General features: G+C 67.8%; 104 protein-coding genes, 1 tRNA gene and 1 other RNA gene (1 of these 106 cut by a window edge). 81 read left to right on the forward strand and 25 right to left on the reverse strand.

Annotated elements, in window-relative coordinates; all coding sequences use genetic code 11:
* Positions 1-51: 51 nt before the first annotated feature.
* Entirely contained in the window at positions 52-2,106 is a 2,055-nt protein-coding gene (locus ITJ67_RS04370; RefSeq protein ID WP_194676893.1) for a hypothetical protein, read from the reverse strand.
* A gap of 171 nt (positions 2,107-2,277) precedes the next feature.
* Between ITJ67_RS04370 and ssrA the strand changes: the two genes are divergently transcribed.
* Positions 2,278-2,646, forward strand: a transfer-messenger RNA (tmRNA) gene (gene ssrA, locus ITJ67_RS04375).
* Positions 2,647-2,728: 82 nt separating this feature from the next.
* On the opposite strand, the gene ITJ67_RS04380 is transcribed toward ssrA, so the two are convergent.
* From ITJ67_RS04380 to ITJ67_RS04390, 3 genes are all read right to left on the reverse strand, one after another.
* Positions 2,729-3,361: a DNA-3-methyladenine glycosylase I gene (locus ITJ67_RS04380; protein WP_194676894.1), complete on the reverse strand. Its 633-nt coding sequence runs from the start codon at positions 3,359-3,361 to the stop codon at positions 2,729-2,731.
* A gap of 150 nt (positions 3,362-3,511) precedes the next feature.
* On the reverse strand, positions 3,512-3,955 hold the full coding sequence (locus ITJ67_RS04385) for a septum formation family protein (RefSeq protein ID WP_194676895.1): 444 nt from the start codon (positions 3,953-3,955) through the stop codon (positions 3,512-3,514).
* A gap of 9 nt (positions 3,956-3,964) precedes the next feature.
* On the reverse strand, positions 3,965-4,540 hold the full coding sequence (locus ITJ67_RS04390; protein ID WP_160072243.1) for a septum formation family protein: 576 nt from the start codon (positions 4,538-4,540) through the stop codon (positions 3,965-3,967).
* Positions 4,541-4,700: 160 nt separating this feature from the next.
* On the opposite strand from ITJ67_RS04390, the gene ITJ67_RS04395 reads away from it, so the two are divergent.
* Positions 4,701-6,254, forward strand: coding sequence for an MFS transporter (locus ITJ67_RS04395; RefSeq protein ID WP_160072242.1), 1,554 nt, complete (start codon positions 4,701-4,703; stop codon positions 6,252-6,254).
* A gap of 56 nt (positions 6,255-6,310) precedes the next feature.
* Here the strand turns inward: ITJ67_RS04395 and ITJ67_RS04400 are convergent, their stop codons facing one another.
* The 3 genes from ITJ67_RS04400 to aroA are packed head-to-tail and all read right to left on the reverse strand — an operon-like array spanning position 6,311 to position 9,662.
* On the reverse strand, positions 6,311-7,126 hold the full coding sequence (locus tag ITJ67_RS04400) for an inositol monophosphatase family protein (protein WP_104298600.1): 816 nt from the start codon (positions 7,124-7,126) through the stop codon (positions 6,311-6,313).
* 26 nt (positions 7,127-7,152) lie between these two features.
* Positions 7,153-8,214: a ribosome small subunit-dependent GTPase A gene (gene rsgA / locus ITJ67_RS04405; RefSeq protein WP_160072241.1), complete on the reverse strand. Its 1,062-nt coding sequence runs from the start codon at positions 8,212-8,214 to the stop codon at positions 7,153-7,155.
* Between the two features lie 2 nt (positions 8,215-8,216).
* The gene (gene aroA, locus ITJ67_RS04410) at positions 8,217-9,662 is read right to left on the reverse strand and encodes a 3-phosphoshikimate 1-carboxyvinyltransferase (RefSeq protein ID WP_194676896.1); all 1,446 of its coding nucleotides are present in this window, start codon (positions 9,660-9,662) and stop codon (positions 8,217-8,219) included.
* Between the two features lie 149 nt (positions 9,663-9,811).
* Between aroA and ITJ67_RS04415 the strand changes: the two genes are divergently transcribed.
* Genes ITJ67_RS04415 through ITJ67_RS04425 form a run of 3 tightly spaced genes read left to right on the forward strand, consistent with a single transcriptional unit; the run spans position 9,812 to position 11,278 of the window.
* Positions 9,812-10,447, forward strand: coding sequence for a sigma-70 family RNA polymerase sigma factor (locus ITJ67_RS04415; RefSeq protein ID WP_104241530.1), 636 nt, complete (start codon positions 9,812-9,814; stop codon positions 10,445-10,447).
* Positions 10,444-10,704, forward strand: coding sequence for a zf-HC2 domain-containing protein (locus ITJ67_RS04420; protein WP_104330785.1), 261 nt, complete (start codon positions 10,444-10,446; stop codon positions 10,702-10,704). Before ITJ67_RS04415 ends, ITJ67_RS04420 begins: the two co-directional genes overlap by 4 nt.
* Positions 10,705-10,735: 31 nt before the next feature.
* Positions 10,736-11,278 carry a hypothetical protein gene (locus ITJ67_RS04425; protein WP_194676897.1) on the forward strand — a complete coding sequence of 181 codons (543 nt, stop codon included), beginning with the start codon at positions 10,736-10,738 and terminating at the stop codon, positions 11,276-11,278.
* A gap of 83 nt (positions 11,279-11,361) precedes the next feature.
* On the opposite strand, the gene ITJ67_RS04430 is transcribed toward ITJ67_RS04425, so the two are convergent.
* Positions 11,362-15,069: a multifunctional oxoglutarate decarboxylase/oxoglutarate dehydrogenase thiamine pyrophosphate-binding subunit/dihydrolipoyllysine-residue succinyltransferase subunit gene (locus ITJ67_RS04430; protein ID WP_194676898.1), complete on the reverse strand. Its 3,708-nt coding sequence runs from the start codon at positions 15,067-15,069 to the stop codon at positions 11,362-11,364.
* A gap of 145 nt (positions 15,070-15,214) precedes the next feature.
* Here ITJ67_RS04430 and ITJ67_RS04435 point away from each other — a divergent pair, with 145 nt between their 5' ends.
* From ITJ67_RS04435 to ITJ67_RS04455, 5 genes are all read left to right on the forward strand, one after another.
* Positions 15,215-16,654: a GuaB1 family IMP dehydrogenase-related protein gene (locus ITJ67_RS04435; protein ID WP_194676899.1), complete on the forward strand. Its 1,440-nt coding sequence runs from the start codon at positions 15,215-15,217 to the stop codon at positions 16,652-16,654.
* A 181-nt stretch (positions 16,655-16,835) separates the two neighbouring features.
* Complete coding sequence (locus ITJ67_RS04440; RefSeq protein ID WP_104242103.1) at positions 16,836-18,182, forward strand: hemolysin family protein; 1,347 nt, start codon at positions 16,836-16,838, stop codon at positions 18,180-18,182.
* The gene (locus tag ITJ67_RS04445) at positions 18,175-19,218 is read left to right on the forward strand and encodes a hemolysin family protein (RefSeq protein WP_104241525.1); all 1,044 of its coding nucleotides are present in this window, start codon (positions 18,175-18,177) and stop codon (positions 19,216-19,218) included. The genes ITJ67_RS04440 and ITJ67_RS04445 overlap by 8 nt, the downstream gene beginning before the upstream one ends.
* 68 nt (positions 19,219-19,286) lie before the next feature.
* The gene (locus ITJ67_RS04450) at positions 19,287-20,222 is read left to right on the forward strand and encodes an ADP-dependent NAD(P)H-hydrate dehydratase (protein ID WP_160072233.1); all 936 of its coding nucleotides are present in this window, start codon (positions 19,287-19,289) and stop codon (positions 20,220-20,222) included.
* A 20-nt stretch (positions 20,223-20,242) separates the two neighbouring features.
* Positions 20,243-21,628, forward strand: coding sequence for a glycosyltransferase 87 family protein (locus tag ITJ67_RS04455; protein ID WP_194676900.1), 1,386 nt, complete (start codon positions 20,243-20,245; stop codon positions 21,626-21,628).
* Here ITJ67_RS04455 and metX read toward each other — a convergent pair.
* Positions 21,521-22,729 carry a homoserine O-acetyltransferase MetX gene (gene metX / locus ITJ67_RS04460; protein ID WP_160072229.1) on the reverse strand — a complete coding sequence of 403 codons (1,209 nt, stop codon included), beginning with the start codon at positions 22,727-22,729 and terminating at the stop codon, positions 21,521-21,523. The genes ITJ67_RS04455 and metX overlap by 108 nt on opposite strands.
* Positions 22,730-22,757: 28 nt before the next feature.
* Positions 22,758-24,047, reverse strand: coding sequence for a bifunctional o-acetylhomoserine/o-acetylserine sulfhydrylase (locus tag ITJ67_RS04465; protein WP_194676901.1), 1,290 nt, complete (start codon positions 24,045-24,047; stop codon positions 22,758-22,760).
* A 144-nt stretch (positions 24,048-24,191) separates the two neighbouring features.
* Here ITJ67_RS04465 and ITJ67_RS04470 point away from each other — a divergent pair, with 144 nt between their 5' ends.
* The 4 genes from ITJ67_RS04470 to ITJ67_RS04485 are packed head-to-tail and all read left to right on the forward strand — an operon-like array spanning position 24,192 to position 27,978.
* Positions 24,192-25,013, forward strand: a complete 822-nt coding sequence (locus ITJ67_RS04470) for an SDR family oxidoreductase (protein ID WP_194676902.1) — start codon at positions 24,192-24,194, stop codon at positions 25,011-25,013.
* Positions 25,010-25,741: a Type 1 glutamine amidotransferase-like domain-containing protein gene (locus ITJ67_RS04475; RefSeq protein ID WP_160072223.1), complete on the forward strand. Its 732-nt coding sequence runs from the start codon at positions 25,010-25,012 to the stop codon at positions 25,739-25,741. The genes ITJ67_RS04470 and ITJ67_RS04475 overlap by 4 nt, the downstream gene beginning before the upstream one ends.
* Positions 25,738-26,460, forward strand: coding sequence for a uracil-DNA glycosylase (locus tag ITJ67_RS04480; RefSeq protein WP_194676903.1), 723 nt, complete (start codon positions 25,738-25,740; stop codon positions 26,458-26,460). Before ITJ67_RS04475 ends, ITJ67_RS04480 begins: the two co-directional genes overlap by 4 nt.
* Positions 26,461-26,508: 48 nt before the next feature.
* Entirely contained in the window at positions 26,509-27,978 is a 1,470-nt protein-coding gene (locus tag ITJ67_RS04485; protein ID WP_194676904.1) for an amidase, read from the forward strand.
* 6 nt (positions 27,979-27,984) lie between these two features.
* Here the strand turns inward: ITJ67_RS04485 and ITJ67_RS04490 are convergent, their stop codons facing one another.
* The 3 genes from ITJ67_RS04490 to ITJ67_RS04500 form a co-directional block, all read right to left on the reverse strand.
* Complete coding sequence (locus ITJ67_RS04490) at positions 27,985-28,380, reverse strand: Fe-S oxidoreductase (RefSeq protein WP_194676905.1); 396 nt, start codon at positions 28,378-28,380, stop codon at positions 27,985-27,987.
* Positions 28,381-28,487: 107 nt separating this feature from the next.
* The gene (locus ITJ67_RS04495) at positions 28,488-29,243 is read right to left on the reverse strand and encodes a PspA/IM30 family protein (protein WP_104241515.1); all 756 of its coding nucleotides are present in this window, start codon (positions 29,241-29,243) and stop codon (positions 28,488-28,490) included.
* Between the two features lie 107 nt (positions 29,244-29,350).
* On the reverse strand, positions 29,351-31,519 hold the full coding sequence (locus ITJ67_RS04500; RefSeq protein WP_194676906.1) for a TPM domain-containing protein: 2,169 nt from the start codon (positions 31,517-31,519) through the stop codon (positions 29,351-29,353).
* Between the two features lie 222 nt (positions 31,520-31,741).
* Here ITJ67_RS04500 and ITJ67_RS04505 point away from each other — a divergent pair, with 222 nt between their 5' ends.
* Together ITJ67_RS04505 and ITJ67_RS04510 are read left to right on the forward strand one after the other, a co-directional pair.
* Complete coding sequence (locus tag ITJ67_RS04505) at positions 31,742-32,044, forward strand: DivIVA domain-containing protein (protein WP_194676907.1); 303 nt, start codon at positions 31,742-31,744, stop codon at positions 32,042-32,044.
* 68 nt (positions 32,045-32,112) lie between these two features.
* Complete coding sequence (locus tag ITJ67_RS04510) at positions 32,113-32,943, forward strand: siderophore-interacting protein (protein WP_194676908.1); 831 nt, start codon at positions 32,113-32,115, stop codon at positions 32,941-32,943.
* A gap of 21 nt (positions 32,944-32,964) precedes the next feature.
* On the opposite strand, the gene ITJ67_RS04515 is transcribed toward ITJ67_RS04510, so the two are convergent.
* The 4 genes from ITJ67_RS04515 to ITJ67_RS04530 all read right to left on the reverse strand — a co-directional run bounded on the left by ITJ67_RS04515 (position 32,965) and on the right by ITJ67_RS04530 (position 36,447).
* Positions 32,965-34,404, reverse strand: coding sequence for an SDR family NAD(P)-dependent oxidoreductase (locus tag ITJ67_RS04515; protein ID WP_160074184.1), 1,440 nt, complete (start codon positions 34,402-34,404; stop codon positions 32,965-32,967).
* Between the two features lie 152 nt (positions 34,405-34,556).
* Positions 34,557-35,810 (reverse strand): formamidase, encoded by a 1,254-nt coding sequence (gene fmdA / locus ITJ67_RS04520; protein ID WP_194676909.1) that lies wholly within the window; start codon positions 35,808-35,810, stop codon positions 34,557-34,559.
* A gap of 77 nt (positions 35,811-35,887) precedes the next feature.
* Entirely contained in the window at positions 35,888-36,367 is a 480-nt protein-coding gene (locus ITJ67_RS20415; protein WP_416362304.1) for an FmdB family zinc ribbon protein, read from the reverse strand.
* Between the two features lie 7 nt (positions 36,368-36,374).
* Positions 36,375-36,447, reverse strand: a tRNA-Arg gene (locus ITJ67_RS04530).
* 130 nt (positions 36,448-36,577) lie between these two features.
* On the opposite strand from ITJ67_RS04530, the gene ITJ67_RS04535 reads away from it, so the two are divergent.
* The 9 genes from ITJ67_RS04535 to prfA all read left to right on the forward strand — a co-directional run bounded on the left by ITJ67_RS04535 (position 36,578) and on the right by prfA (position 48,251).
* Positions 36,578-37,369, forward strand: a complete 792-nt coding sequence (locus ITJ67_RS04535; RefSeq protein ID WP_181062671.1) for a transglutaminase-like domain-containing protein — start codon at positions 36,578-36,580, stop codon at positions 37,367-37,369.
* Positions 37,370-37,426: 57 nt separating this feature from the next.
* Positions 37,427-39,091: an arginine--tRNA ligase gene (gene argS, locus ITJ67_RS04540; RefSeq protein ID WP_194676911.1), complete on the forward strand. Its 1,665-nt coding sequence runs from the start codon at positions 37,427-37,429 to the stop codon at positions 39,089-39,091.
* 6 nt (positions 39,092-39,097) lie between these two features.
* Positions 39,098-39,883 (forward strand): DUF2993 domain-containing protein, encoded by a 786-nt coding sequence (locus ITJ67_RS04545; RefSeq protein ID WP_160072205.1) that lies wholly within the window; start codon positions 39,098-39,100, stop codon positions 39,881-39,883.
* 107 nt (positions 39,884-39,990) lie between these two features.
* Positions 39,991-41,106 (forward strand): LmeA family phospholipid-binding protein, encoded by a 1,116-nt coding sequence (locus tag ITJ67_RS04550; protein WP_160072203.1) that lies wholly within the window; start codon positions 39,991-39,993, stop codon positions 41,104-41,106.
* A gap of 66 nt (positions 41,107-41,172) precedes the next feature.
* On the forward strand, positions 41,173-42,633 hold the full coding sequence (gene lysA, locus ITJ67_RS04555) for a diaminopimelate decarboxylase (protein ID WP_194676912.1): 1,461 nt from the start codon (positions 41,173-41,175) through the stop codon (positions 42,631-42,633).
* A gap of 13 nt (positions 42,634-42,646) precedes the next feature.
* A complete protein-coding gene (locus ITJ67_RS04560; protein WP_160072199.1) occupies positions 42,647-43,999 on the forward strand; it encodes a homoserine dehydrogenase in 1,353 nt (450 codons plus the stop codon).
* Positions 44,000-44,095: 96 nt separating this feature from the next.
* Entirely contained in the window at positions 44,096-45,046 is a 951-nt protein-coding gene (gene thrB, locus ITJ67_RS04565; protein ID WP_104330807.1) for a homoserine kinase, read from the forward strand.
* Between the two features lie 143 nt (positions 45,047-45,189).
* Complete coding sequence (gene rho, locus ITJ67_RS04570; RefSeq protein WP_194676913.1) at positions 45,190-47,151, forward strand: transcription termination factor Rho; 1,962 nt, start codon at positions 45,190-45,192, stop codon at positions 47,149-47,151.
* 17 nt (positions 47,152-47,168) lie between these two features.
* Entirely contained in the window at positions 47,169-48,251 is a 1,083-nt protein-coding gene (gene prfA / locus ITJ67_RS04575; protein WP_104241501.1) for a peptide chain release factor 1, read from the forward strand.
* A 155-nt stretch (positions 48,252-48,406) separates the two neighbouring features.
* Here the strand turns inward: prfA and cysE are convergent, their stop codons facing one another.
* Positions 48,407-49,009, reverse strand: a complete 603-nt coding sequence (gene cysE, locus ITJ67_RS04580) for a serine O-acetyltransferase (RefSeq protein WP_160072195.1) — start codon at positions 49,007-49,009, stop codon at positions 48,407-48,409.
* Positions 49,010-49,012: 3 nt separating this feature from the next.
* Positions 49,013-49,948 (reverse strand): cysteine synthase A, encoded by a 936-nt coding sequence (gene cysK / locus ITJ67_RS04585; protein WP_236558446.1) that lies wholly within the window; start codon positions 49,946-49,948, stop codon positions 49,013-49,015.
* A 134-nt stretch (positions 49,949-50,082) separates the two neighbouring features.
* Between cysK and prmC the strand changes: the two genes are divergently transcribed.
* From prmC to ITJ67_RS04665, 16 genes are all read left to right on the forward strand, one after another.
* Positions 50,083-50,994, forward strand: coding sequence for a peptide chain release factor N(5)-glutamine methyltransferase (gene prmC, locus ITJ67_RS04590; RefSeq protein WP_194676914.1), 912 nt, complete (start codon positions 50,083-50,085; stop codon positions 50,992-50,994).
* Between the two features lie 6 nt (positions 50,995-51,000).
* The gene (locus ITJ67_RS04595) at positions 51,001-51,774 is read left to right on the forward strand and encodes an L-threonylcarbamoyladenylate synthase (RefSeq protein ID WP_194676915.1); all 774 of its coding nucleotides are present in this window, start codon (positions 51,001-51,003) and stop codon (positions 51,772-51,774) included.
* A gap of 1 nt (position 51,775) precedes the next feature.
* The gene (locus ITJ67_RS04600) at positions 51,776-52,987 is read left to right on the forward strand and encodes an MraY family glycosyltransferase (protein ID WP_104330814.1); all 1,212 of its coding nucleotides are present in this window, start codon (positions 51,776-51,778) and stop codon (positions 52,985-52,987) included.
* Complete coding sequence (locus ITJ67_RS04605; RefSeq protein WP_104241495.1) at positions 52,984-53,424, forward strand: hypothetical protein; 441 nt, start codon at positions 52,984-52,986, stop codon at positions 53,422-53,424. Before ITJ67_RS04600 ends, ITJ67_RS04605 begins: the two co-directional genes overlap by 4 nt.
* Before the next feature lie 174 nt (positions 53,425-53,598).
* Positions 53,599-54,426 (forward strand): F0F1 ATP synthase subunit A, encoded by an 828-nt coding sequence (atpB, locus tag ITJ67_RS04610; protein ID WP_104330912.1) that lies wholly within the window; start codon positions 53,599-53,601, stop codon positions 54,424-54,426.
* A 58-nt stretch (positions 54,427-54,484) separates the two neighbouring features.
* Positions 54,485-54,715, forward strand: coding sequence for an ATP synthase F0 subunit C (gene atpE / locus ITJ67_RS04615; protein WP_104241494.1), 231 nt, complete (start codon positions 54,485-54,487; stop codon positions 54,713-54,715).
* 12 nt (positions 54,716-54,727) lie between these two features.
* Positions 54,728-55,294, forward strand: a complete 567-nt coding sequence (locus ITJ67_RS04620) for a F0F1 ATP synthase subunit B (RefSeq protein WP_104241493.1) — start codon at positions 54,728-54,730, stop codon at positions 55,292-55,294.
* Positions 55,294-56,085 (forward strand): F0F1 ATP synthase subunit delta, encoded by a 792-nt coding sequence (locus ITJ67_RS04625; RefSeq protein WP_194676916.1) that lies wholly within the window; start codon positions 55,294-55,296, stop codon positions 56,083-56,085. Before ITJ67_RS04620 ends, ITJ67_RS04625 begins: the two co-directional genes overlap by 1 nt.
* A 52-nt stretch (positions 56,086-56,137) precedes the next feature.
* Positions 56,138-57,763: a F0F1 ATP synthase subunit alpha gene (atpA, locus tag ITJ67_RS04630; protein WP_194676917.1), complete on the forward strand. Its 1,626-nt coding sequence runs from the start codon at positions 56,138-56,140 to the stop codon at positions 57,761-57,763.
* A gap of 38 nt (positions 57,764-57,801) precedes the next feature.
* Positions 57,802-58,704 carry a F0F1 ATP synthase subunit gamma gene (locus ITJ67_RS04635; protein WP_160072181.1) on the forward strand — a complete coding sequence of 301 codons (903 nt, stop codon included), beginning with the start codon at positions 57,802-57,804 and terminating at the stop codon, positions 58,702-58,704.
* A 30-nt stretch (positions 58,705-58,734) separates the two neighbouring features.
* A complete protein-coding gene (atpD, locus tag ITJ67_RS04640) occupies positions 58,735-60,201 on the forward strand; it encodes a F0F1 ATP synthase subunit beta (RefSeq protein ID WP_104241489.1) in 1,467 nt (488 codons plus the stop codon).
* A 2-nt stretch (positions 60,202-60,203) separates the two neighbouring features.
* The gene (locus ITJ67_RS04645) at positions 60,204-60,482 is read left to right on the forward strand and encodes a F0F1 ATP synthase subunit epsilon (RefSeq protein WP_104241488.1); all 279 of its coding nucleotides are present in this window, start codon (positions 60,204-60,206) and stop codon (positions 60,480-60,482) included.
* The gene (locus ITJ67_RS04650) at positions 60,479-61,294 is read left to right on the forward strand and encodes a YaaA family protein (protein ID WP_160072179.1); all 816 of its coding nucleotides are present in this window, start codon (positions 60,479-60,481) and stop codon (positions 61,292-61,294) included. Before ITJ67_RS04645 ends, ITJ67_RS04650 begins: the two co-directional genes overlap by 4 nt.
* A 171-nt stretch (positions 61,295-61,465) precedes the next feature.
* On the forward strand, positions 61,466-62,191 hold the full coding sequence (locus ITJ67_RS19630; RefSeq protein WP_201297651.1) for a DUF5684 domain-containing protein: 726 nt from the start codon (positions 61,466-61,468) through the stop codon (positions 62,189-62,191).
* 156 nt (positions 62,192-62,347) lie between these two features.
* A complete protein-coding gene (locus ITJ67_RS04660) occupies positions 62,348-63,469 on the forward strand; it encodes a DUF4192 family protein (protein WP_194676918.1) in 1,122 nt (373 codons plus the stop codon).
* Between the two features lie 124 nt (positions 63,470-63,593).
* Positions 63,594-66,440: an FtsK/SpoIIIE domain-containing protein gene (locus tag ITJ67_RS04665; RefSeq protein ID WP_194676919.1), complete on the forward strand. Its 2,847-nt coding sequence runs from the start codon at positions 63,594-63,596 to the stop codon at positions 66,438-66,440.
* Here the strand turns inward: ITJ67_RS04665 and ITJ67_RS04670 are convergent.
* The gene (locus ITJ67_RS04670) at positions 66,406-67,419 is read right to left on the reverse strand and encodes an asparaginase (RefSeq protein ID WP_194676920.1); all 1,014 of its coding nucleotides are present in this window, start codon (positions 67,417-67,419) and stop codon (positions 66,406-66,408) included. The genes ITJ67_RS04665 and ITJ67_RS04670 overlap by 35 nt on opposite strands.
* 111 nt (positions 67,420-67,530) lie before the next feature.
* Here ITJ67_RS04670 and ITJ67_RS04675 point away from each other — a divergent pair, with 111 nt between their 5' ends.
* The 12 genes from ITJ67_RS04675 to rbfA all read left to right on the forward strand — a co-directional run bounded on the left by ITJ67_RS04675 (position 67,531) and on the right by rbfA (position 80,896).
* Positions 67,531-68,868 carry a M50 family metallopeptidase gene (locus ITJ67_RS04675; protein WP_194676921.1) on the forward strand — a complete coding sequence of 446 codons (1,338 nt, stop codon included), beginning with the start codon at positions 67,531-67,533 and terminating at the stop codon, positions 68,866-68,868.
* A gap of 123 nt (positions 68,869-68,991) precedes the next feature.
* A complete protein-coding gene (locus tag ITJ67_RS04680) occupies positions 68,992-69,996 on the forward strand; it encodes an AAA family ATPase (RefSeq protein ID WP_374953485.1) in 1,005 nt (334 codons plus the stop codon).
* A gap of 2 nt (positions 69,997-69,998) precedes the next feature.
* Entirely contained in the window at positions 69,999-70,895 is an 897-nt protein-coding gene (locus tag ITJ67_RS04685; protein WP_194676922.1) for a DUF58 domain-containing protein, read from the forward strand.
* Positions 70,882-71,370 (forward strand): hypothetical protein, encoded by a 489-nt coding sequence (locus ITJ67_RS04690; protein WP_160072167.1) that lies wholly within the window; start codon positions 70,882-70,884, stop codon positions 71,368-71,370. The genes ITJ67_RS04685 and ITJ67_RS04690 overlap by 14 nt, the downstream gene beginning before the upstream one ends.
* Positions 71,361-72,356 carry a vWA domain-containing protein gene (locus ITJ67_RS04695; protein ID WP_146080172.1) on the forward strand — a complete coding sequence of 332 codons (996 nt, stop codon included), beginning with the start codon at positions 71,361-71,363 and terminating at the stop codon, positions 72,354-72,356. The genes ITJ67_RS04690 and ITJ67_RS04695 overlap by 10 nt, the downstream gene beginning before the upstream one ends.
* Positions 72,353-73,339: a VWA domain-containing protein gene (locus ITJ67_RS04700; protein WP_160072165.1), complete on the forward strand. Its 987-nt coding sequence runs from the start codon at positions 72,353-72,355 to the stop codon at positions 73,337-73,339. Before ITJ67_RS04695 ends, ITJ67_RS04700 begins: the two co-directional genes overlap by 4 nt.
* Positions 73,336-74,058, forward strand: a complete 723-nt coding sequence (locus tag ITJ67_RS04705) for a hypothetical protein (RefSeq protein ID WP_194676923.1) — start codon at positions 73,336-73,338, stop codon at positions 74,056-74,058. Before ITJ67_RS04700 ends, ITJ67_RS04705 begins: the two co-directional genes overlap by 4 nt.
* A gap of 84 nt (positions 74,059-74,142) precedes the next feature.
* A complete protein-coding gene (locus ITJ67_RS04710; protein ID WP_194676924.1) occupies positions 74,143-75,921 on the forward strand; it encodes a proline--tRNA ligase in 1,779 nt (592 codons plus the stop codon).
* A gap of 109 nt (positions 75,922-76,030) precedes the next feature.
* A complete protein-coding gene (nusA, locus tag ITJ67_RS04715) occupies positions 76,031-77,050 on the forward strand; it encodes a transcription termination factor NusA (RefSeq protein WP_104330827.1) in 1,020 nt (339 codons plus the stop codon).
* A gap of 1 nt (position 77,051) precedes the next feature.
* The gene (locus ITJ67_RS04720) at positions 77,052-77,336 is read left to right on the forward strand and encodes a YlxR family protein (protein WP_104241475.1); all 285 of its coding nucleotides are present in this window, start codon (positions 77,052-77,054) and stop codon (positions 77,334-77,336) included.
* 96 nt (positions 77,337-77,432) lie between these two features.
* Positions 77,433-80,306, forward strand: a complete 2,874-nt coding sequence (gene infB, locus ITJ67_RS04725) for a translation initiation factor IF-2 (protein WP_194676925.1) — start codon at positions 77,433-77,435, stop codon at positions 80,304-80,306.
* A gap of 155 nt (positions 80,307-80,461) precedes the next feature.
* Positions 80,462-80,896, forward strand: coding sequence for a 30S ribosome-binding factor RbfA (gene rbfA / locus ITJ67_RS04730; RefSeq protein WP_104330829.1), 435 nt, complete (start codon positions 80,462-80,464; stop codon positions 80,894-80,896).
* A 42-nt stretch (positions 80,897-80,938) separates the two neighbouring features.
* Here rbfA and ITJ67_RS04735 read toward each other — a convergent pair whose 3' ends face one another.
* A complete protein-coding gene (locus tag ITJ67_RS04735; RefSeq protein WP_194676926.1) occupies positions 80,939-82,942 on the reverse strand; it encodes a 2-dehydropantoate 2-reductase in 2,004 nt (667 codons plus the stop codon).
* A 14-nt stretch (positions 82,943-82,956) separates the two neighbouring features.
* On the opposite strand from ITJ67_RS04735, the gene truB reads away from it, so the two are divergent.
* Genes truB through ITJ67_RS04755 form a run of 4 tightly spaced genes read left to right on the forward strand, consistent with a single transcriptional unit; the run spans position 82,957 to position 85,655 of the window.
* On the forward strand, positions 82,957-83,880 hold the full coding sequence (gene truB, locus ITJ67_RS04740) for a tRNA pseudouridine(55) synthase TruB (RefSeq protein WP_194676927.1): 924 nt from the start codon (positions 82,957-82,959) through the stop codon (positions 83,878-83,880).
* Positions 83,877-84,263 carry a hypothetical protein gene (locus ITJ67_RS04745; protein ID WP_160072151.1) on the forward strand — a complete coding sequence of 129 codons (387 nt, stop codon included), beginning with the start codon at positions 83,877-83,879 and terminating at the stop codon, positions 84,261-84,263. The genes truB and ITJ67_RS04745 overlap by 4 nt, the downstream gene beginning before the upstream one ends.
* A complete protein-coding gene (locus ITJ67_RS04750; RefSeq protein WP_160072149.1) occupies positions 84,260-84,712 on the forward strand; it encodes a hypothetical protein in 453 nt (150 codons plus the stop codon). The genes ITJ67_RS04745 and ITJ67_RS04750 overlap by 4 nt, the downstream gene beginning before the upstream one ends.
* A complete protein-coding gene (locus ITJ67_RS04755; RefSeq protein WP_194676928.1) occupies positions 84,696-85,655 on the forward strand; it encodes a bifunctional riboflavin kinase/FAD synthetase in 960 nt (319 codons plus the stop codon). The genes ITJ67_RS04750 and ITJ67_RS04755 overlap by 17 nt, the downstream gene beginning before the upstream one ends.
* Here ITJ67_RS04755 and ITJ67_RS04760 read toward each other — a convergent pair.
* Positions 85,643-86,317 carry a maleylpyruvate isomerase family mycothiol-dependent enzyme gene (locus tag ITJ67_RS04760; RefSeq protein ID WP_194676929.1) on the reverse strand — a complete coding sequence of 225 codons (675 nt, stop codon included), beginning with the start codon at positions 86,315-86,317 and terminating at the stop codon, positions 85,643-85,645. The two genes, ITJ67_RS04755 and ITJ67_RS04760, sit on opposite strands and share 13 nt — an antisense overlap.
* 265 nt (positions 86,318-86,582) lie before the next feature.
* Here ITJ67_RS04760 and ITJ67_RS04765 point away from each other — a divergent pair, with 265 nt between their 5' ends.
* Entirely contained in the window at positions 86,583-88,739 is a 2,157-nt protein-coding gene (locus tag ITJ67_RS04765; protein ID WP_194676930.1) for a DEAD/DEAH box helicase, read from the forward strand.
* Positions 88,740-88,790: 51 nt separating this feature from the next.
* Complete coding sequence (locus tag ITJ67_RS04770; protein ID WP_104241465.1) at positions 88,791-90,287, forward strand: aspartate ammonia-lyase; 1,497 nt, start codon at positions 88,791-88,793, stop codon at positions 90,285-90,287.
* Positions 90,288-90,423: 136 nt separating this feature from the next.
* On the opposite strand, the gene ITJ67_RS04775 is transcribed toward ITJ67_RS04770, so the two are convergent.
* A complete protein-coding gene (locus ITJ67_RS04775; RefSeq protein WP_194676931.1) occupies positions 90,424-90,882 on the reverse strand; it encodes a hypothetical protein in 459 nt (152 codons plus the stop codon).
* 168 nt (positions 90,883-91,050) lie between these two features.
* Here ITJ67_RS04775 and ITJ67_RS04780 point away from each other — a divergent pair, with 168 nt between their 5' ends.
* From ITJ67_RS04780 to ITJ67_RS04825, 10 genes are all read left to right on the forward strand, one after another.
* Positions 91,051-92,232 carry a PrsW family intramembrane metalloprotease gene (locus ITJ67_RS04780; protein WP_160072139.1) on the forward strand — a complete coding sequence of 394 codons (1,182 nt, stop codon included), beginning with the start codon at positions 91,051-91,053 and terminating at the stop codon, positions 92,230-92,232.
* Complete coding sequence (locus ITJ67_RS04785; protein WP_160072137.1) at positions 92,229-93,485, forward strand: PrsW family intramembrane metalloprotease; 1,257 nt, start codon at positions 92,229-92,231, stop codon at positions 93,483-93,485. Before ITJ67_RS04780 ends, ITJ67_RS04785 begins: the two co-directional genes overlap by 4 nt.
* 3 nt (positions 93,486-93,488) lie before the next feature.
* Positions 93,489-93,863 (forward strand): FKBP-type peptidyl-prolyl cis-trans isomerase, encoded by a 375-nt coding sequence (locus tag ITJ67_RS04790; protein ID WP_160072135.1) that lies wholly within the window; start codon positions 93,489-93,491, stop codon positions 93,861-93,863.
* 110 nt (positions 93,864-93,973) lie between these two features.
* Positions 93,974-94,243, forward strand: a complete 270-nt coding sequence (gene rpsO / locus ITJ67_RS04795; RefSeq protein WP_104241461.1) for a 30S ribosomal protein S15 — start codon at positions 93,974-93,976, stop codon at positions 94,241-94,243.
* Between the two features lie 111 nt (positions 94,244-94,354).
* Entirely contained in the window at positions 94,355-95,437 is a 1,083-nt protein-coding gene (gene ppk2 / locus ITJ67_RS04800) for a polyphosphate kinase 2 (protein ID WP_194676932.1), read from the forward strand.
* Between the two features lie 236 nt (positions 95,438-95,673).
* Positions 95,674-97,932: a polyribonucleotide nucleotidyltransferase gene (locus tag ITJ67_RS04805; protein WP_194676933.1), complete on the forward strand. Its 2,259-nt coding sequence runs from the start codon at positions 95,674-95,676 to the stop codon at positions 97,930-97,932.
* 136 nt (positions 97,933-98,068) lie between these two features.
* Complete coding sequence (locus ITJ67_RS04810; protein ID WP_160072131.1) at positions 98,069-99,418, forward strand: M16 family metallopeptidase; 1,350 nt, start codon at positions 98,069-98,071, stop codon at positions 99,416-99,418.
* On the forward strand, positions 99,418-100,017 hold the full coding sequence (locus ITJ67_RS04815) for a histidine phosphatase family protein (RefSeq protein WP_194676934.1): 600 nt from the start codon (positions 99,418-99,420) through the stop codon (positions 100,015-100,017). The genes ITJ67_RS04810 and ITJ67_RS04815 overlap by 1 nt, the downstream gene beginning before the upstream one ends.
* A gap of 72 nt (positions 100,018-100,089) precedes the next feature.
* Positions 100,090-100,827 carry a 4-hydroxy-tetrahydrodipicolinate reductase gene (dapB, locus tag ITJ67_RS04820; RefSeq protein ID WP_160072127.1) on the forward strand — a complete coding sequence of 246 codons (738 nt, stop codon included), beginning with the start codon at positions 100,090-100,092 and terminating at the stop codon, positions 100,825-100,827.
* Positions 100,824-101,285: a hypothetical protein gene (locus ITJ67_RS04825; RefSeq protein WP_236558442.1), complete on the forward strand. Its 462-nt coding sequence runs from the start codon at positions 100,824-100,826 to the stop codon at positions 101,283-101,285. Before dapB ends, ITJ67_RS04825 begins: the two co-directional genes overlap by 4 nt.
* Before the next feature lie 18 nt (positions 101,286-101,303).
* On the opposite strand, the gene ITJ67_RS04830 is transcribed toward ITJ67_RS04825, so the two are convergent.
* A complete protein-coding gene (locus ITJ67_RS04830; RefSeq protein WP_194676935.1) occupies positions 101,304-102,257 on the reverse strand; it encodes a TIGR01777 family oxidoreductase in 954 nt (317 codons plus the stop codon).
* Positions 102,258-102,400: 143 nt separating this feature from the next.
* On the opposite strand from ITJ67_RS04830, the gene hemW reads away from it, so the two are divergent.
* A complete protein-coding gene (gene hemW, locus ITJ67_RS04835; protein WP_194676936.1) occupies positions 102,401-103,609 on the forward strand; it encodes a radical SAM family heme chaperone HemW in 1,209 nt (402 codons plus the stop codon).
* 6 nt (positions 103,610-103,615) lie between these two features.
* On the opposite strand, the gene ITJ67_RS20195 is transcribed toward hemW, so the two are convergent.
* Positions 103,616-104,179 (reverse strand): DUF4870 domain-containing protein, encoded by a 564-nt coding sequence (locus ITJ67_RS20195; protein WP_194676937.1) that lies wholly within the window; start codon positions 104,177-104,179, stop codon positions 103,616-103,618.
* A 153-nt stretch (positions 104,180-104,332) separates the two neighbouring features.
* Between ITJ67_RS20195 and hrcA the strand changes: the two genes are divergently transcribed.
* From hrcA to leuA, 11 genes are all read left to right on the forward strand, one after another.
* Complete coding sequence (gene hrcA, locus ITJ67_RS04845) at positions 104,333-105,364, forward strand: heat-inducible transcriptional repressor HrcA (protein WP_160072119.1); 1,032 nt, start codon at positions 104,333-104,335, stop codon at positions 105,362-105,364.
* 88 nt (positions 105,365-105,452) lie between these two features.
* Positions 105,453-106,538 (forward strand): molecular chaperone DnaJ, encoded by a 1,086-nt coding sequence (dnaJ, locus tag ITJ67_RS04850; RefSeq protein WP_160072117.1) that lies wholly within the window; start codon positions 105,453-105,455, stop codon positions 106,536-106,538.
* Between the two features lies 1 nt (position 106,539).
* Positions 106,540-107,310 carry a 16S rRNA (uracil(1498)-N(3))-methyltransferase gene (locus ITJ67_RS04855; protein WP_194676939.1) on the forward strand — a complete coding sequence of 257 codons (771 nt, stop codon included), beginning with the start codon at positions 106,540-106,542 and terminating at the stop codon, positions 107,308-107,310.
* A 9-nt stretch (positions 107,311-107,319) separates the two neighbouring features.
* On the forward strand, positions 107,320-107,670 hold the full coding sequence (locus ITJ67_RS04860; RefSeq protein ID WP_104330847.1) for a histidine triad nucleotide-binding protein: 351 nt from the start codon (positions 107,320-107,322) through the stop codon (positions 107,668-107,670).
* Positions 107,671-107,758: 88 nt separating this feature from the next.
* Positions 107,759-108,712, forward strand: coding sequence for a PhoH family protein (locus ITJ67_RS04865; RefSeq protein WP_160072111.1), 954 nt, complete (start codon positions 107,759-107,761; stop codon positions 108,710-108,712).
* Positions 108,709-109,176 carry an rRNA maturation RNase YbeY gene (gene ybeY, locus ITJ67_RS04870; RefSeq protein WP_104241448.1) on the forward strand — a complete coding sequence of 156 codons (468 nt, stop codon included), beginning with the start codon at positions 108,709-108,711 and terminating at the stop codon, positions 109,174-109,176. The genes ITJ67_RS04865 and ybeY overlap by 4 nt, the downstream gene beginning before the upstream one ends.
* The gene (locus tag ITJ67_RS04875; protein ID WP_194676940.1) at positions 109,173-110,447 is read left to right on the forward strand and encodes a hemolysin family protein; all 1,275 of its coding nucleotides are present in this window, start codon (positions 109,173-109,175) and stop codon (positions 110,445-110,447) included. The genes ybeY and ITJ67_RS04875 overlap by 4 nt, the downstream gene beginning before the upstream one ends.
* Entirely contained in the window at positions 110,444-111,334 is an 891-nt protein-coding gene (gene era, locus ITJ67_RS04880) for a GTPase Era (RefSeq protein WP_160072109.1), read from the forward strand. Before ITJ67_RS04875 ends, era begins: the two co-directional genes overlap by 4 nt.
* On the forward strand, positions 111,300-112,685 hold the full coding sequence (locus ITJ67_RS04885) for a sensor histidine kinase (RefSeq protein WP_160072107.1): 1,386 nt from the start codon (positions 111,300-111,302) through the stop codon (positions 112,683-112,685). The genes era and ITJ67_RS04885 overlap by 35 nt, the downstream gene beginning before the upstream one ends.
* Complete coding sequence (locus ITJ67_RS04890) at positions 112,682-113,338, forward strand: response regulator (RefSeq protein WP_104241444.1); 657 nt, start codon at positions 112,682-112,684, stop codon at positions 113,336-113,338. Before ITJ67_RS04885 ends, ITJ67_RS04890 begins: the two co-directional genes overlap by 4 nt.
* A 156-nt stretch (positions 113,339-113,494) precedes the next feature.
* Positions 113,495-114,148, forward strand: the 5' end (the start) of a protein-coding gene (gene leuA / locus ITJ67_RS04895) for a 2-isopropylmalate synthase (protein ID WP_104298654.1). 1,119 nt of this gene lie beyond the right edge of the window; 654 of the gene's 1,773 nt are visible here — the first part of the coding sequence; the start codon lies at positions 113,495-113,497; the stop codon falls past the right edge of the window.

The following is a 114,148-nucleotide window of genomic DNA, read 5'->3' on the forward strand; positions in this document are numbered from 1 at the left end:
GCCCCCGATCCAGTGGATCGGGGGCCGCATCGCTGTCCGCGCTTCAGGAGGTCAGCGCACGCTCTCGACGAGCGTCGCGATCGAGCTCTCGTGCGCCGAGAGGAGCGTCTTCAGGCTGCGCGACTGCCAGCCCCGATCGCTCTGCCCGTTGGAAGAAGGATCAGCGCTCCACCAAGCCGTCTGCACGGCCGCATCAGCCGCATCGAACGAGTCGAACATCGCCGTGAACAGCGGTGCGGAGTTCGCGAAGGGCACTGCGCCGACGGTGAGGCTGAGCGTCTCCGAGCGGTACGAGTCGGAAGCCGCCTGCGCAGCATCCGCTGCCTTGCCGAATTCCGTGCTGTAGCTCGTGCACACGTCGCTGAGCTCATCGAGGAAGCACTCGGACGCGGCCAGGTCGGCGATGCCGCGGTAGAAATCGACGTAGGTCGATTTGATGGAATCGGCGATCTTGGTGCCGATGTTCGGGTCGCTGTAGTCCGGGCAGCCCGTCGACACGTTGCACGGGTAGTACAGGTTGTTCCCGAGGTCGATGTTCTGGCCGTCCGGGATGGTGAAGACCGTGCTGGACAGTGCCGCGAGCTGCGTTCCGAACGTGTTGTAGATCGAGTTGTACTTCGGGAACGCCTCGCAGAACTGCTGCAGGGCGGCGACGTCGGCACTGGCCGTGTCGGCGAAGTTCGCGACGATGTCGCGTCGCTCGCTGAGCCCATCGCTCTCGGTCTGTGCCGCCTTGTACGCCTCGGAGGCGTCTGCGCCTTCTTCGACGGTCAGCGCGGGCACGGTCGAGCTCGCGAGGTCGGTGATGGTCGTCTCGGCGGTCGCCACGTTCCCGCACCGGGTCGAGAAGTCCGACATCTGCGCCGCGGACTGCGAGAAGAAGTCGGTGTTCTCGCCGAGGGATGCGGAGATCGTGACGTTCGAGACGAGGTCGAGGTTCTCGGTCGTCCAGTCGGCGTAGTGCGCGTCGAGGTCGGTCTGGAACGCCGCCGCCAGCTCGTCGCCGCGGTTCACGTTGTTGTTGTGGATGGTCACGGGGATCGCTACGGCCGCGCCCACGAGGACCACAACGCCAATGATCGCCGGGATCAGGATGGCTGGTTTGCGGAACCAGGGCTTCTTCCGCTGGGCGCCGTTGCCGAAGTCGTTCGGGCCACCCGGTCCGCCGCCCTGGAAGCCGCCGCCTCCGTTGTCGCCGAACGCCGGCGCGCCGACAGCCTGGCCGGGTGCCTGACCCGGCGCGTAGGGGGCTGGAGTCTGATTGTCGGGCGTGCCGTTCCACGCGCCGGCCTGCTCTTGTGCGCCGTAGGCTGCGCCGAAGGCGGGCGCTGCCGCGGCCGACGCGGTGGAGCCGTACGCCGGTGCCTCGTTCGCGCCACCGTAGGCGGGCGGGACATTCGGGTCGCCGAACGCTGGCGCGTCGAAGCCGCCCTGACCGGGGCCCTGCCCCTGGCCGTCCTGGGCGGCGGGGGCGTTCCAGGCCGGTGTCTGCGTCGTCGGTGCATCCTGGGTCTCTGGCGCAGACTGTCCCCAGACGGGAGCTGACGCCTGCTGGTCCCACGCTGCGCCGGGAGCCGCGGGGCCCTGGTCGTTCCACGCACCCTGGTCCTGGGTGGGGGACTGGTCCCAGCTCGGTGCGGCAGGCGCGCCCGAGTCGAGGATCTCCGTCTGGTTGCTGTCTCCGCGTCCGAGGACCGCCGTCTGGTTCTCCTCGCCGAAGCCGAGGACCTCGGTGCTGTTCTGCTCGGGCGGCGCAGTCTCGTCGTGCGACGAATCCGCGACGGGAGTCACGGGGGCAGGCGGCACGTTCTGCTCGGGGGACTGCGGCCAGGTGGGGGCCGCTGGGGCCTCGTACCCGGTCGCATCCGGGGCAGGTGTGTCGGGCTGCTGTTCAGCGGGTCGGCCGAAGTGCGCGCCGAAACCCTCGTGCCCGGAGGTCGCGTCGGCGTTCCCGGACTGCTCGGTCACCTCTGGCAGGTCCTGCTGCGGTGCTTCACCCGCCTGCGTCTCCTGAGACTCGCCCCCAGACTCCGGGGCGTGTTCGTCGCCATTCTCGGGCTTCTGCCAATTCGGGCGCCCGAATCCTTCAAAGTCATTGCCGCTCATGGGGTTCAGGTTACTGGTCCTCCCGGGAATCGCCTTCAGGCTTGCCCTGAGCAGCCCAGGACGTGGATTTCTCGGCCGACTTGACGTATGTTTAGGAGCTGCCAGTTCTTCTGGCAGCTGCAACTCAACAGTGCTCATGACGTGGAACGCCGCCGAGGAGACTCGGCTCACGGGGATGATCGGTTTCGACATGACTGGTGAATCGGCGTGAAGCGGGTCGAGGATGCGGGGTTATCTCGTAAACGCCCCTCGCAAAACATAGGTGCTAACGCTAAGCGCACCGACTTCGCCCTCGCTGCTTAAGCGAGTCCGATAGTCCGTCAGCCCGGGGGAGTTCCCGCTCCGGTAGCTGGCGTCATTAAGGGAACTTGCTGTGGTGTTGTGTTTCAGGGCACCACGGGACTTGCACTGGAACTGGGCTCGTCGATCAAGGTGTCTGTCCCCATGATCGGAGCCAAGTAGAACAGTAGACAGACTGCACCCGGAGAAGCCGCGGTTTCGTAGTTGTGGACGGGGGTTCGATTCCCCCCATCTCCACGAAACCCACGTCATGAGCAACGCCCCGACTGCCAGGTCATCGACTCGGCAGCCGGGGCACTGTTGTCTCTGCGGGTGACGCCGCTCAGCTCTCCGGCCACACCCCGGAGCTGCCGCGCCTGTGGCTGCCGACCAGGTGCGTGTCCACGACGCCGATGGCTTCCATGAGCGCGAAGAGGTTGGTCGGCCCGACGAAGCTGAAGCCGCGAGCTTTGAGCTGCTTCGTGAGCCACCTGGACTCCTCGCTGCTGCTCGGGACCTCGGCAACGGTCCTCGGCCTCGGCGTGGCCTGCGGCTTCGCGCTCCAGATCAGCTCGTGCAGCGGTTCGCTCTCGCGAAGGGCGATCGTCGCGCGCGCGTTCTTGATGATCGACGAGATCTTCAGGCGGTTGCGGATGACACCTGCGTCGAGCATCAGCCGCTCGAGGTCGTCGTCACCGAACTCGGCGACGGCATCGACATCGAAGCCGCTGAACGCGGCCCGCAGGAGGGGGCGACGCTGCAGGATGAGCCGCCACGAGAGCCCGGATTGGAAGATCTCGAGGCACAGCCGTTCGAACACGCCTCGCTCGTCGGCGATCGGCATGCCCCACTCCGTGTCGTAGTAGTCCATCAGCAGCTGATCCTGGCTGGCCCAGGGCGGGCGGGCCAGCCCATCTTCGCCGATCACGAGCTCTGTCGAGGGGAGCGCTGCGGTCGGCTGGGTGGATGCTGGCATGGGTCTTTCCTCTCCGGACGCGGAATCCTGCAATCTCCGCGAACCGGGACGGACGCGAACGGCACTGATCGAGAACCTGCTGTGTTGAGAACGGTACCCGGAGCCTCCGACACCCCGCCGCACTTGTCCACAGCCAACCGAGCGGAGGAGCTAGCTCCCCGCTGGCACCTGCGAGCCGGTCAGCTCTGCGCCATCGCTGCTCGCGACCAGACAGGCGAGGTCGCGGTCTCCCTCGGCCCAGCTCGCCTCGCTCGGGACGAGGTGCAGGGCGGTGAGCCCCGCCGTGGCATCGGAGCCGAGCCCAGCAAAATCTGCGGCGCACCGCGCGTCGGCCTCGGCGGTCAGAGCCTCCTCACCGGGGAAGCCCTCGCCCAGCTCCGATGGCGTGATGGACAGCACCTGGTAGAGATGCGGGGTGTCGCAGGCCTCAGCGATCGTGGCGACCGTCTGCTCCGCGTTCGACGAGAAGCAGTCACCGGCAGACAGCTCCGTGATCGGCACCATCCGCGGAGCATCGGGCGAAGCAGCGCAGGCCGTCAGAGCGACTCCCGCGAGGAGCGCGGTCAGGATCGTTGCAGGGAATCGGTGAGCCACGCTCCCAGGCTAGCTGGCTGAGCCCGCTGCCGTGCCAGCCGTCGGCTGGCCGTCTACGGGAGTCACGATGCAGAGGACCTCGCGGTCACCGCCACCCCACGACTCCGCGCTGGGGACGATGCCGGTGTAGTTCCAGCTCGTCAGGAAGGGCTCGGCGCCGATGAAGCCGGCAAAGGCGGCCGAGCAGATGTCCTGGAGCGCAGTATCCACCGCTGCGTCGCCAGGGAAGTCAGCTCCGCCCTGCATGTCTTCCGTGTGGTACGCCTCGAAGGTGTGCAGCGAGTCGCAGTTCGGGAACAGCTCGGCGTCGTCGGCACCGGACTCGAGGTCGAAGCAGTCGCCCACCTGAAGATCTTCGATGCCGGTCATCGTTCCTGCGACCGCCGTCGGCGTGGGCGTCGCGGTCTCGCTCTCCGTCGGCGTGGTCGTCGACGACTCCGTCGCCTCTGCGGTGGACGATGTCGTCACCACCGGGTCCGAGCCGCCACCCGCGAGGGTCGTGACCAGCGTGCATCCGCTGAGCAGGAGGAGGGCGCTGAGCCCAAGGGACGCGCCTGCGGCGCTTCGTACGGCGGCGGTTCGCATCGTTGCTCCTCGTGGGGGTGTACGGGGTCCAGAGCTCCATGCCGCTCCCGGAGTCGCGACTGGACCAGTGTATTGCCGCATTCCCGAAGATCACCACTGAGGCCCAGACCAGGCGCAGCGGCCCGTGCGGTTCCGGAGAGCGGCGTAGCATGTGCTCCATATGCCACGAGACGCGACTTCCCCCAAGCAGCGGTCAGACGAACAGCTCGGCGCGACCTCACCGTCGTCCGTGTCGTCGCCATCCACGCAGGAGGCGTCGCGCTGGCCAGCCTTCGCCGTGTGCGCGGCGGTCGCGGTCCTCACGATCCTGGACCTCGCCAAGGTCAACGTGACCCTCGGGCCGATCGAGCACACCCTCGGGGCTGCCTCGTCCGACGTGCAGCTCATCGTGGCCGGCTACGTCCTCGCGTTCGGCATCCTCCTCGTCCCCTCGGGCAGACTCGGCGACCTCTGGAATCGCAAGCGCCTGTTCCTCATCGGCCTCGTCGCCTTCGGACTAGCCTCGCTGGTGTGCGCGCTGAGCGTCACGACGGAGATGCTCATCGGCGGGCGCATCCTGCAGGGATTCGCGGCCGGCATCCTCATGCCCCAGGTGCTCGGACTCATCCAGCAGCTCTTCACGGGGCAGGAGAGAGGCAGGGCCTTCGGCATCTTCGGCGCCATCGTGGGCCTCGGCACGGCGTTCGGTCCGACCATCGGCGGGCTGCTCATCGGCCTCCTCGGGGAAGAGGCGGGCTGGCGCTGGACCTTCGCGATGAACGTCCCGCTTGCGCTCATCGTGCTCCCGTTTGCCTGGCGTCTCCTGCCCTCGAAGCAGGAGGTGGCTCGAGGCCAGACCCTCGACCTCTTCGGCGTCGCCCTCCTGGGCCTGGCCGTGCTCACGACGATGCTGCCCTTCGTCCTCACCTCGGGACGCGACACCGACAACCCCGCACGCTGGTGGCTGATCGCACCGGCGGTCGCTCTCTTCGTCGGCTTCATCCTCTGGGAACGGCGCTATCTCCGTCTCGGCAAGACCCCCGTCGTCGACTTCGCGCTCTTCCGCACGCCCTCGTACCGGTACGGGGTGCTCATCACGACGCTCTTCTTCGCGGCCATGCCGGTCGGCTTCCTGCTCGTGACGCTGTTCCTCCAGCAGGGACTCGGACATCCGGCCGTGCTGGTCGGCGCAGTCTCGGTGCCATACGCCCTCACGTCCGCCGTGGTCGCCGCGGTGTCTGGCAAGTGGACGTTCCACCACGGCGCGACGCTCGTCGCTGTCGGCGTCGCCCTCTTCGCGGTGGGCTACGCCGTGGTGCTCGTCGTCACCCAACTGGCTGAACCGGAGCTCTCGCCGTACCTGGTGAGTGCCGCCCTCATCATCTCCGGAGCGGGGGCGGGGCTCGTCATGGGTGCGAACCAGATGCGGATGCTGCTGCACGTTCCCGTCGAGCAGGCCGGCATCGCAGGCTCGTTCGCGCAGGTCGGTCAGCGCCTCGGAAATGCGATGGGGCTCGCGATCGGCAGCTCCGTCTTCTTCGCTGGCGTCGCGGCACTGCAGGTCGCGGGAACGGGCCCGGACACGAGCTCGCCCGTGGTCCAGGAGGCGTACAAGGCGTCCGTCGCAGGCGGGCTCATCGTCGTCATCGGCCTGTCCTGCATCACGCTCGTGGTCGCCATCGTCGACCTCGCCGGCCACCGCAGACGCCAGCGCGCTCAGCCAGCGGGGGAGTGACCCGCGCGGGCCGGGACCCGGGCGGAGATCAGTGGGCGGAGATCAGCGGGCCGAGATCAGCGCGCGGCGAGCGCCTTGAGCGCCTGCTCGTGCAGGAGCCCATTCGTGGCGAGGGCGCTCCCGTGCCACGGGCCCTCCTCGCCATCCATGCTCGTGAATGTGCCGCCGGCTTCGACGACGATCGGCACGATCGCGGCCATGTCGTACGGCTGCAGGTCGAACTCGCCCGCGACCTCCATCGCGCCTTCCGCGACCAGCATGTACGACCAGACCTCGCCGACCGCGCGCGTGCGCCACACGGCACGGCTGAACTCCAGCAGCTGCGCTGAACGCCCCGCTTCGTCCCAGCCCTTGAGACTGTTGTAGCTGATGGAGGCGCGTTCGAGCTCGTCGACGGCGCTCACCTGGATGCGCCGGTCCGTCGCGACGTCGCTGTCGCTGAGGTCGTCATCGAGGTACGCGCCCTGGCCTGTCGCGCCCCACCACCGGCGGTTGAGACCAGGTGCCGAGACGACGCCCACCTCGGGGACGCCATCGATGACGAGGGAGATGAGCGTCGCCCAGATCGGGATGCCGCGCATGAAGTTCGCCGTGCCGTCGATCGGATCGATGATCCACTGTCTGCGGGAGGTGCCGTGCGAGCCGTACTCCTCGCCCAGGATGGCGTCGCTCGGACGCGTCTCCGCGAGACGCGAGCGCAGCGCCTGCTCGACAGCGCGATCCGCATCCGTCACCGGCGTGCGGTCCTCTTTCTCGTACACCCCGAGCGAGCGCGAGTTGAAGTGCTTCATCGAGATCGCGTCGGCGATGTCGGCGAGCTCTCTGGCGAGACGAAGGTCGGAGGAGAGCGGATGCAGGAGTTCGGTGGCCACCAGCTCAGCCTAGGCCAGCCCGGTGATCAGTAGGCGGTGTCCGCTGCCTGATCGAGGGAGAGGAACAGGCGTCGCAAGGAGTCGAGCCTGGCGATTCCGGCCTCGTCGAGCTCCCCGTCGCGCACGGCGTCGTCGAGCGCGCAGTCCGGGGCGTCGGCCCGGTGCGTGCAGCCTCGAGGGCATTCCTCGGCGATCGCAGAGAGCTCGGTGAAGCCCTGCAGCACGTTGTCGCGGTTCACATGTCCGAGGCCGAAGGAGCGGACGCCAGGGGTGTCGATGATCCAGCCCGTGTGCCCGTCCGAGTCCTCGACGCGGACGGCGAGGGTGGAGGAGGACGTGTGCCTGCCACGACCGGTGACCGCGTTCACGACACCCGTCTCGCGAAGGGTGCCGGGGACGAGGGCGTTGACGAGGGTCGACTTGCCGACGCCCGAGTGACCGACGGCCACGGTCGTGTGCCCGCTGAGGGCGGCGCGGAGCTCCTCGATGGGCTCACCGCCGGGGCGCGACTCGAAGACCTTCACGCCGAGGGGCTCGACGAGCGCACGGAGCTCATCCGCAGGCGCCACGTCGGTCTTCGTCAGCACGAGGAGCGGTTGGATGCCGGCGTCGAGCGCAGCGACGAGGTAGCGGTCGATGAGTCGAGGCCGCGGCTCGGGCTGGGCCGTCGCGGCGACGATCAGCATCTGATCGGCGTTCGCGACGATGACGCGCTCGACCTGGTCGGTGTCGTCGGCGCTGCGTCGGAGCAGCGTCTTCCGCTCGCAGATGCGGACGATGCGGGAGAGGCTGCCGGTGTCGCCGGTCGTGTCGCCGACGAGGTCGACGAGGTCGCCCGTCACGATCGCCGTGCGGCCGATCTCTCGCGCCTTCGCGGCGGTGACCGTGCGTTCCTCTGGTGTTCCCTCGTCGAGGAGCACCGTGTAGCGGCCACGGTCGACGGTGACGACGCGCCCCGTCACCGCATCGCTGTGCTTCGGGCGCTGCTTGGACCTTGGCTTGTTCGCCTTGGGGTTCGGACGGACACGGATGTCCTCCTCATCCCAGTCGCCGTAGGCGTCGAACGCATCGCCGAGTGAGCGGGACACGGTCAGATGGCGAAGGCCGCGAGGTCGACGCTGCCGTCGTCCTCGCCCTCATCCGGGTCGCTGTGGGTGCCCTGGTGGAGCATGTCCTGCCAGAGCTGCACGAACTGGGGCAGCGTCTTGTTCGTCGCGTGGATGTCGTCGACCGTCACGCCCGCGATGGCGAGACCCACGATGGCGCCCGATGTGGCCATGCGGTGGTCCTCGTAGCTTCGCCATTCGTGCGCCGTGCGCGCTCCTGGAACGATCTCGAGTCCGTCTTCGAGCTCTGTGACCTCGCAGCCGATGCCGCGCAGCTCTGCCGCGATGGCCGCGACGCGGTCGGTCTCGTGACCGCGGAGGTGCGCGATTCCCGTGATGCGGCTCGTGGTCGTGCACAGCCCGCACAGCGCTGCCAGGTTCGGGGCGAGCTCACCGGCCTCGGAGAGATCCAGGTCGACACCGGGCACCTCAGCTCCCTCGGCGATGCCGCGCTCGACCGTGCAGGTGAGTACGCCGTCCTCGACCGAGATGGTCGCGCCGAACAGGGGGAGGAGATGCTGGAGGTGCGAACCGACCTGCGTGGTCGACTCCGGCCAGTCCTCGATCGAGACGCTGCCGCCAGCGACGATCGCGGCGATCAGGAACGGCTCTGCGTTGGAGAGGTCCGGCTCGATCGTCAGCTCGCGCCCGTCGATGGCGCCGGGCTCGGCACGCCAGGTGCCTGGCGTCGAGTCGTCGATGTCGACGCCGCGGTCGCGCAGCGCCGCCAGCGTCATGTCGATGTGCGGCTGGCTCGGAACCCGATCGCCGGAGTGGATGAGCGTGAGTCCGTCCGTGAAGCGCGCGCCCGCCATGAGCAGCCCGGAAACGAACTGGCTGGAGGCTCCTGCGTCGATCGTGATCTCGCCGCCCGCGACCTCACCGGTGCCGTACAGCGAGAAGGGCAGGCCGCCCCTGCCGTCGTCGCGCACTTCCACGCCGAGCGCCTTGAGCGCATCCACCGTGCCCTTCATCGGGCGTCGGCGTGCGGCCTCGTCGCCGTCGAAGGCCACCGGGCCGAGCGCGAGGGATGCGAGCGGGGGAACGAATCGCATGACCGTGCCCGCGAGACCGCAGTCGATCGAGACGCCGCCTTCGAGCTCACCGGGCGTGATCTCGAGATCGTTCCCGAACCGCCCGTCGCCGGGCACCTCGGTGATCTGGGTGCCGAGCTGCCGAAGCGCGTCGATCATGAGCTCCGTGTCCCTGGCCCAGAGCGGATGCCGGAGCTTCGAGGGCCCCTCCGCAAGCGCCGAGAGCACGAGCTCGCGATTCGTGAGGCTCTTCGACCCGGGGATCTGCAGGCGCGCGTCGATCGGCGAAGTCGCCGTCGGAGCCTCCCACGGACCGTCGCCGAGGGTCAGCGGCTCGCTGCCCTCGTCATCTCGGTACAGGTCGAAGCGTGGTCCGGAATAGCCAAAGATCTCCATTGGTTGACAACGATACCGCCACACACGCGCGCACCACCCGGAAATGCGTTTCCACCTGACATCGAAGAGGAGGGCAGCCCTTGCCGACAACGCTCGCGCCGCCGAGGCGTCAAGCCGCTGAGCGGCGCACGGCAGTACACTCACGCGTAATGAGTGAGCAGAAGTCGCCTCAGGCGACCCCAGACCAGGACGAACTCCGGCAGCTGTTCGAGGAGCAGGCGCTGCAGTACATCGACCAGTTGTACGCGGCGGCCATGCGCATGACTCGGAACCCTGCGGATGCGCAGGATCTCGTGCAGGAGACCTTCGTGAAGGCCTTCGTCGCGTTCGCTCGCTTCGAGCAGGGCACGAACCTCAAGGCGTGGCTGTACCGCATCCTTACGAACCTCTTCATCAACTCGTACCGCAAGAAGCAGCGGGAACCGTACGCGAATGCGTTGGAGGACCTCGAGGACTGGCAGCTGGGCGGCGCCGAATCGGCGACCGCGCAGACGTCGTCGCGGTCGGCTGAGGCCGAGGCAATCGACCACCTTCCCGATTCGACGGTGAAGGACGCCCTCCAGGCGATCCCTGAGGACTTCCGCCTCGCGGTCTTCCTCGCGGATGTGGAGGGCTTCTCCTACAAGGAGATCGCAGACATCATGAAGACCCCCGTCGGCACCGTCATGTCGCGGCTCCACCGCGGCAGGCGTCTGCTTCGCGATCGCCTCACCGGCTACGCGAGGGAGAACGGCATCATTCCGCCCTTGGACGGGGACGAGCAGGAAACAGGGAGCAAGAAATGACCGATTGCGGTTGCGAGAAAGCGAAGGACGCCCTCGAGGAGTACCTGCGCAACGAGCTCGCCAGTACGGATGCGAGCGACATTCGCGAGCACCTCGAGCACTGCAAGGACTGCGAGAGCGAGCTGCACGTGAATCGTTCGCTCATGGAGGTCGTGCAGCGAGCCTGCAAGGAACGCGCTCCGGAGGAACTGCGGCTGCACGTGCTCGACCAGCTCCGCAGCATCCAGCGCTCGCACGGCACGCCCGTCGCGAACTGAGCCGAGCAGGACCGAGACGCCCACGCGGCAGATGACTGCAGACCCGAACGATCAGGCCTGGCGCGCTCTGTCGGAGCGCGTCGGCGAAGTGGTAGCCGAACTGGACGCGCGGGCTGCCAGGCGTGAGACGCTCGGCGAGCTCGTCGAGCGCCGTCCGGTGCTCGGGATCCGTCGCGGGCCCGTCATGCGACGTGTCTCCAGTGTCTGGCGGCTGCGCGAGCTGCTGCTGGACGACCGAGGCGGGCTGTACCGGGTCGGTTCGGTCATTCGCGTCGCCAAGCAGCCCGACCACTACAGCGAGCAGTCAGCCCTCGCCGCCGAGCGTCGCCGCGTCCAGCTGGCCGCGCTGCGCTCGGGTTTCGAGGTGGGCGAGACCGTCAACTACGGGGCGACTCCGATCCAGCTCTCCGACGGCCTGGGGGTCGACGCACACCCTGGGCTGGAGGTCGTCGGCGGCGAGGTCGTGCTGCACTGGGGTGCCGTGCCCGGCGCCCAGGCGGGCCTCGGCGCCGGCAGCTCGAGCGCGCTCGCCGCGTACCTCGACGACGCCGTGGCGCTCCTGACTGGTCGTTAGCCGCGCACGCGCACGCACACGACGAAGACGCCCGCCCGATTGCTCGGAGCGGGCGTCTTCGTCGTGCAGACGAGGCGCGCAGCCTAGTCGGCGAGAACGCCCTCGATGAGCTCAGCCTGCTGGCGCTGGTGAGCCTTCATGGTGCCCACGGAAGGTGCCGAGGACTCCGGTCGTGTGACGGCTCGGATCGTGCGTCCTTCGAGCATTGGGGCGAGGTGCGTGCGGATGAACGGCCACGCTCCCTGGTTCTCCGGCTCGTCCTGCGCGTAGACGATCTCGGCGTTCGGGTACTCGGCGAGGAGACGGTTGATCTCTTCGCCTGGCATCGGGTAGAACTGCTCGAGGCGCACGAGCGCGACGCTCGTGTCCTCGCGCTTGTCGAGCTCCGCGCGCAGGTCGTAGTGCAGCTTGCCAGCGTGCAGCACGACGCGGCGCACGGCCGCCTTGTCCGTGATCCGCTCGTCGTCGAGGACGGGGCGGAACGAGCCGTTCGTGAAGTCCTCGACCGGCGAGACCGCGCTGCGGAGACGCAGCATCGACTTCGGTGTGAAGATCACGAGTGGCTTGCGGGGACGCGCGTACGCCTGGCGGCGCAGCAGGTGGAAGTGCGACGCAGGCGTGGACGGCATCGCGACTGTCATGTTCTCTTCCGCGGCGAGCGTCAGGAAGCGCTCGATGCGGGCTGACGAGTGGTCGGGGCCCTGGCCCTCGTAGCCGTGGGGGAGCAGCAGCACGACGCTTGAGCGCTGGTTCCACTTCTGCTCGGACGCCGAGATGAACTCGTCGATGATGGTCTGCGCGCCGTTGACGAAGTCACCGAACTGCGCTTCCCAGAGCACGAGCGCGTCTGGTCGCTCGACCGAGTAGCCGTATTCGAAGCCCAGCACCGCGTACTCGCTCAGGAACGAGTCGTAGATGGAGATCGGTGCCTGGTTGTCGCTGAGGTTCGACAACGGCAGCCAGTTCTGGCCGTTGAGGCGATCGTGGAAGAGCGCGTGGCGCTGCACGAACGTGCCGCGACGCGAGTCCTGGCCCGACATGCGCACCGGCGTGCCCTCCATGAGGAGCGAGCCGAGCGCGAGGAGCTCGCCGAATGCCCAGTCGATGCCACCGTCTCGGCTCATCTGCTCTCGCTTGGAGAGCACCGCCTTGAGCTTGGTGTGCACCGAGAAGCCCTCTGGCGGGTTCCCGTGCGCGTCGCCGATGATCTCGACGACCTCGCGGGCGACGGCGGTCGAGTCAGGCTCGGAGCGGTGGTTCTCCTCGCGAGAGCCGACGGCCGAGAGCTCGGCCGCGGAGATGGGCGTCGACTGCGTCTGCGCCTGGTGGGTCTCCGCGAAGGCGCGCTCGAGGCGGTCGTGGAAGTCCTTCTGCGCCGCATCGAACTCGTCCTGCGTGATGTCGCCACGGCCGACGAGGGCTTCCGCGTAGAGCTTGCGAACGGAGCGCTTCGCCTCGATGAGGTTGTACATGAGGGGCTGCGTCATCGACGGGTCGTCGCCCTCGTTGTGGCCACGGCGACGGTACGAGATGAGGTCGATGACGACATCGCGCTTGAAGCGCTGGCGGTAGGCGAACGCGAGCTCGGCGACGCGAGCCACCGATTCGGGGTCGTCGCCGTTCACGTGGAAGACGGGAGCCGAGATGGCCTTCGCGACGTCGGTCGAGTACATCGACGAGCGGGCGTCGCGCGGGGTGGTCGTGAAGCCGACCTGGTTGTTGATGTTCACGTGGATCGTGCCGCCCGTGCGGTAGGCGCGGAGCTGCGACATCTGCATCGTCTCGTAGACGACACCCTGGCCGGCCATCGCCGCGTCACCGTGGATGAGGATCGGCAGCACGGCGTCGCGGCCGTCGGACTTGCGGTCGATCTTGCCGCGCACGATGCCCTCGAGCACGCCGTTCACCGCCTCGAGGTGCGAGGGGTTGGCGGCGAGGTAGACGGGGATCGTCGCGCCGGATGCCGCCGTGAAAGTTCCCTCGATGCCGAGGTGGTACTTCACGTCGCCGGAGTTGCCGCGCCCGGAGCTCGACTGCACGCCCTCGAACTCGCGGAAGATCTGCCCGTAGGTCTTCCCCGCGATGTTCGTGAGGACGTTGAGGCGACCACGGTGGGCCATGCCGATGGCGACCTCGTCGAGGTCCTCCTCCGCTGCACCCTGGATGATCGTGTCGAGCAGCGAGATGACCGACTCGGATCCCTCGAGGGAGAAGCGCTTCTGGCCGACGTACTTCGTCTGCAGGAAGGTCTCGAACGCCTCAGCCTCGTTGAGCTTGTTGAGGATGCGCATCTGCTCTTCGTGCGTGGGCTTCGTGTACGGGTGCTCCAGCTCGTCCTGGAACCAGGCGCGCTGCTCCGGGTCCTGGATGTGCATGTACTCGATGCCGATCGTGCGGCAGTAGGAGTCGCGCAGGATGCCGAGGATGTCGCGGAGCTTGAGCATCCGCTGGCTGCCGCCGAAGCCGTCCGCGACGAACTCGCGCTCGAGGTCCCAGAACGTGAGTCCGTGATTCTCGATCTCGAGGTCGGGGTGCGTGCGCTGCACGTACTGCAAGGGGTCGATGTCCGCCATCATGTGGCCGCGGACGCGGTACATGTTGATGAGCTGCTGCACGCGCGCTGTCTTGTTGATGGACGCGGCGAGGTCGACGTGCACGTCTTGCGACCACACGACAGGCTTGTACGGGATGCGCAGCGAGGCGAAGATCTCCTCGTAGAAGTTGTGCTTGCCCGTGAGGTGCTCGTGCACGATCTTCAGGAACTCACCGGAGCCGGCGCCCTGGATGACCCGGTGGTCGTAGGTGCTCGAGATGGTGAGGCGCTTCGAGATGGCGAGGTCGTCGAGGACGTGCTGCGCCATGCCCTGGTAGGGAGCCGGGTAGTCGAGGGCGCCGGCACCGATGATGGCGCCCTGACCCTTCATGAGCCTCGGGACGGACTGGAGTGTTCCCATGCCGCCCGGGTTCGTGAGCGAGATGGTGGTGCCCGCGTAGTCGTCTCCGCTGAGCTTGTTCTGGCGTCCGCGCTTGATGAGCTCCTCGTACGCTCCGAGGAACTCGCGGAAGTTGAGGGTCTCGGCCTGCTTGATGCTAGGCACGACCAGGGCGCGGGTTCCGTCCGGCTTCGGCACGTCGATCGCGATGCCGAGGTTGACGTGCGCTGGCTCGATGGCGGATGGCTTGCCGTCGATCTCGTCGTAGTAGACGTTCATGCTCGGGAACTTGATGAGCGCCTTGACGAGCGCCCAGCCGATGAGGTGCGTGAACGAGACCTTGCCACCGCGGGTCCGCCGGAGGTGGTTGTTGATCACGATGCGGTTGTCGATCATGAGCTTCGCGGGGATCTCGCGGTAGCTCGTGGCCGTCGGCACCTGCAGGGAGATGTCCATGTTCTTGGCGATGGCCTTCGCCATGCCCTTGAGCGGCGACACGATGTTCTCGCGCGACGGCGCCTTCTCCTTGTCAGCGGCGGGTGCGTCCGCTGGGATGAGCTTCTCCTGGGGGGCTGCGGCAGTCGTCTTCGCCTGCTTGCGAGCCTCGCCGTCGGCCGCTGGCTTCTTCGCCTCAGCCGCGGGAGCCGGAACCGCCTTGGCGGGCTGAGCCGCTGGCGCCGTCTTCGCGGGAGCAGCGCCCTGCTGCTTCGCGTACTGCTCGAGCGTCGGCCACCAGGCCTCGTCTACGCTCTTCGGGTCCTTGACGTACTTTTCGTACATCTCCTCGACGAGCCAGTCATTGGCTCCGAAATCGGACTTTGCTTCGTCTGTACCCGCACTGGTCAAATGACTCGCCACCTGAGTTCGTCTCGCGTTCGTCTAGTGATGCGGGACGCGCCGAATCTGGGCGGCGACCCCATCGAGTGACAAGCCTAACGCCCTTGGCGAGCGCTCTGCGCGAAAGTGGGGTGTGGAGGGGGCTCCGCAAAGTAATCTGGAGGCCATGCACTTCTCTGGTCCCGCCCCTCACCACGAGCTCACCTACTCCGATGTGTTCCTCATTCCGAGTCGTTCCGACGTGGGCTCGAGACTCAACGTCTCGCTCGCCCCGGACGACGGGACCGGCATGACGATTCCGCTGGTCGCCTCGAACATGAACGCGGTCACCGGGCCCCGCATGGCAGCCGCCATCGCGCGCCGCGGCGGGCTCGGAGTCCTTCCCCAGGACATGTCGCTGGAGGAGCTGGAATCCGCCATCCGCTGGGTGAAATCCCAGGATCCAGTGCTGGACACTCCGTTCACCGCGAAGGGAGAAGCGACCGTCGGTGACGTGCTCGAGCTCGTGCCGCCTGTCGCAGGCTTCGGCGTCTCGGTGCTCGGGCCCACCGGAGATGTGCTGGGAGTCCTGCAGGCCTCGACCCTCGCGCGTGTCCCGAGCGACGCCGTGCTCGCCGACCTGAGCCACCACTTCGTCGACGAGATCCCCGTCTCGCTCGCGCGCGACTCGCGCGCGGTCTTCAACTCGTTCGCCGAGACCGGGTCGAGCTTCGCTCCCGTCCGGACCGAGACCGGCGAAGTCGCGACGGTCACCTCGGGCGGTGCCCTGCGCAGCACGATCTATCGACCTGCGCTCGATTCGCAGGGCCGTCTGCGTGTCGCGGTCGCTGTCGGCGTGTCGCGCAACGCGGTCGAGCGTGCTCGGGCGCTCGTGGAAGCCGGTGCTGACGTCCTCGTGCTCGACACGGCGCACGGCCACCAAGGGAGCATGCTGCGCGCCATCGAGGCGGTCCGCGGCGCGGAGCTCGGCGTTCCCATCGTCGCCGGGAACGTGGTGAGCGGTAGCGGAGTCCACGACCTCGTGTCCGCTGGGGCGAGCATCATCAAGGTCGGCGTCGGACCGGGTGCGATGTGCACGACCCGCATGATGACGGCCGTCGGCCGTCCGCAGTTCTCGGCCGTGCTGGAGACCTCGGAGACGGCGCATGCGCTCGGGGCACGCGTATGGGCGGATGGCGGAGTGCGGTACCCGCGCGATGTCGCTCTCGCGCTCGCCGCCGGAGGCTCCGCCGTCATGATCGGCTCTTGGTTCGCCGGCACCGTCGAAGCGCCGGGCACGGTCCGGACGGACGAGTCGGGCAACTGGTTCAAGGAGTCGTTCGGCATGGCCTCGACCAAGGCCGTCGAGGCTCGGTTCGGCGACCTCGAGCCCTACGAGCGCGCCCGCAAGCTGCTCTTCGCGGAAGGGATCTCGTCCTCGAAGATCATGCTCGACCCGAAGCGTCCCAGTCTCGACGACCTGATCGACATGATCACGACGGGCGTGCGATCGTCCTTCACCTACGCGGGCGCCGACTCGCTTCCGGAGTTCCGCCAGCGCGCGAAGGTCGGGATCCAGTCGGCCGCCGGCTACGAAGAGGGCAAGGCCCTCCCGGTGTCCTGGTAGTCGCGGTCGCGTGGGGGTCGTCTTCGCTATACTTCGTGGCAACTATGGACGATGATCATCCTCCGCGATCCGCACCTTCACGCGCCGCAGCTGCGCCTGCGCTGAGCGCCTCCTCCTCCCCGGCCCGGCATCCTGGCACCATCCCTATATCGCGGGGTGAAGGCTCGTGAACGAGTGGGTCATGCTCGGCATCGGCGTGCTCCTGACGGTGGGGACCGGCGTCTTCGTCGGGTCTGAGTTCGCGCTTGTCAACCTCGACCGCAACGACCTCGAGAAGCGTCGGGAACGCGGGGAGAAGCGCCTCACCCCGACCATCAACGCGCTCAAGCACACGTCGACGCACCTCTCGAGCGCGCAGCTCGGCATCACGCTGACGACCCTCCTCACCGGCTACACGATGGAGCCGGCGATCTCGTCGCTGCTCTCGTCACCGCTCGGTGCCGTGGGGCTGCCGGAGGACGCCGTGCGCCCCGTCGGCGCCGTGCTCGCGATCGTGATCGCCACGGGGCTCTCGATGGTCATGGGAGAGCTGATCCCGAAGAACTTCGCCCTCGCCGTGCCGCGCGCGACAGCGAAGTTCCTCATCCCGCTGCAGGTCGCGTTCACAACCGTCTTCCGCCCCGCCGTCGCGGTGCTCAACGGAAGTGCCAACGGCCTCATCCGCGCTCTCGGCATCGAGCCCAAGGAGGAGCTCTCCGGCGCCCGAACGGCGGAGGAGCTCTCCAGCCTCGTCCGCCGCTCCGCGCTCGTCGGGCTGCTCGAGGGCGAGCGGGCGGTGCTCTTGAGCCGCACGCTGCGATTCTCCGACCACATCGCGGCGGACGTCATGACGCCCAGGCCACGTGTGCAGTCCATCGCGGTCGACGCGCCTGTCCAGGACCTCATCGACCTCGCGAAGTCGACGGGCCATTCCCGATTCCCGGTGACCGGCGAGGACATCGACGAGATCGTCGGCGTCGCACACCTGAAGAACGCGGTCTCGCTGCCGCTCGATCGCCGCCGTTCCGTGCCGGTCGGCGCGATCAAGACGGATGCGCTGCTCGTGCCGGAGACGCTGGGGCTCGATGCTCTGCTCGCCGAGCTCCGCTCCGGCGGCTTCCAGCTCGCCGTCGTCCTCGACGAGTACGGCGGCACGAACGGAGTCGTCACCCTCGAGGATCTCGTGGAGGAGATCGTCGGCGAACTCGTCGACGAGCACGACCGAGCGCATCTCGACGTCGTGCGCGCCAAGGGCCGCACGACGTTCGACGGGATGCTCCGACCCGATGAGGTGAGGGACCGCCTGAACATCGAGCTCGACGACGACGGGCCCTTCGAGACCGTCGCTGGCTTCATGATGAACGCGCTCGAGCGCATCCCCGCGGTGGGCGACGAGGTGCAGGTCCCCGTCGGCACGTTCCGCGTCGAGCGGATGGAGGGGCGCCGGGTCGATCGCGTCGCGTTCACGCCGAATGAGTCGTACGAGTCGAGGGAGGCGCTCATGCAGCGCCTCGCCGACAAGCACGCCGAGAAGGAGAACCGTGGCTGAGTACTGGTCTGGACTAGCCTGGCTCGTGGTGCTCCTCGCCGCGAACGCCTTCTTCGTCGGTGCGGAGTTCGCGGTCATCTCGGCGAAGCGATCGCAGATCGAGCCCCGAGCCGAGCGCGGCAGCAAGGCCGCGCAGCAGACGCTCTATGCGATGGAGCACGCGACCGGCATGCTCGCGACGAGCCAGCTCGGCATCACCGTCTGCTCGTTGCTGATCCTCAACGTCTCGGAGCCGGCGCTGCATCACCTGCTCGAGATCCCGCTCTCCGCGACGGGGCTCAGCGAGGAGATGATCTCCACGATCGCGTTTGTCATCGCGCTCATCGTCGTCTCGTACCTGCATGTCGTGCTCGGCGAGATGGTCCCGAAGAACATCTCCTTCTCGGTCCCTGACCGCGCTGCGCTCCTACTCGCCCCGCCGCTCGTGTTCTTCTCGCGGCTCTTCGCACCGGTCATCTGGGCGCTGAACGGCATCGCCAACACGACGCTGCGCTTGTTCGGCGTCGAGCCGAAGGCCGAGACGACGAGTGCGTTCACCTTCGACGAGGTCGCGGGCATCGTCGAGCAGTCCAAGCGCGAGGGTGTGCTCATGGATCGTGCGGGCACGCTCTCGAACACCTTCGAGTTCACGGCGAAGAAGGTCGCCGCTGTCGCGATCGCGGGCGAGCAGCTCGTGGTGCTGCCGCCGGAGGCGACGCCGGAGATGCTGCAGCGCGCGGTCTCCGAGCACGGCTACTCGCGCTACATCATCCTGGACGAGGAGGGTGAATTCTCCGGCTACGTGCACCTGAAGGACGTGCTCGACCTCGACAAGCCCGACGAGTTCGACCAGCCCATCCCGGTCAAGCGCATCCGCTCGCTCGACTCGATGCACGACGAGGCCGATCTCGAGGACGCGCTCGCCACGATGCGGCGCACGGGGAGCCACCTGGCGCGGGTCCTCGACCGAGAGGGCAACACGCTCGGTGTGCTGTTCCTCGAGGACATCATCGAGGAGCTCGTCGGCGAGATCCGGGACGCGACCGCTCGGCACTGACCCTCGGTCTCCTCACCGGAGCGAGGTGGCGACTTGGCGTGTCGTCGAAGAGCGACCAGTATGGCCGGGTGAGGGAATTCGATGCTCAGGATGCCGCGGCCAGCGTCTTCGCGCCGCGCGAGGACGACCACAAGTACCGCCGGGGTGTCACGGCGTTCGTGACGGGCTCCACGCACTACCCGGGCGCCGCCGTACTGGGCACGAGGGCCGCCCTCGCGACCGGGATCGGGATGGTGCGCTACGCAGGGGGCGAGGCGGAGACCAAGGCTGTGCTGTGGCAGAGTCCGGAGGTCGTCGCCGATCTCGCGTCGTTCGATGCGCTTGTCGTCGGGTCCGGAGTGGATCCGAAGGACGTGCGGCGCACCAGCGAGGCGCGGGAAGCGCTTGATCGGGCTCGTGAGCTCGACGCGACGGTCATCGCCGATTCCGGCGCACTCGGGCAGATCGCCAAGCGCGTGCTGGGAGGACACCACGTGCGCCGATGCATCCTGACGCCCCACGCGGCCGAGCTCGCCGCCCTCATCACGAAGCTCGAGGACACCGAGGTGCACGCCACCGACGTCATCAAGGAGCCGGAGCAGGCTGTCCGCCTCGTGACGGATCGTCTCGGCTGCACGCTCGTGCTCAAGGGGCACCGCACCTACATCGCGGGGGACGGCCCGACGATCGTCGTGGATGCTCCGGGAGCCTGGCTCGCCACGGCGGGGACCGGCGATGTGCTGGCCGGGGCCATGGGGGCGCTGAGCGCCGTCGCCTCGAAGCGAGACGTGGCCGAGCAGCCGGAGCCGCAGCACCTCGCGGCAGCGGCTGTCTGGCTGCACGCGCGAGCTGGCTGGCTGGCTTCGCAGCTGAACGCGGGGAACTTTGAGGCCGCTTCCGCGCTGCTTGACCCGATCGACGAGCTCACGAGGTTCGGTCCTGGTGCGCCGATCAGGGCGAGCGACGCGACCGCTGCGCTGCCGCGCCTCGTCGGAGCGCTCGTGGCGTCCAAGCTGCGCGCCTGACCTGGGGTAGCTTGTCCCGCATGACTACGTCGTGGATCGCCCGTCACTGGCCGGGCCCTCTCTCGATCGTGACGCTCTGGCTTGCCTTCGCGGGCGTCCACTACGTGCTGATCCTCGTGAACCTCTACTCGCTCTCGAACCCCATGGGCGACGTGTTCCAGGTGTACCGCGGGTGGGTCGACCAGGCCCAGCTGGGGCAGGTGCCCGGCATCGATGCGACTTTCGTGTACCCGCTGCCCTCGCTGCTGCCGATGCTGTTGGCCGACGCGGTCGGAGGGCAGGCGAACTACGGCTTGGGCTGGCTGCTTGTCGTTGCCGCAGGCAACGCCGTCGCCTTCGCGGCGCTGACGCTGTGGCGTCCCTCGTCTCGCGACGCCGGGCTGCGGCAGATCGCCGCCTGGTGGTGGCTCGTGCTCATGGCCCTGCTCGGACCGGTGGCGCTCGGCCGCATCGATGCGGTGAGCGTGCCGATCGCGATCCTCGCGCTGCTGGCGCTTCGGCGTCGTCCCGAGATCGCCGGTGCCCTGCTCACGTTCGGGGCGTGGCTCAAGATCTGGCCAGCTGCCGTGTTCGCCGCGGCCTTAATCGTGCTGCGACACCGGCTCTGGCTCGTTGCGGGTGCCGTCGTCGTGTGCGCCGCCGTGCTCATCCCGGCCCTCGCGCTCGGTGGCGGGTCGAACGTGTTCTCCTTCGTGACCGAGCAGACGGGACGAGGGCTGCAGGTCGAGGCGGTCGCCGCGACCGTGCCCATGTGGCTCGCATCCATGCAGGTGCCCGGCTACGACGCCTACTACTCGATGGAGATCCTGACCTTCCAGGTCGACGGTCCAGGCACGGAGTTCGTGAGCGCTCTGCTCACGCCGCTGCTGGCCGTCGCCGTGCTCGGGGTGGTGCTGCTCGCGCTGGTCTCCAAGCGCCGGGGCATGCCGTTCACGCGCCTGTTCCCAGCCCTGTCGCTCGCGCTTGTGCTCTCGTTCATCGTCTTCAACAAGGTCGGCTCGCCGCAGTTCATCACGTGGCTCGCGCCGGTCATCGTGTTCGGGCTCATCGTGGACATCAGGCGCTTCGCGCTGCCCGCCGGCATCGCCCTGTGCATCGCCTGGCTCACGCAGATCATCTATCCAGGCAACTACAACTTCGTGACCGACGCCCACTCCGCCGGCGTCGCGCTCCTCGCGGGTCGCAACGGCCTGCTGGTCGTGCTGCTCATCTGGGCGCTCTGGGCCATGTGGCCGCGCAGCAGGCGCACCGTGCGCGGGGTTCAGAGGGGCAGCTCGGCGGCTCGCACCCCGGCGAGCTCAGCCGTTCGCGAGCATGGAGCGGATGGCGTCGCCGACGTGGTGGATCTCGAGCAGGAACCCGTCGTGGCCGAAGCTCGACCTGATCGTGACGGCTCTGTCGCCTGAGTAGCTGTTCTGCACGCCCTCGGCGATGCGGTGCTGCGTCTCGGGCGGGAAGAGCACGTCCGTCGAGATGCCGATGACCATGGTGGATGCGGTGACGCGCGCGAGCGCAGCATCGAGGCCCCCGCGATCGCGGCCGACGTTGTGCGAGCTCATGGCCGTCAGCAGCGTGATGTAGCTGTTGGCGTCGAAGCGCCGCGTGAAGCGGTTGCCGTGGAAGTCGAGGTAGGACTCGACGGCGTAGCGCCCTTCGTCCTGCTCCGGGCTGAGGTTGGACTGCCAGCTGCGTCCGAAGCGGTCGTCGAGCTCGGTGCCCGACCTGTAGTTGAGCATGGCGAGGCGCCGCGCGAGGGCGAGGCCGCGGTGCGGTCCGAACCCGGCGGGTTCGTCCGCGTAGTCGCCCCCGTTGAAGTTCGGATCGAGCCTGATGGCGTCGATCTGCAGGGTGTTCTGCGCGATGGTCTGCGCATCGGACGCCGCGGGGGCACTCATCACGACGAGCCGCTGCGTGCGGTCGGGGTACATGATGCCCCACTCCAGCGCGTGCATGCCGCCCATGGAGCCGCCGATGACGGCGGCGAACGAGGCGATGCCGAGTTCATCCGCGAGCAGCGCCTGCGCTCGCACCTGGTCGCGGATCGTGAGCACCGGGAAGGAGGCGCCGTACGCGTTTCCGCGAGCATCGAGGCTCGCGGGTCCCGTCGAGCCCTGGCAGCCGCCGAGCATGTTGGGGGCGATCACGAAGTAGCGGTCCGTGTCGAGAGGCGCCCCGGGGCCGACGATGCCCGGCCACCAGCCGGCGGTCGGATGTCCGGGCCCGAGCGGCCCCTCCACGTGCGAGTCGCCGGTGAGCGCGTGGAGCACGAGGATCGCGTTCGAGCGGTCGGCGTTGAGCGTGCCCCACGTCTCGTAGGCGAGCCGGATGAGCGGGAGCTCGCCGCCGTGCTCGGGGCTGAACGCCCCGAGCCAGGCGAACTGGCGGTGGCCGACGTCGTCGCCGTCGCGCCACGCGCCCGAGGCGGGCGGCCTCAGCGAGACCGCCCGCAATTCGTCGTTCGGAATTCTGCCGCTCGGCGGCGAGATGCCGTGATCTGTCCAGTCCATCAGCGCCAGGCTAGCGGCTACCCCGCGCCTAGGCGCGAAGCGAGTCGAGGGCCTGCGAGAGGTCCGCGATGAGGTCGTCGACGTTCTCGAGTCCGACTGAGAGCCGCACGAGTCCGGGGTTGATGCCGGATGCGAGGAGCTGCTCTGGGGTGAGCTGCGAGTGCGTCGTCGACGGCGGGTGGACGATGAGGCTGCGGACGTCGCCGATGTTCGCGAGGTGGCTGAAGAGCTGCACGCGCTCGACGAGCTTTCGGCCAGCTTCGACGCCGCCGCGGAGCTCGAACGACAGGATGGCACCCGCGCCGTTCGGCGCGTAGCGCTTCGCCAGGACATTCCAGGGGCTCGACTCGAGGCCCGCGTAGTTGACGTTCTGCACCTCGGCGTGGCCCTGGAGCCACGACGCGATCGCGGTCGCGTTGGAGACGTGGCGCTCCATGCGAAGGCTCAGCGTCTCGACACCCTGCAGGATCTGCCAGGACGAAGCGGGCGCGATGGACGCGCCGATGTCGCGCAGCAGCTGCACTCGGGCCTTGGTGTGGAACGCGTTGGCGTTGCCGAGGGCGCCCGTGTAGCTGAGGCCGTCGTAGCTCGGGTCGGGCTCGGACAGGCCGGGGAAGCGGTCCTTGTGCTCATCCCAGGGGAAGGTGCCGCCGTCGACGATGACGCCGCCGATCACGGCCCCGTGGCCGCCGAGGAACTTCGTCGCGGAGTGGACGACGATGTCGGCCCCGTGCTCGAAGGGCCGGATGAGGAAGGGGGTGGCGATGGTGTTGTCGACGATGAGGGGCACGCCGACCTCGTGAGCGACCGTGGCGACTGTCTCGATATCGAGGATGTTGACGGCCGGGTTGCCGATCGTCTCGCCGAAGAACAGCTTCGTGTTGTCCTTCGCCGCTGCACGCCAGGCGTCTGGGTTGTTCTGGTCCTCGACGAAGGTGACGTCGATGCCGAGCTTCGCGAACGTGTACTTGAAGAGGTTGAACGTGCCGCCGTAGATGGACGTCGAGGACACGATGTGGTCGCCGGCTCCGGCGATGTTCAGGATCGCGAACGTCTCTGCCGCCTGGCCGGAGGCGAGCGCGAGAGCCCCGCTACCGCCTTCAAGGTCGGCGATGCGCGCCTCGAGCACTGCGGTCGTGGGGTTCGTGATGCGCGTGTAGATGTTCCCGGCTCGCGAGAGCGAGAAGAGATCGGCCGCGTGCTGTGCGTCATCGAACACGTACGAGGTCGTCTGGTAGATCGGGGTGACGACCGCGTTGGTCGTGGGGTCGGGGGCAGAGCCTGCGTGGATCTGCCTGGTCTCGAAGCTCTGGGTCATGGGTAGCCTCCGTGTCGGCCGCGACCCGACTGGACAGTCGGGTGGCACCGAGTGTGGCAGTGGGCGCAGGCGCGGGCAACGGAGCTGGACACAAATCGTCACGCGTGCCAGGCGCGGCGAGCGGCCGCATGCCACGATGGAGGTATGCCTGAAGAACAGAGAACGCGTGTTGTCGTAGTGACGGGAGCGAGCAGCGGAATCGGCCGGTCGACGGTCAGGTCGCTGCGCGCAGAGGGCAGAGTGGTGCTCGCGACTGCCCGCCGTGCCGACCGGCTCGAGGAGCTCGCCGCCGAGACCGGCGCGGAGGTGCTGGCGGGGGACATCACCGACGACGCCTTCGTGGCCGAGCTCCGAGACACCGCGAGCCGACTCGGAGAGGTCGAGGCCCTGGTCAACGTCGCCGGGGGCGCGTTCGGCACCGAGAGCGTCGAGGAGAGCAGCATCGCCGACTGGCAGCTGATGTTCGAGCTCAACGTCCTCGGCACGAAGCGCGTCATCACGGCCTTCCTGCCCCTGCTGCGCGCATCCGCCGCGAGCAGCACGGACGAATTCCCACACGCAGACATCGTCACGGTCACGTCGACTGCCGGACGCGTCATCTACCAGGGCGGTGGCGGCTACGTCGCGACGAAGGCCGCGGAGGCGGCGATGATCGGGGTGCTGCGCCTGGAACTCGGCGGTGAGCCAATCCGGGTCATCGACATCGCGCCTGGGATGGTGCACACGGAGGAGTTCACGCTCAAGCGGATGCGGGGCGACGAAGCCTCGGCTGACAAGCTCTACGAGGGCGTCGATCATCCGCTCACCGCGGAGGACATCGCGGCGACGATCCAGCTCGCGCTCCAGCTTCCCGGTCACGTCAACGTCGACGAGCTCGTCGTGCGTCCGGTGGCGCAGCGGGAGCAGTTCCAGCTGCACCGCGGCCCCCTCGTCATGAAGGGCGCCACGAAGGAGGCCGGCGAGTGAGCATCTTCCTGGTAGGCGGCGGAGACGGGCCAGGGGTTGAGCTCGCGCTCGCCCAGCTCGCGGGCGAGGCTCGAAGCCGCGCCGACGGAGCCACGCCCGTCATCGCGGTCATCGCGGTCGGGGAGAACCCGGAGCCCGTCGCGGACTGGTTCGCGGACCGACTCCGATCGGTCGACCCTGGCGTCCTGGCGACTCCCGTGCTCGCCCGAAGCACCGCGAGCGGTGAACCGCTCGACGAGATCGATCTTTCCAGCTTCTCGACGGCCCACGGCATCCTCGTCTGCGGGGGCCACACCCCCGCGTACCTCGCCGCACTGGCGCCGCTCGCGACCGACATTCGCCGCCTGGTGGCAGAGGGCGTCTCCTACCTCGGCTACTCGGCCGGTGCCGCCATCGCGGCGGACGAGGCCATCATCGGCGGGTGGCGCATCGGCGGGGTGCCCGTCGCCCCGGAGGAATCCGGCGAGGGACTCGACGAGGTGACGTTCGAGGCCGGCCTCGGGCTGGTCGATCTGACCATCGAGGCGCACGCCGCCCAGTGGGGGCTCGTCGCGCTGTGCGCGGCGAGTATCGAAGCGGGACTCGCGGAGCGCATCCTCGCCGTTGACGAGGACACCGTCCTCAAGGTCGGAGAGGGCGCGCTGGAGATCCTCGGGTCAGGGAGCGTCTGGCAGCTGACCGCGGGGGAGGGCGGCGTCACGGTCTCCTCCAGCCGAGCCTCGGAATGACGGACCTGCGCGGGCTCAGCGATCTGCATCGGCTCGACCCGGGGTGGGCTCGGGCGCTCGAGCCAGCCGCCGGCCGCCTGGAGGAGATCGCGGAGCGGCTGAAGCTGGAGGAGGATGCCGGCCGCGACTTCTTGCCGGCTCCTGAGCACATCCTCAGGGCATTCGAGGCCCCACTTCACGACGTCCGGGTCCTGATCGTGGGCCAGGACCCGTATCCGACCCCTGGCCATCCCATCGGACTGTCCTTCGCCACCGAGGGCCACGTCCGGCCGCTCCCTCGGAGCCTCGCGAACATCTACCGGGAGCTGCACGACGACCTGGGCATCGAAGCGGCCACCACCGGCGATCTCTCGCGGTGGAGCGAGCAGGGAGTCCTCCTCCTGAACCGTGTCCTGACGGTCGGTGCCGGCGCGGCGGGCTCGCACCGCGCGTTCGGCTGGCAGTCGGTCACGGATCTGGCAATCGAGGCCCTCGTGGCCCGCAGGCGTCCGCTCGTTGCGATTCTCTGGGGCAAGGACGCGCAGGCCCTCGCTCCGCTGCTCGGCGAGACCCCAACGCTCCAGAGCGCACACCCCAGCCCGCTGTCCGCCTCACGCGGCTTCTTCGGCTCCCGTCCGTTCTCGCGGACCAACGAGCTGCTGCGCCAGCAGGGTGCGGATCCGGTCGACTGGCGGGTTGTCGAGACGCCCCAGGGCGCCACGCAGCCAGCCCTGTTCTAGCTGGGCCAGACCGAGCGGCACCCGACACGAGCTTCAGAGAGGCACATCATGAGTCAAGAGCTGCACACCCTCGGCGCAGTCAGGCAGAGACAGCTGCTCGCGAGCGGCGAGCTCTCGCCGGTGGCGCTCACGAGCGCCTACCTGGCACGTCTGGACGCGGATGGAGGTGCATCCGGAGCCTTCATCACCGTCACCGCAGACCGCGCGTTGGATCGAGCTCGAGCGCTCGAGCGGCAACCCTCGTCCACATCTCGCCGCGGAGACCTGCACGAGGCTCCGCTCTGGGGGATGCCCTTCGCGGACAAGGACCTCGAACCGCGCGCCGACGTGCCGACCTCCTTCGGCTCGCGCGCCTTCGCCGGGTATGTGCCGGAGGAGAGCTCGCCGCTGGTCGAGACCATGGACGCGGCCGGCGGCATCAGCCTGGGGAAGACGAACACGCCCGAGTTCGGTCTCCCCGCCTACACCGAGAACGCGGTGGCCCCGCCCGCAGTCACCCCGTGGGGTGCTGGGCTCGGGGCCGGCGGCTCCTCGGGAGGTGCGGCGGCGGCTGTCGCAGCCGGCCTGCTTCCGTTCGCGCCGGGCTCGGACGGTGGCGGGTCTATCCGCATCCCGGCTTCCGCCTGCGGTCTGGTCGGTCTCAAGCCGAGCCGGGGCCGAGTGCCGGATGGGTCGGGCGTCGGCTCCCTCGCGGGGCTCCCCGTCTCGGGCCCCATCGCGAGGAGCACGGCGGATGCTGCGCTCCTGCTCGACGGGATGATCGCCCGGCGCAGGGACGGCAGCCAGGCCGACCGGAGCGCACTCACGGCACCGGCAGGGGAGCGTTCCTACCTCGACGCTCTTGACGTGCCCCTTCGGAAGCTGCGGATCGGCTTCAACTGCTGGTCGCCGTGGTCCACGGAGTACAAGATCGCGCTCGACGATGAGGTCGCCGCGGTCTTCGAAGCCGCCAAGGAGCAGCTTTCGCGACTCGGACACGAGCTCGTGCCGGTCACGCCGACGGACGCGCCCGAGTACTTCGACGCGTTCCGGACGGTGTGGCAGGCCGGCGCCTCGACGATCCCCATGGAGGGGCCCGAACTGGAGGCCCTTGAGCCCCTCACGCGGTGGCTCGTCGGCGTCGGACGGACGAAGGGCGCCGCGGAGCTGGCTGCCTCGCTCGCGTCGCTCGCCGCGTTCGAGCGCGCGATCATCCGCCAGTACTCGGACGTGGACGTCGTCCTGACACCGACGCTCGCGATGACGCCTCGGCCGCTCGGCTGGTTCGACGCGAGCGACGGGGAGCGGAACTTCGAGCAGCAGTGCCAGTACACGCCGTACACGTCCTACGTGAACGTGACCGGGCTGCCCGCCATCACCATGCCGGTCGGGTTCGCGAATGACCTGCCGGCGGGGGTGCAGGCCATCGGTCGGCCGGGCGACGAGGCGACGCTCCTTCGGCTGTCGCTGCAGCTCGAGCGCGAGTTCGACTGGCCGAGCCGGTACCCGCCCGCCTGGGATCGTGCGGCGCGCTCCTGAGGGTGCTCAGCTGTTCGATGCGGGGCGGCGACGGGCCGGCAGGTAGTTGCCGTCCTCGAGTCCCGCCTCGATCTCGAAGCGGTTCTTGAGCGGATCGAATCCGGCGAGCCAGTAGAGCGGCGGGAACAGGAAACCGTAGCGCTTCCACTGCTCGACGTGCACGCGCTCGTGGCGGAACACCCGTTCGCCAACGGTGTCGCGAGTGAGGTAGACCCGGCCGACGCACGTCCCGCCCCGGCGGAACGCCCACTTGGGCAGGCCACTGCAGACGATGAGTCCGTCATGGTTCTCGACTCGGCCCGTGGAGAGCGGCACGCCCACTGCGAGCCCGACGGCCGTCGCCGCGTGGTAGCCGAGCCGGGACAGCGGCGAATCGAGGAACACGCTCTTCAAGGGGTTCATGGGTGAGGACCTTCGTTCGCTGGTGCGTTGGCGGCTGGAAAGGAGGACGCCGCTGAGACCCGACCGTGTGAGACGGGTCCCAGCGGCGAACACTTGCGCTGGGAGGCCTAGAAGCTCTGCTCCGGCGCGTCGATGGCAGCAGGCGCGCGCTGGCCCTGCTTGAGAGCCGCGAGCCGGGCCTCGACCTCGGTCAGCTTGCCGAGGTCCTCGAGCTGGTTGAACTGCGAGTCGAGGCTCGAGGTCTGCAGCTCCTGCTGGCCGCGCACGAGCGCCTCCTGCCGGCGGACCTTCTCCTCGAAGCGACCCAGGTCGCTGGTCGGGTCCATCACGTTGATGCTGCCGAGGGCTTCGTTGACCTTCTGCTGCGCCTCGGCCGTCTTGGCGCGGGCGGCGAGCTGGTCGCGCTTCGCGCCGAGCTGGCGGAGCTTCTCGCGCATGCCGTCGAGGCCGCCCTTGAGCTGCTCGACGACCTGCGTCTGGGTGCGGATCTGCGGCTCGGCCGTGCGAGCTTCCGTCTCGGACTCGATCTGGCGCGACAGGGCGACCTTCGCGAGGTTGTCGAACTTCTGCGCGTCGACCTCGTCGTTCGCTGCGCGCAGCTCGTCGGCCTTGCGGCTGGCGGCGAGGGCCTTGTTGCCCCACTCGGACGCGGCCTGGACGTCTTCCCGGTAGTCGTCTTCGAGCATGCGGAGCTGGCCGATGGTCTGCGCGATCGCCGCCTCCGCCTCCTTGATGTTCGAGCTGAAGTCGCGGATGAGCTGGTCGATCATGAGCTGCGGGTCTTCCGCGTTGTCGATGAGCGAGTTGATGTTGGCGCGGACGAGCTGGCTGATTCGTCCGAAGATGGACTGCTTGTTGGACATCGAGTGCTTCCTTTTCGCTGGTGATCCGTGATGAATGGCCGTGATGTGTCGGAGTGCCGTGATGTGTCGGAGTAACTGTGGAGCGCTGTCTGCGTGCTGGGTGCGTGTCAGCGCCTTCTGCCGCCGCCCGATGAGCGGAAGCCTCCTCCCGAGGAGCGGAAACCGCCCGAGGAGCGGAAGCCCGACGAGCCGCCGCCCGATCGGCGACCCGAGCTGCCGCCCGATCGGCGACCCGAGCTGCCGCCCCACGAGCTGCCGCCGCCCCAGGAGCTTCGGCCGGAGGAGCCGCTGTTGCTGATGAGTCCGCCGAGGATCCCGCCGAGGAGTCCCGAGTTGAAGCTGCTGTTGGAGTTCGAACCCGAGGACACGCCCCAGCTCTGCTCGTAGCCGCTGCGCTGCATCTGCACTTGGCTTCTGGCCTGCTCTGTGGCCCGCTCGGCGAGGCTGATCGCGCTCTTGGCTCGCTGCATCGCCTCCTCAGGCTGGGTGGCCGCGAGCTGCTCCGCTGTGCGGAGTTCGGTCTCCGCCTGCTGGATCCGGGCGCGCGGCTCGCTCTCCACGGCACCTCGACGCGCGTCGATGAACTGGAGTCCGCCCGTGACAGCCGAGCGGGCCTGAGCGAGGGCGACATCGAGCTGCCTGCGGAGTCCCGCCAGGCGCTCGTGCTCCTGGAGGAGCGACGCGATCGCAGCGTCCAGGGCCTCGTCCGCCTCCCTGAGACCCCCGAGAGTCCTGAGCGGATCGGCGGCCGAGGCGCTCCCGGAGCGGGCCCTGGCGATCGCCTCTTGGGCGGTGGCCTGCGCTGCGGCGGCCGCGGCAGCCACGTCGGGCTGCAGTGACGCCTGCTGGACGAGCTGCGTGCTGCGCGCGAGACCGGCCTCCAGCTCGCCGATCTCCTGGCGGATGAGCTGCTCCGCGTTCTCGAGGTCGCTGGCGGCGGCGCCAATGGAGCGCAGAACCGAGGTCACCTGCGAGAGCGCGAGCTGCGCGTCGCCGATGTCGACGGCTGCTGGCCCCGTCCGTCCTTCGCGCAGACCGCCATCGGCGTTCTGCGTCTCGGTGCGCGCGAGCGCAAGGAGCTCGCGGGCGTGGCTGGTCGAGTCGTCGACCGTGGAGAGCGCCTGCGGGCTATAGCGGGCGCGGAGCGCCGTCAGCTGGGACTCGGCACCCTGCATCTGTCCCTCGAGTCGATCGAGTTCGCCGCGGACCTGCCTGAGCAGCTCTGGCGCGTTGCGCTCCATGTCCCGGAGCTTCTCGAAGCGCGCGGCCTGCTCGGCGACGCGCTGCTCGGCCAGGTTCACGAAACCGAGGATGGCCTCGTTCATCTGCATCTGGGCTGGCAGCGGCTCGGGTTCGGTGTCGAGGTACTGGCCTTGAACGCCGAACGCGCGACGCAGCTGTTCGCGGGCGTCCGCCACCGCTGCTCGGTACTCGGCGACCGGCTCGGGTCCGAACTGCGCCTCGGCGAAGCTGACCTCCTGGTCGGCGGAGTTCACCAGGTTGTCGACCCTGACGAGCTCGCCGGCAGCGCGCTGCGCGAGCTGCTCGAGTTGCGCCTTCTGCTCGGCCTCCGTCGCCTGCTGGCCCTTCTTCTTCCTGCGCCGAGCGCTGAGCACGACGAAGAGGATGATGAGGGCGACCACGACGATGAACCCGCCCACGAAGAGGAAGATCGTACCGACTGCGGCGCCCGTCACGAGCTCGCCGCCACCCGCGCCTCCGGTGGTTGCGCCGGCACCGGTGAGTTCCTGGCGGAGCGAGTCCGCCGCCGAGATGGCGGCCTGACCGTACTGCCCGGAGTCGAGGTTCGGGGCGATCGACTGCGTCTCGATGTCGCGCAGCGCACCGTCGCCCAGGGGGAACGCGCTGTCGGTGTTGAGGCCGAAATCGAGCTGGTCGACACCGACGTACAGGATGACGGCCTCGGAGCCGAGGTCGTTGACCGAAGCGAACTCGCTGGCCCAGTCGAACCCCGAGCTCGGGTTAGAGAAGCGATCGACGATCGCGAAATACATCGTGTAGTCGGTCTCGGCCTCGAGCGTCGAGATCGCCTGTTCGATGTCGGAGGTGTCGCCGGTGACGAGCCCACCCGGGTCGAAGATGTGGCCCTGCGGCGAGCCCGGGCTCTCGGCCGGGGCTATGGCGGTGGAGGAGCCGGAGGAAGTGATCGGAGAGACCTCGGCGGATGCTGGCGCACTCGTTCCGAGGAGTGCTGCGGCAGCGATGCCGAGCAGAGCGAGCGCACGACGCACGGAGACCCCTTTCTGGCCGGTCATCGGCCTTCTCCGTAACGCTAGCGGGGTGTAGCCGTGAAGAACGTGATTGTTGTGCGCGTGGTGACGCCACGAGTGAACAGGCGGCGAACAGTGCCCTTCGCAGGTGAGCGCTTCGTGACGATCCGGCGTCGATGTGTGATTCCACATGGAGTTCCGTAGAATTGTCGTGCACCGGACAAGCACTCCTTGTCCGGTTTTCACATGAGACACCGGAGGTTCAACGTGCGAAGTGAAGATGTACGCACCAAGCGTTTCAACGCTCTGAAGTTCGACGGATGCTACGACGTCCGAGAGGTCGACCAGTTCCTCGACCAGGCCGCCGCCGCCCTCGAGGCGCACGAGAGGGGTCTGCGGGAGCAGGCGGAGATCGTCAGGTCCCATGAGGTCCAGGCCGTCAAGTTCACGTCCCGCGTCTACGAGCGTGGCTACTCCGCTCAGGAAGTGGATGTCTTCCTCGAGGAGCTCGCAGACGCGCTCGGAAGCTACGAGACCGAGTCCGGCGCCGATGGACGCGCGCAGCGCTGAGCGACAGGCGCGCCTCAGGAGGGCTTGTTAGGCTGGCCTAACTCACCCCGAACGAGGAGCCCATCACCGTGACAGACGTCGTTGCCCAGAAGTCCCGCAAGCGGGGACCCACCGTCCGCCTGAGCGTGGAGCGCACCGAGCGACTCAGTCGCTCACTGGTCCGGGTCCACTTCCTCGGGGCAGACCTCGACGACTTCGACCTCGAGCACGCCGACACCTATCTGAAGCTGCACTTCGGGGGAGGCGTCGGCGAGCTCGAGCTCCCGTTCGATCTCCAAGAGCTCCGCGCGACGCTTCCCAACGAGCAGGTCCCCGTCCGGCGCACCTACACGGTTCGTGGGATCGACCGCGCGAGCGGCACGGTCTCCGTCGACTTCGTCGTCCATGGCGACGCCGGTGTCGCCGGCCCGTGGGCTCGCGACGCGAAGCCAGGCGACGTCATCGTGGCCACGACACCGCACGGTGCTTACTCGCCGCTCCCCGAGAGCGACTGGCATCTCATCTGCGGTGACGAGTCCGCACTCCCGGCGATCGCGCGCACCCTCGAAGCGCTTGCCGAGGACGCGAAGGGCGCGGTCCTCGTCGAAGTAGCAGGGGATGAGGACCACATCGAACTCTCGGCCCCGACGGGCGTCACCGTTCAGTGGCTCCACCGAGGCGAGCATGGCGGGTACGACCAGCAGCTGATCGCGGCAGCCGTCGAGGACCTCGCATTCCCCGATGGACTCGTGCAGGTCTTCGCACACGGCGAGCGCGAGCAGATGAAGCGACTCAGGAAGATCTTCTCCGCCCGTGGCGTCGAGCGCTCGCAGCTCTCCCTCTCCGGCTACTGGGCCGCCGGACGCACGGAAGACGCCTTCCAGAGCGAGAAGCGCGAGCCCGTCGGCCAGATCTTCTGATCCCGCGAGCTCGCCCTCCCGCTACCAGGAGCCGGGCTTGTAGTCCTTGAGGAAGACCCCGAAGAGATCCTCGCCAGATTCGCCGCGGACGATCGGGTCGTAGACGCGGGCTGCACCGTCGACGAGGTCGAGTGGGGCGTGGAAGCCCTCCTCGGCGAGGCGGATCTTCGTGAAGTGGGGCCGCTCATCCGTGATCCAGCCGGTATCGACGGCGGTCATGAGGATGCGGTCGCTCTCGAACATCTCCCGAGCGCTGGTGCGAGTGAGCATGTTCAGGGCCGCCTTCGCCATGTTCGTGTGAGGGTGGCCAGGGCCCTTGTAGCCGCGTCCGAAGACCCCCTCCATCGCGGAGACGTTCACGATGTAGGTGCGGCGTGCCGATGACGCCTTGAGCGCGCCACGGAGCCTGCTCACGAGCAGGAACGGCGCGGTCATGTTCGCGAGCTGCACTTCGAGCATCTCGAGAGGCTCGACCTCGTCGACGTGCTGGGTCCACGAGTTGATGTGCAGCTCGTCCGGGAGCAGGCCGCCCGCGTCGATGGCGGTGCCAGCCGCGAGCCGCTCGAGCGACGAGGAGCCGGCGGCCATGGCGTCTGCGGTCAGCTCCTCGGCGGTGCGTCCCGCCGCTGAGGACAGGATCGGGTGCGCGGCGACCGACTCCGCCAGGGCGAGCGGATGCGCGTCGTTCGTGTGCCCGAAGGTCACGAGCTCGGGAAGCGGTCCGTCCGGCAGCGGCGCGAGCTCTGCCTCGACGAGTGGCGCGTAGGAGCCGGGGGAGCGGCGCACCGTCTGGGCGGCATTGTTGATGAGGATGTCCAGCGGGCCAGCGGCCGTGACGGAGTCCGCGAGGCCCATGACCTGTGCGGGATCACGGAGGTCGATGCCGACGATCTTGAGCCGGTCGATCCACTCCGGCGAGTCAGGCAGGGCCGAGAATCGGCGGACGGCGTCGCGCGGGAAGCGCGTCGTGATCGTCGTGTGCGCGCCGTCGCGGAGCAGCCGCAGCGCGATGTACATCCCGATCTTCGCTCGGCCGCCCGTGAGAAGGGCCCGCTTGCCGGTCAGATCGGCGCGCGCATCCCGCTTCGAGTGGCTGAAGGCTGCGCAGTCGGGGCAGAGCTGATGGTAGAACGCGTCGACCACCGTGTACGGCTGCTTGCAGATGTAGCAGGCGCGTGGCTTGAGCAGCTCGCCGGCCGTCGGAGCGGTCGTCGAGGTCGAGATCGGGATGCCGCGAGTCTCGTCGTCGATGCGGTCGGGTGCTCCCGTGGCAGTCGCGGCGACGACGGCCTTATCGGCGTCGGCGATGCGCTGGCGCTTCGCGGCTCGCCCGACACGCTTCACATCCTTGAAGAACTGCGCCGTCGCCCGACGGACCGTGATGAAGTCCGGGTCCTCGCGGTCGTAGGCGGAGAGCTGCTCGAGCACGCGCAGAGTCGTCGCGAGGTCGGCCTCGGCGATGCGCTCTGGCGCGAACTCCGGTCCGTTGGTCTCGTCTGGCGTCGCCGTGGGCGTCTCGTCTGGGGTCTCGGAAGGCACACGAGATTGTAGAGGCCAGCGGGCAGGCGCGCCACACGCGCCCACCCGCCAGCCCCGCGGCCCTCTCGCCGCGACTAGGAGGCGACTGCTCTCGGCGCCCCCATGCCAGGGTCGATCTGGTGCGGGCCGTTGACCGACGGCCGCACGTCGAAGTCGAAGATCGCCGTGGGGAGATAGACGGTGGAACACGAGTTCGGGATGTCGACGACGCCGGAGAGGCGACCTTCGATGGGGGCCGAGCCGAGGAGCAGGTAGGCCTGCTCCGGTGCGTAGCCGAACTTCGTGAGGTAGTCGATCGCGTGCAGGCACGCCCGCTGGTAGGACAGATGGGAGTCGAGGTAGCGCTGCTCGCCATCGAGCGTGACCGATGTGCCGGAGAACGCGATCCACTCGCTGTAGTTGGGCTCCACATTGCCCGGCATGAAGATGGCATTCTCCGAGACCCCGTACGTCTCCATGCCTCCCTTGATCAGGTCGACGCGCACATCCATGAAGCCGCCCATCTCGATGGCGCCGCAGAAGGTGATCTCCCCATCGCCCTGGGAGAAGTGCAGGTCGCCCATCGACAGGTTCGCCCCGTCCACGAAGACGGGGTAGAAGATGCGGGTGCCCTTCGAGAGGTTCTTGATGTCCTGGTTGCCGCCGTTCTCGCGCGGGGGAGCCGTCCTGGCGGCCTCGCCGGCGACACGATCGAACTCGGAATCCGGGAGCGAGCCGAGCACCGCGAACTGGGGCTCCGGCGGCAGCGCGAGCGGCGGCACCCTGCCGGGATCGGTCGCGATGAGCTTTCCCTCACGCGCGTTCCACTTCGCGAGCAGCTCCGCCGATGGAGCCGTCCCCATGAGCCCCGGGTGGATGAGGCCGGTGAAGGACACCCCGGGCACGTGACGGGACGTCGCCGTCTGGCCGCTGAAGTCCCAGATCGCCTTGTAGGCGTCCGGGAACTGATCGGTGAGGAACCCTCCGCCGTTCTCCTTCGCGAAGATTCCCGTGTAGCCCCATCCCTGCCCTGCGAGCGGCCCCTTCTCCTGGGGAATGGGGCCGACGTCGAGGATGTCGACGATGAGGAGGTCGCCAGGTTTCGCGCCCTCGATCCGGAACGGCCCGCTCAGCTTGTGCACCGTCAGCAGCGGCGCGTTCAGGATGTCCTCCGCGGAGTCGTCGTTGACGATCGCCCCGTCGAACCACTCCCGGCAGTCGACGCGGAACTCGTCGCCGGGCTTCACCGTCGCAACTGGCGGAATCTCCGGATGCCACCGGTTGTGGCCGATCTTCTCCTGGTCCTCGAACTTCTTCGTCGAGTCGAGTGGAAACAGCACGTCGGGCATGGCTCGGTCCTTTCGTCGGTAACCGATTCGCCATCTCTTGCGTGACGGCAGCCTCGGTCGGTGCGAGCCCCGCGACGTCAGTGTCGCGGCAGCTTCGCGTGGAGTGGGTTGCGAGTGATGCCGCCGCCGGGTCTCCGAGGAGCTCCGGGGAGCGAGGTCACGACGTCCGGCTCATGCGCGGATCTCGAGGCGGCATCGATGAGGTCGTAGGCGGAAGAGCCTGCGGCGGAGAGATGCGGGGCAGCCGGGCGGCGCCTCGCGTCTTGCCCGCACTCTGGGCACACGGATCTCTCCGGTACCGAGTGCATGGTGTGCACCTCGTCGAAGCGGTGCGCGTTCTCGCACCGATACGTGTAGGTGGGCATCCTTGCCTCCCCTCGTCGAGGTACTGCCGACCGTAGCGGTGGGGCGACGAGGGTGTCAATGTCCTCTCGCACACGTGTCCTGCGCGTCGGCCGGTCGATCCCGGCGTGTGGGCATGAGCGTCTGCACGCTGGGGATGCGGAAGGGCCCGACGCTGCTGAGCAGCGCCGGGCCCTTGCGATGTCACCAGACATCGAGATGTGCCCCCGACAGGAGTCGAACCTGCGACCTTCGGTACCGGAAACCGGTGCTCTATCCACTGAGCTACGGAGGCGGATGCGGAACTGAGCATTCAGCAACGCGGAGCCAATACTAACAGGGCGCGAGGGTGCCCGAACGCCACTCCGCGACGCCGCGCGCAGCTGTGGGGGAAGGCCACGGGAGCGTGACACAATCCGCTGGTGATGCGAAAGATCGAATCTGCCATTGACCTCGAACTCGACGGGGAAGCCGACCTCGTGTTCTCGATCGCTGCCCACACGCTGGCGAACCTCGAGAGCGAGTCGTTCACGATCACGGGCGACGGCGAACCCCTCGACGTCATCGAATCCATCGACCGCTCCGAGTGCCGGCTGCACCGCGTGACGACCTCCGCGAAGCACATCGAGATGCGCTACTCCGCGACGGTGCTCGACCGCGCGCAGCCGAACGAGCCGGAGGAGCTGGACCTCATCCAGTTCCGCCGCCCGTCCCGCTACGCGGAGTCGGACCTGCTCGGACCGACCGCGCGTTCGATGTTCCGCGGCAAGCAGGGCTTCGAGCTCGTCGACGCGGTCGTCGACTGGGTCTCGCGGAACATCAGCTACGTGCCTGGCTCGAGCGCCCCGACCGACGGCGCGCGCGACACCTTCCTGAAGCGGCAGGGCGTCTGCCGTGACTTCGCTCACCTGACGATCGCGTTCCTGCGCGCCAACGACCTCCCGGCACGCCTCGTGTCCGTGTACGCGCCGGGGCTCGTGCCCATGGACTTCCACGCCGTCGTCGAGGTCCTCGTCGACGGAGCCTGGTACGTCGTCGACTCGACGCACCTGGCCCCGCGCCGTCTCATGCAGCGCATCGCGAGCGGTCGGGACGCCGCAGACACGGCATTCCTGAGCAACACGATCGCGAACCTCCGGCTGTCCAAGCTGCACGTCGACGCGACCTCGAGCGAGCTCATCCTCGAGGACTGGACCGAGCGGGTGCAGCTGGGCTGACGGCGGCGCGAGCACGCGCCGCCGACGGCCCTCGAGCGGCTCTAGAATGGGAGGCCTATGACTTCTCCAGCTCTCGTCACGGCACTCACCACCGCTGTCAACGCCGCGCTCGCGCCCCTCGAAGGGGCTGAGGGCATCACCGTCCCCGAGACGGACATCGTGCTCGAACGGCCGCGCAACCGCGACCACGGCGACTGGGCATCGAACATCGCGATGCGCCTCGCGAAGCGCGTCGGCACCAACCCGCGTGAGCTGGCCTCCGGCATCGTCGAGCAGCTGATCCTCGACCCCCAGGTGGCGAGTGCAGATGTCGCGGGCCCAGGCTTCATCAACATCACCCTCGACACGGCCACAGCTGGCGCCCTCGCCAAGGTGATCGTCGACGCTGGCTCTGCGTACGGCAATGGCGACTCGCTCGCCGGCGTCAAGCTCAACCTGGAGTTCGTCTCCGCCAACCCGACGGGCCCCATCCACATGGGCGGTGTTCGCTGGGCGGCCGTCGGCGACTCCCTGGCCCGCGTCCTCACGGCGGCAGGTGCCGACGTGACGCGCGAGTACTACTTCAACGATCACGGGGCGCAGATCGACCGCTTCGCGAGGTCGCTGCTCGCGGCCTACCTCGGCGAGGGCACTCCGGAGGACGGCTACGGCGGCGCCTACATCAGCGACATCGCCGGGCAGGTTGCCGCGGCCTACGGGGACGGCATCGCCGAGCTCGACCGGGAGGCCCAGCAGGAGGTCTTCCGCTCCAAGGGCGTCGAGCAGATGTTCGGTGAGATCAAGCAGAAGCTTTACGACTTCGGCGTCGACTTCGACGTGTTCTTCCACGAGGATTCGGTGCACGAGTCCGGTGCGGTCTCGCGAGCCATCGAGCGCCTCCGCGAGCAGGGTCAGATCTTCGAGCAGGACGGCGCGCAGTGGCTGCGCACTACCGAGTTCGGCGACGACAAGGACCGCGTCGTCGTGCGATCCAACGGCAGCCCGACCTACATGGCCGGCGACATCGGCTATTACCTCGACAAGCGCGAGCGTGGCTTCGACCAGTGCATCATCATGCTCGGCGCCGACCACCACGGCTACGTGGCTCGCATGATGGCGATGGTCGCGGCCTTCGGCGACCAGCCGGGCGTCAACCTGCAGATCCTCATCGGCCAGATGGTGAATCTCGTGAAGGACGGCGAGCCCGTGCGCATGTCGAAGCGCGCCGGCACGATCGTGACCCTCGACGACCTCGTCGACGCGGTCGGCGTCGACGCGGGCCGCTACGCCCTCGTGCGCTCCTCGGCGAACTCGACGCTCGACATCGACCTCGATGTCCTCGCTCAGCGCACCAACGACAACCCCGTCTACTACGTGCAGTACGCGCACGCCCGGACCTGCGCGGTCGGACGCAACGCCGCCGAATCCGGAGTCGACCGCTCGGTCTTCGAGCCCTCCCTGCTCGACCACGAGTCCGAGTCGGCGCTTCTCGGGGCGCTGCAGGACTTCCCGCGTGTCGTCGCTGCCGCCGCCGAGCTGCGCGAGCCGCACCGCGTCGCCCGCTTCGCGGAGGAGCTCGCGGGCCTCTACCACCGCTGGTACGACAGCTGCCGTGTCATCCCGCGTGGGGACGACGAGATCACCGACCTCCACCGCACCCGCCTGTGGCTGAACGACGCCACGAGCACGGTCCTGCGCTCGGCACTCACCATGCTCGGCGTCTCGGCTCCCGAGCGGATGTAGTCGGAGGTGACCGCGCTCGATCCGCCGGAGGAGCGCATCCAGCTCCTGCGGAAGTCGCGCGCACGCGGCTGGGTCACGGCCTCGCTCTGGCTGCTCGGCGCCCTGCTGCTGCTCGTCGGCCTCGACGTCGGGGTTCGCCTCGTCGCGCAGGATCGCATCGCCCAGCAGGTGCAGGACACGCTCCCGCCCGGGGTGGACGGCGAGGTCAGCACGCGTGTGCACGGCTTCTCGACGCTGTGGCAGCTCGCGACCGGTCGGGCGAGCCACGTCACGGTCTCAGCGGATGAGCTCACCGCCTACGGCCTGAACCTGGCGGCGACCGTGGACGCGTACGGCGTGCACATCTTCGACGGGATGCGGACCGAGATGCTGACGGGCACGCTCAATGTGCCGGAGGCGACCCTCGAGGGCGTCGCCGCGCTCCCCGGAACCGATGCCTCGCTCACACTCGGCGACGACGAGCTGTCCTACCGCTCGACGGTCTCCATCCTGGGCCTCACGGGCACGCTCACCGTCGACGCGCAGCTGCGCCTGGTCGACGGCGAGGTGATCATCGATCCGACGGATGTCGAGGTGTCCGGGACGGCGTTCGGCCAGGCCCTCACGCAGGCGCTCCCTGACATCGCCGAGTTCGCGGTGCCGATCTGCACCGCCGACTACCTCCCTGCCGGCCTGCACGTGTCCGAGCTGCGCATCGCGGAGGGGATGCTCACGGTCGGCGTCGAGGCGAGGAACATCGCACTCTCCGCCGAGATCCCTGATTCCGGGGAGTTCTCCACCTGTCGCGACTAGTTTCGAGCTGCGACGATGGGGTCCGTGCCGACGAGGCCGCCCCGACGCGCTCGACGGATCGCACTCCGCGCGACGTCGGCCGGCCGCCGAAGAACTGGAGAACTGAGATGAGCATGCCGCCGAACGGACAGGGCTTCGGTCAGCAGCCGGGGCAGGGTCAGCAGCCCGGGTACGGGCAGCAGGCATCGCAGCCCGGGTACGGCCAGCAGCCTGGTCAGCCGCAGCAGCCCGGACACGGCCAAGGGCCCCAGCAGCAGCCACCGTTCGGCCAGGGCTCCGGGTACCCGCATCCGTCGCAGCAGCCTGGCTACGGCCAGCCGCCACAAGGACCGGGCTACGGCCAGCCGCAGCAGCCGCAGCAGTTCGGCCAGCCGCAGCACGGCGGGGCCCCACAGCAGTACGCGCAGGCGGGCGGTCATCCGCCGCATGGTCAGCAGCCGGGCCCGTGGCAAGGGGGCCAGCCCCCGCAGGGGAAGAAGCCGCGGCCCTGGTACGCGCAATGGTGGCTCTGGACGGGCGTCGGTGTCGTCGTGATCGCCGGTGGTCTTGTCGTGGGCGAGGCCGTGGCGCGGGCGAACGTCACGAGCGCACTCGAGGAGCAGGCGGGGAAGATCGTCATCGACAACTACGGTGAGGCGGCGGCCCCGAGCGAGTACGCCGTCACGGTGGACGGCTTCAGCGTCCTCGCGCAGCTCCTCACCGGCAAGATCGAGCACGCCACCATGACGTCGCAGGGCGACGGCGACATCACCGTCGGCATCGACCTCACGGGCATCGACGCGTCGCTCGAAGGTCCCGTCGACTCGACCACGGTCGATCTCGCCGTCTCGACCGAGGTCCTCGACGGCGTTCCGGCCGCGCTCCAGGGTGAGGAGAGCGAGATCAACACCGACTCCTACGACACGACCATCAGCTACGGCGACAACGTGATCAACATCGAGGCCATCAGCGGCACCGGCGAGTGGCAGGTGAAGGTCGAGTCCGAACTCGGCTACGAGGCGACGGACGGCAAGCTCTTCGTCACGAGCGACAGCAGCATGACGCTCTTCGGGACCAGCATCCCGTTCGGCTCGAACGAGAAGGTCGAGGTGCCGACCTGTGCGGACTCGGAGCTCGAGGCGCAGGTCACCGAGGCCGCCGTCTCCAGCGACGCGATCTCGTTCTCCTGGAAGGTCGACGGCGCGCGGCTGAGCGAGCTGCCCGCGGTGGCCGACTGCCTGTAGTGCGCCCGCGTGCACGCCTGGGCCTCTCGCCTGTTCCGGTGAGGGGCCAGCAGATAGCATGCTCTGGTGCCTGAAGCTCTCCACGAACCCCATGCCACCCGCCAGACGGCTGCCAGCCCGCTGGCGCCCGCCGACCTCGAAGTTCCGTCGGATCTCAACGAGCTCGACGCCCACGTCTGGTCGAGGAGCGCTGCTCGTGAAGCGGACGGCGCGATCGAGATCGCGGGCATCGATGTCCGAGCGCTTGCGGATCGGTTCGCGACGCCGCTGTACGTCGTCGACGAGGCCGACGCCCGCTCGCGTGCAGCGGAGACCGTCGCCGCGTTCGCTGACGCCTTCGATCCCCTCGGCGTCACAGCCAAGGTCTACTACGCGGGCAAGGCGTTCCTGAGCGCCGACGTCGTCCGCTGGATGCTCGAGGCGGGCTGCGCCATCGACGTGTGCAGCGAGGGTGAACTCGCCCTCGCGCTCGCCGCGGGCGCGCCACCCGCACGCATCGGCTTCCATGGCAACAACAAGTCGACGCGCGAGATCGGCATCGCTGTCGGCGCCGGTATCGGGGCGATCGTGCTCGACAGCGCCCAGGAGCTCGACCGTGTCGCAGCAGCCGCCCTGGCCGCGGGCGTTCGGCAGCCCGTGAGGCTGCGCGTCAACTCCGGTGTGCACGCCTCGACACACGAGTTCCTCGCCACGAGCCGCGAGGACCAGAAGTTCGGCATCCCCCTCGACGAGGTGGATGCATTCGTCGCCCGCATCCGCGAGCACGACTCCGTGGAGTTCCTCGGCCTGCACTCGCACATCGGCTCGCAGATCTTCGACGCCGACGGGTTCGGCGAGGCCGCCGACCGCCTCGTCGAAGTCCACGCTCGCCTCCTCGACGGGGGACCGGTTCCGGAGCTGAATCTCGGTGGCGGCTACGGCATCGCCTACCTGCCACGCGAGACGCCCACCGACATCCGCACGATGGCCTCCCACATCGCCTCCCACGTGGCAGCGGCCTGCTCGAGGCTCGGCGTCGCAGTGCCGAACATGGCCTTCGAACCGGGTCGGACCATCATCGGCCCCGCAGGGACCGCCCTGTACGAGGTCGGGACGACGAAGACCGTTCGAGTCCCGCTCGACGAGGGCGGCAGCGCCGAGCGCCTCTACGTCTCCGTCGACGGCGGCATGAGCGACAACGTCAGGGCGGCTCTCTACGAGGCCGAGTACAGCGTTCGCCTGGCTTCGCGGGCCTCCACGGCCGACCCAGCGCTCGTTCGTGTCGTTGGAAAACACTGCGAGTCCGGCGACATCGTCGTTCTGGCAGACTATCTTCCGAGCGATGTCGCCCCTGGCGACCTCGTCGCCGTGCCAGCGACCGGCGCATACTGCTGGTCGCTCTCGAGCAACTACAACATGATCGGCCGACCGGCCGTCGTCGCGGTTCGCGACGGCGAGGCGCGCACGCTGATCCGTGCGGAGTCCGTGGCCGATCTGCTTGCCAGAGACGCGGGACTCCCAGCTGCCGTGACCGATGAGCGCCCGTAACCGAGGAGAACCGATGAACCAGAACCGACCCATCCGAGTCGCCCTGCTCGGCGCGGGATCCGTCGGGTCGCAGGTCGCCCGCATCCTGATCGAGAACGCCGACGAGCTCGCCGCTCGCGTTGGCGCTCCGCTGCTGCTGACCGGTATCGCCGTCCGCAACGTCGATGCGAAGCGGGACGTGGACCTGCCGAAGGAGCTCTTCACCGACGACGCGGAGCGACTCATCCTCGGCTCCGACATCGTCATCGAGCTCATGGGCGGCATCGACCCGGCGAAGGGCCTCATCTCCCTGGCGCTGTCGACGGGTGCCGACGTCGTGACGGCGAACAAGGCGCTCGTCGCGGCGCATGGCCCCGAGCTCTTCGACCAGGCAAGGCGCGTCGGCGCTCAGCTCACCTACGAGGCCGCCGTCGCGGGCGCCATACCGATCATCCGCCCCCTGCGCGACAGCCTCGCGGGCGACCGGGTCGAGCGCATCCTCGGCATCGTGAACGGCACGACGAACTTCATCCTCGACCGGATGCACACTCGCGGCGACTCGCTCGAGGAAGCGCTGCGCATCGCCACCGATCTCGGCTACGCAGAAGCCGACCCGACGGCCGACATCGGCGGCTACGACGCCCAGCAGAAGGCGGCGATCCTCGCCTCCATCGCCTTCCACACCGAGGTCCCCGTCGAGCTCGTCCACCGCGAGGGCATCACCGAGATCACGATCGAGCAGATCGAGCGCGCCAAGGCGGCGGGCTTCGTCGTAAAGCTCCTCGCTATCTGCGAGCGCGTCACGACGGCCGATGGAGTCGAGGGCATCTCAGCGCGCGTCTACCCCGCGCTCGTCGACGCGCAGCACCCACTCGCGTCGGTGCACGGCGGCAACAACGCCGTCTTCGTGCAGGCGCAGGCTGCTGGCGACCTCATGTTCTACGGCGCTGGCGCCGGGGGAGTGGAGACCGCATCTGCAGTGCTCGGCGACCTCGTCTCCTCCGCCCGCCGACGGGTCAACGGTGGCCCTGGCCTCGGTGAGTCGACGCACGCCGACCTGCCCGTCCTCGACGTCGGCGAGATCACCACGCGCTACCAGATCATCCTCGAGGTGCACGACCGTCCAGGCGTGCTCGCCGAGATCGCGAAGGTCTTCAGCGACTTCGGCGTGTCCGTCTCGACCCTGGAGCAGCGCAGCGCCGACACCAGCGATGCGACGTCCGGTTCCGGCGCACCCACGACCGTTGAGGCCGAGCGGGGCGCCACCCTCGTCATCGGCACGCACTCAGCCACCGAGCGAGCGCTCTCAGCGCTTGCAGAGGCCCTCGCCGCGCACGAGGCATCACGGCGGGTCACCGGGGTGCTCCGTGTCGAGGGCGCGCTCTAGCGCAGGGCAGCTCGACGCCGCCGTGGGAACCGTGTCGGCCGTCGTGCCCACCGATATCAATCCAATCGCAACAGTCCTCTGCCTAGGAGTCGCAGCATGAAGCAGGTCGAACAGGCGCGTCGCGTCGAAGTCAAGGTCCCCGCGACGAGCGCCAACCTCGGTCCGGGCTTCGACACCCTCGGACTCGCGCTTGCCGTCTACGACACGCTTGTCGTCGAGAGCGCGCCAGCGGGCGTGCTCGAGATCGAGGTCGAGGGAGTGGGCGCGGAGAGCGTGCCCCGCGACGCCTCCCACCTCGTGGTGCAGTCCATCGAGCACACGCTGAACGGACTCGGCTACGAGCTGCCCGGTCTGCGCATCAGCGCCGTCAACACGATCCCGCACGGGCGGGGCATGGGCTCATCCGGCGCCGCCATCGTCTCCGGCGTCATGGCAGCTGCCGCGCTCGTGTCGAACGACGTCGATGTGGACGCCGACACGCTGCTCCGCTTCGCCACTGAGCTCGAGGGGCACCCCGACAACGTCGCGCCCTGCCTCTTCGGCAGCCTCACGATCGCCTGGGTCGGCGAGAACGGCCCCCGCTCCAAGCAGCTGCTCGTGCACCGGGGCGTCTCGCCTATCGTGCTCATCCCGACGGAGACGATGTCGACGAAGCTCGCCAGGAGCCTCCAGCCCGAGAGCGTCCCGCACGCCGACGCGATCTTCAACCTCTCCCGCTCGGCGCTGCTCGTCGCCGCCCTGGTGCAGAGCCCGGAGCTGCTCTTCGAGGCCACGGAAGATCGGCTCCACCAGAGCTACCGCGCATCCGCGATGCCCTTCACGAGCGGCCTCGTCGCCGAGCTGCGCGCTGCCGGACTGCCCGCCGTCGTCTCCGGCGCGGGCCCGAGCGTGCTCGTGCTGTGCTCCAGCCCTGAGCAGCGTCTGCAGGCGGCCGCCGTCGCCGAGGCCAACACGCAGACGAAGTGGAACGCCATCATGCCCGCCGTTGATTTCCTCGGTGCTACAGTTGAGGTGCTGTCGGGCGACGCGGCCACACTCTCGGTGTAGGCACAGCGCGATAGCTTCAACTCTCCGAGCAGCGGAGTACGCACCCCCCTCGATTTCTGTCGATGTGGTTCAGAGTGTGTGAGAAGTCCCGCTCGCTCGATCTGAACACCGCAGAACGCGGTAGAGGTAAGGACTCACAGCAGATGACTGACACAACACCCACTGCGGAGCAGGAAGCTCCGCTCACCTCCATGAAGGTCGCCGACCTCCAGGCGCTTGCCGCCGGACTCCAGATCCGCGGCGCTCGCAGCCTGCGGAAGGGAGCGCTCATCGAGGCTATCGAGGCCGCACGATCGAGCGCCGAGCCCGCGGCTGTCGCAGCAGAGGCTCCGGCCGAAGCGGTCGAGGAGCAGGCAGCACCCGTCGAGCCCTCCGCCCCCGAGGCTGTAGCACCGACGTTCGCCGTCGACGAGACCCCGGCCGTCACCGCGGACGACCACACCGAGGCGCCGGCGTCCGAGGCCACCGAGGCCACCGAAGCCACCGAAGCCACCGAAGCCGAGCATTCCTCGTCCCCGAGCGTCCCCGAGCTCTCCCTCGACGACCTCGTCCTCCCGCCCGCACGCGGCGAAGCCTCCGAGCAGGACGACGCACGCGACGAGGAACAGGGCCGCGCCGGTCAGCGCAAGCGCGGACGCGGACGCGGACGCCGTGGTCGCGGAGCCGACAACGAGCAGAGCACGGACAACGCCGAGCCCGCCGCCAAGCAGGAAGAGGCGCCCGCGGAGCAGAGCGGCGACGCGCAGGACGACGAGCAGCAGGGCGGACGCCGCCAGCGCGGACGCTCTCGCGGACGCGGCGGCGAGCAGGCACAGGGCCGCCCAGAGACCCCGCAGGCCCAGGACGCTCCGTCCGACGACGAGACCGACGAGCAGCGTCGCAGCCGCGGCGGACGCTACCGCGACCGCAAGCGCGGACGCGGAGGCGCTGAGGACACCGAGCCGGAGATCGCGGCCGACGACGTCCTCCTGCCCATCGCCGGCATCCTCGACGTCCTCGACAACTACGCCTTCGTCCGCACCAGCGGCTACCTCCCGGGACCCAACGACGTCTACGTGTCGCTCGCGCAGGTCAAGAAGTACCAGCTCCGCAAGGGCGACGCCGTCGTCGGCGCCATCCGCCAGCCGCGCGAGGGCGAGAACCAGCACGGCCGCCAGAAGTTCAACGCGATCGTCCGCTTCGACGCCATCAACGGCCAGTCGCCGGAGGAGCCGCGCCAGCGTCCCGACTTCGACTCGCTGACCGCGCTCTACCCGCAGGAGCGCCTCCGTCTCGAGACGAGCGAAGATCGCGTCGCGACTCGACTCATGGACCTCTTCGCGCCCATCGGCAAGGGCACACGCGGCCTCATCGTCGCCCCGCCCAAGTCAGGCAAGTCGATCGTCCTCGAGCAGGTCGCGGCTGCCGTCGCGAAGAACAGCCCAGACGTGCACCTCATGGTCGTCCTCATCGACGAACGTCCCGAAGAGGTGACGCACATGCAGCGCACCATCCAGGGCGAGGTCGTCGCGGCCACCTTCGACCTCCCGGCCGACGACCAGACGACGGTCGCGGAGCTCGCGATCGAGCGAGCCAAGCGCCTCGTCGAGCTCGGCCACGACGTCGTCGTGCTGCTCGACGGCGTCACCCAGCTGTGCCGCGCCTACAACCTCGCGGCACCCGCATCCGGACGTATCCTGCCCGGCGGCGTCGACGCATCCGCACTCACCCCCGTTCGACGCTTCTTCGGCTCGGCCAAGAACGTCGAGAACGGTGGCTCGCTCACGATCCTCGCCACGGCGATGATCGGCACCGGTTCCAAGACCGAGGACACCATCCTCGAGTCGTTCGCGGGAACCGGGAACATGGAGCTGCGCCTCTCGCGCGACATCGCCGACAAGCGAGTCTTCCCCGCCATCGACATCTCGCACTCGCAGACGCTCCGCGAGGAGCAGCTGCTCACGCCGCAGGAAGTCGAAGCGACCTGGAGCATCCGCCGCGGCCTCACGGGAGGCAACGCGCTCCTGTCGCTCGAAGCCGTCCTGGCGCGAGTCGCCAGCACGACCACCAACGCAGAGTTCCTCGCTTCCGTCGCGAAGCAGCCCATTCGCGCAGCCAAGGCGTAGCCGTGGCCAGACACGAGATGGCCGACTCCGTTCGGCAGCTTCGCGCCGAGCACGAAGACCTGCAGGAGCAGCTCGCCGACCCCGAGCTGCACGCCAACCCGGCGCGCGCCAAGAAGGTCAACAGGCGCTACGCGCAGCTTGCGCAGATCCTCGCGGCCGACGCCTCAAGGGCAGAGCTCGAGGACGACCTCGAGGCGGCGCGAGAGCTCGCGAAGGAAGACGAGTCGTTCGCGGAAGAGGTTCCCGTACTGGAGGAGAACCTGCGCGTCGCGCAGGAGAAGCTCCGCCGCCTCCTCATCCCGCGTGACCCCGACGATGGACGCGACGTCATCATGGAGATCAAGGGCGGTGAGGGCGGTGAGGAATCGGCGCTCTTCGCCGCAGACCTCCTCCGCATGTACTCGCACTACGCGGAGCAGCGCGGCTGGAAGACCGAGATCATCTCTTCGACGGAGAGCGACCTCGGCGGCTTCAAGGACGTTCAGGTCGCCATCAAGGGCAACGCGAACGACCCGGCACTCGGTGTCTGGGCCAGCCTCAAGTACGAGGGTGGCGTGCACCGCGTCCAGCGGGTGCCCGCGACCGAGTCTCAGGGCCGCATCCACACCTCGACGACGGGCGTGCTCGTCTTCCCCGAGGTCGATGAGCCCGAGGAGATCGAGGTCAGCCCGAACGACCTCAAGATCGACGTCTTCCGTTCCTCTGGCCCTGGTGGCCAGTCGGTGAACACGACGGACTCGGCGGTGCGCATCACGCACATCCCGACCGGAATCGTCGTGTCCATGCAGAACGAGAAGAGCCAGATCCAGAACCGTGCTGCCGGCATGCGAGTGCTGCTCGCGAGGCTGCTCGCGCACCAGCAGGAGCAGATCGCCGCGGCTGAGTCGGAAGCACGCTCGGGTCAGATCCGCACCATGGATCGCTCTGAGCGCATCCGCACGTACAACTTCCCGGAGAACCGCATCGCGGATCACCGGACGGGGTACAAGTCGTACAACCTCGACCACGTGATGAACGGGGCCCTCGGTCCTGTCATCCAGTCGGCCATTGCTGCCGACGAGGAAGCCAGGCTCGCGGCGCTCTCGGGCAACGACGACTAGGCGCAGCACCACCGCAGCGCGAGATGGCGACCAGCAGTTCTGCTGGTCGCCGTCTTTCGGTCTGCATCGCGGAGACCTCGTCTGTGCTCAGACCTCCGCGGTCCGCTGCACTCCGCGGGGGAAGGAGCGAACAGGGGGCGAAGCTTTGAGATCTTTTAGATCTCGTAGTACCCGACCAGATCCTGTTCGGCGGAGGTCCGCTGGCGGATGCGCGCCGGAACGCCCGTCAGCACGGAGTTGGGCGGTGCGTCTCGCGTGACGACCGCATTCGCACCGACTCGAGAGTCGTCGCCCACCGTGATGTTGCCGAGGAGCTTCGCCCCGGCCCCGATCAGGACGCGGCTGCCGACCGTGGGGTGGCGCTTGACTCGGTGACCCGAGGTGCCGCCGAGCGTGACGCCGTGATAGATGAGGACATCGTCCCCGACGATCGCCGTCTCGCCGATGACGATGCCCATGCCATGGTCGATCACGACTCTGCGGCCGATCCGGGCGCCGGGATGGATCTCGACCCCGGTCGCGAAGCGATTGAACTGTGACAGCGTGCGCGCGAGCAGTTTCGTGCCTGGGCGCATCCAGAGCGTGTGGGCCACGCGGTGCAGCCACAGAGCGTGGAGTCCCGAGTAGTTGACGACGATCTCGAGCTTCGAGCGGGCCGCCGGGTCGTTCCGCCGCGTCGCCGCGATGTCCTCCCTGACCCGACGCCAAACGCCGACACCAAGCGGTGCCGGCGTTCGACGAGGTGTTGCCGTTGCCACTCGCTAGTCGCGCAGGTCGTCGAAGAGCACCGTCGAGAGGTAGCGCTCGCCGGTGTCGCAGATGATGACGACGATGTTCTTCCCGGCGTTCTCCGGACGCCTCCCGATCTCGAGAGCGGCCCAGAGGTTCGCTCCGCTCGAGATGCCGCTGAAGATGCCCTCCGTCGAGGTCAGCGCACGGGAGACGCGGATGCTGTCCTCGAGTGTCGCGTCGAGCACCTCGTCGATGACGTCACGGTCGAGCACGTCGGGAACGAAGTTCGCGCCGAGTCCCTGGATCTTGTGCGGCCCGGCCTTGCCCTCCGTCAGGAGGGGCGAGTCCTTGGGCTCGACGGCCACGATCTTGACGTCGGGCTTGCGCTCCTTGAGCACCTGTCCGACACCGGAGATGGTTCCGCCCGTGCCGACGCCGGCGACGAAGATGTCGACCTCGCCGTCGGTGTCCGCCCAGATCTCCTCCGCAGTCGTCTCGCGGTGGATCTGCACGTTGGCTTCGTTCTCGAACTGGCGGGCGAGAATGGCGCCAGGCGTCTCGTCGACGATCTCCTTGGCGCGGGCCACGGCCCCACGCATGCCTTCTGGGCCCGGCGTGAGCACGAGCTCCGCGCCGAAGGCCTTCAGGAGCTGGCGGCGCTCGATGGACATGGTCTCGGGCATCGCCAGGATGACGCGGTAGCCACGGGAGGCACCGAGCATCGCAAGCGCGATACCCGTGTTCCCCGAGGTGCCCTCGACGATCGTCCCGCCGGGCTGCAGCTCGCCACTCTGCTCAGCTGCACGGATGATGCCAAGGCCCAGGCGGTCCTTGACGGAGGAGCCAGGACCGAAGAACTCGAGCTTGGCGAGGATGTTCGCGCCGGTGTCGTTGATGCGGCCGAGCTTGACGAGCGGGGTACGGCCGACGACCTCGGTGATGTCGTTGTAGATCTTTCCAGTCACTTCGTGCCCTTCTGGGATGCTGTGTGAACTTCGTGGGTGTCGCTGGCTGCGTTCGCCCGCGGCAATCGTCCCAATCATCTCCCTCGCAAATGCTGTGGATGACGCCGCGAGTCGATGTGCGGAAGACTCTACCCATGATCTTGTACATGGACGAGCTGCGAAAGCGGGTTCGCGAACAGCTGAAGACGGCCGGTATCGCAGACGAGCGCACGGAGACGGACGTCCTCCTCGCGGCAGTGCTGCGCGTCTCTCGCGGCGAGGTGCAGATGCGTTCGCTTCTCGGTCGAGAGGTGTCCGAGGCGGACGCTCTGGCCGTGGGGAAGGCGGCGTCGCGTCGTGCACGGCGCGAACCGCTCCAGCATGTCACCGGACGGGCTCCGTTCATCGACATGGAGCTGGCGGTGGGACCCGGGGCGTTTGTCCCGCGCCCTGAGACGGAGTCGCTGGTCATGGCCGCGGTCGAACTCCTCGGCGGCGCCGAGTCGACGCCGGCGAAGCTCACTGGCGTTGATGTCGGATCCGGGACCGGGGCCGTCGCGCTGGGCGTGGCTCGCCTCCACGGAGGCATCACCATGACGGCGATCGAGCGCTCCAGTGCCGCCTGGCCCTGGCTGCGGTCCAATGTCGAGAGCTACGGCGAGGGAGCGGTGGCCACGTTCTTCGGGGACGCCGCTCGCGCGTTCGCGGCGCTCCCGTCGGCCTCGCTCGACCTCGTGGTCTCCAACCCTCCCTACGTGCCAGCGGCGAACCGCCCTGAGAGCAGGGAGGTCTGGCATCACGACCCCGAGGCGGCCCTCTACTCAGGCGCGGACGGACTCGACTTCATCCGGAGGCTCGCGACCTGGTCTGCTCGTGCCCTGCGACCAGAGGGTGTCCTCGTCATCGAGCACGAGGACTCCCAGGGTGCGGAGATCCGGGAGATCTTCGCAAATGCGGGCTTCAGCGGCGCAGCCACCGCCAGAGACCTCACCGGCCGTGACCGGATCACATCTGCCGTCCGCTCCGCGTCGAACGAGGATGACCCCGGCCGCCCGGCTATCATGTGACGAAGAATGGGACAGATCTACGCCACCACAGACTCACTCGACCTCCTGGCAGCGGTCCGTGCGGCACGCACGGCCATCGCGAGCGGCGAGGTCATCGTCATGCCGACCGACACGGTCTACGGCATAGCCGCCGACGCCTTCTCGGCGCAGGCGGTCCAGCGTCTTCTCGACGCCAAGGGGCGCACCAGGGCGACACCGCCGCCAGTGCTGGTCGCGAACCACGAGACGCTCGACGCGCTCGCTGAGAACGTGCATCCACTCGCCCGTCAGCTCTTCGAGCGCTTCGCGCCGGGCCCGCTGACCGTCATCCTGCAGGCCAGAGGGTCGCTGCAGTGGGACCTCGGCGACACGAACGGGACCGTCGCCCTCCGCATCCCCGACAGCAGGCTCGCTCGAGAGCTCCTGAAGGAGACGGGGCCGCTCGCAGTCTCCAGTGCGAACAAGCACGGCGAGCCGGCGGCCACAACAGCAGAAGAGGCGCTTGCAGCGCTCGGGGATGACGTGGGAGTCTTCCTCGACGGCGGCCCCGCCGGGGGAGAAGCATCGACGATCGTGGATGCGACCCCGCTCACGCGGGGCGAGCCAGCGCGCATCGTGCGGCAGGGGGCTCTCTCCCGGGCACTCATCGAGGAGGTGCTCGGCGACAAGCTGGCCCCGGTCGACCCCGTCGAGCCCGCTGGCGACCCGAGCCAGGAGACCGTCGCGCTGAGCTCGCCGGCAGCCGAGCCGGCCGAGGAGACCCCGTCGCGATCAGAGCCGGCAGCGGGGCACGAGTCCTAGCGTGCGGATCTATCTCGCCCTCGTCGTCGGCACAGCGCTCGTCACGCTTGTGCTCGTCTACGTGGTCTGGCGACTCGCCATGCGGTTCGAGTGGTATCCGCCGGTGCGCGAGCGCGACGTCCACACGACCCCGAAGCCGCGCCTCGGCGGTGTCGCGATGTTCATCGGCATGCTGCTCGCCTTGGCGGCGGCATCCCAGATTCCCTTCTTCTCCCTCGTCTTCGAGCAGCCGGGACGCATCTGGGCGCTCGTCGGCGCCGCATCCCTCATCGTGCTCATCGGGGTCATCGACGACTTCATCGACCTCGACTGGATGACGAAGCTCGCGGGGCAGATCCTCGCAGCCATCCTCCTTGCCTGGCAGGGAGTCGCCATCACGTCGCTGCCGATCGGCGGCATCACCGTCGGGTCGCAGTGGATGTCGATCGCGATCACGGTGCTCGCCGTCGTCCTCGTCATGAATGCCGTCAACTTCATCGACGGCCTCGATGGCCTCGTGGCAGGCGTGGCCATCATCGCCAACGGCGTCTTCCTCGTGTACAGCTACGTGCTCAGCGAGTTCGCGGGCCAGACCGGCCGCTTCACGATGGGCGCGCTGCTGTCCGCCATCGTCATCGGCATCTGCCTCGGCTTCCTCGTGCTGAACTGGTACCCCTCCAAGATGTTCATGGGGGACGGGGGCGCGCTCCTCGTCGGACTCCTCATGGCCGCCAGCGCGGTCGCCGTGACCGGCGAGGTCGACCCGCAGACCATCAGCCGGACGGAGCTCTGGCCGGCCTTCCTGCCGATGATCATCCCGTTCGCTGTCCTGATCGTGCCGCTGCTCGACTTCTCTCTCGCCGTGTTCCGGCGGATGAGGGCGGGCAAGTCGCCGTTCACCGCCGACCGGAAGCACCTCCACCACCGGCTGCTCGACATGGGCCACTCCCAGCGCTGGGCGGTCGTCGTGTTCTACTCCTGGACCGCGGTCGTGTCCGTGGGTGCGCTCATGGCCTTCGCCGCCGATCTCATCTCGATCCCCATCGGCCTCGTCATCGGCTTCGTCGTCGTCGGCTTCGTCGCCTGCACCCTGGTCACCATGGCACCGCTCAGTCGACGGAAATCCCTCGAACGTCGGGCGCAGAAGGCGCCGGGGGAGAACGCCCACGATGAGCTTGCCGACGCAAACGCCTCGCTGCTCAAAGCAGCACCCGAATCCGGAATGGACGCATGAACTCCTCCACGACCCCCACCTCCGTGCCGATCTTCAAGAGCATCCTGAAGTGGTCCGTCGTCGTCGCGATCGCCGTCGCCGTGCTCGGCGGCGCCATCGGCTTCCTCGCGGTCGGCATCAACGGACTCTGGAGCGCGCTCTTCGCCGCTGCCATAACGCTCCTCTTCACCGGCATCACCGTCGTCTCCGTGATCCTCGCGTCTCACCTTGATCAGATCTTCTTCATGGCGACGATCCTCGGTGCCTGGATCCTCAAGTTCATCGTCTTCCTCGGCGCGCTCTTCCTGATCAGGGACCTGCCGATCGTGCACCTCTTCACTCTCTGGCTGTGCCTGGTCGTCGCCGTGATCGCGACCGTGGTCGTCGATGTGGTGTGCGTCGTGCGCGGCCGCATGGGGAACGTCAGCGACGTTCGACTGCCCGGCGACGACAAATAGTAGAAAAGTTCTGCCGGGAGGCCCGAAGTGCACTCCTGCCTGGGGATTTCTTGATAGGCTGATCCAGGTGCGCCGAGAAGGGGTCCTTCCCGTGTGTGCACCCGCCCGAACTCATCGAAGCGCAGCAACGACAGCTGCGCCCCGAGACAGGAGAGTGCTCTGTTCGCCTCAGCCCTGAATCTGCCAGTTTTCATCGCTGCCGCGGAGGACAACAGCATCTTCCACCCGCCGTCGCTTGACCACGAGTTCTTCCTCGAGGCAGTGGCGTTCGCCGGCACGCCGTTCGAACTGAACCGCATCATCCTGGTCCGGCTCCTCGCGATCGCCGTCCTGCTGCTGCTCTTCTGGCTTGCTCTGCGCAGCCCGAAGGTCATCCCGGGCAAGGGCCAGTCCCTTGCCGAGATCGCCATCGGCTTCGTGAAGTCGCAGATCGCCGACGGCATCCTGGGTGAGAAGCTCGGCCACAAGTACCTGCCGCTACTGTCCGCAATGTTCTTCGGAATCTTCGCGATGAACATCACGGGCATCATCCCCGGACTGAACATCGCCGGAACCGCGCTCATCGGCATGCCGCTCGTGCTGGCCGTGGTCTCGTACATCGCCTTCATCTACGCAGGCTTCCGTGAAGCCGGCCCCGGCACGTTCTTCAAGAACGCCCTCTTCCCGAGCGGTGTGCCGTGGCCCATGTACATCCTGCTGACGCCGATCGAGTTCATCAACATCTTCATCGTGCGCCCGGTCTCGCTCGCTCTGCGACTTTTCCTCAACATGATGGTCGGCCACCTGCTGCTTGTCCTCACGTTCAGCGCGACGAACTTCTTCGTCATCACCTACTCGATGCAGGGCCCAGGCGGCCCGCTCGACATGCTGTTCGGCATCCCCACGCTCCTCGGCGGCTTCGTGATGACGCTCGTCGAGATCCTCGCGTCGGTCCTCCAGGCCTTCGTGTTCACGCTCCTCACCGCGGTCTTCATCCAGCAGGCCGCTGCCAAGAGCCACTAAGACCCACCTGACTCACGCGAAGCATCCTGCTTCACCACCCATACGGAAGGAAACCCCTGTGGAAACCACCACGCTCGCCGAGATCTCCGGCAACATCGCTACCGTCGGCTACGGCCTCTCTGCAATCGGCCCCGGCATCGGCATCGGTATCGTCGCCGGCAAGACCGTCGAGGCCATGGCACGTCAGCCCGAGATGGCTGGCCGCCTCCAGGTCACCATGTTCCTCGGTATCGCCTTCACCGAGCTGCTCGCCTTCATCGGCGTCGCAACGTTCTTCATCTTCCAGTAAGCGGGTCCGCACATGAGCACTTTCGCACTGTCGGCGGTTACGTCGACTCTCGCAGCGGAAGAGGGCAACGTCCTTCTTCCCGCTACGTATGACATCGTCTGGTCGGCGGTCGTCTTCGTTGTGCTCGGATTCTTCTTCTGGAAGTTCGCCATCCCGGCGCTCCGCAAGGTACTCGATGAGCGCGAAGCGCAGATCGAGGGCGGCATCCGCAAGGCGGAGATCGCTCAGGCCGAGGCTGCTGCCAAGCGCGACGAGAACGAGAAGCTTCTCGCTGCGGCACGAACCGAAGCTGCGGAGATCCGCGAGCAGGCTCGAGTCGATGCAGATCAGATCAAGGTCCAGAAGAAGGCCGAGACGCAGGCTGAGCTCGACCGCATGACCGCCTCCGCCAAGGCTCAGATCGAGGCGGAGCGCCAGACGGCGATCGTCTCGCTCCGCGCCGAAGTCGGCACGCTTGCACTCGACCTCGCCTCCGGCGTCGTCGGGGAGAGCCTGCGCGAGGACAACCGCTCGACGGCTTACGTCGACCGGTTCCTGAGCGAGCTCGACAACGACCAGAAGGCAGGAACGCACAGCTGATGGGAAGCGCGACCAGACACGCACTGGCAGCCCTCAAGAACAGCGTCGACGGCTGGGGCCAGGCAGAGCTGCAGGATGCTGAGCAGGTGTTCGCCGCGGTCAACGCTGCGGTTGCCAACCAGCACCTCCTCGTTGCACTGTCGAACCCTGCCGCCGACGTCAGCGCCAGGCGCGAGCTCGCGGGGAGAGTCTTCGGCTCTCACCTGAGCCCGCGCGCGCTGCAGCTCCTTCAGGATGCTGTCAGCCAGACCTGGTCGAGCAACCATGAGTTCGCGCTCGGCCTGCAGGAACTCGCAGTCCGTGCGACGGCACAGACCGCAGGGGAGCAGTCGGCTATCGCCGCCGAGCTCACCACGGTTGCCGACACGATCAGCGCCAACCCGGAGCTCGAGCTCACGCTCGGGTCTCGTCTCGGCGACTCGGCCGTGAAGTCGAAGCTCATCGAGCGTCTCTTCGCGGGCAAGATCAGCGCGCCTAGCCTGCTGATCCTCCGAGAGCTCGTGGGAAACCCGCTCGGTCGACGCACCCGCCGCCTCCTCACCTGGGCAGGCGAAGTGGTTGCCGATCAGGCAGGTCGTTCCGTCGCAACGGTGACCGTCGCAAGTCCGCTCGCCCCCGAGCAGCTCGCGAAGCTCGAGGCCGGTCTGACACGTCGATTCAACCGACGAGTCTCCGTCACGACGATCATCGACCCGAAGATCATCGGCGGTCTGCGCGTGCAGCTTGGCGATGACGTTATCGACGACAGCGTCGCCGCTCGACTCAACAACCTCCGCCTGCAGCTCGCCTGAGCCTCACGCACTGAAACTCTCGGGGCGAGGCCCCGGACGACAAGGGAAGAACATGTCAGAACTCACAATCAATCCGGATGAGATCCGCGACGCTCTCCAGCAGTTCGCTTCCTCATACCGTCCGGAAGGCGCCACGGCGACCGAGGTCGGCACCGTGGTTGACGCCTCGGACGGCATCGCGCACGTCGAGGGTCTTCCTGGCGTCATGGCCAACGAGCTCATCACCTTCGCCGATGGAACGCTCGGTCTTGCACAGAACCTCGACGAGAGCAGCATCGGCGTCATCGTCCTCGGCGAGTTCCAGGGCATCGTCGAAGGCATGGAAGTCCGCCGCACCGGTGAAGTCCTTTCCGTGCCCGTCGGCGAGGGCTACCTCGGCCGTGTCGTCGACCCACTCGGCAACGCCATCGACGGACTCGGCGAGATCGCCACGTCCGGTCGTCGCGCACTGGAGCTCCAGGCACCTGGCGTCATGGACCGCAAGTCGGTTCACGAGCCGCTCGAGACCGGCATCAAGGCCATCGACGCGATGATCCCCGTTGGCCGCGGCCAGCGCCAGCTCATCATCGGCGACCGCCAGACCGGCAAGACGGCGATCGCGATCGACGCGATCATCAACCAGAAGGCCAACTGGGAGTCCGGAGACGTCAACAAGCAGGTTCGCTGCATCTACGTCGCCGTCGGCCAGAAGGGCTCGACCATCGCCTCCGTCAAGGGTGCGCTGGAAGACGCCGGTGCGATGGAGTACACGACGATCGTCGCGTCCCCCGCCTCCGACCCTGCCGGCTTCAAGTACCTCGCTCCGTACACGGGCTCGGCCATCGGCCAGCACTGGATGTACGAGGGCAAGCACGTCCTGATCGTCTTCGACGACCTGTCCAAGCAGGCTGAGGCCTACCGTGCCGTGTCGCTCCTCCTGCGCCGCCCGCCGGGACGCGAGGCCTACCCAGGTGACGTGTTCTACCTGCACTCCCGCCTCCTCGAGCGTTGCGCCAAGCTCTCCGATGCGATGGGTGCCGGCTCCATGACCGGACTTCCGATCATCGAGACCAAGGCGAACGACGTCTCGGCGTACATCCCGACCAACGTGATCTCGATCACGGACGGCCAGATCTTCCTGCAGTCCGACCTCTTCAACGCCAACCAGCGTCCAGCGGTTGACGTCGGAATCTCGGTTTCGCGAGTCGGTGGCGACGCCCAGCAGAAGCACATCAAGAAGGTCTCGGGAACGCTCAAGCTCGAGCTCGCGCAGTACCGCTCGCAGCAGGCCTTCGCGATGTTCGCGTCGGACCTCGACGCGACGACGCGCCGTCAGCTCGAACGTGGAGCGCGCCTCACGGAGCTCCTCAAGCAGCCGCAGTACTCGCCGTACCCCGTCGAGCAGCAGGTCGTCGCGATCTGGGCTGGAACGAACGGCAAGCTCGATCTCGTGCCGGTCGACGAGATCCTGCGCTTCGAGAACGAGCTCCTCGAGTACCTCGAGCGCAACACCGACGTCCTCAGCCGCCTCCGCGACAGCGGAAAGCTCGAAGACGACACGCTGAAGGCCATGGCCGAAGGCGTCGACGGCTTCTCGAAGACGTACCTCAAGAACGACGGAACTCCGCTCGTCGCTAGCGCCGAACAGGTCGCCGCTGGCGAGATCGAGCAGGAGAAGATCGTCAAGAAGCGCCGCTAGGCGCCCTCGACGACTTCGACGACGAGCACAGGAGAAGCATGGGAGCACAACTTCGGGTCTACCGGCAGAAGATCAAGTCTGCCCAGACGATGAAGAAGGTCACCCGCGCCATGGAGCTGATCGCCACTTCGCGCATCACCAAGGCGCGGAAACGCATGGCCGAGTCGAACCCGTACGCGCAGGCGATCACCGAGGCAGTCTCGGCAGTCGCCAGCTACACGGACATCGATCACATCCTCGTCACCGAGCGCGAAGAGGTCCGCCGCGTCGCGGTTGTCGTCTTCACGAGCGACCGAGGCCTCAACGGAGCCTTCTCCTCGAGCGTTCTGCGTGAGGCCGAGGGCCTCACGAACACGCTCGAGGCCGAGGGCAAGGAAGTTGTCCACTACCTCGTCGGGCGCAAGGCGGTCGGCTACTTCGCGTTCCGCAAGCGTGCCAGCGAGAAGCAGTGGACGGGTGCCACCGACCTTCCGGTCTTCCAGACCGCGAAGGAACTGGGCGAAGCCCTCGTCGATCGGTTCACGATTCCGTTCGAAGAGGGTGGCGTGGAGGAGATCCACTACGTCTACAACCGGTTCCAGTCGATGGTCACGCAGACGCCGACCGTCGTCCGGCTCCTGCCGCTCGAGGTCGTCGACAGCGAAGACGTCGCCGAAGCCGACGAGGCCCCGCTGCTCCCGCTGTACGAGTTCGAGCCGGATGCGGAGACCGTGCTTCACGCACTGCTTCCGGACTACATCCAGGCGCGCCTCTTCAACGCCATGCTGCACTCCGCCGCATCCGAGCACGCTGCCCGCCAGCGCGCCATGAGCGCGGCTTCCGACAACGCAGACACCCTGGTGCGCGACTACACCAGGCTCGCGAACAACGCGCGCCAGGCAGAGATAACGCAGCAGATTTCCGAGATCGTGGGCGGCGCGGACGCGCTCGCAACCGCATAACCGCGCGAACACGCAAGAAAAGGACAAGACATGACGACGCACATCGTCTCCGACAGGGAAGACACGACGGCTCCGGCCGGTGTCGGCCGGATCGCCCGTGTCACGGGTCCCGTTGTCGACATCGAGTTCCCGCATGACGCCATCCCCGGCATCTACCACGCCCTCGAGACCGAGGTGAGCCTTGGCGACCAGTCGCTCAAGCTCACGCTCGAGGTTGCACAGCACCTGGGCGACGACCTCGTCCGCGCCATCGCGCTCAAGCCCACCGACGGACTCGTCCGCGGCCAGGAAGTTCGCGACACCGGAGCTCCGATCTCGGTGCCCGTCGGCGACGTCACCAAGGGCAAGGTCTTCAGCGTCACCGGTGAAGTGCTCAACGAGACGATGCTCTCCGAGCCCTACGAGATCACCGAGCGCTGGCCCATCCACCGCGAGCCCCCGGCCTTCGACCAGCTCGAGTCCAAGACCGAGCTCTTCGAGACCGGCATCAAGAGCATCGACCTCCTCACCCCGTACGTCCAGGGTGGAAAGATCGGTCTCTTCGGTGGAGCCGGCGTCGGCAAGACCGTCCTCATCCAGGAGATGATCCAGCGAGTCGCGCAGGACCACGGCGGCGTCTCGGTCTTCGCCGGTGTCGGCGAGCGCACCCGTGAGGGCAATGACCTCATCTACGAGATGGAAGAAGCAGGCGTCTTCGACAAGACCGCGCTTGTGTTCGGCCAGATGGACGAGCCGCCGGGAACGCGACTCCGCGTCGCCCTCTCGGCCCTCACGATGGCTGAGTACTTCCGTGACGTGCAGAAGCAGGACGTGCTCCTCTTCATCGACAACATCTTCCGCTTCACGCAGGCGGGTTCCGAGGTCTCGACGCTGCTCGGCCGTATGCCGTCCGCCGTCGGCTACCAGCCGAACCTCGCCGACGAGATGGGTGTGCTCCAGGAGCGCATCACGTCGACGCGTGGCCACTCGATCACGTCGCTGCAGGCTATCTACGTACCTGCCGACGACTACACCGACCCGGCCCCCGCGACGACGTTCGCCCACCTCGACGCGACGACGGAGCTCTCGCGAGAGATCGCGTCGAAGGGCCTCTACCCGGCCATCGACCCGCTCACCTCGACGAGCCGCATCCTCGACCCGCGCTACCTGGGCGCCGACCACTACCGGGTCGCGACCGAGGTCAAGCAGATCCTCCAGAAGAACAAGGAACTGCAGGAGATCATCGCGATCCTCGGTGTCGACGAGCTCTCCGAGGAAGACAAGATCACCGTCTCCCGCGCACGCCGCATCCAGCAGTTCCTCTCGCAGAACACCTACATGGCGAAGAAGTTCACCGGTGTCGAGGGCTCCACGGTTCCCCTCAAGGAGACCATCGAGTCGTTCGACGCCATCGCCAAGGGTGACTTCGACCACGTCGCCGAGCAGGCCTTCTTCAACGTCGGTGGAATCAACGACGTCGAAGAGAAGTGGGCGCAGATGCAGAAGGACAACGCATAGTCATGGCAGGCAAAGGCGAACTGACCGTCAAGGTCGTCGAAGCAACCAAGCTCGTCTGGGAAGGCGGCGCGACCATGGTCGTCGCTCGCACCTCCGAAGGCGAGATCGGAATCCTCTCCGGCCACGAGCCCATGCTCGCGTCCCTGGGGTCCGGCCAGGTTCGCATCACGACCACCGACGGATCAAAGATCGTCGCCAACGCTGAGGGCGGGTTCCTCTCGGTGAACAGCGACGTCGTCACGGTCGTCGCCGGCGAGGCTGAACTCGTCTCCGGGGAGTGACCGAACGTCTCCTGCTGCTGTTGCCGCCGTCCGAAACCAAACGGGACGGCGGCAACGCTGCGTTCAGCGACGATCTGGTGCAGACACCGGAAGCAGGCGGACTCAGCTGGGCGGAGAACTTCTCGGATGTGCGCGAAGCCGCCGCCAGCGAGCTGCAGCGGCTCTCCCACGACGCCGACGCCGCCCGCAAGGTATTGAAGATCTCGGAGAAGCAGGCCGAGCAGGAACTGGAACGCAACAGGAACCTGCGCTCCAGCCCTCGGATGGCGGCGCTTCTGCGCTACACGGGTGTTCTCTATGACGCCCTCGACGCGTCCTCGCTGAGCGACCATCAGCTCGGCTGGGCCGCGCACCACGTCGCCGTTCACTCGGCCCTCTTCGGGCTCGTCGGCGGGGGAGAAGGCATCCCCGCCTATCGTCTCTCCGCTGGGTCGCGCCTCGGAGGTGTCGCCCCAGCGAATCGCTGGGCCCAGGCGACAGCTCGGGCGCTCGCCGAGCACGAGGGGCTCGTGATCGATCTGCGTTCGAAGGCCTACTCCGCGCTCGGTCCGGTGGAGTCTGCCGAGCGACACGTCACCATCGACGTCGTCTCCCGGACGCCGGACGGCGAGGTGCGATCGCTGAACCACTTCAACAAACGCGGCAAGGGCCTCTTCACTCGCGGTCTCATCGTGCTCGCCGCAGAGCAGGCGAAACGCGCCGACGCGATTCGCGATGCCCACGAGCTCGCTGACTTCTGTCGTGATGCCGGCTGGGATCTTGAGCCTACGGAGCCCGGATGCGCCCGCCTGATCGTGCCCGAGGGCCTCTGACGGCGACACGCCTCGCCCGCCCAGGTGAGCAGATACGAGCCCCGGGGAGGTCTCCCCATCGACAAGGGGCTCGAAACGCCGCTACTTTGTACCAAGTCTGCCTACGCTGACTCGCGTGCACATCGAGCACGCGACGCAGACGTCGACTGAATATCAGAAAGTGACTCCTCAATGGAAATCTTCTCCTACGGCGATCAGACCGCAGCAGGAATCGGCGCGCTAGGAATCCTGCTCTACTTCGTCATTCTCCTCGGCGCCTACGCCCTCTCCTCGTGGCTGATGTCGAAGGTGTTCACCAAGATGGGCATCGACGCTTGGAAGGCCTGGGTCCCCGTCTACAACCAGTGGACCTTCGTCGAAGCAGCGGGCTTCCCCGGATGGTGGGTGCTCGTCGGTTTCATTCCCGGTGTGAACATCGCCCTGGTCGTGCTGCTCGCTATCGCGGCGTACCGAATCGGACAAGGCTTCGGCAAGGGCGGCGCGTGGGTCGTCCTCTACATCTTCCTGCCCATCGTCTGGTTCGCCATCGTCGGGTTCGACAGCTCCCGCTGGAACCCAGCGCTCATGAACCTCGGCTCGCAGGCCTACGGCCAGCCTCAGGGTGCCGTCGGATACCCGCAGCAGGGCGCTCCCGTCCAGCAGCCCTACGGCCAGGCTCCTGCTCAGCAGGGATACGGCCAGGCTCCGTCGCAGCAGCCGTATGGTCAGGCTCCGAACCAGCAGGGGTACGGGCAGCCGCCTGCGCAGCAGCCGTATGGTCAGGCTCCGAACCAGCAGGGGTACGGTCAGCCGCCTGCGCAGCAGCCATATGGTCAGGCCCCGACGCAGCAGCCGCCCCTCGGGCAGAACCCGGGAAACCAGCAGCCGTACGGACAGCAGAACCCGCCCCAGCACTGATAAGCGGGCAGTCGTCTGAGAGAGCACGCCACGTGGATTCGTTTCCACGTGGCGTGCTCTTCTCACTCCGGTGTACCTGTGCCTCGACTCGTGTCGTTCTCCACAGCCTGATGTCTCGGAGATCTCGGCAGGCCGGCGTCCATCTAGCTTCTGCCTATGGAACGGATTCGACTCAGCACGCCCAAGCAGATCCTCGACGCGGTCCCCAAGCTCCTGGGGTACTCGCCTGTCGGCTCGCTCGTAGCCATCCCGCTCAGCGGCCGACGAGGGGGTGTGGTTCTGCGATTCGACCTGCCCAGTCCGTCGGAGGCGCACGCAGTCGACACAGGAGCATACGCAGGCGCCGTGATCGGTCACCTGGCATATCTCAGCAACATCGAGCGCGTGGTCTTCGTGCTCAGCCCGAACCTCCCGTTCGGCAGCGGCCCGACGCCGCCGCACTCGGAGCTGGCGGAGGCGCTTGTCGAGTTCGGTGACCGAGCGGGCATCGAGGTTGTGCTCTGCCTCTGCAGAGCGTCGGACGCTTGGGGCGTGTACGGCTGTGATGATCCCGATTGCTGCGATGTCGGGCCGAGGGCGCTCGGCGCTCAGGATGCGTGGCGTGAGGCGGCAGAACCGGCGATCCACGCCGAGATCGAAGCAGCCCCCGCCGGACGGAGGAGGGCGTTCGCGGAGGCCGACGAACAGCACGCCCAGGTGCACGAGGGCGAGGAGGATTTCTCCGGGATGCGCCAGGGGTGGCTCGCAGCCCTCGCGCCTGAGGGCGGCGGCTCCGGACTGAGCGACGCTGAGCTCGCAGGGCTGCTCTGCATGCTGCGCGGGCGTCGAACGTCAGAGCTCCTCCTGATAACGGTCGCCTTCGGTGATCGAGACGACCTCCTGTCGCTGGCGCCGATCTGGGCGAGTCTGCTGCCGGGGGAGAGCGCCGGGCCACAGCTGCCGACGTTCTCGCGAGAGCGAGTTCGCACGACTGTCGCCTGCCTCCACGAGCTTGGCGCACTCGTGGACCTCGACGAGGAACCCGGTCTGCTCGCCGGGATCGCCTGGCTCGAATGGGCTTCGGGCCGTGCCAGCGCCGGGGCGGCGTTCGCTCAGCGTGCTCTTGCTCGACGCCCGGATGACCGGGTGGCCGCGAGTGTCGCCTGGCTTGTCGAGCGCTGCGTGCTGCCGCCGTGGCTCTCGGATGTCCATGAGTGGCTCACCGAGACCGAGACCGAGACCGAGACAGAGACAGAGACCGAGAGCGAGAGCGGGTCTGCGGTCTGGCGTGAGTGCTAGCGAACCGGTCGGGTCGGCGTCCCCCGACGGATTCGCAGCAGCTGACGGATCAGCACCGGCGGACGGAGTCGTCCACCTGCCTGCCAGCGTCGCCGGTGAACGCACAGTCATCTTTCCCACACTCATGGCCGTCGCACCCGTCGTCGTCGCGCTTGTCCTCTGGGCGGTGCTGTCCTCGCCCGTGATGCTGGCCTTCGCGGTGCTGGGACCGGTGATGGCGGTGGCCAGCTACGCAGAGTCGAGACGTCAGTCGCGCGCAGAGCACCGGCGAGCCGAGGCGGTCTTCGAGAGTGAACTCGATGCTTGCGTGCGCGGCGCACGGGCGCTCGCTCACCACGACCTCCGAGAACTCCATCATTCCGCGCCTGGAGCTCGGGCGCTCATCTCGGGTTGCTCCGATGCCCGGGAGTCGCAGTTGATCCTGGGCTTCGGGCGCGTGCGCACCCGGTTCAAGATCCAGGGAGAGCTCCGCGAGCTGCCCGACGACGCGCAGGCGCGCCTCGAGCCCTTCCTCGTCCTCGATGATGCTCCTGTCGTGGCCGACAGCGAGAGGGTCAGACTCACCGGTAACCGGCACCTGATTCTGGCGGCCAGTCGCGCGCTGCTGATCCAGCGTGCCGCATCGGTCGGGCGCGTCGCGATCGGGAGCAGCGCGGTGGGGGAGGCATTGAACGGTGAAATCCGAGGGCACCGAGGAGACTGGCGCCCTGTCCTCACGGCGGATCATGGCCCGGGGATGCTTCTCGACTTCGGCGTCGACTTCGACCCCCGAGCCGATGGACTTGGCCCCTCGCAGCGTCAGCACACACCGCCCCGTGAGCTCCACATCCGGATGCTGAGCCCGGCGCAGGCGACCGTGGAGCTTGCTGATGGGCAGCGTCTGACGGTGCGACCGGAGCTGGTCACCGTCGAGGAGCTGCGCGCCTTCGCTCAGCTCAGAGCGCGGGCCGAGTCCGGTCAGCTGCTCGCGGGCCGTGACGGTGACGCCTCTGCAGCGTCGACGCTTCGCCTTCGGAGGCTGCCCCATCACGCATCGCTCGCAGCTCAGATAGGCACCCAGGACGGTGTGGCGTTCGAGGTCGACCTCGTCGCTGACGGACCCCATGCCGTTGTCGGCGGGACGACCGGATCCGGCAAGAGCGAGCTGCTTGTCACCTGGGTCCTCGCGATGACGGCCACGAGGTCCACTCGTGACGTGCAGGTGCTCTGCTTCGACTTCAAGGGCGGTGCGACCTTCGACCAGATCGCCGCCCTCCCGCACTGCGTTGGCGTGGTCACGGATCTGGACGACCACGAGGCGCGGAGGGCGGCGGCGAGCCTCAGCGCCGAGATCCGCTTCCGTGAGCGGGCACTCCGTGCTGCCGGTGCGAAGCAGGTGGCCGAGGCGCCGAGCCTTGCCAGGCTCGTCGTCGTCGTCGACGAGTACCAGGCACTCGTCGACTCGGATGCCGAGCTCCAAGCGGTGTTCTCCGACATCTCCGCGCGAGGGAGGAGCCTCGGTGTCCACCTCATCCTCTGTGCCCAGCAGCCAGCATCCGCGGTCAGGGGAGCGACGCTCGCGAACTGCAGCATCCGCATCAGCCTGCGCGTCATCGCAGCGGCAGACAGCACGGCCGTCATCGGCAGCGGGGCCGCGGCCAACCTGCCCGTGTCGACGCCTGGGCTCGCGATCGTCGTGGCGGGAGAGGGGGCAGCGCAGGTGCAGGTGCAGCGATCCTCATCTGACACGATCGCGGCGTGTATCCGAGCCGGCGCAGAGCGCGAGGCTCATCTCGGCGGGACGCCCCCGCAGCCTCCCTGGCTTCCCGCGCTGCCGGCGGAGATCGCTGCCAGGGCCCTCCGAGAACCGAGTGCCCTCGATGAGCCCAGTACCTTCGAGGAGTCCGGCCGACGAGGCCTCGCCTTCGGTATCGCGGACGACACGGAGCTCCGACGTCAGCCGACCGCCGTCTTCACTCCGCGGCTCGGGGCGATGCTGGTCATCGGCGGGCCGCGCACGGGCAAGACCGGGTGCCTCGCGATGCTCGCCGAGACAGCACGGACCGTGCAGGGAGCCGAATCGCCGGCTGTCGTCGTGCTCAGCGATGATCTGGAGACGGCCTGGGATCAGCTCCGGAGCCCCGAGCTCACGTCTCGCCCTGGACTGCTCCTCGTCGATGATGTCGACTTGTTCCTGTCGCAGGTCGACGAACCGTATCGCTCCGCCTTCGCCGAGCGACTGACGCTGCTCGTTCGCCGCTCCGCAACCGGATTCCCCGCCGTCGTGTTCACCACGAGCAGAGCAGGCGGCCACGCTTCGGCGCTGGTGGGTGCCGCAGCTCAGACGCTGCGTCTGGTCGGCGGCGATCGCGCCGCCTACGTCATGGCAGGCGGCGAGCCCTCAGATCACCGCAGCCACGCCGGACCGGGGCGAGCGACCTGGCACGGTCTTCCTTGCCAGGTCGCGCGTGCGACACGACCCCTCCGAGCACCTCGAGCACGCTCCGATGACCCTGGAGATCCGCGAGACGCCCTCGCACAGACCGGCGCTGAGAACCTGCTGGTTGCTGCGCGTCGTATCGAGCCCCTTCGCCGCATCCTCGAGGCGCGGGGCTTCGCCTGCACGACTCTCGGCGCCTGGCTCGCCGATCGCGCAGCTGACGCCGGTCCGGCGCAGGCGCCGGACACGGATGCCGCGCCGAGGCGCGCTGTCCTCGGCGTCGTCGAAGACTGGCAGGCGCAGTTCGGACTGCTGTCTCGACTGGCCGCGGAGCATCCGGTCCTGCTCTCAGGTCTGAGCACGGGGGAGCACCGGACGCTGCTCCGGGGTGATCCGCTGCCGCCACCGGTCCTCGATGCCCGGCGGGGCGCTGTTCTCCGAAGTCTCACCGGTGAGACGACCCGGGTCGGCTGGACTGACGAAGAGGCGCGCCTGGACGGGCCCAGCGCCCTTCGAGCTAGAGACTTGTCGGCACCGCCGACCCCACCATGATCTCGCCGACGAGCACGCCCCCACCCAGAACCTCGAGCCCGAGGCGCGGCAGCAGCTGCTGCACGCGGCTCACATCGGCCGCTCCAGCTGCGACGAGCAGCTGCAGGCCGACGAGGGTACTGGCACGGTTGGAGCCGTCGAGCATCTTCATGGCCACTGCCGTGCCGTCGGGAGCGGCCATGACGAGCACGCCCTCGGCACCGGACTTCGCCAGGACACCCAGTTCCGAGATGACGATCGAGTTCGGTCGTCCGTGGCCCTCGATGAGCCAGCCGTTCGCGAGGACCGAACGCCAGACGGACGCAGCGGCCTTGAACAGCGGGAACGGAGAGGCTGCGCTCGATGTCGCGAGGCGGCTCGCGGCGGACGCCAACCCGACGAGGCTCACGGCGAAGACGGGGGCGCCGCATCCGTCGATCCCCACCGCGCTCGGGCGTTCCCTGGTCATCCGCTCGATCGTGTCCTTGATGGCGAGCTGCAGGGGATGCTCGGCGGCGAGGTACCCCTCGACCGGCCAGCCCTGCGCCACGCAGGCAGCCAGCATGGCGGCGTGCTTGCCACTGCACTCCATGTACACGGCCGCGGAGGCCTCGCCGGCTCGAACGAGTGCGTCCCTCGAGGCGCGGTCTCTTGGCCAGGAAGCCGGACAGGCGAGCGCACGGTCGTCGAGGCCCGAGGCATGCAGTATCTCGCGCACGTGCGCGACATGAGCCGGGGAGCCCGAGTGGCTCCCGCATGCGATCGCCGTCTGCTCATCCGTCAGCTGCGCGCCGAGCGCGAGGGCAGTCTGCGCCTGGAACAGCTTGAGCGTCGATCGGGGGAACACAGGCTGGTGCCCGTCGCCGAGCTCGGCCCGCAGGGTGGCGTCCGCATTCGTGACCACCGCGGCTCCGATGTGCCTGGATTCCACGAAGCCTGATCGAGTGACGATGGCGAGTTCGACGGCGGCTTCAGCCGGCAGGGTTGATGCTTGGCTCATGATCGGGCAAGCCTACGGGGTGCATGACGCGCATCGACGGCAGCCCCCGGCCCGGCGGCCAAGGCGGATCGACAGCAAGAGGGCGGCTCAGCAGGTCTACGCTTGACCCCCGTGGAATCTGTCTTGCTCTTCATCGTCGGCGTGCTGGCCGCAGTCATCGGCCTCGCGGCGTCGATCGCGCTGCACGAAGTCGGCCATCTCGTGCCCGCCAAGCGCTTCGGCGTTCGGGTCACGCAGTACATGATCGGCTTCGGGCCGACGCTGTTCTCCCGTCGACACGGCGAGACGGAGTACGGAGTCAAGGCGATCCCGCTCGGCGGCTACGTCGCGATGATCGGCATGTACCCGCCCGCCAAGGCCGGCGAGGCCGCTCGCACGGGCGGCACGGGGTTCATGTCGAGCATGATCGACGACGCCAGGCTGGCTTCCGCCGAGGGAGTCGAACCCGGAGAGGAGGGACGCACCTACGCGTCTCTGCCTGTCTGGAAGCGCATCGTCATCATGGTCGGCGGGCCAGCCATGAACTTCGTCATCGCCATCCTCGGATTCATGATCGTGTGCTCGGGGTTCGGCCTCTACCAGCCGTCGACCACGGTCGGCTCGGTGTACGAGTGCGTCGTCGCCGCCGGCGCGGTAGCGCCGGCCGAGGGGGAGCCCTGCGAGACGCCCGCGCCAGCCTTCGAGGCCGGGCTCTTGCCTGGGGACACGATCACGAGTGTCGACGGCGTGCCGGCGGACAACTGGGACGTACTGCAGGACGCGATCCGAGTGAGTCCAGGTGCGTCGATCTCGCTGGGCGTCGAGCGGGCCGGTGACCAGCTGCAGCTCGAGCTCACTCCCCGGGTGAACACCGTCTACGAGCTCGACGAGCTGACGGGAGCGCGCGTCGAAGCCGCGGATGGCTCCTACGTGACCGAGGAGGTCGGCTTCGTCGGCATCACTCCAACGCAGGAGCGCACTCGTCAGTCGCCGCTCTACGCGTTCACGATGGCAGAGGCGAACGTCCGCGCCGTCGGGAACTTCATCATCACCATGCCTGAGCGCATCGTCGAGATGTGGAACGCCGGATTCGGGGGAGCCGAACGAGACCCGAACGGGCCCATGAGCGTCGTCGGAGTCGGACGCATCACGGGGGAGGTGGCCGCCGAGACGAGCATCCCGGTCGTGGACAGGATCGCGACGATCGTGCAGCTGGTCGCATCCGTCAACATCGCGCTCGGCGTCATCAACCTGGTGCCGTTGCCGCCCCTCGACGGCGGTCACGTGCTCGCAGCGCTCATCGACGGGATCCGTCGTCGCCTCGCGAAGCTCTTCGGACGCCCAGACCCCGGCCCCTTCGACACCGCGAAGCTCCTGCCGGTGACCTTGGTCATCGCGGGGTGCCTCATGGCGATGAGTGCGCTGTTCATCTACGTTGACATCGTCAATCCGATCCGGCTATTCGAGTAGCCTCCGGAGAGCTGAACGCGGGGCATGGGCGAGATCATTACGCTTTCCCTTGGAAAACACTGAAGTGCACGAGGCGAGATCACAAGAGTCGGCAGGCAGACCCCGCCGCAGGAAGAAGGATCCGTGACGATTGTCGGCGGTCAGCAGCTCAAGCTCAGCCAGCAGGAGCTCCAGGAAGCGGGCCGGTCCATCGGCGCCGTCTCGCGGGCCTTCGCCCACAAGGTCGTGGGGCAGACACAGCTCCGCGAGACGCTGCTGGTCGGGCTCATGTCGGGCGGACACGTGCTGCTGGAGTCGGTCCCCGGCCTCGCGAAGACAACGGCGGCGCAGACGCTCGCGCAGTCGGTGCGCGGTTCCTTCAGCCGCATCCAGTGCACCCCCGACCTGCTCCCGTCCGACATCGTCGGCACCCAGATCTACGACGCGGCGGAGCACCGCTTCTCGACTCAGCTCGGGCCCGTCCACGCGAACTTCGTGCTCCTCGACGAGATCAATCGCTCGAGCGCCAAGACCCAGTCGGCCATGCTCGAGGCCATGCAGGAACGCCAGACCACCATCGGCGGCACGCTCTACCCGCTGCCAGACCCGTTCCTCGTGATCGCGACGCAGAACCCGATCGAGCAGGAGGGAACCTACGTCCTGCCTGAGGCGCAGCTCGACCGGTTCATGCTCAAGGATGTGCTCGAGTACCCGAATCCCGCCGAGGAGTCCGAGATCCTGAGGCGCATCGACGAGGGTGTGTTCGAGCACGGCGAGCCCGCCGCCGTCGATCTGCAGGACGTCACGCGTCTGCAGGACCTCACCTCCCGGGTCTACGTCGACAAGGCGATCACGGAGTACATCGTGGGCCTCGTCTACGTCACCCGCCACGCGGGCGAGTACATCGCGCCGGAGCTCGCACGCCTCGTCGAGGTCGGCGCCTCGCCGCGCGCCTCGATCAACTTCGCCAAGGGCGCGCGAGCCGTCGCGCTGCTTCAGGGGCGCGACCACGTGGTCCCCGAAGACGTGCGCAGGCTCGCGCACCGCATCCTCCGCCACCGCATCATCCTGGGCTTCGAGGCGGATGCCACGGGTGTCCGCGTCGAGCAGATCATCGACGCCGTCCTCGGGGCTGTCCGCACTCCGTGACCATGGCAAGCGAGCGACCCCTCCTCTCGAAGGTCAAGTCGAAGATGTTCCTGCACGCGCGACGGCGCGTGCTGCACATGCTCGACGGCCAGTACTCGTCGCACCTGCGTGGCCGGAGCATGGACTTCGATGACCTGCGGGAGTACGTCCCGGGTGACGAGATCAAGGACATCGACTGGAAGGCGAGCGCGAGGACCGGTCAGCCGCTCGTGAAGCGCTATGTCGCGGAGCGGCGGCACCGGGTGCTCTTCGCGGTCGATGGCGGGCGCAACATGGCGGCGCTCTCGGCGAGTGGCGAGCCGAAGCGCGAGGTGCTCGTCTCCGCCCTCGGCATCCTCGGCTACCTCGCCATCCGGCACGGCGACGAGGTAGGGCTCGTCACGGGCAGCTCTGACGGCATCAGGCAGCTGCCGTTCCGCAGCACGTCGTCGGCGCTCGAGCGCATGCTGCACGCGGTCTACGACGGCGTGGGTCTTGGAACAGCCACGAGCGACATGAATGCGATCCTCGAGCGGGTGCGCCTCACGGTTCGTCATCGGGCGCTCCTCGTCGTTATCGCCGACGAGTTCGACTGGGACGAGGAACGAGCAGCCCTTGTCCGTCGTCTTGCCGCGCAGCACGAGATCGTCTGGCTCCAGATCACGGATGCTGAGCCGCACCTCCGAGGGAGGCGCGGTGAGCTGGCCTTCGATGTCGACGGCAACTGGGCCATGCCGAGTCTCTTCGGCGGCGACCGGCTGCTCGAGCGCGAATTCGAGTACGCGGAGCAGAAGCGCACCATCGAGATGGAGCAGACGTTCGAGGCGAACGCGGTCTCCTACGCCGAGGTCGCGAGCGAGCAGCAGGTCGCTCCGGTTCTCCTGGCCCTCCTGAAAGCGAGGGCGAATGTTCGCCGCTGATGTGCAACCGCCCGAGGGGACGATCATCCCCGTCATCGACTACGCCCAGTTCTGGCTTGTGCTCGGGTTCCTGATCCTCGCGGCCATCGTCGCCTACTACTTCCTGGCCGTGTACCTGACGCGTCCGCGGCCTCCCAAGGCCGCGCCCGTGCTCCCGCCGGCCAGGCCTCCCGTGCGTGCGCTTCAGCAGGAGTACCTGGAGCGTGTGGACGACGTGGCTTCGAGGGCGGCAGCGGGGGAGCTCACTCCACGTCGAGCCCATGCCGAGCTGAGCGTGCTGGTCCGCGGCTTCGTCGCGGCTGTCTCGACCGTGCCGGCCGACAAGATGACGCTCACCGACCTCAGGCGCACGGAGCTGCGAGGTGTCTCCCACACGGTGGGCCAGTACTACCCGATGGTCTTCGGGGCGCACGATCCGAGCGGTGCTGAGGCCGGCGTGGCGGCGGCACGGGAGGTGATCGCGACGTGGCGGTAGCGATGTGGTGGCTGAGTCTCTCCCTGATCGCCGCCGCGGCGATCGTCGCGGGTGTCGCCTGGTGGAGGATGCGGAGGAAAGGCCAGGTCAACGCGATCCCGGTCGCGAACTCCCGGCGTCTCACGAGACTCCCGGCCTACCGTCGCGCGGTTGCTCGGTACTCGAGCCTCATGACCGCGGTCGGTGTGGTGCTCGCGATCCTCCTGGCGGTGACGAGCGTCGCAGCGGGCCGCTGGGTCTACCAGCGCGTCGAGTCCCCGGAGAAGTTCAACAGGGACATCGTCCTCTGCCTCGACATCTCGGGCTCGATGGTGGAGTACGACGTCGAAGTCCTTGATCGGTACCTCGAGATGCTTCCCGGCTTCGACGGGGAGCGGATGTCGCTCATGCTGTGGGATGCAACCGCGGTCCAACTCTTTCCCCTGACCGATGACTACGCCTTCGTCGAGACGCAGCTGCAGCAGGTCCGAGATGAGATGGAGTCCGCCTCGGGCGGGTCCAACGCCGAGTACTCGTTTGCCCAGGGCACGCAGAGTGCGGCCGGCGCGTCGCTCGTGGGAGACGGACTCGCGTCCTGTGCCATGACCTTCGGCGAGTTCGATCCGGCGGCCGATGACGGCCGGTCGCGGTCGATCATCTTCGCGACGGACAACGCCGTGAACGGGGATCCGCTCGTCTCGTTCCCCGAGGCGGCGGAGTACACCGAGGCGCGTGGCATCACGATCTACGCGCTCGACGCGAACCAGTTCGAGGACGCGTTCGCTGACCAGTTCCGGACGACGGTCCTGCAGGCGGACGGGAGCTATTTCAAGCTCACCGATCCTGCGAGCGTCTCCGGCATCGTCGACCAGATCACGAGCGAGCAGACCTCGCTCATGGTCGGTCAGCCCCAGCTGCTCATCACCGACCGTCCGAACGTGTGGCTCATGCTCATGCTGGTGTTCGCGTCCATCTACGTCGTGCTCGCCTGGAGGCTCCGACTATGACCTGGAATCCGATCCTCCCCGCGTTTGTCCTCGTCCTGCTCGGCATGGCGCTGCTCGGCTTCTGCGTCTTCGCGCTCGTCCGGGCGGCAGACCGGCGTCGGCGAATCAACTGGGCGCTCCGGCTCGCTGCGTGCGCGCTCGTGGTGCTCGCCGCGTTCCGGCCGGGCATCGGGAGCGCCTCGGCACCGAACCTCGAGAGCGACGTGGACGTGCTGTTCGTCGTCGACACGACGGCGAGCATGGTCGCGGAGGACTGGGAGGGAGCGCCGAGGCTCGACGGGGCGAAGGCGGATATCTCGGCACTCGCGGCGGCTCACGAGGGTGCGCGCTTCGGCGTGGTCACGTTCGATGCGGCCGCCGTGCAGCGACTGCCGTTCACCGCGGATACGACGGCGCTCGACTCGCTTGTGCAGACGCTTCGTCCTGAGGTGACGCAGTACTCGCGTGGCAGCTCCATCTCGATCGCGGAGCCGCTGGTCGAGGACGTCCTCAAGGCCGCAGCTGAGGCTGAACCCGAGCGGGCCCGCATCGTCTACTACCTGGGTGACGGGGAGCAGACCGCCGACACCGAGCCGGATTCCTTCCGAGGGCTCGCCGGGTATCTGGCGGGGGGTGCGGTCCTCGGCTATGGGACGGAGGCAGGTGGTCCGATGAAGGAGACTGCAGGCACGCTGGATACCGGCGAGCCGAGCTACATCGTGGATGCGCAGGGCCAGCAGGCGCTCTCGGTCATCGACCCGGCGGCTCTGCAGACCATCGCCGACGATCTCGTGGTGCCGCTCGAGATCCGCGAACCCGGCACTGAGGTCGTCGCCGCCGATATCGACAGCAGCCGGGTGACGCAGACCGGCGGGAGCGCGGAGACCGCGTTCGAGGTGTACTGGATGCTCGCGGCAGCGGCGTTCCTCCTGCTGCTCCGTGACGTCTGGGAGTCCATTCGCCACTTCATCGAACTGAGCAGGGCAAGGGGAGGTTCCGCATGAGTCGACGTGCCAAGACACCGCGATCTGCGCTCCCGGACGCGGCTAGAGCCGTGAAGCGCCGTCGGCGCTTCATCGTGTTCAGCATCCCGTTCGCGCTCCTCGCGGCCGCGTTCGCGACGAAGCTCATCAGCATGTCGGTGATCGCTGATCGTACGGTGGCCCTCTATTCGGAGGCCGACTACGAGGGCAGCATGAACTCGGCGCAGCAGCAGAAGTTCGTCAACATCCTCGAGGGTTGGAAGGCCCCGTACAACACGGGCACCTCGATGCTGCAACTGGGGCTGCTCGATGAGGCTCGGAGCGAGCTCGAGACAGCGCTCCCGATGGCCGAGCCGCCTCAGCAGTGCCCGATCCGCGCCAACCTCGCGATCACGATCGAACGCCTGGGCGACGCGCGGCTTGCGGCAGACGACACGGCTGGCGCCGTGGCCCTCTGGCAGGAGGCGCTTGCCGTCGTGGATGCGCGTGACCCGAGCTGCGCCTCCACCGAGTTCGAGCCTCCGACGGCCGAGTCGACCGAGCGCATCCAGCAGAAGCTGCAGGAGCAGTCAGAGGCGCAGGAGCCGAGCGAGGGGGAGGAGCCCCCGGAGTCGACGCAGTCGCCCGAGATGACCGAGCTCGAAGAGAAGCTGGAGCAGAACCAGCAGGATCGACAGGATGAGCTCGACCAGGAGCGCGGCGAGACCGAGGGCGATTCGTCGTACGACAAGCCGTGGTGAGGCACGGCCGCGCCGTTTTCGGCGCGGCCGTGCGCCCGACCGACGAGACAGCGCACTGCCTCGTGCACGACTAGCATTGGCCGGGTGACTACTCGCCTCTCCAAGCTCTTTGTCCGCACCCTCCGCGAAGACCCCGTCGACGCCGAGGTCGCAAGCCACAGGCTCCTCGTGCGCGCCGGCTACATCCGTCGTCAGGCGCCTGGCGTCTTCGCGTGGCTGCCGCTCGGCCTGAAGGTGAAGCGGCGCATCGAGCAGATCGTCCGCGAGGAGATGGAGGCCGCCGGTGCCCAGGAGGTCCACTTCCCTGGAATCCTGCCCGCGGACTTCTACGAGGCCACCGGGCGCCTCGACGACTTCGGTGACGGCATCTTCCGTCTCGAGGACCGGAAGGGCGCGCCGCTCGTGCTGGCGCCCACCCACGAGGAGGCCTTCACCCTCGCGGTCAAGGATCTCTACTCGTCCTACAAGGATCTGCCCCTCGCGATCTACCAGATCCAGGACAAGTACCGCGACGAGGCACGGCCCCGCGCTGGCCTGCTGCGCGGCCGCGAGTTCACGATGAAGGACGCCTACTCGTTCGACATCGACGATGCCGGGCTGGATGTGAGCTACCAGGCGCAGCGGGATGCCTACGAGCGCATCTTCGACCGCCTCGGTCTCGAGTACGTCATCGTCGCGGCCAACGCCGGAGCCATGGGCGGCTCGCGCAGTGAGGAGTTCCTGCACCCGACGCCCGTCGGGGAGGACACCTTCGTGCGCTCGCCGGGCGGCTACGCGGCCAACGTCGAGGCCTACGCGGCACCGACCCCTACGCCGATCGATGCGGCCTCCGCCGGCCCTGCAACGGTCTTCGATTCGCCGGATACGCCGACCATCGCGACGCTCGTCGCGCATGCGAACGAGACCGTGCCGAAGATCGACGGCCGCGACTGGACCGCCGCGGACACGCTCAAGAACGTCGTCATCGCGCGCCTGAACACCGATGGCAGCCGGGACGTCGTCGTCGTCGGCATCCCCGGTGATCGAGAGCTCGACCTCAAGCGCCTCGAGACCGCACTGCAGCCTGCAGAGGTGGAAGCCGCGACGGCGGAGGACTTCGCGAAGCACCCCGGTCTCGTCCGCGGCTACATCGGTCCGTGGGCTGCCGAGGGGCAGGTTCTCGGCGAGGAGTCGAGCACGGGCCTCGCCTACTTCCTCGACGAGACGGTCGCCGAGGGATCGAGCTGGATCACCGGCGCGAACATCGCGGGCAAGCATGTGCACTCGCTGGTCGTCGGGCGCGACTTCACGGCAGATGCACGGGTCGGGGCAGCAGAGGTCCGCGATGGCGACCAGGCCCCCGACGGCAGCGGCCCCATTACGACGGCGCGCGGCACCGAGATCGGGCACGTCTTCCAGCTCGGCCGCAAGTACGCGGAGGCGCTCGGGCTCAAGGTGCTCAACGAGCAGGGCAAGCTCACGACCGTGACGATGGGCTCCTACGGCATCGGGGTGACCCGCAACCTCGCGCTCATCGCAGAGGCGAACCACGACGACCGTGGCCTGATCTGGCCGGAGCAGGTGGCTCCGTTCGATGTGCAGATCGTTGCGACGGGACGCAACGAGGAGCCCTTCGCCGTGGCTGAGGAGCTCTCGACCGCGTTCGATGCCGCTGGTCTCGACGTGCTCTACGACGACCGCAAGAAGGTCTCGCCCGGCGTGAAGTTCGGTGACGCCGAGCTGCTCGGCGTGCCATGGATCGTCATCGCGGGCAAGGGCGCAGTCGACGGGCAGGTCGAGCTCTGGAACCGCCGGACGAACGAGCGCGACGCGGTCTCCAAGGACGACGTGCTCGAACTGCTGCTGTCCAAGCGCGGCAACTGAGCTCACTGCGGGATGGGGCCTCGGCTCGCCCCATCCCGCGTGCCCGACGGGGAGCTCCGTGCGCCAGCATGCGGTAAACTCGTTCTTTCATCTGAATAGAGGGAGCGCCATGAAGATCGACCTTGCTGTCCTGAGGATTCTCGAGCGAGAGCGTGAGATTCCATTTGAGGAGCTTGCCAGCATTCTCGAGCAGGCGATCCTGACCGCGTACGAGAAGCACGTGTCGCAGGAACTCGGCCAGGACGTGCCGCCGGCCTCGACCCGCGTGCACCTCGACCGCAAGAGCGGTGAGGTCAACGTCTTCGTGCCGGAGATGGACGACGAAGGCGAGATCATCGGCGAAGCGCAGCTTCCGGCCGATGACTTCGGACGAGTGGCCGCGTTCGCCGCCAAGCAGGTCATCAATCAGCGCATCCGCGACATCGGCGACGACAAGGTCCTCGGCGAGTTCCGGGGGCGTGAAGGCGACATCGTCGCTGGCGTGATCCAGCAGGGTCCGAACCCCCGCATGATCCACGTCGATCTGGGAACGGTCGAGGCCATCCTGCCGCCTGAGGAGCAGGTGCCGGGTGAGGACTACTCCCACGGACGTCGCCTCCGCGTTTTCGTGACCAAGGTCGAGCGCGGCAGCAAGGGCCCGCAGATCACGGTCTCTCGCACCCACCCGTCACTCGTGCGCAAGCTGTTCGCGCTTGAGGTTCCCGAGATCGCAAGCGGCGTCGTCGAGATCGTCTCGCTGGCGCGCGAGGCCGGACACCGCTCGAAGATCGCCGTGCGCGCCACCCAGGAGGGGATCAACCCCAAGGGGGCCTGCATCGGTGAGCTCGGTGCACGCGTTCGCGCCGTGACCAACGAGCTCGGCGAGGAGAAGATCGACATCGTCGACTACTCCGACGACCTGCCGACGTTCGTGGCGAGCGCCCTCAGCCCGGCCAAGGTCTCGAGCGCGTTCGTGATCGACCGCGCCACGAAGGCGGTTCGTGCCCTCGTTCCCGACTTCCAGCTGTCGCTCGCGATCGGCAAGGAGGGGCAGAATGCGCGCCTCGCGGCCAAGCTCACGGGGGCGAGAATCGACATCCAGCCCGACTCGATCCTCGAAGACGGAGACGAAGCGCGCGCAGAGGGGTAGTATGTCGTCTGTACGAACGTGCGTTGGATGCCGTTCGCGCTCAGAACGAAGTCAGCTCCTCAGGGTTGTACTTCGTCAGGGAAGCCTCGAAGTCGATATCTCGGCGAGTCTCCCCGGGCGCGGAGCCTGGATCCATCCGACCGCGGAGTGCACCAAGCTGGCAATTGAGCGGCGCGCATTCCTGCGGGCCTTCAAGACAGGCAAGGTGGACACCGAGGCGCTCAGCAGGCACGCGAGCACATTGGAGCAGGGCGAACGCACTGCTCCGACCACGAGAAAAGGCTGATCGGACCATGGACAACTCATGAGTGACTCACGATGAGGCACATCCGACTTTTTTAATGGTCCGCTCCTATCTGGGCGGGCCCCAGACAGGAGAAAAGTGGCAAAACCACGCGTACACGAAATCGCCAGCGAGATGGGCGTCGATTCCAAGACCGCCCTCAAGACTCTTCAGGACATGGGCGAGTTCGTTAAGAGCGCTTCGTCGAGCGTCGAGCCCCCCGTGGCCCGTCGCCTCCGCGAGGCACTGAAGTCCAACGCCGCCGGCGGCGCGCAGCCTCAGGCTGCTGCTCCCGCGGCTTCGAAGCCGGGCGCTCCGCGTCCCGGCGGAGCGACGCCGTCGAGCGTGCGTCCGGGCAGCAAGCCAGGACCATCCGCTCCCTCGGCACCGGCAGCCCCCGCCGAGCCGGCCAAGAAGGCCGCTCCCGCAGGATCGTCGGCTCCAACTCCCGGACCCAAGCGCAAGCCTGAGCCAGCTCCCGCACCGGCACCGGCGGCTCCCGCCGCTCCGGCCGCTGCAGCTGCTCCCGCCGCGCCGGCCGCACCCGCGGCTGACGCCGGTGAGGCAAAGCCGAGCGCGCAGCGTCCCGCTGCGCCAGGCGACGCGAAGCCGGCTCAGGCTGATGGTGGCGCAAGCCCCTCGATCCCGCGTCCCCGTGGCCCTCGTCCGGGACCGCGTCCGGGCAACAACCCCTTCGCGTCGAGCCAGGGCATGGGTCGATCGCGCCCGGGCAACAACCCGTTCGCTTCCAACCAGGGCATGCGCCCAGGTGGAGGAGCAGGCGGCGGACCCCGTCCCGGTGGCGCAGGCGGCCCGCGTCCGGCGAGCCCAGGCGGACCCCGCCCGGCTGCTCCGCGGCCAGGTCAGCCCCGCGTCCTCCCCGGAGCTCGTCCAGCGGGTGCCGGTCGGCCAGGCGGCCGTCCCGGTGCCGGCGGCGCCGGCGGTGGACGTCCAGGCGGCGCCCCCGGTGCAGGTGGCGGCTTCGCCCCGCGCCCAGGTGGCGGTGGCAGTCGTCCAGGTGGCGGTCGCGGTCGCGGCTCGACCGCTGGCGCGTTCGGTCGCGGTGGCGGAAAGTCGAAGGCACGCAAGTCCAAGCGGACGAAGCGCGCAGAATTCGAGATGCGGGAAGCCCCGAGCGTCGGCGGCGTCAAGGTCCGTCGCGGAGACGGCAGCACGCCGATCCGTCTGCGTCGTGGCGCCTCCATCTCGGACTTCGCTGAGAAGATCGACGCCAGCCCCGGCGACCTTGTGACCGTGCTGTTCCACCTCGGTGAGATGGCCACGGCGACGGAGTCGCTCGACGAGGCGACGTTCGAGGTCCTCGGCGAGGAGCTCGGCTACCGCATCCAGATCGTCAGCCCGGAAGACGAAGACCGTGAGCTCCTCGAGGGCTTCTCGATCGACCTCGACCAGGAAGCCGAAGACGAAGGCGACGACGTCCTCGAGATCCGGCCGCCGGTTGTCACCGTCATGGGTCACGTCGACCACGGAAAGACGCGCCTCCTCGACGCGATCCGCAACGCGAACGTCGTCGACGGAGAAGCGGGCGGCATCACGCAGCACATCGGTGCCTACCAGGTCTGGCACGAGCATGAGGGCATCGAACGCGCCATCACGTTCATCGACACGCCAGGTCACGAGGCCTTCACGGCCATGCGTGCCCGTGGTGCCCAGGTCACCGACATCGCTATCCTCGTGGTCGCGGCGGACGACGGCATCATGCCGCAGACGGTCGAGGCGCTCAACCACGCCCAGGCCGCGAACGTGCCGATCGTCGTCGCAGTGAACAAGGTCGACAAGGAGGACGCGAACCCGTCGAAGGTCCGCGCACAGCTGACCGAGTACGGACTCGTCGCCGAGGAATTCGGTGGCGACACGATGTTCGTCGACGTCTCTGCCCGCAACAACGTCAACATCGACAGCCTCATCGAGGCCGTCCTGCTGACTGCAGATGCTGGTCTCGACCTGCGCGCCAACCCCAACAAGGAAGCACGCGGTATCGCGATCGAGGCGAAGCTCGACAAGGGACGCGGTGCGGTTGCGACCGTGCTCATCCAGTCGGGAACGCTCCGAGTCGGAGACCCGATCGTCGCCGGTACGGCCTACGGTCGCGTCCGGGCGATGCTCGACGAGAACGGTCAGGTCGTCACCGAAGCTGAGCCGTCGCGCCCAGTCCAGGTGCAGGGCCTCTCGAGCGTTCCTCGTGCAGGCGACACCTTCATCGTCACGGAAGAGGACCGCACCGCGCGTCAGATCGCCGAGAAGCGTGAAGCTGTGGAGCGCAACGCCAGCCTGGCGAAGTCCCGCAAGCGCATCAGCCTCGAGGACTTCACCCGTGCACTCGAAGAGGGCAAGGTCGAGTCGCTCAACCTCATCATCAAGGGTGACGTCTCCGGTGCCGTCGAGGCACTCGAGGAGTCGCTGCTCAAGATCGATGTGGACGACTCGGTGCAGCTGCGCATCATCCACCGCGGTGTCGGCGCCATCACGGAGTCCGACGTCAACCTCGCCACGGTCGACAACGCCATCATCATCGGCTTCAACGTGCGCCCCGACACGAAGGCGCGCGAGCGCGCTGCTCGTGAAGGTGTGGATGTCCGCTTCTACTCGGTCATCTACGGGGCACTCGAGGACATCGAGAACTCGCTCAAGGGCATGCTCAAGCCCGAGTTCGAAGAGGTCCAGTCGGGTGTCGCGGAGATCCGCGAGGTGTTCCGCTCCTCCAAGTTCGGAAACATCGCCGGATGTATCGTGCGCAGCGGAACCATCACAAGGAACGCGACAGCTCGCGTCATCCGCGACGGCATCGTCATCGCCGACAACCTGGCGATCGACTCGCTCCGTCGGTTCAAGGACGACGTCACCGAGGTCCGCACGGACTTCGAGTGCGGTATCGGCCTCGGCAAGTACAACGACATCCAGATCGGCGACGAGATCGAGACGACCGAGCTCGTCGAGAAGCCTCGCGTCTAGCTGTTTGACCGAGTCGCTGCGCTGAGCTCGTCTCAGCACGGACTCGCGGGCGGGGTCCTGGCCAACTGGCCGGGGCCCCGCCTTCAGCTTCTGAGCAGTATCGACACGGCAGACGCATTTGACGCTCTGCACCAGCACACGAGAAAGTAGCCATCATGGTCGATCATTCACGGGCACTGCGACTCGCAGACCGCATCAAGGTCATCGTCGCGAAGACGCTCGAGCGCGGCGTGAAGGACCCGAGACTCGGGTTCGTCACCATCACCGACGTCCGCGTCACTGGGGACCTCCAGCACGCCACCATCTTCTACACCGTCTACGGTGACCAGAAGGAACGCCGCGATACCGCGGCGGCGCTCCGGAGTGCGACGGGCATGCTCCGCACGGAGGTGGGCAAGAACATCACCTCTCGCCTGACGCCGAGCCTCGAGTTCGTTCCCGACGCGATTCCCGAGAACGCCGACGCCATTGCCGCGTTGCTCCGCGAGGCGCACGACCGTGATGTGGCGTCGGCGCAGCAGGCGAAGACAGCGAGCTACGCCGGCGACGCCGACCCCTACGAGAAGAAGGACGAGCCAGAGGAGTCCTGAGCCTCAGCTCCGCGGCTCGAGTGCTCGCCGGCGACTGGACGGTCAGTCGCCGGCGAGCGCTATCTGCGCCTCAGCTCTACGCACGATCAGACCGTCGCTCTGCAGTGAGGAGATGGCGCGTTCGAAGCGGGGCTCATCGAGCCCTCCTGGGGAGAGGTGGCTGCGGAGGAACTCGATCTCCACGCCCCCGGGGATGGCCCTGAGCTCTCTGAGGACGAGGCCGCGCATCTCGCGGTCCGAGCCGGCGAACTTCGCCTGCCGCTTCTTGACCGCGCTGGAGCGTGGCTTCCCGGCCGCGAACCAAGCGCAGCTGGCGACGATCGGGCACACCTCGCAGTCGGGACGCTTGGCGGTGCACACGAGGGCACCGAGTTCCATCGATGCGGCGTTCCAGAGGTTCGCGGCCCGCGTCTCGCTCGGGGAGATGGCTGTCATCTCCGCCGCATCTCGGACGGCCGACGGACCCCACGGGGTCTCTTCGCCGAGGAAGGCGCGGGACAGCACACGTCGGACATTCGTGTCGACGACGGGTTCGGGCACACCATGGGCGAAGGACATGACTGCGGAAGCCGTGTACGGGCCAACGCCCGGAAGGGCGAGGAGCGCATCCCGTGTGCTCGGCACGACGCCGGCGTGCTCGGCCGTGATGGCGCGTGCGCAGGCGAGGAGCCAGAGCGCTCGCCGCGGGTAGCCGAGGCGATCCCAGAACCTCAGCACCTCAGCCTCGGACGCCTCCGCCATCGCGCCCGGCGTCGGCCACCGCTCCATGAAATCGAGCCATTTGGGTTCGACGCGAGCGGCCTGCGTCTGCTGCAGCATGGTCTCGCTCACGAGCACTCCCCACGGGGTGGTCGTCGGCGCCCGCCAGGCGAGGGCGCGCTGCTCGCGGGCGAACCAGTCGTTGACCGTCGACGTCAGGACAGTCCTCCGCAGCTCGGCGGGGGAGAGGCTCGGTTGGCCCTGCTCGATCCGGTGGACCAGCGAGGTGAGCGCTGCATTCACCGGGGTTGGGACGCCCTGGGCGCTGCCGTGGGCGACGACGGCGCCGTTGAGCGCATCGATCTCCGTGGCCTCGCCGCGGCGGATGCTCTGCAGCGTCGACGCGTAGTTGGGGGTCGCGCCGAACGCAGCGGTGAGCTCTCCGGCGAGCCGGGTGTTGCGAGCGATGGTGGCCTCGGCGTCCTTCGGCACGGAACGCGCGAGCTTCACCAGCGTCTCGTCGAGTGGCCCGAGAGCTTCGAGGTGTGCACCCTCGGCTGCGACCACGGCGAGCAGCTCGCCGATGCTCGCGGCGAGGACCGCCGACAGATCGCCGTCCAGGCCGGTCTCCTGCACGCTGGCGCCGGTCACGGCCGGGACCGCGTTGACCTGGTTGATGAGGAGCTTGCTCCACTGCGCGGAGCGCAGGTCACTGGTGACGACGCAGTGGACGGCTGTCTCGAGTGATCGCGCGGTGGCTGTCAGCCCGCGGGTGTCTTCGGGGGATGCAGCTCCGAGCATGAGCAGCCCGGACGCGGTGGCTTCGATCTCGTCGGGAGTCGGCTTGTTGACGGCGAAGGTCGCGAGGCCGCCGCCGACGATTCCCGACCGCTGTTCGTCGGGCACGACCGAGAGCATCTGCTCGAGGGTCGACACTCCATCGAGGCCGTTCTGCACGATCACGGTGGTGGTCGCCGCAACGGTCGGCAGGTGGGGCTGGACGGCGTGCTGGGTGTCCTGCGCCTTGACCGCGACGAGCACCAGATCGAACGCCCTGTCGAGAACGGAGACCTGTTCGAACGTCGCGCTGTGCTCCCCGAAGGCGCCCCGGAGCACAAGACGGCGTTCAGATGCCTGCTCGGTTGGCTCGCGCTCGACCGGAGACCGCCGCGAGGTGAGGACAACCTCATGGCCCGCCCTGTCCAGGAGGAGGGCCAGTGTGCCGCCCACAGCACCGACACCGATGACCGCCACTCGCATGCCGTTCTCTCCTTCGCCCGTCCCGAACCAGTCGCGTTCCCGGTCGTCACTGCGCTCGACGACCGGGAACGAGCCTACGGGCACCATAGAATGTTGGGGACATGACGACTCCACCTCCTGGCCCGAACGGCATCCTCCTCCTCGACAAGCCGCAGGGCCCGACCAGCCACACGCTCGTCGCGATGACCAGGCGGGCGCTCGGCACGCGGAAGGTCGGCCACGCAGGCACGCTCGATCCCATGGCATCCGGACTCATGATCCTCGGCGTCGGGGGCGCGACCCGCCTGCTCACCTACTTCGTCGGCGACGACAAGGAGTACTTCGCGACGGTTCGCCTCGGCGTGTCGACGAATACCGAGGATGCCGAGGGCGAGCTCACGGCGACAGCACCGCTAGGGGCGGTCGCTGCGGTGACCCCCGAGCGCATCGAGGCGGCCATGGCCGCCCTGCGAGGCCCGATCAGTCAGATCCCGTCTTCCGTCAGCGCCATCAAGGTCGACGGCGTTCGCGCGTACAAGCGGGTGCGCGACGGCGAGGAGGTCAAGCTGGCCGCGCGCGCTGTGACGATCTCCGAGCTCGAGCTGCTGGCCTCGCGGAGTGAGCTTTCCGGGTCGACGCCGGCGCTCGACCTCGACGTCCGGGTCGCCTGCTCATCTGGCACCTACATTCGCGCCCTCGCACGGGACCTCGGCGACGCACTGGGCACGGGTGCGCACCTCACCGCGCTCAGGCGCTCTCGCGTGGGGGACTTCGGCATCGCCGATGCGGTCGCGCCGGACGTCCAGGACCTCGGGCTCCGACTGCTGGGTCCGGCGGCGGCCGCGCTCCGGCGCTTCCCGGCCTTCGAGGCGACCGGTCAGCAGGCCGCGGATCTTCGCAACGGCAAGAAGCTCCGAGTGGCAGACGGCGCCGAAGACGGCCTGCTCGCGGCCATCGACCCGGAGGGCAGCCTCATCGGCATCGCCAGGGCATCCGCCGGCGTGCTCAAGACCGAGTTCAACATGCCGACGGGAACCGGCTCGTGATCGAGTGGTTCACATGGGTTCTCTGCCTCGTGAGCGCGGGAGCCGGCATCCTGTGCCTCATAGCCGGCGCGAGTGGTCGCAAGCCGGGAGACGTCACGGTCGGCGCGGTCGCACTCGTGGAGCTCCTGCTCGTGGTGCAGTTCGTGATGGCGCTCATCGCGCCTGCGACCGGCAACGCGCCAGTCGGCGACGCGCTCGAGTTCTGGATGTACTGGGTTGTGGCCGTCATCATCCCCCCGGCTGCGGTCTTCTGGGGGCTCGTCGAGCGCACGAAGTGGTCGACCTTCATTCTGGGAGTCGCTGCGCTCACGATCGGCGTCATGGTGTTCCGCATGCACCAGATCTGGATCGGCGCCAGCCCGTTCATCGGAGTCGCGTCATGAGCCGCACGCGTGGATCGAGCGTCGAGGGGAGCGCCTATCGAGGCGCTCACGGCGCCGGTCGTGTGCTCGTCGTGGTCTACGCGGTGCTGGCGCTCGCGTCGATGGGACGCAGCTCCTACCAGCTGCTGTCGAAGCTCGACGAGGCGCCCCTCGCCTACTCGCTGTCGGCCGCGGCTGCACTCGTCTACCTGCTTGCCACCATCGCACTCGTGCGGCACGGCCGGGCGTGGAACCGCGTCGCGTGGTGCACGATCGTGTTCGAACTCGTCGGCGTCCTCGTGGTCGGGTCGCTCACCGAATTCCACCCGGAACTGTTCCCTTCCGATACCGTCTGGTCGGCCTTCGGGGTCGGCTACGCGTATATTCCTCTTGTGCTCCCGATCCTCGGCATCGCATGGCTCGAGACGGGACGATCGAGACGAAAGAGGGAACGTGCGGCTGTTCACTGACCTGGCCGAGCTGCCAGCGGAGCCGACGCCGAGCGCTGTGACGGTCGGCAAGTTCGACGGAGTCCACCGGGGCCACAGATGGCTGCTCTCGAGGCTCGTCGAAGAAGCCTCCGCCCGCGGACTCGAGCCGATTGCGGTCACCTTCGACCGGCATCCGCTCTCGCTCATCAAACCCGGCGTCGAGCCTGAGCCGGTCACCTCGCTCTCGCAGAAGATCGGGCTCCTCGAGAAGACGGGCCTCAGCGCGACGCTCGTCCTGCCGTTCGACGACGAGCTTGCCGGGATGAGCCCCGAGGCGTTCGTGCGCGAGCTGCTCGTGGGCGCTCTGCACATGCGCCTCATCGTCGTGGGCAAGGACTTCCGCTTCGGGGCCAAGGGCGCAGGAGATGTCGATCTCCTGCGTGAGCTCGCCGCGACGAGCGGATTCGAGATCGTCATCGCCGATGACGAGATGGCCGAGGACGAGCGCTCGCACCTCGAACGACGTGCCTCATCGACCTGGGTTCGGGAACTGCTCGCCATCGGTGACGTCCGCGGGGCAGCCGAGGTGCTCGGCCACCATCACTCGCTTGTCGGCGAGGTCGTGCACGGTGCCAAGCGAGGCCGCGAGCTCGGGTTCCCGACGGCCAACCTGTCCCCGGAGCTCGAAGGGCTCATCCCAGCAGACGGCGTGTACGCGGGATGGTTCCGCGGCGGTGACGTCGAGGCTCCTGCCGCGATCTCCATCGGCAACAACCCCACGTTCGACGGGGTGCCCCGCAAGCAGGTCGAGGCGCACCTCATCGGCGAGACCGTCGACCTCTACGGGCTCGTCGCAGAGCTCGAGTTCGTCGAGCGCATCCGAGGCATGGAGAAGTTCGACAGCATCGAAGCGCTGAAGGACCGCATGGCCCTCGACGTCGAAGAGGCTGCCGAGACGCTCGGCGGGAGCTACGTCGTCTGACTCGGCTGCTCGTCGAGCTCGACCTCGCGACCGAAGAGCCGCAGCACGATGCGCGCGGCGGTGGCCTCGAGCACAGGGCCCTTGTCGCCGATCTGCCAGCGGGCGTCCGTGGCACGGAGTCGGTTGCGCTTGGCGAGCGAGGCCGCTGAGGTCAGCGGAACTCGTGTTCGGACGAGTGCGACCGCGCTCGTCGACCGCGGGCTGAGGCGGATGCGCAGGCCAAGCGCCTCGGTCATGTCGTAGGTGTGGACGACGGCTTCCGTGAGCTCGGAGATTCCCGCGCGGTTCGGCGCGACGACCTTCTCGGCCGCGATCGCACGGATGCGAGCGACGAGCTCGTCAGTCGGGGCCGCGCCTTCGCGCTTGGCGACGTCGTCGAGGTAGGAGTCCACGCGCAGTCCCTTGCGGAACACGCCTCGGGAAGCGTCACGGAGGAGCGCAGAAGTGGGGGAGCCGAGTCGCCAGGTGAGGTGCCCCGCGACGTCCCGGACGCTCCACCCCTCGCACTTGCTCGGCGAGTCCCACTGCTCGGGGGTCAGGCCGGCGAGGAGAGCTGCAGTGCGGTCGAGCGTCGTCGCGATGTGAGCGCTCCAGTCGCCTGCGACCCGCTTCGACGGCGTGAAGTACGGCCGGTCGGGATCTGGGAAGGGGCGTTGAGGCACTTGACGATTATCGCACCAGAGCGGAGTCTGTGCGGGGCAACGACACGTCGTTCCCGAGTCGAAACCTGCGGGTTGCCTGGCGTACACTGTGATCGCCGGTGCCTGAGGGAATCTGAACTCTCCTCGTCACCTGCATGACATCCGGGAGCTCGTCACTCGAGTGGGCCGACGCCCGCCTCACTGCCGGTCGCCGCGTTCGGCGCCGATGCTGCGACCTCCGCCCGGCTCAACTTCCCGATCCCTGCCACGTTGCATAAGGAGGGGCATGTCTCGTAGGACACGCGCCCAAGCCGGCGGTCGCGCCGGCGTTCACACGCCGCCGCGGAACCGCAAGCCGGTCGATAACACCGGTGTCATCCCACAGCTCGCGAAGGCGGCGCGGGAGGTCGAGGCCTCGGCGCAGCGCGGCAAGGTCTCGCCGTCGAATCGCACCAAGTTCCAGGTGATCGCGCTGCTGATGCGCGAGGAGCGCGCGAAGGCCAAGGAGACCAGCGAGCTCAGCGAGCACGACCGCGCAGAGGCGCTCAAGCGCCTCGACGGCCTCGCCTCGATCCTGGCCAAGACGGCTGCCCGCGACACCTCGCTCATCAGTCTGCTGGAGCCAGGGGCTCCGGTCAGCGAAGCCGCGAAGGCGCTGCGCAAGCAGATGCTCTTCGCCGGTGGCATCGAGATGGTGGTCGACGAGCAGCCCGAGCCCGAAGCCCAGGCTGAGAAGCTGCCGCCGGAGATCGCGCAACGACAGGTCCTTCCCGGCTCGGTCAAGGCGCGAACCCGATCGAACCCGTTCCTGGCGCCAGTGCTCACGAGCGTCAACTCCACGGCTCCGCACTACTCGAGACTGTCCAACTGGGAGCTCCTCGGCCCACTCCTGCGCGCGTTCGAGACGGGTGCGGGCGGCAACGCGGCATCGATGGAGCTGCCTCCGGCTCCGCGCTGGGACCGCATCTCGCCTCCCGGCCAAGAGCTCATGGATCACCAGGCGAGACTGCTCGCGAGCGTCGCCGACGGACACCGGGCCTACCTGCTCGCGGACGAGCCCGGGCTCGGCAAGACGGCGCAGGCGCTGCTCGCCGCGTCGGTCGCCGATGCCTACCCGCTGCTCTGCGTCGTCCCGAACGTCGTGAAGACGAACTGGGCGCGAGAGGTCCAGCGGTGGACCCCGAACCGTCGGGTCACGGTCATCTCCGGAGACGGTCAGGGCATCGACGCCTTCGCGGATGTCTTCGTGGTCAACTACGAGATCCTCGACCGCCACCTCGGCTGGCTCACGTCGCTCGGCTTCAAGGGCATGGTGCTCGACGAGGCGCACTTCATCAAGAACCTGCAGTCGCAGCGTTCGCGGCTCGTCATGCAGCTCGCGAACAGCATCAGGGCTCGCGTGCCCGGCGCCGACCCGCTGCTCATGGCGCTCACCGGGACGCCGCTCATCAACGACGTGGACGACTTCAAGGCGATCTGGCAGTTCCTCGGGTGGCTCGAAGGCGACCGGCCCTCGCAGCTGCTGCTCGACCGTCTCGACGAGACGGGCCTCGTGCCCAGTGATTCGGGCTTCCTGGCGGCTGCACGGCAGGCGGTCATCGATCTCGGGATCGTCCGCAGGCGCAAGATCGACGTGGCCGCGGATCTCCCGGCGAAGCGCGTCGTGGACATGCCCGTCGAGCTCGACTCGGATGAGGGCAGGAGCATTCGCGCAGCGGAGGCGGCACTCGTCTCGCGTCTGCTCGAGCGGTACCGCCGGATGGCGGCCGCTGCCGGGCTCGAGCCCGGCGCCGTCGACCTGGATCGCGTTCGCATGATCGCCCGCCAGGAGGTCGAGGAGTCGAAGGCCTCATCGACGGGAGCGAGCATCTTCACGATGCTTCGCACCATCGGTGCGGCGAAGGCCCGGCTCGCGGCCGAGTACGCCGGTCAGATCGCTCGCTCGGCGGGCAAGGTCGTGTTCTTCGCCAAGCACATCGAGGTCATGGATGCGGCGGAGCGGACGTTCGCGGAGAACGAGATCTCCTCGGTCTCCATCCGAGGCGACCAGACCCCGGCAGCCCGCCAGGCGGCGATCGATGCCTTCCAGAACGACCCGAGCGTGCAGGTCGTCGTCTGCTCGCTCCTGGCCGCAGGAGTCGGGTTGAACCTGCAGGCGGCGTCTGACGTGGTGCTCGCGGAGCTCAGCTGGACTGCCGCGGAGCAGACCCAGGCCATCGACCGCGTGCACCGCATCGGCCAGGAAGAGCCGGTCACGGCGTGGCGCATCGTCGCGGCGCAGACCATCGACGCGCGCATCGCCGAGCTCATCGACAACAAGCAGGGCCTCGCCCTGCGTGCCCTCGAGGGAATCGACGCGGGCGAGCTGTCGGCTGACAGCATCCAGGTCGATGCGCTCGCGAGTCTTCTCGAGGCGGCGATCCGGGGAGCGCGTCGGCAGTAGGCTGAGGTCAGCGCGGAAACTCAGACGACGAAGTTGGAGGACCATCAGGTCATGTCAGAAACGCAGGAATTCCGTGTCGAACGCGACTCGCTCGGCGAGATGCGGATCCCCGCAGGTGCCTACTGGGGTGTGAACACCGCCCGCGCGCTGGAGAACTTCTCGATCAGTCGACGTCAGATCAGCGTGTACCCGGACTTCATCGTCGCCTACGCGCAGGTCAAGCAGGCGGCAGCGCGCGCCAACCTCGAGATCGGCGTGCTCGACCAGGAGCGCTCGTGGCTCATCGATCGCGCGTGCCAGGACATCATCGACGGCAAGCTGCACGAGGAATTCGTGGTCGGTGTCATCCAGGGCGGTGCCGGGACGAGCACCAACATGAATGTCAACGAGGTCATCGCGAACCGCGCGCTCGAGCTCGCCGGTCGCGAATTCGGAGACTACGAGTTCCTCTCGCCGAACGACCACGTGAACCGATCGCAGTCCACGAACGACACGTACCCGAGTGCGGTCAAGGTCGCGCTCGTCCACGCCACCGAGCGCCTCATCGACGAGTTCACGCTGCTGCAGAACGCGTTCCGCGTGAAGGGCAGCGAGTTCAAGCACATCCTGAAGATCGGCCGCACGCAGCTCCAGGACGCCGTGCCGATGACGCTGGGCCAGGAGTTCAGCGGCTTCTCCACGACAATCGGCGAGGACATCCAGCGCCTCCGTGACGTGCTGCCGCTGCTGCTCGAGCTCAACCTCGGTGCGACGGCGATCGGGACCGGCATCACGGCTGAGGCGAGCTACGCGTCCGCCGTCATGCGCCAGCTCCGCAAGATCACGGGCTACAACGACCTGCAGACGGCGCACGACCTCATCGAGGCCACCAGCGACACCGGCGTGTTCATGTCGCTCTCGAGCGTCATCAAGCGCACCGCGATGAAGCTGTCGAAGATCTGCAACGACCTCCGGCTGCTGTCCTCTGGCCCACAGGCTGGCCTCGGCGAGATCAATCTGCCAGCGCGTCAGGCTGGCTCCTCGATCATGCCCGGCAAGGTCAACCCGGTCATCCCCGAGGCGGTCAATCAGGTCGCGTTCGTCATCGCGGGGGCGGATGTCACGGTCTCCATGGCATCCGAGGCCGGGCAGCTGCAGCTCAACGCCTTCGAGCCGGTCATGCTCCACACGCTCATGCAGAACTCCGCCTGGCTCCGCCGCGCCGCGCGCACCCTGCGCGTGAACTGCATCGACGGCATCACCGCCAACGAGGAGCTGCTCGCGTCGCGCGTCTCCAGCTCCGTCGGCGTGGTCACGGCGTTGACGCCCTACATCGGCTACTCGGAGGCGTCGAAGCTCGCCAAGGAGGCCCTCACCACCAAGTCGACCATCGCCGACCTCGTCGTCGAGCGCGGGCTCCTGAGCCGGGAGGAAGTCACGAGCATCCTCTCGCCCGAGCGGCTCTCCGGCATCCAGGCCGTCACGAGCGCGATTCCGATCATCACGCAGGCGCAGGCCACGGCTCTCGAGGACAGCCTCGACCGAGCCGATCTGCGTGACTTCTCCTAGCGCTGCCCGCGTCCGCCCGTAACGGGCGTCGCCGCAGCAGATCGGCCCCTCCGGTGCAGTGCACCGGAGGGGCCGATCCGTTTCCTGAGCTGTTGGTCGGGGCCCGCGTGAGCCTCAGAGATCGACGGAAGACGAGCTACTTGGGGTGCTTCTCGTCGGGCTCCGCCGTCGACTCGCCGTCGACCGCTGCGTGGCGTGGAGAGCCCGTGTCGCCGGGGGAGACCATGGCGTCTGCGTCGTCGTCCTCGAAGGTCTCGAGGACATCTTCGCGAGCCTGGCCAGCACGCACCAGCGTCTGCACCTGCGACTCGATGCTCTTCTCGACCTCTTCCTCGACGCGACGCTTGACGTCGTCGAAACCATCGTCGACGCGCTTGCGCATGTCGTCGAGCTGCTCGTCGACGCGCCGACGCATGTCCTCCAGCTGGGTATCGCTGCGGCGGCGCAGGTCTTCAGCGGACACCGTCATCCGCTCTGCGAAGGCCTTCGACTTGTCGCCGATGTCTTTCGCGACCTCTTCCGCGTGCACTCGACTCGTGCTGATCCCAGCGATGAAGCCGACAGTGGCACCGAGAAGGAATCCGAGACGCATCATGCTCCTAATCTACCGTGCGCTGAGCCCGGACGACTGGTCGTTCGCCTGACCCGCGTCCGCTTGGCTATGCTGACCGCAGCGAGCCGACGAGGCGGGGAGACCCGTGCGCGCCGCGAGGCCCGAATGTCTCTGCTTCGGGCAGCCACCCCAATGCACGGAGGACCATCGATGAGCAGTGCCACGTCAGTCGCGCCGAAGCGGCGCAGAAGGCTGACTCGGGGCAGGCTCACCTGGCTCCTTCTGCTCGGCTTCGCGGTGCTCCTCTCCGTCGGGGTCGTCGCCTGGCTCTTCAGCGAGCTGCGCTTCGCCGCGCTCACGATGGCGATACCCGCTCTCGTGCCGCTCGGGCTCGTTCTCACGGCTGTCTGGTGGCTCGACCGCTGGGAGCCCGAGCCTCGGATCCTGCTCGCCTTCGGGCTGTTCTGGGGTGCAGGGGCCTCGGTCGTCGGAACGCTCGTCACCGGCGGGATGATGCTCGACGTCGCCCGCTCCTACCTGGCAACGGAGGGCGACGTGAGCAAGTTCTCCGTGCTGATCCAGTCGCCGATCTCCGAGGAGTCCATCAAGGCCGTCGGCCTGTTCCTCATCCTGATCTTCGCGCGGCGGCACTTCGACAGCCCGCTCGATGGCTTCAGCTACGCGGCCGTCATCGGCGCTGGCTTCGCCTTCACGGAGAACATCATCTACTTCTCGCAGGCCGCAGAATCGGCCTCAGGCTTCGCATCGACATTCATCGTGCGCGGAATCCTCTCGCCGTTCGCGCACGCTCTCTTCACCGGCATCACCGGCATGGCCATCGGCTGGGGAGCCCGCAGAGGCGGCTGGCGGCGGCCGATCCTCATGGGCCTCGGCGGGCTCGTCATCGCGATCCTCGCCCACGCCTTCTGGAACGGCGGAAGCCTGCTCATCCTCCCGCTGCTCGGGGTCGACCCGAGCAACCAATTCGGCTGGCTCATCTTCTACCTCGTCGTGCAGCTGCCGATCTTCCTGCTCCTGGCCTGGTTCCTCGTCAAACTGCACGACCGCGACCGCCTCATCATCGTCGACCGTCTGGGCGAGTACGCGGATGCAGGATGGTTCACGACGTCGGAGGTCGCCATGATCGGGGACTGGAGCGCGCGAGAGCAGGCGTTCGCGTGGGCCAAGTCCGTGAGCCCGGAGGCGGACCGCGCGATGCGCGGCTTCGTCCAGGACGCGTCGAGGCTCGCCTTCGCCCGCGAACACGCCAGGGTCAACAAGCGAGACCCGAATCGGAGAGTCGTGGAGAAGCGCATGCTCGACCGCGTCAAGGAGCACCGGTCGCAGCTCGCGGCCTTCGGCGCAGCCGGCCCCAGGGTGGCCACCTCGTGACCGGACCCATGCACGCGGACGGCCGTTGGGGCGCACCAGCCGCTCAGCGCCAGATCGACCCCCAGTTCGTCATACCGCAGGCCCCCACGAAGGGCGAGCTGGCGATGCGCATCACGACGATCGTCGTCATGTGCCTGGCCGCGCTCATCATCGCCGTCGTCCTCTTCCTCGCGTATCTCGGCAGTAGCGACGTCGTGCTGCTCGGCAGCGTGCTCGCCGCACTCGTCCCGCTCTTCGTCGTGTGGATGGTCGTGTGGCTCATCGACCGGTGGGAGCCCGAGCCGCGCATCCTGCTCATCGGTGCCGTGTTCTGGGGAGGCGGCATCGCGGTCGGTGGCGCGCTCCTGACAGGCCTGGTCCGCGAGTTCCTGCTTCCGGGAGCCCTGCCCGCCTGGTGGGGGCCATCCGTCGAAGCGCCCGTCGGCGAGGAGATCTGGAAGGGGCTCGGCCTCGTCGTCATCTACGCAGTCGCGCGTCGTCACTTCAACGGACCGACGGACGGCCTCGTCTACGGAGCTCTGCTCGGCGCGGGCTTCGCGTTCACGGAGAACATCCTCTACTTCTCCTCGATGTGGCAGGAAGCCGGGGTCGGGGGCTTCGTCGCCCAGTACTTCATCCGCGGCATCGCCTTGCCGCTGCTGCACCCGATGTGCGTCTCGCTGACCGGCATCGGAATGGGCATCGGCGCACGTCGCGGTGGCTGGGGCTCGGCGCTCGGCGGCTTCGCACTCGGTCTCATCCCAGCCATGGCCCTTCACGCTCTCTGGAACGTCGGCTCGGGTCTTGTGCAGCAGTCTGCCGGGATCCTTGGCCTCATCGCATTCTTCGCGCTGGTCATGGTGCCCATCTTCATCGCCTGGATCGTGACGATCCTCCTGCTGCGAAGGAAGGATGCCCGCATCATCGTGGAGCGTCTGTCCGAGTACGCGGCTGTCGGCTGGTACTCGCAGGCTGAGATCAGGATGCTCTCCACCATGCGCGGCCGATCCAGCGCGAGGGCCTGGGCACGCCGGTCCGGGAAGCGCGCGGACAAGGCCATGCGCGCCTTCATCACCGAGTCCACGCGTCTCGCGAGCGTCCGGCACCAGGTCGTCCTCGACCCGAATCGAACAAGCAAGCTGCTCGATGAACGGCTCCTGCTCCGGCATCTCGGGGAGCTCCGAGGCGAGCTCATCCAGGCCCAGGCACAGCCGCAGACACAGCCGCACGGCGCGTCATCCGGGACTCGTCCAGGCTCCGGCGCTTGGATGTAGACCATGACAAACACTGATCGCACCAAGCCAGAAGTCGACTTCCCGGGTGGAGAGGCACCAGCAGAGCTGGTCATCGAGGACATCATCGTGGGCGACGGGGCAGTGGCGGAGGCGTCTTCGACGGTCGACGTGCACTACCTCGGCGTGGAGTTCGAGTCCGGCGAGGAGTTCGACTCCTCGTGGAACCGGGGCGAGTCGGTCAACTTCCCGCTGAAGGCGCTTGTTCGTGGCTGGCAGGAAGGCATCCCGGGCATGCAGGTCGGCGGTCGCCGCAAGCTGGTCCTCCCGCCGCACCTCGCCTACGGCGCCGCTGGTGGAGGGCACCCGCTCTCCGGCAAGACGCTGGTCTTCATCATTGACCTGCTGGGCGTGAGCTGACCGCTCCCGATCTGCTATGCTCTTTCGGTTGCCGTGAAACGGCCGCGGATGAAGAGAGCTCGCACATTGTGTGCCGAGCGCCGCGCAACGAAAGAGAAGGGGGTCTGTCAATGGCACTAAGCGCTGAGGGCAAGAAGGCCATCATCGAAGAGTACGCAACGCACCCGGGTGACACTGGTTCCCCTGAAGTTCAGGTTGCCATCCTCACCACGCGAATCAAGGAGCTCACCGAGCACCTCAAGGAGCACAAGCACGACCACCACTCGCGTCGTGGTCTCCTCCTGCTTGTGGGTCAGCGTCGTCGTCTGCTCGGCTACCTCGCCGACGTCGACATCTCGCGCTACCGTTCGCTCATCGAGCGACTCGGCCTTCGCCGCTAAGCACTTTCTGCGAAGAGCCCCTGCCATCGGCAGGGGCTCTTTTCGCGTTCGGCGGTGCATGGTCAGCGCCCTGCGGTGAGGCGTCGCGGCCTCGGCGCTAGGCTGTGCGACATGGCAGCACCTCGAACTCCAGCAAAGACGCACGCCGATGCCAAGAGCCAGGCGAAGGCCTCAGAATCGGGCAATGACGCCCTCCTCGAGGCCAACGCATCGGACTCGACCTCGACGAGTCGCGCTCGGAAGCAGAGGGCCAGCGTTCAGGCCGAGTACCGGCTCAACCGTGCGGGCATCCCGGACATGACCCCAGAGGTCGATGAGCTCGCCGAGCTGCGTGACGAGGATCCTCTGGGCGAGGCCTGGCGCCACGGCTACCCCTACGACGCCAAGCTGCCGCGCAAGGAGTACGAGAAGCAGAAGCGCGCGCTGCAGATCGAGCTCCTGAAGCTCCAGACCTGGATCAAGGAGACGGGGCAGAAGGTCGTCATCATCTTCGAGGGCCGGGACGCGGCAGGCAAGGGCGGTGCGATCAAGCGCTTCATGGAGCACTTGAACCCCCGCGGTGCGCGTACGGTCGCGCTCGAGAAGCCGACGGAGAAGGAGCAGACGCAGTGGTACTTCCAGCGGTACGTCGAGCATCTGCCTTCTGGGGGCGAGATGGTCCTCCTCGATCGCTCTTGGTACAACCGCGCGGGCGTCGAGCGCGTCATGGGGTACTGCACCCCGACCGAGTACCTCGAGTTCACACGTTCCGCTCCTGAGTTCGAGCGGATGCTCGTCAACTCCGGCACGACGATCATCAAGTTCTGGTTCTCGGTGGGCCGGGCGGAGCAGCTTGCGCGCTTCGCTGCTCGTCGCGACGACCCGGTGCGCCAGTGGAAGCTGAGCCCAACCGACCTCGCATCCCTCGACAAGTGGGACGAGTACAGCGAAGCCAAGGAGGCGATGTTCTTCTACACGGACACCGCCGAATCGCCGTGGACGGTCGTCAAGTCGAACGACAAGAAGCGGGCGAGGCTCGAGGCCATGCGCTACGTCCTCTCCCAGTTCGACTACCCCTCGAAGGACGAGAGCATCGCCCACACTGCCGACAAGAAGATCGTCGGGTCGCCCAGCAAGCTCTATGACGAGGGGGAGAAGCCGACCGGCGAGTTCCCTCTCCTGAAGGAGCTCCCTCGCGCGTCTCGCAAGAAGTAGCGGCGCCCGTGCGGCAATCGCCGTGCGGGTTCCAGCTGCTCGTCGCCCTCCGCTGGTAGAGTCAGCAGCGCAATCACTCAAGATACGCGGGGCGGCGAGTAGCTGGTCCTCGGTGGTGGGTTCCTGTCGCGGCGCTAGAGGCGCTCATGCGACAGTGGTCTTCTACTGACGATCAGCCCGGGAAGACCCGGTCGCGCTTGCCCTTCGCGTGCAAACACGCATAAGGAGGAGACCTCTTGGAAGGTCCCGAAATCAAGTTCTCTGAAGTCGTTCTCGACAACGGCAAGCACGGCCAGCGCAAGATCCGCTTCGAAGCAGGGCGTCTCGCCCAGCAGGCGCAGGGCTCTGCCGTCGCCTACCTCGACGACGAGACGATGCTGCTGTCGGCAACGAGCATCTCGAAGAACCCGAAGGAGAACTTCGACTTCTTCCCGCTCACGATCGACGTCGAAGAGCGCAGCTACGCCGCCGGCAAGATCCCCGGATCGTTCTTCCGTCGTGAAGGCCGTCCGTCGACGGAGGCCATCCTGGTCTGCCGCCTCATCGACCGGCCGCTGCGCCCCTCGTTCGTCAAGGGTCTCCGCAACGAGGTCCAGGTCGTCGTGACGGTGCTCTCGATCGCTCCTGGCGAGTTCTACGACGCTCTCGCGATCAACGCCGCTTCGCTGTCCTCACAGCTCAGCGGTGTGCCGTTCTCCGGCCCCATCGCCGGTGTCCGCCTCGCGCTCATCGACGGCCAGTGGGTCGCGTTCCCCAAGTTCGAGCAGCTCGCCGACGCCGTCTTCGACCTGACGGTCGCTGGCCGCCTCGTCACGAAGGCCGACGGCACCGAAGACATCGCCATCATGATGGTCGAGGCTGAAGCCACCGAGCACGCGTGGGGCCTCATCCAGGCTGGCGCGCAGAAGCCCGACGAGGCTGTCGTCGCACAGGGCCTCGAGGCTTCCAAGCCGTTCCTCACGCAGCTCGTGAAGGCACAGCAGGAGCTCGCCGACCAGGCCGCGAAGCCCGTCGTCGAGTACCCGGTCTTCCTGCCCTACACGGAGGAAGCCCTCGACGCGGTCACCGCCATCGCGCACGACGGACTCGTCGACGTCTACCAGATCGCTGGCAAGATCGAGCGCCAGGACGCCGACGACGCGCTGAAGGCCAGCGTCAAGGAGCAGATCGCCGCCAAGATCGAAAGCGGAGAGCTCGACGCCTCCGTCGCCGGTCAGGTGTCGGCCGCCTACAAGACCGTCACGAAGGACGTCGTCCGCGGACGCATCCTCCGTGAGGGCAAGCGCATGGACGGTCGCGGCGTGGCCGACATCCGTCAGCTCGATGCAGAGGTCGACGTCGTGCCACGCGTGCACGGATCGGCGATCTTCCAGCGCGGCGAGACGCAGATCCTCGGCGTCACCACGCTGAACATGCTCAAGCTCGAGCAGCAGATCGACTCGCTCTCGCCGATCACGTCGAAGCGCTACCTGCACCACTACAACTTCCCGCCGTACTCGACGGGTGAGACCGGACGCGTCGGTTCGCCGAAGCGTCGCGAGATCGGGCACGGCTTCCTCGCCGAGCGCGCCATCGTTCCGGTGCTCCCGAGCCGCGAGGAGTTCCCCTACGCGATCCGTCAGGTCTCGGAAGCGCTCAGCTCCAACGGGTCCACGTCGATGGGCTCGGTCTGCGCCTCCACTCTGTCGCTGCTCAACGCCGGTGTGCCGCTGCGCGCACCCGTCGCGGGCATCGCCATGGGTCTCGTGTCCGACGAGGTCGACGGCGAGACGCGCTACGCGGCGCTCACCGACATCCTCGGCGCAGAAGACGCGCTCGGAGACATGGACTTCAAGGTCGCCGGTACCGCGGAGTTCGTCACGGCCATCCAGCTCGACACGAAGCTCGACGGAATTCCGACGTCGGTCCTCGACGGCGCCCTGACGCAGGCTCGCGATGCTCGCATCCAGATCCTCGACAAGGCCATCAACGCCGTCATCGACACGCCGGATGAGCTCGCTGCTACGGCACCGCGCATCATCTCGGTCCGCGTTCCGATCGACAAGATCGGCGAGGTGATCGGGCCAAAGGGCAAGGTCATCAACCAGATCCAGGACGACACCGGAGCCGACATCTCGATCGAGGATGACGGCACCGTATACATTGGCGCTGTCGATGGTCCGTCCGCTGAGGCCGCTCGTGCAGCGGTCAACGCCATCGCGAACCCGACGAACCCTGAGGTCGGCGAGCAGTACCTGGGAACGGTCGTCAAGATCGCCTCCTTCGGTGCCTTCGTCTCCCTGCTCCCGGGCAAGGACGGCCTGCTGCACATCTCTGAGGTGCGCAAGCTCGCCGGTGGCAAGCGCGTCGAGAACGTCGAAGACGTGCTCGGTGTCGGCCAGAAGATCCTCGTCGAGATCACGAAGGTCGACGACCGCGGCAAGCTGTCGCTCGCACCTGTGCTCGAAGAAGCAGCTGCTGAAGAGGGCGTCGCTCTCGAGGCGGGCGCTGAGTAGCTCAGCTCGCCTCTGCTCTGAAGGGCCCCGCGCATCCGTGCGCGGGGCCCTTCGGCGTCTCGTGAGGTCTCGAGCCGCTGGGAGTTGTCTCGCGGCTGCCGCCGGGACGGCCAACACGCTCTAGGCTTGACTGGTTATGCGCGATGCCATTGAACTGCCACTTGACCTTCCCGAGATCGAAGCACGAGTGTCGAACGGCGGTTACTTCCGCCGTTCGGTGCTGCCGAGCGGGGTGCGCCTCCTGACCGAGGAAGTCGTCGGCGCGGCGAGCACCAGCATCGGCCTGTGGGTGCCGGTCGGCTCCCGCGACGAGCGCCCGCACGAGTACGGTTCCACGCACTTCCTGGAGCATCTGCTCTTCAAGGGGACACCGACACGGTCCGCCTTCGAGGTGTCAGCGGCCTTCGAGCGCGTCGGTGGAGAGGTGAACGCGCAGACCGCGAAGGAGCACACGCTGTACCACGCGAAGGTCCGCGATGCCGACCTCCCGATGGCCGTCGAGGTCCTGAGTGACATGATCACCTCGAGCGTGATCGACGCCGCCGAGTTCGAGATCGAGCGCGGCGTCATCATCGAGGAGCTCGCGATGGCGGACGACGACCCGAACGACGTGGTCTGGGAGCGGTTCTACGAGACACTGCTCGGCGCACATCCGCTCGCGAGGCCCATCGGCGGCACACCGGCCTCGATCAGGGCCGCTGACCGCGATGCCGTGTGGAGCTCGTACCGCCAGCACTACCGCCCGGAGGAGCTCGTCGTGACCATCGCGGGGGCCGTCAACCATGACGTCGTCCGTGAGCAGCTCGAGCGCAACCTCCGAGCCGGGGGATGGGACCTCGACGCACGCGCCGTCCCCGTCTCCAGAAGGGCCACGACACTGGAGCCAGGATCCGCAGTGCCTACAGGACCGCTCTCGGCCATCGAGCGCCCGCTGGAGCAGCTGGCACTGGTCATCGGCGGACAGGGAATCACGCAGCTGGACCCGCGCAGGGAGGCGTTCGGCCTCATGCATCGGATCTTCGGTGGTGGCATGTCGTCCCGACTCTTCCAGGAGATCCGCGAGAAGCGCGGTCTCGCCTACTCCGTGTACTCGTTCGGTGGCAGCCACTCCGACGTGGGGGTGACGGGCATGTACGCGGGATGCGCTCCCGACAACGTGCTGGAGACGGTCAGGGTGCTGCGCCAGGAGGCGGAGAAGCTCGTCCAGGACGGGGTCACCGCGACGGAGCTGGCCGACGCGAAGAGCGCGAGTGCCGGCGGCTCGGCTCTTGCGATCGAGGACGCGGACACACGCATGTCTCGCCTCGGGCGCGCGGAGATCCACACAGGTCGCTTCTACGACCTCGAGGCAGCGCTGTCGCGGGTCGAAGCCGTGTCGCTCGACGAGGTGCAGTCAGTCGCCGCCGACATGTTCAGTGGGGAGCTCGTCGCGTCTGCGGTCGGTAAGCTCTCCTCGGAAGCAAGGACCGAACTGGAGCGCCGCTGATGTCGCACTACCTCTACCTCGTCAGGCATGGCGAGCAGGAGAATGCCGAGCACGGAATCACCGACGGCCCGCTGTCGGAGCGGGGTCGGGCTCAGGCTCATCTGATCGGGCGCAGGCTCGCGAGCGTCCCGCTCAGCGAGTCCTACACGTCACCGCTGGATCGCGCTGTCGAGACGAGTGCGGTGATCGACCAGTACACGAGCGGTCCTGCCGCGCTCGAGTCCACGCTGCTCTTCGACTGCATCCCCACGGGGCAGGACGGCGCGCCGTCGACGTACGACAGCTTCTTCGGTGGCATCGCTGACGAGGTCGTCGACGCCGGCATGGCACAGATGAACGACGCGTACGACACGTTCTTCAGCAAGAGCCGCGACGACCGCCACACCCTGCTCGTGACCCACAACTTCGTGATCGGCGAATTCGTGCGTCGGGTCCTCGACGCCCCCGACTGGCGCTGGCTCGGGCTCAACTCCGTGAACACCGGCCTCACGGTGATCCGGGTGCGGACCAGGAAGCCGGCTGAGCTGCTGCTCTTCAACGACCTGTCGCACCTGACGCCGGAACTCCGAACGGGAGTCAGTACCTCGATCGCCGTCTGAGGTTGACGGGCCCGCCGCCGGCAGCCCCCTGCGTCGTCTGCTCGGCCTGGCGATGGCCGTACGCTTGTGGACATGGAAACAAAGGTCGCCGTTCTGGGCGCTTCCGGCCGCATGGGAACACTGATCGCACGGATCCTCGAGACGACCGAGGGGCTCCGCCTCCATTCGGGGCTGACGAGTGCCTCTTCGCTCGATGAGATGCTCGGCGCCGATGTCCTCGTCGACGTCTCGCGGCTCGAGGCGTCGGAGACGGCTGTCCCCTTCGCTCTGGAGCATGGCATCGACGTCGTCGTCGGGACGAGCGGTTGGGATGAGCAGCGGATCGCTCGCATCTCTGACCTCGTGCCTCCGGAACGTGCCGTCGTCTTCGTCCCGAACTTCTCCCTGGGCTCGGTGCTCGGCACCGCGCTTGCGAGCGTCGCAGGGCGCTTCTTCGAATCGATCGAGATCGTCGAAGCGCACCACGACAAGAAGGTGGATTCGCCGTCAGGGACCGCCGTGCGGACCGCGGAGCGCATCGCGGCCTCGAGGGAACGGCCGCTTGCCGCTCCGAACAGCGAGCAGGACGCTCGGGGACTGCTCGTCTCGGGCGTGCCCGTCCACAGTCTGCGGCTGCGCGGAGTCGTGGCAGATCAGCAGGTGATCTTCGGGGGAGAGGGTGAGGTGCTGACGATTCGCCACGAGACGATCTCGCAGGAGGCCTATGTGCAGGGCATCAGGCTCGCCATCACGCATGCCGTCGAGACGCGGGGCACGACAGTCGGGCTCGACGGCGTGCTCGGCCTCGCGGGACTGTCGGGTCGCTCGTGAAGAGCAATCTCGCCACGAAGCTCGGCGTCGCCGCCGTGACCCTGCTCCTCCTGCTCTACATCGTCTTCGTCTCGGGCATGGCGGTCTCCCTGTTCGCGGGCGATATCGTCGCCAAGGTGATGGGTGCCGCACTCATCGTGTTCCCGGTCCTCGCGGTTGTCTTCGTCGCCCGCGAGCTGCTCTTCGGGCTGCAGACGGAACGACTGCTCGGACGCATGGCCGACGCCGGAGAGCTGCCCGAGGACGACCTGCCCAAGCGACCGAGCGGACGCGTCGTCCGCGAAGCGGCCGACGAGGACTTCCCGAGGTGGAAATCTGAGGTCGAGGCCGCCCCGGAAGACTGGAGGACGTGGATGCGCCTCGGTCTGGCGTACTCGGCCTCGGGGGACCGAAAGCGAGCCCGGGCTTCTCTGCGCGAGGGCATCCGCCTCGAGAAGGCCGCTCGCGCCGGGGCGTGAGCGACCCGACTCGACGGGTCAGACCCCGGCGCCGGGCTCTGGCTCGAACTCCGGCGACTTGAGAGCCAGCTCGACCGCCTGACCTGCGGTGCGGTCCTTGAAGGTGAAGCCCGCGTCGAGCAGGCGCTTCGGACGGATCTGCTGGTCGGCGAGGAACAGCTCACGGCCCGCCTTCTGGAGGGTGAGGTCGATGAGCGTCGACGGCGCCTTGAGCTTGTAAGGTCGCCCGAGCTCGTCGGCAAGCTGCTGTTGGATCTCGTCGGCGGTCGCGGGCGCGGGCCCGACCAGGTTGTATGGCCCCTGCGCGTCGTCGGACTCGAGCAGGAAGCGGAGCGCGCGCACTTCGTCGCGCAGGCTCACCCACGGCCAGTGCTGTGTGCCGTCGCCCAGCTGCGAGAGCAACCCGACGCTTGCCAGGGTCTTCAGGACGGTCAGGACTCCGCCGCGCCCCAGGACGAGACCGGTGCGCGCGAGGACGACCCTGGAGCCTTCCGGGGCCGTCTGCGCGGCCCGCTCCCAGCGGTCGACGACACGAGGAAGGAACTCGTCGGTCTCGGGCAGCGCCGAGTCCTCGTCGAGCACCTGCCCTGGACGGTCGCCGTACGCGCCCGACGCCGAACCGTTGATGAGCAGCGCCGGGGGTGTGGACGAGGCCGCCATCGCACCGGTGATCGTGAGCGTCGCGTTGACGCGAGAGCGAAGGATCTCCTTCTTCACGTTGTAGGTCCACGGCAGCTTGCTGAGCGGAGACCCGGAGAGGTTCACAACCGCATCCACGCCGTCGAGGACCCGCGCGTCCAGGGTTCTCTGGGCGGGGTTCCACCGGAACTCGCTGGCGTCCTTCGGGTCGCGCCTGACGAGCCGCGTGACGCGGTGGCCGTGCGCGTGCAGTTCCTCGATGAGACGGTGGCCGATCATTCCGGATGCGCCGGAGATGAGAACGTGCTTTGGGGAGGTCGCCTGAGTGCTCATGACCTCGAAGGTAGTCGTGTCAGTTGGGCGCGAGCGCAACGCGAGGCCGTGCTCGGCTGATCGCGCGCCTGATTGCGCCTAGGCTGTGCGGGTGCATCACGAGAACCTCGCCCCGAGCCGGGCCCAGCCGAACGGCCATCTTGGTGCCTAGCGCCCTGCCGCTCGGTGAGCCGGTGCCGCCGAGCGGAGAGCTCCCCGCGCAGGCCCTGGTCGGCGCCGAGTCGCGAGACTTCGGCGTCTACATCCACGTGCCCTTCTGCCGCGTGCGGTGCGGCTACTGCGACTTCAACACCTACACGGCGGAGGAGCTGGGTGGGGTCTCGCGCTCCAGCTATGCCGGCGAGGTCGAGAAGGAGATGGTCATCGCCGAGCGGGTGCTGAGCGGTGCCCCTCGCGAGGTATCCACCGTCTTCTTCGGGGGCGGAACACCGACCCTCCTGCCCGTCAGCGACCTTGCAGGGATGCTCGAGGGAGTGCGCAGTCGCTGGGGCCTCGCTTCCGACGCGGAGGTCACCGTCGAGGCGAACCCCGACTCGGTTGGCGAGCGTGAGCTCGCCGAGCTACGGGCTGCGGGAGTGACCCGAGTCAGCTTCGGGATGCAGTCCGCGGTCCCGCACGTCCTCAGCGTTCTCGAGCGCACTCACGATCCGGCGCGCATCCCGATCGTGGTCGCCGCGGCGAAGCGAGTCGGGCTCGAGCCGAGCCTCGACCTGATCTACGGCACTCCCGGCGAGTCCATCGACGACTGGCGCCGATCGCTCGACATGGCGCTGGCGCAGGAGCCGCTGCATGTGAGCGCGTATGCGCTCATCATCGAGGAGGGCACGAAGCTGGCCAGGCAGATCCGCCGCGGGGAGGTGCCCGCCGTTGACGACGACCTGCAGGCCGACATGTACGAGCTCGCAGAGGAGCGACTGTCAGCGGCCGGGTTCGAGTGGTACGAGGTCAGCAACTGGTCGCTCGACGGCAAGCACGCTTCTCGCCACAACCTCTCCTACTGGCGAGACGCGGACTGGTGGGGCTTCGGCCCCGGCGCGCACAGCCACGTGGGCGGCGTGCGCTGGTGGAACGCCAAGCATCCGAGCGCCTACGCATCGAGGCTGGCCGAGGGCATCACGCCGGCCATGGGGCGAGAAGTGCTTGACGAGGAGACGAAGCGCTTCGAGCGGATCATGCTCGGCTCACGTCTGCGGGAGGGCCTCGCGATCTCCGAGCTGGATGACTCCAGTGTCGTCGCCGAGCTCATCGCCGAGTCGCTCGTCGACGGGAGGGCCGCGTTGAAGGGCCGGCTCGTCCCGACGCTCCGCGGGCGGCTCATGGCAGACGCGATCGTCCGCCGAATCGCCGCCTGAGCCGGCTCAGCTCACGAACCGGAAGGTGACCGGGTACCGGTAGGGGAGTCCCTTGTTCGCCTGGACCGCGCCGAGAATGGCGTAGACGACGACGGCAACCCAGAGCAGCGGGTAGAGGAGCGGAACGATCAGCGCCAGCGGACCGCCGATCAGCGACAGCAGCGAGATGACGCCGATGCCGACGTACACGATCGCAGCTGTGATGCCGAAGTTGAGCGCCTCGCGGCCCTCGCTGTCGGCAAGAGGTCCCCTCCGCCGTGTGACAAGCCAGAGAATGAGCGGCCCGACAGCCGGGGCGACGATGTTGAGCAGGTGATCGAAGGTCCCGACGAGGCGGTCGCCGTCTCGTGTCAGCGGCGGTTCTGTCTCATTCTGCGGGCCAGACTGCTGGTACTGCACGCCCTGTGGGTGCCCGTAGGGAGCCTGCTGTCCGTACGGGACCTGCTGACCGTTGGGAGCCTGCTGCCCGTACGGTGGCTGCTGCCCGTAGGGTCCCGGCTGGTCGTACGGCGGCTGTTGAGGCAGATCCTGGTGTCCTGGCGGCGGGGTCGGTGCGTTCTGATCTGACACGGGGTTCCTCTCGTCGGTTTCGCTCACGCTACTGCGCGCGCCCTGCGAGGGCCTGGCATCCTGCTGGTGGCACGAGCGGAAAGCGGTAGGATTGGCAGTCTCAGGTTCAGAGTGCCAGTCCGGCTCGCAGCAGCTCGTCGAGGGAGGAGCATCGTGGTTTCAGACAGAAGCATGCAGGTGCTCCGCGTCATCGTCACCGACTACGTCACGAGTCGTGAGCCGGTGGGCTCCAAGTCGATCGCAGACCGTCATGATTTCGGCGTCTCCGCGGCGACCATCCGCAACGACATGGCGCAGCTCGAAGACGCCGAGCTCATCGTGGCCCCGCACACGTCCTCCGGGCGCATCCCGACTGACAAGGGCTACCGACTGTTCGTCGACCGGCTCGCCGAGTTCAGGCCGCTCTCCGGAGCGCAGCGTCGGGCGATCGAGACCTTCATCGAGGGCAGCGAAGACGTCGACGAGGTGCTCGGACGTTCGGTGCGACTGCTGGCGCAGCTCACCAACTCCGTCGCGATCGCGCAGTACCCCTCGCTCGCGAACGCCGCCATCCAGCATGTCGAGTTCGTCCTGCTGTCGAGCATGCGCGTCCTCACCGTCCTCATCACCGACTCGGGCCGCGTCGAGCAGCGCATTGGACATCTGCGCGCCGAAGTGAGCGTCGAGCAGCTGCACGTGCTCCGCGATCGGCTGGCCGGCCGCCTCGTCGGGAAGACGGTCGCGCGCGCTTCAGCGGAGCTCAGGGATGTCAGCGGCATCATGGGGGAGCGAGACGCGGAGCTCTTCGCTCCCGTCGTCGCCAACCTGCTTGAGCTCGTCCTGGCGCACCGTCAGGAGCGCCTCGTCATGGCGGGCACCGCGAACCTCGCTCGGACCGAACGCGACTTCCCGTCGAGCATCCTGCCCGTCCTCGAGGCCATCGAGGAGCAGGTGGTCCTCCTGCGGCTGCTCGACGAGCTCCACTCCAGCCCCGAGGCCTACTCGGTCAGCATCGGCCAGGAGAATGTCGACCTGGGCCTCGGCGAGACGGCTATCTTGACGAGCGGCTACCGCAGCTCTGGCAGCGACGCGCGTCTCGGCGTCGTCGGGCCGACGAGAATGGACTACCCGAGGAATATCCAGGCCGTTCGAGTGGTTGCGAGTTACCTGTCACGGGTGCTCGACGAGCAGCACTCGGACGACTGACCGACACCGCCAGATCACTCGGCGGATGCACCCGGCGCCTGACAACGCAGGCGTGACACACACAGATGCAAAGAAGGAGTCGCCACTCTTGGCAGACCACTACGACGTGCTCGGCGTGAGCCGTGAGGCGTCCCAGGACGAGATCAAGAAGGCCTACCGCAAGCTGGCACGCCAGCTGCACCCGGACGTCAACCCGTCCGAAGATGCCGCGGAGCGCTTCAAGTCCGTCACGCACGCCTATGACACGCTCATCGACCCCGAGCGGCGCCGGCAGTACGACCAGGGCGGCCCAGATGGGCAGTCCTTCGGTGGCTTCGGCGACATCTTCGAGACCTTCTTCGGCCAGCAGGGCTCCCGCGGGCCTCGCTCGCGTGCGGAACGCGGCCAGGACGCCCTCGTGCGCGTCGAACTCGACCTCGACGAGGTCATGTTCGGCACGCACCGGGACCTCGAGGTCACGACGGCGATCGCCTGCGAGAACTGCCAGGGCACCTGCTGTGCGCCCGGCACCTCGCCCACGACGTGCTCGGCATGCGGTGGGGCCGGGTCCGTGCAGCGACAGGTGCGCTCGATCCTCGGCATGGTCGTCACGAACCAGCCGTGCGCGCAGTGCCGCGGCTACGGCACGGTCATCGAGCACCCGTGCGACACGTGCCACGGCCAGGGGCGTGTTCGATCGAACGTGAGCATCCCGGTCGACATCCCGTCCGGAGTGGACTCCGGGCTGCGCATCCACCTTCCCGGTCGGGGCGAGGCCGGGCCCGCCGGGGGAGCGAACGGTGACCTCTACCTCGAGATCCGCGTGCGCCCGCACGAGGTCTTCTCGCGAGACGGCGATGACCTCCAGTGCGTCGTGGAGGTATCGATGGCCGACGCCATCCTGGGCACCTCGACCACGGTCGGTGCGCTCGACGGCGACGTCGACCTGCAGATCCCCGCGGGCGTGCAGTCGGGCGAGGTGCTGACCGTTCGAGGTCGGGGCATCACGCGGCTCCGCTCGACGCATCGCGGCGATCTCGACATCGCCGTACAGGTCGTGACTCCGGCGAAGCTCGACGGCAAGTCACGCAAGCTGATCGAGGAGTTCGCTGCCCGTCATCGCCACGAGGCCCCTCGCCTCGCGCGGGAGAAGCAGGGGATGTTCTCGAAGCTTCGCGACCGATTCGGTCGCTGACGTGGCGTGGCTCTACCTCGTCGAGGATCTCGACGAGGCGCTGCGCGTCGGTGACGTCGTCGAGGTGCGCGGCGCGGAGGCCAAGCACATGGCGGTCGCGCGGATGCGCGTGGGCGAACGTGTGCACCTCGGCGACGGGCGCGGCCTCATCGTCGACGGCGAGCTCGCTCTGACTGAGCGCGACCGCGCACTCGTCACAGTCGTCGCCGCGAGACGAGTGGCGCAGTCGGCTCCGCGCGTCACGGTTGTCCAGGCGCTGGCGAAGGGCGGCCGAGACGACCTCGCCGTGCAGGTCGCGACGGAGCTCGGAGCGGCGGCGTTCGTGCCGTGGCAGGCGAAGCGCAGCGTGAGCCGCTGGGACCAGAAGGCCGAGAAGGGCCGCGAGCGGTGGTCATCCATCGCCAGGGAAGCCAGCAAGCAGAGCCTCGCCGCGTGGGTCCCGGATGTGGCTCCGCTGCACTCGACGGGTGAGGTCGCATCGCTCGCCGGTCACGCGCCGATGCTGGTCCTCGACCCGCTCGGCGACACCTCGCTGCGCCAGGCCCTCATCGAGCAGGTCCCGGCAGGCGCTTCCGGACTGACGCTCGTCGTCGGGCCAGAGGGCGGCATCGACCAGAGTGAATTCGAGGCCTTCGAGGCGGCCGGTGCCAGGCGCGTGCACCTCGGCGCGGGGGTTCTCCGAACCTCGAGCGCGGCTCCCGCCGCGATCGCGGCGATCCTGGCGCTGAGCGGTACGTGGGACTCTCGGTCCCGCGCGAGTGCCGAGTCGTAGGCTGGTCTCATGTCGAGTTCAGAGCCGTCCATCTTCACGCGCATTATCAACCGCGAGATCCCAGCCGACATCGTGTTCGAGTCCGAGCGGGTCATCGCCTTCAAGGACATCAGCCCGAAGGCGCCCGTGCATCTCCTCGTGGTGCCCAAGACCCAGGAGTACGCGAACGTCGCCCAGCTCGCGGCTGGCGACCCGGAGCTGCTCGCCGAGGTCATCGCGGTGGCCCAGGGACTCGCCGATCAGCACACCGACAGCGAATTCCGGCTCATCTTCAACTCGGGGGCGGCAGCAGGCCAGACCGTCTTCCACGTTCACGCACACGTCCTCGGTGGAGGACTCTCGGAAGGATCCCTTGCCTAGTCAAGACAGTTCACCGTCCCACGGTCCCGGGGAGCCCGGTACCTGGACAGATTTCGTCGAGCAGACCACCACGGTCGAAGGCGTCGCCATGGTCCGGCTCCTCGGGCCCGGCGACCGGCTGCTCAAATCCGTGGAGCGCGAGCACCCTCGCGTGCGCGTGCTCGCGCGCGGCAACGAGATCACCTTCAGCGGCGAGCGAGACGACGTCGTCGCGGCCGAGGCGCTCCTGCGCGAGATCACTGCGATGGCGCGCAGCGGCGTCGACCTCGAGCCAGCCCAGGTCGAGCGCTCCCAGCGGCTCATCGACCGTGGCGAGGAGACGCCCACGGACGTGCTCGGCCAGGCAATCGTGCAGTCGCGTGGCAAGGTCATCCGTCCGAAGACGCTCGGCCAGAAGCAGTACGTGGACGCGATCGACGACAACACGATCGTCTTCGGCATCGGCCCCGCCGGAACGGGCAAGACCTACCTCGCGATGGCGAAGGCCGTGCAGGCACTGCAGCGCAAGGAGGTCACGCGGATCATCCTGACTCGCCCGGCCGTCGAAGCTGGCGAGCGCCTCGGCTACCTACCAGGGACCCTCAACGACAAGATCGACCCCTACCTGCGGCCCCTCTTCGACGCGCTCAACGAGATGCTCGACCCGGAGGTCGTGGTCAAGCTCATGGCGAGCGGGACGATCGAGGTGGCGCCGCTCGCCTACATGCGCGGGCGCACGCTCAACGACGCCTTCGTGGTGCTCGACGAGGCGCAGAACACGACGCCGGAGCAGATGAAGATGTTCCTGACGAGGCTCGGGTTCGGATCGAAGATGGTCGTCACCGGGGACATCACGCAGCTCGACCTGCCGATGGGGGCTTCTGGTCTGAAGCTCGTGACCCACGTGCTCGGCGGCATCGACGAGGTGCACTTCTCGCACCTCACGAGCGACGACGTCGTCAGGCACACCCTCGTGGCCCGCATCGTCGACGCCTATACCGAGTACGACCAGAAGAAGCAGGCGGACGATCACCGACGCCAGGACAGGAACGCAAGCCGATGAGCATCGAGGTCAACAACGAGGCCAGCTACGAGGTCGACGAAGGGGCCCTGCAGCGCGTCGCCGCGTACGCGCTCGACCAGCTGCACGTGCACGCCGAGTCGGAGCTCGCGATCGTGCTCGTCGAGGTAGGCCCAATGGAGGAGCTGCACGTCCAGTGGATGGGCGAGCCCGGCCCCACCGATGTGCTCAGCTTCCCGATGGACGAGCTTCGGCCCGGCAACGTCGATCGGCAGACGCCTCCTGGACTGCTCGGAGACATCGTGCTCTGCCCGCAGGTCGCGACCGATCAGGCGAAGGCCGCCGGGCACAGCATGATGGACGAGCTCCTGCTGCTCACGACCCACGGAGTCCTGCACCTGCTGGGCTTCGACCATGCAGAGCCCGAGGAGGAGAAGCAGATGTTCGGCCTCCAGCGCGATCTCCTCGTCGGCTTCCACCTTCAGGAGAGGAAGCGCGCCAGATGACCGCGGCTCTGCTCGTCGCCGCCATCGTCCTGATGGTAGCGATGAGCGGGTTGCTCGCCGCGACGGAAGCGGTCATCGCGCGTCTCTCCAAGCCAGAGCTCGAGCACCTCGCCGCGGGGAGCCGCGCGAAGCGCTCGATCGAGGCGATCGCCGCCGACCCCGGTGCCCACAGCAACGCGTTGACGTTTGCACGCGTGCTCTTCGAGAGCATGTCGGCCGTCCTTGTGACGCTCATCCTGACCGATCTGTTCGACGTCAGGTGGCAGGCGTTCCTCGTCTCAGTAGCCATCATGATCCTGGTCTCGTTCATCATCGCCGGCACGAGTCCGCGAAGCGTGGCGCGCGCGCACCCCCAGCAGGTGATGGCGTTCGCGGCACCCATCGCGCGCGGAGTTCGGCTCGTCATCGGGCCGGTCGCAGATCTGCTCGTGGTGCTCGGCGATCGAGTCACCCCTGGCCGTCCGCAGCGCCTCGGCTCCGTCTCGAGCGAGGAGGAACTCCTCAGCATGGTCGACGAGGCAGCCGACCTCAAGGTGCTCGAGCACGGCGATCGGGAGCTCATCCACTCCGTCTTCGAGTTCTCGGACCGGCTCGTGCGGGAAGTCATGGTCGCTCGAACGGACATGGTCACGGTCGACGGCGACGCGGGGTTGCGAGAAGCGCTCGAGCAGTTCCTCGAGACCGGCATCTCTCGTGCTCCGGTCATCGGCCGGGACAGCGACGACATCCTCGGGATCCTCTACCTCAAGGACCTGGTGCGGCATTCGCTGCAGGACGAGGCGGAGTCGAGCCCTGCAGTCGAGCTCGCCCGGCCCGCCGACTTCGTTCCGGAGTCGCTGCGCGCCGATCTGCTGCTTCGCCGCATGCAGGCGTCCGCGACCCACCTTGCGATGGTCGTCGACGAATACGGCGGCATAGCGGGCCTCGTGACCCTCGAAGATCTCATCGAGGAGCTCGTCGGAGAGATCAGCGACGAGTACGATCGACCGAATGACGAGCCGCGGAAGCTGCTCGACGGGCGATACCGGGTGTCGTCTCGCCTCGCGACAGGGGAGCTCGGCGATCTCTTCGATATCGAGCTCGAGTTCGACGACGTCGACTCCGTGGGCGGGCTGCTCGCGAAGTCGCTGTCCAAGATCCCCGAACGCGGGGACAGGGCCGTCGTCGACGGCATCGAGCTCGTCGCCGAGCGAGTCGGACCCCGCAAGCGCATTCTCACCGTCCTGGCGCGTCGCCTGGAACCACTTCAAGAGTCAGGAATCGAAGCATGACGAACTACCGAGCAGGATTCGTGACCTTCGTCGGTCGCCCGAACGTGGGCAAGTCCACTCTGACGAACGCGCTGGTCGGCGAGAAGATCGCCATCATCTCCGACAAGCCGCAGACCACTCGCCGTGCGGTGCGAGGCATCGTCCACCGCGAAGACGGACAGATCATCATCGTCGACACCCCCGGCATGCACCGTCCGCGCACGCTCCTGGGGGAGCGACTCAACGACGTCGTGCACGCGACGGTCGCGGAAGTGGATGTCATCGGGTTCTGCGTGCCGGCCAACGAGCCCGTCGGTCCAGGCGATCGCTTCATCAACGAGCAGCTGGATGAGGCCCCCAAGGCTCGCAAGATCGCCATCGTGACGAAGGCGGAGACCGTGAGCCGGGACGTCCTGGCCTCACGCCTCGTCGATGTCCAGGGTCTTCGCGAATGGGATGACATCATCCCCGTCTCGGCAGCTGAGGACATCCAGCTCGACACGCTCACTGGAATCATCCTCGGGCTGCTCCCGGACTCCGAGCCCTTGTACCCGAGCGATATGAAGACCGAGGAGTCGTTCGAGCAGCGTGCGGCGGAACTCGTGCGCGAGGCGGCGCTCGAGGGTGTGCACGACGAGCTCCCGCACTCGATCGCGGTCACGGTCGAGGAGATCGTGACGCGGGACGACGGCGTCACGCGCGAGCTGTACGTCAACATCGTCGTCGAGCGCGACAGCCAGAAGGGCATCATCATCGGGCGGGGCGGCGAGCGGCTGAAGCGCATCCGCGAGCAGGCGCAGCGTGAGATCTCGCAGATCACCGAGGGGCGTGTCATCGTCTCCATCCGCGTGAAGGTGGCGAAGGAGTGGCAGCGTGACCCGAAGCAGCTCGGACGCCTCGGCTTCTGAGCCGCGGTCCGTCGATGCTCTCGCGGCTGGTGGACAGCCACGGGAGTCCTTCTTCTCGGCAGTTGGCGGGCTGTGGAAGGCGCACACCTACCGCCTGACGTGGCTGCAGTGGGTGACCGACATCATCCTCGGCCTCCTCTTCGCGCTCACGTTCGGATTGCCCCTCGACTACGACGGGGGAGACGGCACGACGCTGACCTGGCTGCTCCTGCCGTCCTGGGTGCTCTTCACGGTCGCCATGATCATCCGGCGCTATGCGCCATGGCCGAGCTTCCTGATCGTCGTGCTCGCGGCACTGCTGAAGTCGGTCTTCGCGTTCGGTCCGCATCCGCAGGATGTCGCGATCTACCTCAGCATCTACGCCGCGGTCGCCTACGGGAGCCGTGCTCTTGTCATCAGCTCCGCCGTCTACGGCGTCGTGGCGCCGACGATCATCGTGGCGCTCATCCCGCACTGGAACCCGACCAGCTTCAGCTGGGAGTCCATCGCCACGAATGTCGAGGGCAGCCGCGACGCGTTCCTCTTCGCCGCAGCGTTGATCTGGCTGCTCTTCGTGGGGGCTGGAGTCGTGGCCTGGCTGGCCGGGCTCCTCCGCCGCGCGCATCTGCGAGCCCAGGAGGTCAAGAACCGGGCGGCGATCGTGGAACTCGAGCGCATTCGAGCGCAGGAGCAGCTGGCCGCTGAACAGGAGCGAACGCAGATCGCCAGAGACATGCACGACGTGGTCGCGCACTCCCTTGCCGTGGTCGTCGCCCAGGCCGACGGAGCCCGGTACGCGATGAAGAGCAACCCCGATTCGGCGGAGGCCGCGCTCGGGACGATCTCGTCGACGGCCAGGAGCGCGCTCGTCGACGTCCGTGGCCTTCTCGGGCAGCTCAGGCACAGCCAGGAGGCCGGTCCGGAACCGGGCCTCGAAGAACTGCCCGCACTGTATTCCAGGATGCGCGCGGCCGGCCTCGACCTGCAGCTGGAGACGAGAGGCGAGCCTCGGTCCCTCACGACGCAGGCGCAGGGCGCCGTGTTCCGCTTGGTGCAGGAGTCGTTGACCAACGTGCTCAAGCACGGTGATGCCACGCGGCCCGTCGTTGTGAGATTGAGCTGGGGGCAGGTCTTCGAGGCGACGATCCTCAACTCCGTCGCGGTGCCTCCGCACCCGCGAGGCGAGGGCGGGCACGGGCTCGTCGGCATGGCGGAGCGCGTCGGCATCGCAGGCGGTAACGTGCAGGCTGAACGGCTTGGTGCGCAGTTTCGCGTGCACGCGTGGCTGCCCATCGCTTCGCCGCAGGGGGCCGCTGGGGCCGAGCTCGACAGCGACGACACTCGCTCCACGACCGAGAGGCACACATTTTGACCAGTTCCCAGATCACCGTCGCGCTCGTCGACGATCAGCCTCTCTTCCGCAGCGGAATCCGGATGCTCATCGACAGCCAGGAGGACATGCGCTTCATCGGGGAGGCCAGCGACGGAGTCGCGGCGGTCTCGCTGGCCAAGGCGCTCAAGCCCGACGTGATGCTCATGGATGTGCGCATGCCGGGGCAGGACGGCCTCGAATCGACGAAGCAGATCGTCGCGAGCGGGTCGTCAACGCGCATCCTGGTGCTCACGACCTTCGATCTCGACGAGGCAGTCGCGAAGGCGGTTGGGGCGGGGGCGAGCGGGTTCCTGTTGAAGGACGCAGATCCGGAGTTCCTGCTCGCGGCGGTCCGGACCGTGGCGACAGGTGCCGAGGTCTTCGCCGCTCAGGCCACAGCCGACCTGATCAGGCGCTATTCGGCCGCAGTCCCGGCCTCGCGGGCCGTGCCGCAGCAGTTCACGACGCTCACCGAACGCGAGCGAGAGATGTTCGCGCTCGCCTCTCGCGGCCTCTCGAACGGGGAGATCGCCCGTCAGGAGTTCCTGAGCGAGGCCACCGTGAAGACGCACATCTCGCGGGTGCTCGCGAAGCTCGGGCTCCGCGACCGCGTGCAGCTGGTCGTCTTCGCCTACGAGCACGGTCTCAACTGACCGCGCGGGTGAACGCAGCGCCTCGGTGCTACGCTTGGCCAATGCTGTTCGGCACCCTCCTTCTTCGTTGCCGCGGCGAGGCTTCGCTCTAAGCCCCCTCGCCGCGGAGTCTGCTGTCGGCTTAGCACGACAAGAAGAAGTGATCCGGAGCAAAAAATGAAGAACATGCAGCAGCCGTCATCGATGCCAGCGCACCGTTACGTCCCGCACCACGAGCAGATCGCCGTCGACCTGCCCGACCGCACCTGGCCCTCCAAGCGCATCGAGCGTGCACCTCGCTGGTGTGCCGTCGACCTGCGCGATGGAAACCAGGCGCTCATCGACCCGATGTCCCCGGAACGCAAGCGCGCGCTCTTCGACCTCCTGGTCCGCATGGGGTACAAGGAGATCGAGGTCGGGTTCCCCTCGGCCAGTCAGACAGACTTCGACTTCGTTCGCTCGCTGATCGAAGAGAACGTCATCCCGGACGACGTGACGATCCAGGTCCTCACGCAGGCGCGTGGCCACCTGATCACCCGCACCTTCGAGTCGCTGAAGGGTGCGAAGCAGGCGATCGTGCACCTGTACAACTCGACCAGCGTCCTGCAGCGCGAGGTCGTGTTCCGCAAGGACCGCCAGGGCATCATCGACATCGCCCTCGAGGGAGTTCGTCTGTGCCGCGAGGCCGAGGCGATCGTTCCCGACACGAAGATCTACTACGAGTACTCGCCGGAGAGCTACACGGGCACGGAGCTCGACTTCGCGGTCGATATCTGCAACCAGGTCATCGAGGGCTTCGACGCGAGCCCAGAACGTCCCGTCATCATCAAC

Source organism: Pseudoclavibacter sp. VKM Ac-2867 (assembly GCF_015351275.1).
In the GTDB taxonomy this organism is placed as follows: domain Bacteria; phylum Actinomycetota; class Actinomycetes; order Actinomycetales; family Microbacteriaceae; genus Pseudoclavibacter.

What these genes read in the sequence shown, in the direction of transcription:
- ITJ67_RS04370 (WP_194676893.1), bottom strand. Translation starts at nt 2,106, where the DNA reads ATGAGCGGCAATGACTTTGAAGGATTCGGGCGCCCGAATTGGCAGAAG.
- ITJ67_RS04380 (WP_194676894.1), bottom strand. Translation starts at nt 3,361, where the DNA reads ATGCCAGCATCCACCCAGCCGACCGCAGCGCTCCCCTCGACAGAGCTC.
- ITJ67_RS04390 (WP_160072243.1), bottom strand. Translation starts at nt 4,540, where the DNA reads ATGCGAACCGCCGCCGTACGAAGCGCCGCAGGCGCGTCCCTTGGGCTC.
- ITJ67_RS04395 (WP_160072242.1), top strand. Translation starts at nt 4,701, where the DNA reads ATGCCACGAGACGCGACTTCCCCCAAGCAGCGGTCAGACGAACAGCTC.
- aroA (WP_194676896.1), bottom strand. Translation starts at nt 9,662, where the DNA reads ATGGAGATCTTTGGCTATTCCGGACCACGCTTCGACCTGTACCGAGAT.
- ITJ67_RS04415 (WP_104241530.1), top strand. Translation starts at nt 9,812, where the DNA reads ATGAGTGAGCAGAAGTCGCCTCAGGCGACCCCAGACCAGGACGAACTC.
- ITJ67_RS04420 (WP_104330785.1), top strand. Translation starts at nt 10,444, where the DNA reads ATGACCGATTGCGGTTGCGAGAAAGCGAAGGACGCCCTCGAGGAGTAC.
- ITJ67_RS04425 (WP_194676897.1), top strand. Translation starts at nt 10,736, where the DNA reads ATGACTGCAGACCCGAACGATCAGGCCTGGCGCGCTCTGTCGGAGCGC.
- ITJ67_RS04435 (WP_194676899.1), top strand. Translation starts at nt 15,215, where the DNA reads ATGCACTTCTCTGGTCCCGCCCCTCACCACGAGCTCACCTACTCCGAT.
- ITJ67_RS04440 (WP_104242103.1), top strand. Translation starts at nt 16,836, where the DNA reads ATGCTCGGCATCGGCGTGCTCCTGACGGTGGGGACCGGCGTCTTCGTC.
- ITJ67_RS04455 (WP_194676900.1), top strand. Translation starts at nt 20,243, where the DNA reads ATGACTACGTCGTGGATCGCCCGTCACTGGCCGGGCCCTCTCTCGATC.
- metX (WP_160072229.1), bottom strand. Translation starts at nt 22,729, where the DNA reads ATGGACTGGACAGATCACGGCATCTCGCCGCCGAGCGGCAGAATTCCG.
- ITJ67_RS04465 (WP_194676901.1), bottom strand. Translation starts at nt 24,047, where the DNA reads ATGACCCAGAGCTTCGAGACCAGGCAGATCCACGCAGGCTCTGCCCCC.
- ITJ67_RS04470 (WP_194676902.1), top strand. Translation starts at nt 24,192, where the DNA reads ATGCCTGAAGAACAGAGAACGCGTGTTGTCGTAGTGACGGGAGCGAGC.
- ITJ67_RS04480 (WP_194676903.1), top strand. Translation starts at nt 25,738, where the DNA reads ATGACGGACCTGCGCGGGCTCAGCGATCTGCATCGGCTCGACCCGGGG.
- ITJ67_RS04485 (WP_194676904.1), top strand. Translation starts at nt 26,509, where the DNA reads ATGAGTCAAGAGCTGCACACCCTCGGCGCAGTCAGGCAGAGACAGCTG.
- ITJ67_RS04490 (WP_194676905.1), bottom strand. Translation starts at nt 28,380, where the DNA reads ATGAACCCCTTGAAGAGCGTGTTCCTCGATTCGCCGCTGTCCCGGCTC.
- ITJ67_RS04495 (WP_104241515.1), bottom strand. Translation starts at nt 29,243, where the DNA reads ATGTCCAACAAGCAGTCCATCTTCGGACGAATCAGCCAGCTCGTCCGC.
- ITJ67_RS04500 (WP_194676906.1), bottom strand. Translation starts at nt 31,519, where the DNA reads ATGACCGGCCAGAAAGGGGTCTCCGTGCGTCGTGCGCTCGCTCTGCTC.
- fmdA (WP_194676909.1), bottom strand. Translation starts at nt 35,810, where the DNA reads ATGCCCGACGTGCTGTTTCCACTCGACTCGACGAAGAAGTTCGAGGAC.
- ITJ67_RS20415 (WP_416362304.1), bottom strand. Translation starts at nt 36,367, where the DNA reads ATGTCTGGTGACATCGCAAGGGCCCGGCGCTGCTCAGCAGCGTCGGGC.
- ITJ67_RS04535 (WP_181062671.1), top strand. Translation starts at nt 36,578, where the DNA reads ATGCGAAAGATCGAATCTGCCATTGACCTCGAACTCGACGGGGAAGCC.
- argS (WP_194676911.1), top strand. Translation starts at nt 37,427, where the DNA reads ATGACTTCTCCAGCTCTCGTCACGGCACTCACCACCGCTGTCAACGCC.
- ITJ67_RS04550 (WP_160072203.1), top strand. Translation starts at nt 39,991, where the DNA reads ATGAGCATGCCGCCGAACGGACAGGGCTTCGGTCAGCAGCCGGGGCAG.
- ITJ67_RS04560 (WP_160072199.1), top strand. Translation starts at nt 42,647, where the DNA reads ATGAACCAGAACCGACCCATCCGAGTCGCCCTGCTCGGCGCGGGATCC.
- thrB (WP_104330807.1), top strand. Translation starts at nt 44,096, where the DNA reads ATGAAGCAGGTCGAACAGGCGCGTCGCGTCGAAGTCAAGGTCCCCGCG.
- rho (WP_194676913.1), top strand. Translation starts at nt 45,190, where the DNA reads ATGACTGACACAACACCCACTGCGGAGCAGGAAGCTCCGCTCACCTCC.
- prfA (WP_104241501.1), top strand. Translation starts at nt 47,169, where the DNA reads ATGGCCGACTCCGTTCGGCAGCTTCGCGCCGAGCACGAAGACCTGCAG.
- prmC (WP_194676914.1), top strand. Translation starts at nt 50,083, where the DNA reads ATGATCTTGTACATGGACGAGCTGCGAAAGCGGGTTCGCGAACAGCTG.
- ITJ67_RS04595 (WP_194676915.1), top strand. Translation starts at nt 51,001, where the DNA reads ATGGGACAGATCTACGCCACCACAGACTCACTCGACCTCCTGGCAGCG.
- ITJ67_RS04605 (WP_104241495.1), top strand. Translation starts at nt 52,984, where the DNA reads ATGAACTCCTCCACGACCCCCACCTCCGTGCCGATCTTCAAGAGCATC.
- ITJ67_RS04620 (WP_104241493.1), top strand. Translation starts at nt 54,728, where the DNA reads ATGAGCACTTTCGCACTGTCGGCGGTTACGTCGACTCTCGCAGCGGAA.
- ITJ67_RS04625 (WP_194676916.1), top strand. Translation starts at nt 55,294, where the DNA reads ATGGGAAGCGCGACCAGACACGCACTGGCAGCCCTCAAGAACAGCGTC.
- atpA (WP_194676917.1), top strand. Translation starts at nt 56,138, where the DNA reads ATGTCAGAACTCACAATCAATCCGGATGAGATCCGCGACGCTCTCCAG.
- ITJ67_RS04635 (WP_160072181.1), top strand. Translation starts at nt 57,802, where the DNA reads ATGGGAGCACAACTTCGGGTCTACCGGCAGAAGATCAAGTCTGCCCAG.
- atpD (WP_104241489.1), top strand. Translation starts at nt 58,735, where the DNA reads ATGACGACGCACATCGTCTCCGACAGGGAAGACACGACGGCTCCGGCC.
- ITJ67_RS04645 (WP_104241488.1), top strand. Translation starts at nt 60,204, where the DNA reads ATGGCAGGCAAAGGCGAACTGACCGTCAAGGTCGTCGAAGCAACCAAG.
- ITJ67_RS19630 (WP_201297651.1), top strand. Translation starts at nt 61,466, where the DNA reads ATGGAAATCTTCTCCTACGGCGATCAGACCGCAGCAGGAATCGGCGCG.
- ITJ67_RS04660 (WP_194676918.1), top strand. Translation starts at nt 62,348, where the DNA reads ATGGAACGGATTCGACTCAGCACGCCCAAGCAGATCCTCGACGCGGTC.
- ITJ67_RS04665 (WP_194676919.1), top strand. Translation starts at nt 63,594, where the DNA reads ATGGCCGTCGCACCCGTCGTCGTCGCGCTTGTCCTCTGGGCGGTGCTG.
- ITJ67_RS04670 (WP_194676920.1), bottom strand. Translation starts at nt 67,419, where the DNA reads ATGAGCCAAGCATCAACCCTGCCGGCTGAAGCCGCCGTCGAACTCGCC.
- ITJ67_RS04685 (WP_194676922.1), top strand. Translation starts at nt 69,999, where the DNA reads ATGGCAAGCGAGCGACCCCTCCTCTCGAAGGTCAAGTCGAAGATGTTC.
- ITJ67_RS04690 (WP_160072167.1), top strand. Translation starts at nt 70,882, where the DNA reads ATGTTCGCCGCTGATGTGCAACCGCCCGAGGGGACGATCATCCCCGTC.
- ITJ67_RS04700 (WP_160072165.1), top strand. Translation starts at nt 72,353, where the DNA reads ATGACCTGGAATCCGATCCTCCCCGCGTTTGTCCTCGTCCTGCTCGGC.
- ITJ67_RS04705 (WP_194676923.1), top strand. Translation starts at nt 73,336, where the DNA reads ATGAGTCGACGTGCCAAGACACCGCGATCTGCGCTCCCGGACGCGGCT.
- nusA (WP_104330827.1), top strand. Translation starts at nt 76,031, where the DNA reads ATGAAGATCGACCTTGCTGTCCTGAGGATTCTCGAGCGAGAGCGTGAG.
- ITJ67_RS04720 (WP_104241475.1), top strand. Translation starts at nt 77,052, where the DNA reads ATGTCGTCTGTACGAACGTGCGTTGGATGCCGTTCGCGCTCAGAACGA.
- rbfA (WP_104330829.1), top strand. Translation starts at nt 80,462, where the DNA reads ATGGTCGATCATTCACGGGCACTGCGACTCGCAGACCGCATCAAGGTC.
- ITJ67_RS04735 (WP_194676926.1), bottom strand. Translation starts at nt 82,942, where the DNA reads ATGGTGCCCGTAGGCTCGTTCCCGGTCGTCGAGCGCAGTGACGACCGG.
- truB (WP_194676927.1), top strand. Translation starts at nt 82,957, where the DNA reads ATGACGACTCCACCTCCTGGCCCGAACGGCATCCTCCTCCTCGACAAG.
- ITJ67_RS04750 (WP_160072149.1), top strand. Translation starts at nt 84,260, where the DNA reads ATGAGCCGCACGCGTGGATCGAGCGTCGAGGGGAGCGCCTATCGAGGC.
- ITJ67_RS04765 (WP_194676930.1), top strand. Translation starts at nt 86,583, where the DNA reads ATGTCTCGTAGGACACGCGCCCAAGCCGGCGGTCGCGCCGGCGTTCAC.
- ITJ67_RS04770 (WP_104241465.1), top strand. Translation starts at nt 88,791, where the DNA reads ATGTCAGAAACGCAGGAATTCCGTGTCGAACGCGACTCGCTCGGCGAG.
- ITJ67_RS04775 (WP_194676931.1), bottom strand. Translation starts at nt 90,882, where the DNA reads ATGATGCGTCTCGGATTCCTTCTCGGTGCCACTGTCGGCTTCATCGCT.
- ITJ67_RS04780 (WP_160072139.1), top strand. Translation starts at nt 91,051, where the DNA reads ATGAGCAGTGCCACGTCAGTCGCGCCGAAGCGGCGCAGAAGGCTGACT.
- ITJ67_RS04790 (WP_160072135.1), top strand. Translation starts at nt 93,489, where the DNA reads ATGACAAACACTGATCGCACCAAGCCAGAAGTCGACTTCCCGGGTGGA.
- rpsO (WP_104241461.1), top strand. Translation starts at nt 93,974, where the DNA reads ATGGCACTAAGCGCTGAGGGCAAGAAGGCCATCATCGAAGAGTACGCA.
- ppk2 (WP_194676932.1), top strand. Translation starts at nt 94,355, where the DNA reads ATGGCAGCACCTCGAACTCCAGCAAAGACGCACGCCGATGCCAAGAGC.
- ITJ67_RS04810 (WP_160072131.1), top strand. Translation starts at nt 98,069, where the DNA reads ATGCGCGATGCCATTGAACTGCCACTTGACCTTCCCGAGATCGAAGCA.
- ITJ67_RS04815 (WP_194676934.1), top strand. Translation starts at nt 99,418, where the DNA reads ATGTCGCACTACCTCTACCTCGTCAGGCATGGCGAGCAGGAGAATGCC.
- dapB (WP_160072127.1), top strand. Translation starts at nt 100,090, where the DNA reads ATGGAAACAAAGGTCGCCGTTCTGGGCGCTTCCGGCCGCATGGGAACA.
- ITJ67_RS04830 (WP_194676935.1), bottom strand. Translation starts at nt 102,257, where the DNA reads ATGAGCACTCAGGCGACCTCCCCAAAGCACGTTCTCATCTCCGGCGCA.
- ITJ67_RS04860 (WP_104330847.1), top strand. Translation starts at nt 107,320, where the DNA reads ATGTCGAGTTCAGAGCCGTCCATCTTCACGCGCATTATCAACCGCGAG.
- ITJ67_RS04865 (WP_160072111.1), top strand. Translation starts at nt 107,759, where the DNA reads ATGGTCCGGCTCCTCGGGCCCGGCGACCGGCTGCTCAAATCCGTGGAG.
- ybeY (WP_104241448.1), top strand. Translation starts at nt 108,709, where the DNA reads ATGAGCATCGAGGTCAACAACGAGGCCAGCTACGAGGTCGACGAAGGG.
- ITJ67_RS04875 (WP_194676940.1), top strand. Translation starts at nt 109,173, where the DNA reads ATGACCGCGGCTCTGCTCGTCGCCGCCATCGTCCTGATGGTAGCGATG.
- era (WP_160072109.1), top strand. Translation starts at nt 110,444, where the DNA reads ATGACGAACTACCGAGCAGGATTCGTGACCTTCGTCGGTCGCCCGAAC.